At 58.4% G+C, this 90,097-nt stretch carries 78 protein-coding genes, 4 tRNA genes, 1 pseudogene and 1 riboswitch; of the genes and pseudogenes, 47 read left to right on the top strand and 36 right to left on the bottom strand.

Features of this window, described 5'->3' with window-relative positions; translation table 11 throughout:
- Nucleotides 1-224: 224 nt before the first annotated feature.
- The 5 genes from DCO47_RS04410 to putP all read right to left on the bottom strand — a co-directional run bounded on the left by DCO47_RS04410 (nucleotide 225) and on the right by putP (nucleotide 6,422).
- On the bottom strand, nucleotides 225-1,064 hold the full coding sequence (locus tag DCO47_RS04410; RefSeq protein WP_116657553.1) for a 23S rRNA (adenine(2030)-N(6))-methyltransferase RlmJ: 840 nt from the start codon (nucleotides 1,062-1,064) through the stop codon (nucleotides 225-227).
- 158 nt (nucleotides 1,065-1,222) lie between these two features.
- Complete coding sequence (locus DCO47_RS04405; protein WP_116657552.1) at nucleotides 1,223-1,543, bottom strand: hypothetical protein; 321 nt, start codon at nucleotides 1,541-1,543, stop codon at nucleotides 1,223-1,225.
- 326 nt (nucleotides 1,544-1,869) lie between these two features.
- Nucleotides 1,870-2,583 (bottom strand): DUF4123 domain-containing protein, encoded by a 714-nt coding sequence (locus DCO47_RS04400; RefSeq protein WP_116657551.1) that lies wholly within the window; start codon nucleotides 2,581-2,583, stop codon nucleotides 1,870-1,872.
- Entirely contained in the window at nucleotides 2,573-4,585 is a 2,013-nt protein-coding gene (gene tssI / locus DCO47_RS04395) for a type VI secretion system tip protein TssI/VgrG (protein WP_116657550.1), read from the bottom strand. Before tssI ends, DCO47_RS04400 begins: the two co-directional genes overlap by 11 nt.
- 352 nt (nucleotides 4,586-4,937) lie before the next feature.
- Nucleotides 4,938-6,422 carry a sodium/proline symporter PutP gene (gene putP / locus DCO47_RS04390; protein WP_065615468.1) on the bottom strand — a complete coding sequence of 495 codons (1,485 nt, stop codon included), beginning with the start codon at nucleotides 6,420-6,422 and terminating at the stop codon, nucleotides 4,938-4,940.
- A gap of 458 nt (nucleotides 6,423-6,880) precedes the next feature.
- On the opposite strand from putP, the gene putA reads away from it, so the two are divergent.
- Together putA and DCO47_RS04380 are read left to right on the top strand one after the other, a co-directional pair.
- Nucleotides 6,881-10,834, top strand: a complete 3,954-nt coding sequence (putA, locus tag DCO47_RS04385; protein ID WP_116657549.1) for a trifunctional transcriptional regulator/proline dehydrogenase/L-glutamate gamma-semialdehyde dehydrogenase — start codon at nucleotides 6,881-6,883, stop codon at nucleotides 10,832-10,834.
- Between the two features lie 186 nt (nucleotides 10,835-11,020).
- Nucleotides 11,021-12,823: an acyl-CoA dehydrogenase gene (locus DCO47_RS04380; RefSeq protein ID WP_116657548.1), complete on the top strand. Its 1,803-nt coding sequence runs from the start codon at nucleotides 11,021-11,023 to the stop codon at nucleotides 12,821-12,823.
- 182 nt (nucleotides 12,824-13,005) lie between these two features.
- Here DCO47_RS04380 and DCO47_RS04375 read toward each other — a convergent pair whose 3' ends face one another.
- Nucleotides 13,006-13,308, bottom strand: a complete 303-nt coding sequence (locus DCO47_RS04375; protein WP_116657547.1) for a cell division protein ZapA — start codon at nucleotides 13,306-13,308, stop codon at nucleotides 13,006-13,008.
- Nucleotides 13,305-13,535, bottom strand: a complete 231-nt coding sequence (locus DCO47_RS04370) for a hypothetical protein (protein ID WP_016772015.1) — start codon at nucleotides 13,533-13,535, stop codon at nucleotides 13,305-13,307. The genes DCO47_RS04375 and DCO47_RS04370 overlap by 4 nt, the downstream gene beginning before the upstream one ends.
- A 277-nt stretch (nucleotides 13,536-13,812) precedes the next feature.
- Between DCO47_RS04370 and DCO47_RS27495 the strand changes: the two are divergent.
- From DCO47_RS27495 to selO, 5 genes and pseudogenes are all read left to right on the top strand, one after another.
- Nucleotides 13,813-14,535, top strand: a pseudogene (locus DCO47_RS27495) (MCP four helix bundle domain-containing protein); the annotation flags it as partial.
- 30 nt (nucleotides 14,536-14,565) lie between these two features.
- Entirely contained in the window at nucleotides 14,566-15,438 is an 873-nt protein-coding gene (locus DCO47_RS27490) for a methyl-accepting chemotaxis protein (RefSeq protein WP_371919857.1), read from the top strand.
- A 322-nt stretch (nucleotides 15,439-15,760) separates the two neighbouring features.
- Nucleotides 15,761-17,503: a potassium/proton antiporter gene (locus tag DCO47_RS04360; RefSeq protein ID WP_042608725.1), complete on the top strand. Its 1,743-nt coding sequence runs from the start codon at nucleotides 15,761-15,763 to the stop codon at nucleotides 17,501-17,503.
- Between the two features lie 34 nt (nucleotides 17,504-17,537).
- On the top strand, nucleotides 17,538-20,891 hold the full coding sequence (gene mscK, locus DCO47_RS04355) for a mechanosensitive channel MscK (RefSeq protein WP_064363220.1): 3,354 nt from the start codon (nucleotides 17,538-17,540) through the stop codon (nucleotides 20,889-20,891).
- 48 nt (nucleotides 20,892-20,939) lie between these two features.
- On the top strand, nucleotides 20,940-22,403 hold the full coding sequence (selO, locus tag DCO47_RS04350; RefSeq protein WP_116657546.1) for a protein adenylyltransferase SelO: 1,464 nt from the start codon (nucleotides 20,940-20,942) through the stop codon (nucleotides 22,401-22,403).
- A 6-nt stretch (nucleotides 22,404-22,409) separates the two neighbouring features.
- Here selO and DCO47_RS04345 read toward each other — a convergent pair whose 3' ends face one another.
- Nucleotides 22,410-22,799: a type II toxin-antitoxin system HigA family antitoxin gene (locus DCO47_RS04345; protein WP_116657545.1), complete on the bottom strand. Its 390-nt coding sequence runs from the start codon at nucleotides 22,797-22,799 to the stop codon at nucleotides 22,410-22,412.
- A gap of 200 nt (nucleotides 22,800-22,999) precedes the next feature.
- Between DCO47_RS04345 and trxC the strand changes: the two genes are divergently transcribed.
- Nucleotides 23,000-23,434, top strand: a complete 435-nt coding sequence (gene trxC, locus DCO47_RS04340; protein ID WP_071174171.1) for a thioredoxin TrxC — start codon at nucleotides 23,000-23,002, stop codon at nucleotides 23,432-23,434.
- A gap of 104 nt (nucleotides 23,435-23,538) precedes the next feature.
- Here the strand turns inward: trxC and DCO47_RS04335 are convergent, their stop codons facing one another.
- Nucleotides 23,539-24,858 (bottom strand): PAS domain-containing methyl-accepting chemotaxis protein, encoded by a 1,320-nt coding sequence (locus DCO47_RS04335; RefSeq protein ID WP_116657544.1) that lies wholly within the window; start codon nucleotides 24,856-24,858, stop codon nucleotides 23,539-23,541.
- Nucleotides 24,859-25,102: 244 nt separating this feature from the next.
- Entirely contained in the window at nucleotides 25,103-25,711 is a 609-nt protein-coding gene (locus DCO47_RS04330) for a TetR/AcrR family transcriptional regulator (protein WP_064364902.1), read from the bottom strand.
- Between the two features lie 211 nt (nucleotides 25,712-25,922).
- Here DCO47_RS04330 and DCO47_RS04325 point away from each other — a divergent pair, with 211 nt between their 5' ends.
- A complete protein-coding gene (locus DCO47_RS04325) occupies nucleotides 25,923-26,978 on the top strand; it encodes an MBL fold metallo-hydrolase (protein WP_116657543.1) in 1,056 nt (351 codons plus the stop codon).
- A gap of 36 nt (nucleotides 26,979-27,014) precedes the next feature.
- On the opposite strand, the gene DCO47_RS04320 is transcribed toward DCO47_RS04325, so the two are convergent.
- Nucleotides 27,015-27,332: an XRE family transcriptional regulator gene (locus DCO47_RS04320; RefSeq protein WP_116657542.1), complete on the bottom strand. Its 318-nt coding sequence runs from the start codon at nucleotides 27,330-27,332 to the stop codon at nucleotides 27,015-27,017.
- A gap of 93 nt (nucleotides 27,333-27,425) precedes the next feature.
- On the bottom strand, nucleotides 27,426-28,193 hold the full coding sequence (locus DCO47_RS04315; protein ID WP_116657541.1) for a helix-turn-helix transcriptional regulator: 768 nt from the start codon (nucleotides 28,191-28,193) through the stop codon (nucleotides 27,426-27,428).
- A 112-nt stretch (nucleotides 28,194-28,305) separates the two neighbouring features.
- Here DCO47_RS04315 and DCO47_RS04310 point away from each other — a divergent pair, with 112 nt between their 5' ends.
- From DCO47_RS04310 to DCO47_RS04300, 3 genes are all read left to right on the top strand, one after another.
- Nucleotides 28,306-29,121 (top strand): sulfite exporter TauE/SafE family protein, encoded by an 816-nt coding sequence (locus DCO47_RS04310; protein ID WP_116657540.1) that lies wholly within the window; start codon nucleotides 28,306-28,308, stop codon nucleotides 29,119-29,121.
- 77 nt (nucleotides 29,122-29,198) lie between these two features.
- Nucleotides 29,199-29,918 (top strand): hypothetical protein, encoded by a 720-nt coding sequence (locus DCO47_RS04305; RefSeq protein WP_116657539.1) that lies wholly within the window; start codon nucleotides 29,199-29,201, stop codon nucleotides 29,916-29,918.
- A 66-nt stretch (nucleotides 29,919-29,984) separates the two neighbouring features.
- Nucleotides 29,985-31,121: a hypothetical protein gene (locus DCO47_RS04300; RefSeq protein WP_116657538.1), complete on the top strand. Its 1,137-nt coding sequence runs from the start codon at nucleotides 29,985-29,987 to the stop codon at nucleotides 31,119-31,121.
- A 3-nt stretch (nucleotides 31,122-31,124) separates the two neighbouring features.
- Here DCO47_RS04300 and DCO47_RS04295 read toward each other — a convergent pair whose 3' ends face one another.
- The 5 genes from DCO47_RS04295 to DCO47_RS04275 all read right to left on the bottom strand — a co-directional run bounded on the left by DCO47_RS04295 (nucleotide 31,125) and on the right by DCO47_RS04275 (nucleotide 36,195).
- Nucleotides 31,125-32,111 carry a hypothetical protein gene (locus DCO47_RS04295; RefSeq protein WP_116657537.1) on the bottom strand — a complete coding sequence of 329 codons (987 nt, stop codon included), beginning with the start codon at nucleotides 32,109-32,111 and terminating at the stop codon, nucleotides 31,125-31,127.
- A gap of 317 nt (nucleotides 32,112-32,428) precedes the next feature.
- Nucleotides 32,429-33,142: an HNH endonuclease gene (locus tag DCO47_RS04290; protein WP_116657536.1), complete on the bottom strand. Its 714-nt coding sequence runs from the start codon at nucleotides 33,140-33,142 to the stop codon at nucleotides 32,429-32,431.
- A 113-nt stretch (nucleotides 33,143-33,255) separates the two neighbouring features.
- Nucleotides 33,256-33,789 carry a Bro-N domain-containing protein gene (locus DCO47_RS04285; RefSeq protein WP_116657535.1) on the bottom strand — a complete coding sequence of 178 codons (534 nt, stop codon included), beginning with the start codon at nucleotides 33,787-33,789 and terminating at the stop codon, nucleotides 33,256-33,258.
- 347 nt (nucleotides 33,790-34,136) lie between these two features.
- A complete protein-coding gene (locus DCO47_RS04280) occupies nucleotides 34,137-35,387 on the bottom strand; it encodes a ribonucleotide-diphosphate reductase subunit beta (RefSeq protein WP_042607211.1) in 1,251 nt (416 codons plus the stop codon).
- Between the two features lie 547 nt (nucleotides 35,388-35,934).
- Nucleotides 35,935-36,195 carry a DUF2790 domain-containing protein gene (locus DCO47_RS04275; RefSeq protein WP_042607210.1) on the bottom strand — a complete coding sequence of 87 codons (261 nt, stop codon included), beginning with the start codon at nucleotides 36,193-36,195 and terminating at the stop codon, nucleotides 35,935-35,937.
- A gap of 409 nt (nucleotides 36,196-36,604) precedes the next feature.
- Between DCO47_RS04275 and acs the strand changes: the two genes are divergently transcribed.
- The 7 genes from acs to argR all read left to right on the top strand — a co-directional run bounded on the left by acs (nucleotide 36,605) and on the right by argR (nucleotide 44,650).
- Nucleotides 36,605-38,560 (top strand): acetate--CoA ligase, encoded by a 1,956-nt coding sequence (gene acs / locus DCO47_RS04270; protein WP_042607209.1) that lies wholly within the window; start codon nucleotides 36,605-36,607, stop codon nucleotides 38,558-38,560.
- 708 nt (nucleotides 38,561-39,268) lie between these two features.
- Entirely contained in the window at nucleotides 39,269-40,042 is a 774-nt protein-coding gene (locus DCO47_RS04265; RefSeq protein WP_039757969.1) for an ABC transporter substrate-binding protein, read from the top strand.
- Between the two features lie 91 nt (nucleotides 40,043-40,133).
- A complete protein-coding gene (locus DCO47_RS04260) occupies nucleotides 40,134-40,823 on the top strand; it encodes an ABC transporter permease (RefSeq protein WP_016773583.1) in 690 nt (229 codons plus the stop codon).
- On the top strand, nucleotides 40,820-41,518 hold the full coding sequence (locus DCO47_RS04255; RefSeq protein WP_042607208.1) for an ABC transporter permease: 699 nt from the start codon (nucleotides 40,820-40,822) through the stop codon (nucleotides 41,516-41,518). The genes DCO47_RS04260 and DCO47_RS04255 overlap by 4 nt, the downstream gene beginning before the upstream one ends.
- 1 nt (nucleotide 41,519) lies before the next feature.
- Nucleotides 41,520-42,632: a succinylglutamate desuccinylase/aspartoacylase family protein gene (locus tag DCO47_RS04250; protein ID WP_116657534.1), complete on the top strand. Its 1,113-nt coding sequence runs from the start codon at nucleotides 41,520-41,522 to the stop codon at nucleotides 42,630-42,632.
- A 27-nt stretch (nucleotides 42,633-42,659) separates the two neighbouring features.
- Nucleotides 42,660-43,424 carry an ABC transporter ATP-binding protein gene (locus DCO47_RS04245; protein WP_042607206.1) on the top strand — a complete coding sequence of 255 codons (765 nt, stop codon included), beginning with the start codon at nucleotides 42,660-42,662 and terminating at the stop codon, nucleotides 43,422-43,424.
- 245 nt (nucleotides 43,425-43,669) lie between these two features.
- Nucleotides 43,670-44,650, top strand: a complete 981-nt coding sequence (gene argR, locus DCO47_RS04240; RefSeq protein ID WP_042607205.1) for a transcriptional regulator ArgR — start codon at nucleotides 43,670-43,672, stop codon at nucleotides 44,648-44,650.
- A gap of 7 nt (nucleotides 44,651-44,657) precedes the next feature.
- Here the strand turns inward: argR and DCO47_RS04235 are convergent, their stop codons facing one another.
- Nucleotides 44,658-52,439 (bottom strand): dermonecrotic toxin domain-containing protein, encoded by a 7,782-nt coding sequence (locus DCO47_RS04235; RefSeq protein WP_177434304.1) that lies wholly within the window; start codon nucleotides 52,437-52,439, stop codon nucleotides 44,658-44,660.
- A 303-nt stretch (nucleotides 52,440-52,742) separates the two neighbouring features.
- Between DCO47_RS04235 and DCO47_RS04230 the strand changes: the two genes are divergently transcribed.
- The 7 genes from DCO47_RS04230 (at nucleotide 52,743) to astE (ending at nucleotide 60,606) form a co-directional block, all read left to right on the top strand.
- Nucleotides 52,743-53,963 (top strand): aspartate aminotransferase family protein, encoded by a 1,221-nt coding sequence (locus DCO47_RS04230; protein WP_116657533.1) that lies wholly within the window; start codon nucleotides 52,743-52,745, stop codon nucleotides 53,961-53,963.
- 202 nt (nucleotides 53,964-54,165) lie between these two features.
- The gene (aruF, locus tag DCO47_RS04225; protein ID WP_024014015.1) at nucleotides 54,166-55,185 is read left to right on the top strand and encodes an arginine/ornithine succinyltransferase subunit alpha; all 1,020 of its coding nucleotides are present in this window, start codon (nucleotides 54,166-54,168) and stop codon (nucleotides 55,183-55,185) included.
- A gap of 51 nt (nucleotides 55,186-55,236) precedes the next feature.
- Nucleotides 55,237-56,262, top strand: coding sequence for an arginine N-succinyltransferase (gene astA, locus DCO47_RS04220; protein WP_024014014.1), 1,026 nt, complete (start codon nucleotides 55,237-55,239; stop codon nucleotides 56,260-56,262).
- The gene (astD, locus tag DCO47_RS04215) at nucleotides 56,259-57,728 is read left to right on the top strand and encodes a succinylglutamate-semialdehyde dehydrogenase (protein ID WP_165839183.1); all 1,470 of its coding nucleotides are present in this window, start codon (nucleotides 56,259-56,261) and stop codon (nucleotides 57,726-57,728) included. The genes astA and astD overlap by 4 nt, the downstream gene beginning before the upstream one ends.
- Nucleotides 57,729-57,891: 163 nt before the next feature.
- A complete protein-coding gene (astB, locus tag DCO47_RS04210; protein ID WP_064364875.1) occupies nucleotides 57,892-59,238 on the top strand; it encodes an N-succinylarginine dihydrolase in 1,347 nt (448 codons plus the stop codon).
- Nucleotides 59,239-59,295: 57 nt separating this feature from the next.
- Nucleotides 59,296-59,586, top strand: coding sequence for a hypothetical protein (locus DCO47_RS04205; RefSeq protein ID WP_016773591.1), 291 nt, complete (start codon nucleotides 59,296-59,298; stop codon nucleotides 59,584-59,586).
- 12 nt (nucleotides 59,587-59,598) lie between these two features.
- The gene (gene astE, locus DCO47_RS04200) at nucleotides 59,599-60,606 is read left to right on the top strand and encodes a succinylglutamate desuccinylase (RefSeq protein WP_116657532.1); all 1,008 of its coding nucleotides are present in this window, start codon (nucleotides 59,599-59,601) and stop codon (nucleotides 60,604-60,606) included.
- A gap of 116 nt (nucleotides 60,607-60,722) precedes the next feature.
- Here astE and DCO47_RS04195 read toward each other — a convergent pair whose 3' ends face one another.
- The gene (locus DCO47_RS04195) at nucleotides 60,723-61,232 is read right to left on the bottom strand and encodes a 6,7-dimethyl-8-ribityllumazine synthase (protein ID WP_016773593.1); all 510 of its coding nucleotides are present in this window, start codon (nucleotides 61,230-61,232) and stop codon (nucleotides 60,723-60,725) included.
- A 103-nt stretch (nucleotides 61,233-61,335) separates the two neighbouring features.
- Nucleotides 61,336-61,506, bottom strand: a riboswitch (FMN riboswitch).
- A gap of 190 nt (nucleotides 61,507-61,696) precedes the next feature.
- On the opposite strand from DCO47_RS04195, the gene ltaE reads away from it, so the two are divergent.
- From ltaE to DCO47_RS04160, 7 genes are all read left to right on the top strand, one after another.
- Complete coding sequence (gene ltaE, locus DCO47_RS04190; protein WP_116657531.1) at nucleotides 61,697-62,701, top strand: low-specificity L-threonine aldolase; 1,005 nt, start codon at nucleotides 61,697-61,699, stop codon at nucleotides 62,699-62,701.
- A gap of 146 nt (nucleotides 62,702-62,847) precedes the next feature.
- Nucleotides 62,848-65,463, top strand: coding sequence for an alanine--tRNA ligase (alaS, locus tag DCO47_RS04185; RefSeq protein ID WP_083352174.1), 2,616 nt, complete (start codon nucleotides 62,848-62,850; stop codon nucleotides 65,461-65,463).
- 90 nt (nucleotides 65,464-65,553) lie between these two features.
- Nucleotides 65,554-66,795 (top strand): aspartate kinase, encoded by a 1,242-nt coding sequence (locus DCO47_RS04180; protein ID WP_016773595.1) that lies wholly within the window; start codon nucleotides 65,554-65,556, stop codon nucleotides 66,793-66,795.
- Nucleotides 66,796-66,982: 187 nt separating this feature from the next.
- The gene (gene csrA, locus DCO47_RS04175) at nucleotides 66,983-67,171 is read left to right on the top strand and encodes a carbon storage regulator CsrA (protein WP_002554426.1); all 189 of its coding nucleotides are present in this window, start codon (nucleotides 66,983-66,985) and stop codon (nucleotides 67,169-67,171) included.
- A gap of 62 nt (nucleotides 67,172-67,233) precedes the next feature.
- A tRNA-Ser gene (locus tag DCO47_RS04170) sits at nucleotides 67,234-67,324 on the top strand.
- 107 nt (nucleotides 67,325-67,431) lie between these two features.
- Nucleotides 67,432-67,508, top strand: a tRNA-Arg gene (locus DCO47_RS04165).
- Nucleotides 67,509-67,580: 72 nt separating this feature from the next.
- Nucleotides 67,581-67,657 (top strand) — tRNA-Arg (locus DCO47_RS04160).
- A gap of 19 nt (nucleotides 67,658-67,676) precedes the next feature.
- Here DCO47_RS04160 and DCO47_RS04155 read toward each other — a convergent pair.
- Nucleotides 67,677-68,189 carry a cell envelope protein SmpA gene (locus DCO47_RS04155; protein ID WP_083352175.1) on the bottom strand — a complete coding sequence of 171 codons (513 nt, stop codon included), beginning with the start codon at nucleotides 68,187-68,189 and terminating at the stop codon, nucleotides 67,677-67,679.
- 321 nt (nucleotides 68,190-68,510) lie between these two features.
- On the opposite strand from DCO47_RS04155, the gene mgtE reads away from it, so the two are divergent.
- Entirely contained in the window at nucleotides 68,511-69,953 is a 1,443-nt protein-coding gene (mgtE, locus tag DCO47_RS04150; RefSeq protein ID WP_016773597.1) for a magnesium transporter, read from the top strand.
- Between the two features lie 119 nt (nucleotides 69,954-70,072).
- Here the strand turns inward: mgtE and DCO47_RS04145 are convergent, their stop codons facing one another.
- Nucleotides 70,073-70,399 (bottom strand): Arc family DNA-binding protein, encoded by a 327-nt coding sequence (locus tag DCO47_RS04145; protein WP_003178899.1) that lies wholly within the window; start codon nucleotides 70,397-70,399, stop codon nucleotides 70,073-70,075.
- Between the two features lie 391 nt (nucleotides 70,400-70,790).
- Between DCO47_RS04145 and phnN the strand changes: the two genes are divergently transcribed.
- On the top strand, nucleotides 70,791-71,360 hold the full coding sequence (phnN, locus tag DCO47_RS04135) for a phosphonate metabolism protein/1,5-bisphosphokinase (PRPP-forming) PhnN (RefSeq protein WP_116657529.1): 570 nt from the start codon (nucleotides 70,791-70,793) through the stop codon (nucleotides 71,358-71,360).
- Here phnN and DCO47_RS04130 read toward each other — a convergent pair.
- Both DCO47_RS04130 and DCO47_RS04125 read right to left on the bottom strand, forming a co-directional pair.
- Nucleotides 71,335-71,514 carry a PA3371 family protein gene (locus tag DCO47_RS04130; protein ID WP_016773599.1) on the bottom strand — a complete coding sequence of 60 codons (180 nt, stop codon included), beginning with the start codon at nucleotides 71,512-71,514 and terminating at the stop codon, nucleotides 71,335-71,337. The two genes, phnN and DCO47_RS04130, sit on opposite strands and share 26 nt — an antisense overlap.
- A gap of 20 nt (nucleotides 71,515-71,534) precedes the next feature.
- Nucleotides 71,535-71,768 (bottom strand): hypothetical protein, encoded by a 234-nt coding sequence (locus tag DCO47_RS04125; protein WP_116657528.1) that lies wholly within the window; start codon nucleotides 71,766-71,768, stop codon nucleotides 71,535-71,537.
- Nucleotides 71,769-72,066: 298 nt separating this feature from the next.
- Here DCO47_RS04125 and DCO47_RS04120 point away from each other — a divergent pair.
- A tRNA-Arg gene (locus tag DCO47_RS04120) sits at nucleotides 72,067-72,143 on the top strand.
- A gap of 158 nt (nucleotides 72,144-72,301) precedes the next feature.
- Nucleotides 72,302-73,123, top strand: coding sequence for a hypothetical protein (locus tag DCO47_RS04115; RefSeq protein ID WP_116657527.1), 822 nt, complete (start codon nucleotides 72,302-72,304; stop codon nucleotides 73,121-73,123).
- Here DCO47_RS04115 and DCO47_RS04110 read toward each other — a convergent pair.
- Nucleotides 73,101-73,718, bottom strand: coding sequence for a recombinase family protein (locus DCO47_RS04110; RefSeq protein ID WP_116657526.1), 618 nt, complete (start codon nucleotides 73,716-73,718; stop codon nucleotides 73,101-73,103). The genes DCO47_RS04115 and DCO47_RS04110 overlap by 23 nt on opposite strands.
- Nucleotides 73,719-73,880: 162 nt before the next feature.
- Here DCO47_RS04110 and DCO47_RS04105 point away from each other — a divergent pair, with 162 nt between their 5' ends.
- Nucleotides 73,881-74,813 carry a hypothetical protein gene (locus DCO47_RS04105; protein WP_116657525.1) on the top strand — a complete coding sequence of 311 codons (933 nt, stop codon included), beginning with the start codon at nucleotides 73,881-73,883 and terminating at the stop codon, nucleotides 74,811-74,813.
- 3 nt (nucleotides 74,814-74,816) lie between these two features.
- On the opposite strand, the gene DCO47_RS04100 is transcribed toward DCO47_RS04105, so the two are convergent.
- The 8 genes from DCO47_RS04100 to DCO47_RS04060 form a co-directional block, all read right to left on the bottom strand.
- Nucleotides 74,817-75,401 carry a tail assembly protein gene (locus DCO47_RS04100; protein ID WP_116657524.1) on the bottom strand — a complete coding sequence of 195 codons (585 nt, stop codon included), beginning with the start codon at nucleotides 75,399-75,401 and terminating at the stop codon, nucleotides 74,817-74,819.
- 3 nt (nucleotides 75,402-75,404) lie between these two features.
- Nucleotides 75,405-75,767 (bottom strand): hypothetical protein, encoded by a 363-nt coding sequence (locus tag DCO47_RS04095; protein WP_116657523.1) that lies wholly within the window; start codon nucleotides 75,765-75,767, stop codon nucleotides 75,405-75,407.
- 51 nt (nucleotides 75,768-75,818) lie between these two features.
- Nucleotides 75,819-76,649, bottom strand: coding sequence for a hypothetical protein (locus DCO47_RS04090; protein WP_116657522.1), 831 nt, complete (start codon nucleotides 76,647-76,649; stop codon nucleotides 75,819-75,821).
- Nucleotides 76,646-76,864: a hypothetical protein gene (locus DCO47_RS04085; RefSeq protein ID WP_116657521.1), complete on the bottom strand. Its 219-nt coding sequence runs from the start codon at nucleotides 76,862-76,864 to the stop codon at nucleotides 76,646-76,648. Before DCO47_RS04085 ends, DCO47_RS04090 begins: the two co-directional genes overlap by 4 nt.
- Complete coding sequence (locus DCO47_RS04080; RefSeq protein ID WP_116657520.1) at nucleotides 76,851-77,282, bottom strand: hypothetical protein; 432 nt, start codon at nucleotides 77,280-77,282, stop codon at nucleotides 76,851-76,853. Before DCO47_RS04080 ends, DCO47_RS04085 begins: the two co-directional genes overlap by 14 nt.
- Nucleotides 77,279-77,695, bottom strand: coding sequence for a DUF5681 domain-containing protein (locus tag DCO47_RS04075; protein WP_085730375.1), 417 nt, complete (start codon nucleotides 77,693-77,695; stop codon nucleotides 77,279-77,281). The genes DCO47_RS04080 and DCO47_RS04075 overlap by 4 nt, the downstream gene beginning before the upstream one ends.
- Before the next feature lie 957 nt (nucleotides 77,696-78,652).
- The gene (locus DCO47_RS04065; protein WP_133247391.1) at nucleotides 78,653-80,137 is read right to left on the bottom strand and encodes a PIN domain-containing protein; all 1,485 of its coding nucleotides are present in this window, start codon (nucleotides 80,135-80,137) and stop codon (nucleotides 78,653-78,655) included.
- 14 nt (nucleotides 80,138-80,151) lie between these two features.
- Nucleotides 80,152-80,358 carry a hypothetical protein gene (locus DCO47_RS04060; protein WP_116657517.1) on the bottom strand — a complete coding sequence of 69 codons (207 nt, stop codon included), beginning with the start codon at nucleotides 80,356-80,358 and terminating at the stop codon, nucleotides 80,152-80,154.
- A gap of 363 nt (nucleotides 80,359-80,721) precedes the next feature.
- Between DCO47_RS04060 and DCO47_RS04055 the strand changes: the two genes are divergently transcribed.
- The 6 genes from DCO47_RS04055 to DCO47_RS04030 all read left to right on the top strand — a co-directional run bounded on the left by DCO47_RS04055 (nucleotide 80,722) and on the right by DCO47_RS04030 (nucleotide 84,012).
- Nucleotides 80,722-81,738 carry a hypothetical protein gene (locus DCO47_RS04055; protein WP_165839182.1) on the top strand — a complete coding sequence of 339 codons (1,017 nt, stop codon included), beginning with the start codon at nucleotides 80,722-80,724 and terminating at the stop codon, nucleotides 81,736-81,738.
- A 93-nt stretch (nucleotides 81,739-81,831) separates the two neighbouring features.
- Nucleotides 81,832-82,770 (top strand): hypothetical protein, encoded by a 939-nt coding sequence (locus DCO47_RS04050; RefSeq protein ID WP_133247389.1) that lies wholly within the window; start codon nucleotides 81,832-81,834, stop codon nucleotides 82,768-82,770.
- A gap of 146 nt (nucleotides 82,771-82,916) precedes the next feature.
- Complete coding sequence (locus DCO47_RS04045) at nucleotides 82,917-83,147, top strand: hypothetical protein (protein WP_116657514.1); 231 nt, start codon at nucleotides 82,917-82,919, stop codon at nucleotides 83,145-83,147.
- Between the two features lie 114 nt (nucleotides 83,148-83,261).
- A complete protein-coding gene (locus tag DCO47_RS04040; RefSeq protein ID WP_116657513.1) occupies nucleotides 83,262-83,447 on the top strand; it encodes a hypothetical protein in 186 nt (61 codons plus the stop codon).
- Nucleotides 83,444-83,689, top strand: coding sequence for a hypothetical protein (locus tag DCO47_RS04035; protein WP_116657512.1), 246 nt, complete (start codon nucleotides 83,444-83,446; stop codon nucleotides 83,687-83,689). Before DCO47_RS04040 ends, DCO47_RS04035 begins: the two co-directional genes overlap by 4 nt.
- The gene (locus DCO47_RS04030) at nucleotides 83,686-84,012 is read left to right on the top strand and encodes a hypothetical protein (RefSeq protein ID WP_116657511.1); all 327 of its coding nucleotides are present in this window, start codon (nucleotides 83,686-83,688) and stop codon (nucleotides 84,010-84,012) included. Before DCO47_RS04035 ends, DCO47_RS04030 begins: the two co-directional genes overlap by 4 nt.
- Nucleotides 84,013-84,291: 279 nt before the next feature.
- Here DCO47_RS04030 and DCO47_RS04025 read toward each other — a convergent pair whose 3' ends face one another.
- The 3 genes from DCO47_RS04025 to DCO47_RS04015 all read right to left on the bottom strand — a co-directional run bounded on the left by DCO47_RS04025 (nucleotide 84,292) and on the right by DCO47_RS04015 (nucleotide 85,328).
- On the bottom strand, nucleotides 84,292-84,753 hold the full coding sequence (locus tag DCO47_RS04025) for a hypothetical protein (RefSeq protein ID WP_256590082.1): 462 nt from the start codon (nucleotides 84,751-84,753) through the stop codon (nucleotides 84,292-84,294).
- A 16-nt stretch (nucleotides 84,754-84,769) separates the two neighbouring features.
- A complete protein-coding gene (locus DCO47_RS04020; protein WP_116657510.1) occupies nucleotides 84,770-85,006 on the bottom strand; it encodes a helix-turn-helix domain-containing protein in 237 nt (78 codons plus the stop codon).
- 118 nt (nucleotides 85,007-85,124) lie between these two features.
- Nucleotides 85,125-85,328, bottom strand: a complete 204-nt coding sequence (locus tag DCO47_RS04015) for a helix-turn-helix domain-containing protein (RefSeq protein WP_116657509.1) — start codon at nucleotides 85,326-85,328, stop codon at nucleotides 85,125-85,127.
- 163 nt (nucleotides 85,329-85,491) lie between these two features.
- On the opposite strand from DCO47_RS04015, the gene DCO47_RS04010 reads away from it, so the two are divergent.
- A complete protein-coding gene (locus DCO47_RS04010; RefSeq protein WP_116657508.1) occupies nucleotides 85,492-85,989 on the top strand; it encodes a hypothetical protein in 498 nt (165 codons plus the stop codon).
- Here DCO47_RS04010 and DCO47_RS04005 read toward each other — a convergent pair.
- Nucleotides 85,986-87,197 (bottom strand): site-specific integrase, encoded by a 1,212-nt coding sequence (locus DCO47_RS04005; protein WP_116657507.1) that lies wholly within the window; start codon nucleotides 87,195-87,197, stop codon nucleotides 85,986-85,988. The genes DCO47_RS04010 and DCO47_RS04005 overlap by 4 nt on opposite strands.
- A gap of 537 nt (nucleotides 87,198-87,734) precedes the next feature.
- On the opposite strand from DCO47_RS04005, the gene DCO47_RS04000 reads away from it, so the two are divergent.
- Entirely contained in the window at nucleotides 87,735-89,339 is a 1,605-nt protein-coding gene (locus DCO47_RS04000; RefSeq protein ID WP_042607193.1) for a tetratricopeptide repeat-containing response regulator, read from the top strand.
- On the top strand, nucleotides 89,336-90,028 hold the full coding sequence (locus tag DCO47_RS03995; protein WP_039757863.1) for a sensor histidine kinase KdpD: 693 nt from the start codon (nucleotides 89,336-89,338) through the stop codon (nucleotides 90,026-90,028). The genes DCO47_RS04000 and DCO47_RS03995 overlap by 4 nt, the downstream gene beginning before the upstream one ends.
- Nucleotides 90,029-90,097: the final 69 nt, after the last annotated feature.

Below are 90,097 nucleotides of genomic sequence, written 5' to 3'. Positions count from 1 at the left end.
GGACACCGACCGTGTCGTGCGCCTGGGCCGATCTCCATCTGTCTCTGGCGAAGAAGCCGGAAGTGTACTGCGGCATGGGCGGCCCCGGTGTTCGCTTGCCGGCGAGCCTGGCAGCCAACTAACCCCTGAAATCAAGAGATCGCAGCCGTCGGCATCTCCTACAGGGAAACGCATTTCAACTGTAGGAGCTGCCGAAGGCTGCGATCTTTTGATCTTGCTGTTGATCAGCTCTCGGCAATCAGCCAATCCATCTGCCAGCCGCCCTGGGTCTGCCCCAGCGTCTTCGACAGCCACGGCAGCAACTCACGCAACTCTTCCTCCAGCCCCCACGGCGGATTGGCGATCGCCAGCCCGGAACCGTTCAGGCTGTTCGGCGTGTCCAGCGGATGCACGAGCAACTCGACACGCAGCAGCTTCGGCGCACCCGTGCCGGCCAGATCCTGATAGAAGCGCCGCAGTGCACGCTGATCCTTCACCGGATACCAGATCGCAGCTACGGTCTGGCGCATACGGCCGATGGCTTCTTTCATCGACGCCGCACAGCGCTGCATCTCGTCGAGCTGCTCGAACGGCGGATCGATCAGCATCACCGCGCGCTTCTCCTGCACCGGCAACATCGCCCGCGCCACATGCCAGCCCTCGCCCAGATGCACTTTCACCCGACGATCACCGGCCATGTTGTCCTTGAGCAACACACCGTCTTCGGGGTGCTTCTCGTTGAGCATCACCCGATCCTGCGGCCGGGTCAGACGCCGCGCCAGCTCGGGCGAACCCGGGTAGTAGCGCAACTGGCCATCCGGGTTCATCTCGTGCAGCACCTTCATGTAGTCGGCGGTCAGCGCCGGCAGGTCCGGCTGATCCCACAACCGCGCGATGCCTTCCAGGTACTCGCCGGTGCGATTGGCCTGATCGCCCTGCAAGTCATACAGACCAATGCCGGCGTGCGTGTCGAGATAGGCAAACGGCTGCTCCTTGCGCGACATCAGGGCGATGAGGCGGGTCAAGGTCAGGTGTTTGAACACATCGGCGTGATTGCCGGCATGGAAGGCGTGACGATAATTCATGGCTGCTCCTGCGAGGGCCGCAAAGTTTACCTTTTACCGGGCGGCAAGTCAGGGGTTCGCAGCCGAGCGGGCCTCAACATCAAAAGATCGCAGCCTTCGGCAGCTCCTAAATGGGATAGGCGCTCACTCTGCAGAAAGCTGCGATCTTTTGATCTTTTTCAGGCGGGTAAGCTGCGCAGGCGCTTGCCGATGACGTCCAGCACATCACAGCCATCGCGCAATGGGATGGCGCACAGCAGGGCGAAGTCGCTGAGGATCACGGAGTCGCATTCGATCGAGCCGCGCATGCACATGTTTTCCAGGACCTGGGCCACGGCGCGAATGCGGTAGTTGGCGGCGTCCATGAGGATGTCGAGGGGCACGTGGGTGTCGATGAACAGGCTGGGCATGTCGCTGCAATTGCCGGTCAGGGCCATGAAGCGGTTGTCGGGGTGAGGTTCGATTTTCTTGTAGGGCGGATCATGTTTTGTCGTTGTCATTCTTGGCATCCCTGAAGTTCTGAGTGGAGCCGCCATTGACCTTCCTACGGGTTTGGGTGGCAGCCATGTGCGGGAGTAGGAACTGAGAACTCCAAATCAGCCACGTCGAAACGTGTCCCGCACACAGCCGCCGTCAACTTCTCATGAATACGTTTTGACCCTCGTATTCAGCCTGCGGCGCTTGTGCACTTCAGAGTTCGGGATCCTACCCCCTGCCACCACTCTCGCAGTGACAACGAAAAGACTATCCCTGCAACCCACCGCGCACCAGTTCATGAAAACCGCCGCAATTCGAAGGAAACGTCCGAAGCGTTTGCCCCGAAATTTCACTCTGCCTCTGCCAGCAAAAACTCCAGAAGCGCTGATCGTGACGAATCTTCCGACATCGATGATTTGAAAAACTGCCCGACCTTGCAGCGCAGCACCGCCTCGGGAAACGCCTCGAACACGGCCGGTTGCTCCTCGCCTAGCCATTGCAGAACATTCGCGACGCGAACGCTTTCATCGGTCTGCGTCAACACCCGGTCCGGCACCCTCCACCACGGAAAGACTCGCCCCGAAACCAGCGCCCGGCCGCCGATTTCAACGGCTTTGCCATTGATCAAGCCTCGCGAAATCACCGGCAGCAACTGCGCCGGATTGACCTCATCGACCTGCAATAGAGGCAGCAGATACCGCCCATCCCAGAAGCGAAAAAACACTGGTTTACCGTCCGGCATCAGCACTTGAGTCAAGCTGCGGAAATGCTCGACCAGCGCTTCCAGATCCGCCGAAGACACCGCCAGCCACCCCCAATCCCGCGAGTCGGTTTGTGCCACCCAACGTAAAAACTCACTGTCCGCAGCGACAATTCCCACGTAAGGCATCACCGCGTCCCACTCGGCATAAATCGTCTCGGCCCAGATCGGATCAGCCGTGCCCCGCCAGGCCGCAAAAACATCGGCATCACTGGCGCGGCTGAAAATTGCGAACAGTTGCTCCGACGCGTGCAGCGGCTGACGCGCCAGCCACTGTTCGGGCGTCAATTCTTCAGACTGCACAAACACCGTCCTTACAACGTTCACACTCTTCGCAGAACGGCGCATCGCCCTTGAAACTCATGATTTGTGCGGCGGTGAGGATGGCTGCCGGCGCGGCGAGTTTTTCCACCAGTCCCGGCACCACTGGCGCAGCGCTGGTCGCCAGCATCGGCGCGCCGCCCACGACAATCGGTACGCTGCTGAAAATCCCGCCGGGGCCGATATTGATCCACTGCCCGCCCGCCTGAATCGTCGCACTCGCGCCGCCATCGATGACCACTTGCTGGCCCGCGCTTATATGGATCTGCGCAGAAGCGCTGGTCGCCTGGCTGTTCACCCGAACCTGCTGGTCGCCGAGTACGGACAAATGGTCATCCTGCCTGACCTCGGTCTGCCGCCGACCATGGGTGATGCGTTGCTCGTCGGCCTTGAGTTCATGGCGGACAGTGCCGGCGACGACCACACTGCGCTGATTATCGACCTGCAGTTGCTGGTCGTTGAGTACGTGCTGGGTCCAGTTGCGCTGGGCACGCAGGTAGATTTCCTCGGCGCCCTTCTTGTCCTCGATGCGCAGTTCGTTATACCCGCCACCGCCGGGGCTGCTCTGGCTGCGGAAAATGCTGCGGGTCTTGTCCGCCGGCAGGTCCAGCGGCACCGGGGTCGCCGCATTTGGCAGGCAACCCATGACCAGCGGCTTGTCGGCATCGCCATCGATGAAGCCGACCAGCACTTCCATTCCGACTCGCGGAATCAACACGCTGCCGTAGTGATCGTGGGCCCAACCGGCCGCGACACGTAGCCAGCAACTGGAGTGCTCGTTCAGCTCGCCATCGCGATCCCAGGCCAGTTGGACTTTGACCCGCCCGTATTCATCGCAATGGATTTCCAGGTCTTTCGGACCAGTGACAACGGCGGGTTGGTAACCGGACATGCGCGGTTTCTCCGGCCCGAGCGCCGGACGATAGAACACGTCCCACGGTGTGGCCACGAAGGTATTGCGGTAACCCTGGAACGATTCGCCATCGCTGGTCACCGATTCCTCGAGCACCTGCGGCTGACGGCCCCGGTGTTCAACGGCAGTGAGCAACCACAGATCATTCCAGTCGCTGCGCGGATGTTCGGTGAGCTGCAGGAAATGTCCGCAGACCAATGCGGATTCGTCGCTGCGGCCTTCGGCCTGACGGTAGTCAGCGACGTGCCGTTCCAGCGCTCGCCGCGCCAGGTGCTTGCCGGTTTCGCGATCATTGAATTGCCCGGGGAAGTGGTAGTCCTCCAGCACCGGACGTTGTTCGCCGTCGCTGCGGCCTTGCAGAGACAGGCGTGGTCTTTCGAAATTGTAGTCACGCCGGGTGACGACACTGGTGCGGGTTTCCACGCGCACGTTGAAACGTTGAATCGCCGGCGCGCCAGCCGACATGCCGCTGCCCGGCAGATACAGCGTCGGCTCGGGCAGTTTCGGGAACACGGTCTGGTCGTCGCCGAAGACCAGAAAATGGCCTTCGGGGCTGTGTTGGAAGTGGTAATGAATGCCGACCTCGGCACATAGACGCTGGATAAAGGCCAGATCGCTTTCAGCGTATTGCACGCAGTATTCGCGCTCCGGGTATTCGCTGCCGAGGCGAAATTCAAAGGCATCGCGCAGGATCGAATGGTCCTTGAGAATCCGAGTGACGATTTGCGGCACGCTCTGGTGCTGGAAAATCCGTTGGTTGATGCGATGCCCAAGATACGTCAGACGCGGGACGAGGCTGAGGTGATAGCGTGTCAGACGCTTCGCGGAATCGCCCTGCCCGACCTGATAAATCTGACCATGAATGCCGGAACCCTGAGCATCGAAACTCAGAAACGCCTGACTATGCAGCAGGCTTTCCAACTCCAGATCCGGCCGCTCGCTGACCAGTTCCAGCTCGAAGCGAAAAGGCTGGCTGATGGCCTCCCTGCCGGTGAATTCAAGGACCTTGAGGTCATGCTGGGTGCCTTCGAGGGTCAACGTGAAACGCGGTTGATTGGCAGGGGCGAACATCCGATGTCTCTCTGCAGAATGAAGGGCGGGCGATTCTGCATGAGGGGCAAGGGGGGATGAGCAGGTGACGGGAAATTCAGAATTGCCCTACGTGGTTTGCTGAAAGCCCTTCGGAACGTCACGCCTTTAACTACAGACATATCCCTTAAACTCACCATCGTCCCACTGTAGGAGTGAGCCTGCTCGCGATAGCGGTGTCTCTGCGACATCGATGGTGAATGTCAGACCGCTATCGCGAGCAGGCTCACTCCTACAGAAGATCGCAGTGAACCGGAGAAATCACAGGCACAAAAAAAACGGCCCGCCTCCTGTAGGAAACGGGCCGTTTTCGTGTGAGCCGGAGCTCAGCGCATTACTTGTTCAGGTGGAAATCCTTCTCCGCCGCTTCGAAGCGCTGCACCATTCCGGCTGTCGGCGCGCCGAGCTTGCTGACGATGTAGATGGCCAGGCTGGCGAAGATGAAGCCAGGGATGATTTCGTACAAACCCATCACTTCCCAGTGTTTCCAGGCTACAACGGTGATCGCGCCGACCAGGATACCGGCCAGTGCGCCGTCTCGGGTCATGCCTTTCCAGACCACCGAGATCAGCACAACAGGGCCGAACGCAGCGCCGAAACCAGCCCAGGCGTAGGACACCAGGCCCAGTACGCGGTTATCCGGGTCAGCGGCCAGTGCGATAGCGATAAGTGCTACCAGCAGCACCATGGCGCGACCGACCCAGACCAGCTCGACCTGGGACGCGGTTTTACGCAGGAAGGTCTTGTAGAAGTCTTCGGTCAGGGCGCTCGAGCACACCAGCAATTGGCAGCTCAGGGTGCTCATCACAGCGGCGAGAATCGCCGACAGCAACACACCGGCAACCCATGGGTTAAAGAGGATTTTCGCCAGTTCGATGAACACACGCTCGTGGTTCTCGGTCACCGGGCCAGCCACCTCCGGGTGCGCCGAGAAGTAGGCGATACCGAAGAAGCCCACGGCCACGGTGCCGCCCAGGCACAGGATCATCCAGGTCATGGAGATGCGACGGGCATTGGCGATCGATTTCACCGAATCCGCCGCCATGAAACGCGCGAGGATGTGCGGCTGACCGAAGTAACCCAGGCCCCAGCCCAACAGCGAAATCACACCGATGAAGGTGGTGCCCTTGAGCATGTCGAAGTTGCTTGGATCGTTGGCTTCGATGGCCAGGAACGTGGTGTCGACGCCGCCGGTCGCCAGCAGCACGATGATCGGCGTGAGGATCAGTGCGAAGATCATCAGCGTGGCTTGTACCGTGTCAGTCCAGCTGACTGCGAGGAAACCGCCGACGAAGGTGTAGGCAATCGTCGCCGCCGCACCGGCCCACAGCGCTGTCTCGTAGGACATGCCGAAGGTGCTTTCGAACAGACGCGCACCCGCGACGATGCCGGAAGCGCAGTAGATGGTGAAGAACACCAGGATCACCACCGCCGAGATAATCCGCAGCAGGCCGCTTTTATCTTCGAAACGGCTGGAGAAATAGTCCGGCAGAGTCAGGGCATCGCCGTTGTGCTCGGTCTGCACCCGCAGACGGCCGGCGACGAACAGCCAGTTCAGATAAGCACCGACGATCAGGCCGATGGCGATCCAGCTTTCGGACAGACCGGACATGTAGATGGCGCCCGGCAGGCCCATCAGCAACCAGCCGCTCATGTCCGAGGCACCGGCGGACAGCGCAGTTACCACGCTACCGAGGCTGCGACCGCCGAGAATATAGTCGGAAAGGTTGTTGGTGGAGCGATAGGCCATGAAGCCGATCAGCACCATTGCTGCGATGTAGATCACGAATGTGATCAAGGTTGGATTGCTAACGCTCATTAAGTTACGCCCTGGCTTTGTTTTTATGTAGCGGCGGTGGTGAACCGCTCGCAAACGACGACGTTTGGCAGACGATCCGGGATCCCGCGCATTTAAGACTGATGTTTCCCCAGGAAAGCCATCAGCCGGTACACCGGGTTATTCCCGGTTGCACCTTGGCGGCGAATGCTATGCAACAAAGCAAATAAGGTGCAACCAGTTTCGCCAGAATCAGTTGCACCTAGTCGGAATATTCGAAGAGCAGCGTGTTTTTGCTCCCTTTTGTGGCAGTCAACGCTGGTTGGTAGAAGCAAAAGCACCAAGCAGGAGCGGCACTTTCGTGCCAGAAATTATTTCCTGACGAGCTGCGAATTATTCCGACAAAAAAAGGGTTGCACCCGGTTGCACCTCATTCGGCGCACGGCTAATCTTGCGGCCAGCTGATGCCACGCAACTGTGGCAACCATGAGGATAAAAATATGGCTACCACCACCCTTGGGGTCAAACTTGATGACCCGACCCGCGAGCGCCTCAAGGCTGCCGCAACCTCGATTGATCGCACGCCGCACTGGCTGATCAAACAGGCAATTTTCAATTACCTGGAAAAGCTCGAGGGTGGTGCAACCCTGACCGAGTTGAACGGTTTGACCGCCAAAGATGCCGATGACGCAGGCGAAGTGCAGACCGATCACGCTCACCAATGTTTCCTCGAATTCGCCGAAAGCATCCTGCCGCAATCGGTTCTGCGTGCCTCGATCACCGCGGCCTACCGCCGTCCTGAGCCGGAAGTGGTGCCGATGCTGATCGAGCAGGCGCGCCTGCCGGCTCCAATGGCCGAAGCCACCAACAAACTCGCCGCGACCATCGCGGAAAAACTGCGTAACCAGAAGAGTGCCGGCGGTCGTGCCGGTATTGTTCAGGGCCTGCTGCAGGAATTTTCCCTGTCGTCCCAGGAAGGCGTGGCGCTGATGTGTCTTGCCGAAGCGCTGCTGCGTATCCCCGACAAGGGCACTCGCGATGCGCTGATCCGCGACAAGATCAGCACCGGCAACTGGCATCCGCACCTGGGCAACAGCCCTTCGCTGTTCGTCAACGCGGCGACCTGGGGCCTGCTGCTGACCGGCAAACTGGTTTCCACCCACAATGAAGCCGGCCTGACTTCTTCGCTGAGCCGCATCATTGGCAAGAGCGGCGAGCCGATGATCCGCAAGGGCGTCGACATGGCCATGCGCCTGATGGGCGAGCAGTTCGTCACCGGCGAAACCATCGCCGAAGCACTGGCCAATGCGAGCAAGTTCGAAGCCAAGGGCTTCCGTTATTCCTACGACATGCTCGGTGAAGCGGCACTCACCGAAGTCGACGCGCAGAAATACCTGGCGTCTTACGAACAGGCGATCCATTCGATCGGCAAAGCGTCCCACGGTCGTGGGATTTATGAAGGTCCGGGCATTTCCATCAAGCTCTCGGCGCTGCACCCGCGCTACAGCCGTGCGCAATACGAGCGCGTCATGGACGAGCTGTACCCGCGTCTGCTGTCGCTGACCCTGCTGGCCAAGCAATACGACATCGGCCTGAACATCGACGCCGAAGAAGCCGACCGCCTCGAGCTGTCGCTGGATCTGCTCGAGCGTCTGTGCTTCGAGCCGCAACTGACCGGCTGGAACGGCATCGGTTTCGTTATCCAGGCTTATCAGAAGCGTTGCCCGTACGTGATCGACTACGTGATCGATCTGGCCCGTCGCAGCCGTCATCGCCTGATGATCCGTCTGGTAAAAGGTGCGTACTGGGACAGCGAAATCAAGCGCGCCCAGGTCGAAGGCCTGGAAGGCTATCCGGTCTATACCCGCAAGGTGTACACCGACGTTTCCTACATCGCTTGCGCACGCAAACTGCTGTCGGTGCCGGAAGTCATTTATCCGCAGTTCGCCACGCACAACGCCCACACCTTGTCGGCGATCTATCACATTGCCGGTCAGAATTATTACCCGGGCCAGTACGAATTCCAGTGCCTGCACGGCATGGGCGAACCGCTGTACGAACAGGTTGTAGGCAAAGTATCCGAGGGCAAGCTGAACCGTCCGTGCCGCGTGTACGCTCCGGTCGGCACCCACGAAACCCTGCTGGCGTACCTCGTGCGTCGTCTGCTGGAAAACGGCGCCAACACCTCGTTCGTCAACCGCATCGCCGACCAGTCGATTTCGATTCAGGAACTGGTGGCCGATCCGGTGGCGCAGATCGAGCAGATGGCGACCGTGGAAGGTGGTTTCGGTCTGCCGCACCCACGCATTCCGCTGCCGCGTGACCTGTACGGTGCCGAGCGTGCCAACTCCAGCGGCATCGACATGGCCAACGAACATCGTCTGGCTTCGCTGTCCTGCGCTCTGCTCGCCACCGCGCATAACGACTGGAAAGCCGCGCCGATGCTCGGTTGCGCGTCCAGCAACGAAACGCCGGTTGCCGTGCTGAATCCGGCCGATCACCGCGATGTGGTTGGTCACGTGCAGGAAGCCACCGTCGAAGACGTCGACAACGCCATTCAGTGCGCGCTGAACGCCGCGCCGATCTGGCAGGCCACGCCGCCGGCCGAACGTGCAGCGATTCTGGAACGTGCCGCTGACTTGATGGAAGGTGAAATCCAGCCGCTGATGGGCCTGCTGGCTCGCGAAGCCGGCAAGACCTTCGCCAACGCCATCGCCGAAGTCCGCGAAGCCGTCGACTTCCTGCGCTATTACGCAGTGCAGGCGCGCAACGATTTCAGCAACGACGCCCACCGCCCACTGGGTCCGGTGGTGTGCATCAGCCCGTGGAACTTCCCGCTGGCGATCTTCAGCGGCCAAGTCGCTGCGGCATTGGCTGCCGGCAACCCGGTACTGGCCAAACCTGCGGAGCAAACCCCGCTGGTCGCCGCGCAAGCCGTGCGCTTGCTGCTCGAAGCCGGGATTCCGGAAGGCGTGCTGCAACTGCTGCCGGGGCGTGGTGAAACGGTCGGCGCTGGTCTGGTAGGTGATGAGCGCGTCAAAGGCGTGATGTTCACCGGCTCGACCGAAGTCGCGCGCCTGCTGCAACGCAACATCGCTGGGCGCCTAGACAGCCAGGGCCGGCCGATTCCACTGATCGCCGAAACCGGTGGCCAGAATGCGATGATCGTCGACTCCTCGGCACTCACCGAACAAGTCGTGATCGACGTGGTGTCGTCGGCTTTCGACAGTGCCGGCCAGCGTTGCTCGGCCCTGCGGGTACTGTGCTTGCAGGAAGACTCCGCCGATCGCGTCATCGAAATGCTCAAGGGTGCCATGGCTGAAAGCCGCCTCGGTAACCCGGAGCGCCTGTCCGTGGACATCGGCCCGGTGATCGACGCCGAAGCCAAGGCTGGCATCGACAAGCACATCCAGGGCATGCGCGATAAAGGCCGCAATGTTTACCAGGTAGCGATTGCCGACAGCGAAGAGGTCAAGCGCGGCACCTTCGTCATGCCGACCCTGATCGAGCTGGAAAGCTTCGACGAACTGCAACGCGAAATCTTCGGCCCGGTACTGCACGTGGTGCGCTACAAGCGCAAAGAGCTGGATCAACTGATCGGTCAGATCAACGCCTCCGGTTACGGCCTGACGCTGGGCGTGCACACGCGCATCGACGAAACCATCGCCAAGGTGATCGACAACGTCAACGCCGGTAACGTCTACGTCAACCGCAACATCGTCGGTGCCGTGGTCGGCGTGCAGCCATTCGGCGGCGAAGGCCTGTCGGGTACTGGCCCGAAAGCCGGCGGCCCGCTGTATCTGTACCGCCTGCTGTCGACGCGTCCTGCTGACGCCATCGAACAATCCTTCGCTCGCGGTGACGCCATCGTCGCCCCGGACGTGCGCTTGCGCGATGCCATGAGCCAATCGTTGAACGCCCTGAAAGCCTGGGCCGACAACAACAAGTTCGCCGACCTGAGCACCCTGTGCGTGCAATACGCGGCGCAATCTCAGAGCGGCATCACCCGCGTGCTGGCCGGTCCGACCGGCGAGAAAAACAGCTACGCGATCCTGCCGCGCGAGCACGTACTGTGCCTCGCGGAGGTTGAAGGTGATCTGTTGACGCAACTGGCCGCGGTGCTGGCGGTGGGCGGTTCGGCGGTATGGCCGGAATCCGAGCAGACCAAGGCCTTGTTCGCCCGTCTGCCGAAGGAAGTCCAGGCGCGGATCAAGCGCGTTGCCGACTGGAACAAGGACGAGGTGGTGTTCGACGCAGTGCTGCATCACGGCCATTCCGACCAGTTGCGCGGCGTCTGCCAGCAGATCGCCCAGCGCGGCGGCGCGATCGTTGGGGTTCAGGGCCTGTCCCAGGGCGAGACCAACATTGCCCTGGAGCGTCTGGTGATCGAGCGGGCATTGAGCGTCAACACCGCTGCGGCGGGGGGTAATGCCAGCTTGATGACCATCGGATAAAAGCAGCTACAAGCTTCGAGCGAAAAGCTGCAAGCTGCAAGCTGCAAGCTGCAAGTAAAAGCAAACTGCCCTTACTTGCAGCTTGAAGCTTGTGGCTTGTGCCGCCCCATCACCCTTATCTATCTTCCTTCCCCATTTTTATGGGCCTACCTAGACTGCGGCATACTTTCTTTAAGGTAAGCCGCCATGTCCGAGACGCTGCTCAGTTCCCGCAATCTTGCTTTCGAGCTGTACGAAGTCCTTGATGCCGAGGGCCTGACTCGACGTGAGCGCTTTGCCGAGCACAATCGCGAGACTTTCGACGCCGCCATCGGCACCGCGCGCAGCATCGCCGAAAAGTATTTCGCCCCGCACAACCGCAAGGGCGATGAAAACGAGCCGCGCTATGAAGATGGCCAGGCCATTCTGATCCCCGAAGTGAAACCGGCGGTGGATGCCTTCCTCGAGGCGGGATTTCTCAATGCCGCACGCAGTTTCGAAGCCGGCGGCATGCAACTGCCCACCCTGCTGTCGCAAGCCTGCTTCGCGCACTTCCAGTCGGCAAACGCCGCATCGACTTCGTACCCGTTCCTGACCATGGGCGCAGCGAACCTGATCGAAAGCTTCGGCAGCGAAGAACAGAAGCAGCGCTTCCTGCAACCCATGATCGACGGCCGCTTCTTCGGCACCATGGCCCTGACAGAACCCCATGCCGGTTCGTCACTGTCGGATATTCGTACCCGCGCCGAACCCGTATCCGACGGCACCTATCGTCTCAAGGGCAACAAGATCTTCATTTCCGGCGGTGATCATCCGCTCTCGGAAAACATCGTGCACATGGTCTTGGCCAAACTGCCCGACGCGCCGCCGGGAGTGAAAGGTATTTCGCTGTTCATCGTGCCGAAGTTTCTGGTCAACGACGACGGCAGCCTCGGCCAGCGCAACGACGTGCTGCTCGCCGGGCTGTTCCACAAGATGGGCTGGCGTGGCACCACATCTACCGCGCTGAACTTCGGTGATAACGGTGAGTGCGTCGGCTATCTGGTAGGCAAGCCGCACCACGGCTTGAGCTACATGTTCCAAATGATGAACGAAGCGCGGATCGGCGTCGGCATGGGCGCGGTCATGCTCGGTTACGCCGGTTACCTGTATTCACTGGAGTACGCGCGCGAGCGGCCGCAGGGTCGGGTGCCGGACAGCAAGGATCCGACCACGGCGCCGGTGGCGATCATTCAGCACGCGGATGTCAGACGCATGCTGCTGACGCAGAAATCCTACGTCGAAGGTGCCTTCGATCTTGGCCTGTATGCCGCGCGGCTGTTCGATGACACCACGACGCTGGAGACTGAAGCCGAACGCAAGCAGGCGCATGAACTGTTGGACCTGCTGACGCCGATCGTTAAATCCTGGCCCTCGGAGTTCTGCCTGAAGGCCAACGAACTGGCGATCCAGATTCTTGGCGGTCACGGCTACACCCGTGAATACCCGGTGGAGCAGTACTACCGCGACAACCGCCTGAACCCGATCCACGAAGGTACCCACGGTATCCAGTCGCTGGATTTGCTCGGACGCAAGCTGGCGCAGAACGGTGGCGCCGGGTTGAAGCAATTGATTCGCTTGATCGCCAACACCGCGCAACGCGCGACCGCGTACGACTCGCTGAGCGCACTGCGCGAACCGCTGGAAAAACTCGTTGCCCGCCTGCAAACCGTGACCATCGGCCTGCTCACCGATCTGGCCCAGGGCAAGGTCAACAGCAGCCTGGCGAACTCGGCGCTGTACCTGAAAGTGTTCGGCCACGCGGTGATCGGCTGGCGCTGGCTGGAACAGGCAATTCGCGCCGAGGAAGGCCTGGCCAAAGGGCATGCGGCGGATGTCGACTTCTATAAGGGCAAGTTGCAGGCGGCGCGGTACTTCCTGACGTGGGAAGTGCCGGGCTGCCAGCATGAGCTGGACTTGCTGGAGGCGCGGGATGATACGTGTCTGACGATGCGCGAGGAGTGGTTCTGATCCGACGGCTGTTCAGCGCTTCAAACCTTCGCGAGCAGGCTTGCTCCCACAGGGTTCGGTGGCGTTCACACACCCAGTGAATCACCACGATAACTGTGAGAGCGGGCTTGCCCGCGAAAGGGCCGGAGCTGACGACACATCAGCCCAGCGTGAATCCACTCATCTGCACGCCAGCAACCCGATCAACCCTGATTGATCGTCTTGGCAATGGTCTCGACCGTGGCGCTGACTTGCTCTTGATAACGCTCGAGTTCTTCTTTGTGCTGCTTCTTCATTTCAATCTGCTGCGAGCACAGATTCATCGCGGCCAACACCAGCAAACGGTCGCCGATCAGCGTCGGGTATTTGCGCTTGGTGTCTTCCAGCGCGGCCTTGAGCATCATCGCCGCATCCAGCAGGGTCTGTTCTTCCCCGGCCGGTGCCTTGATCGAATAGTCCTCGCCAAGAATGGAGATGACTTTTACCCCTGCTGTGCCGTGGTTCATGCGCTGACGGGACCTGCGTTGACGCGATCGACCAGTGCCTGGATGCGCGCGGCGGTGGCGCCGTGTTTTTCTTCCTGCTCCATCAGGTTCAGTTGCAGGTTTTCGTTTTCATCCTTGGCCTGGGCCAGTTCCGTGGACAGGGTCTGGTTGGTCTGCAGCAAGGTCTGGTTCTGTTGCACCAGGTCGCTGACGAGCTGTTCCAATTGGCTGAGGGATGCTTCCAACATTTTGATCTTCCAAGCGTTTTTCAAAGGGCGCGTACGATAAAGAAAAGTCACCACGGATGCCAGGGTTAAACCGGCGCAAGGCCTTGATTTGCCTGGGTGGCGAAGCTTCTCGCGAGTTTAAAAGACTGTGATTGGTCGATCTGGTTCCTGCACTTCGTCGCTCAGGCGGGTGTGCGACAAATACGCACACCACCTCAAGACTTTAGTCGTATGACCGATAAGTCACCCATACAGCAGTCTCAGCCCGCATGGATGCGGCCCTTTTCGGTATCCGCCCATGTCCCTCCGCAATATGAATATCGCCCCACGGGCGTTCACCGGCTTCGCCCTGATTGGCGGCCTGATGTTGATTCTCGGCGTGTTTGCCCTGAACCAGATGAGCAAGATCCGCGCGGCCGGCGAAGACATCGCCACCGCCAGCGTGCCATCGATCAAGGCCCTCGACGAATTCACCCAGCTGACCCTGCGCCTTCGCGTGCTGTCCTACCGCTTGCTGATCAACCGCGAACCCGATGTGCAGCAGAAAACCATCGAACTGTTCGACCTGCGCAACCGCCAGATCAGCGATGCGCAGCGCGCATACGAGCCGCTGATCGAAGGTCCGCAGGAACGCGCGGCATACGATCAGTACGTGCAGTTGCTGGCGCAGTACCGTCAGCTTGAAGAGCGCATGAAAACCCTGTCGCGCAACAATCAGGTCGACGAGTTGCGGCAGATGCTCAACAGCGATTTGCTGAGCAATTCGGAAGCGGTGAATACCGCGCTGGCGCGTTTGCTGGAGATCAATACCCAGCAAATCGCCGAAACCGATCAGGGCGCCAAGGATCAGTACTCGATGTCGTTCGATCTGGTCGTCACTCTGCTGGTGATCGCCAGCGGCTTGACCTTGCTGTTCGCCTGGCTGCTGACCGTGAGCATTACCAAACCGATTTCCAAGGCACTCGAAGCGGCGGAAACCATCGCCGAAGGCAACCTGACCCAGCCGATCCATGTCGATGGCGAAGATGAAGCCGGGCGCCTGCTGGCGGCGATGGCCAAGATGCAATCGAAGCTGCGCGACACCTTGCAGCGCATTTCCGGGTCGGCCACGCAGCTGGCCTCCGCCGCTGAAGAATTGAACAGCGTCACCGACGAAAGTGCTCGCGGCCTGACCCAGCAGAACAACGAAATCGAGCAGGCGGCCACTGCCGTCAACGAGATGACCAGTGCCGTCGAAGAAGTCGCGCGCAACGCGGTCAGCACTTCGGAAGCCTCGAAAAACGCCACCACTTCGGCGGGCGACGGTCGTGATCTGGTGCAGGAAACCGTCAGCGCCATCGAACGCATGAGCGCCGATGTGCAGAGCACGGCTTCGCTGATCGGCGACCTGGCCAATGAATCCCGCGACATCGGCAAGGTGCTCGACGTGATTCGTGGCCTGGCCGACCAGACCAACCTGCTGGCATTGAACGCAGCGATCGAAGCGGCCCGCGCCGGTGAGGCCGGTCGTGGTTTCGCCGTTGTGGCGGACGAAGTGCGCGCGCTGGCCCATCGCACCCAGCAGTCGACCAGCGAAATCGAACGCATGATCGGCAGCATCCAGAGCGGCACCGAACACGCCGTGGATTCGATGCGCAACAGCACCGAGCGCGCCGAATCGACGCTAAACATCGCCCGTGGCGCAGGGATGTCCCTGGACACGATCAACAGCGCCATCGTCGAAATCAACGAGCGCAACCTGGTCATCGCCAGCGCCGCCGAAGAGCAGGCGCAGGTGGCGCGGGAAGTCGACCGCAATCTGGTCAACATCCGTGATCTGTCGGTGCAATCAGCGACCGGCGCGAGTCAGACCAGTGCGGCGAGCAACGAGCTGTCGCGGTTGGCGCTGGATCTGAACAACATGGTTGGGCGGTTCAGCCTGTAAATTTTGAGATCAAGGTCAAAAGCCCCTCACCCCAGCCCTCTCCCAGAGGGAGAGGGGGAAAGGGAGCAGATCTCTGTGCTGTTCAAACCTGAGTTCGACTCAGGAACTTCAGGTCGATGTATCTCGCATGATCAACGCGGTCGGTCCCCTCTCCCTCTGGGAGAGGGCTAGGGTGAGGGCCGCAATCGTCCGCCTGCCGCAAATCCTGATGCCACCCTGAAAAGCTTTTTGACAGCATCACATTTCAACAGGTTAGAATCGCTGGCACGCAGACTGCATGGTCAGTTTGTGCCCCCGTCTTTACGCTTCTGGAGTACTGCCTTTGAATGCGACGACCATCAACAGCCTGTTCTTGATCGGCGCGTTGCTGGTAGGCGCAAGCATTCTTGTCAGCTCGCTTTCTTCACGTCTCGGCATTCCGATTCTGGTCATCATCCTCGCGGTCGGCATGAGTGCCGGGGTCGATGGTGGCGGGATCATCTTCGATAACTACCCGACGGCCTATCTGGTCGGCAACCTCGCTCTGGCGGTGATCCTGCTCGACGGCGGTTTGCGCACGCGGGTGTCGAGTTTCCGCGTGGCGTTATGGCCGGCGCTGTCGCTGGCCACGGTCGGTGTATTGATCACCACCGGGCTGACCGGCATGGCCGCGGCGTGGCTGTTCGACCTCAATCTGATTCAGGGCCTGCTGATCGGCGCCATCGTCGGTTCGACCGACGCCGCTGCGGTGTTCTCGTTGCTCGGCGGTAAAGGGCTGAACGAGCGGGTCACCGCCAGTCTGGAAATCGAATCCGGCAGCAACGACCCGATGGCGGTGTTTCTCACCGTTACCCTCATCGACATGCTCGCCAGCGGCCAGACCGGCCTGCACTGGAGCCTGCTGACCCACCTGATCCGCGAATTCGGCATTGGTGGCGTGATCGGTCTGGGCGGCGGCTGGGTAATGTTGCAACTGGTCAACCGCATCAACCTCGCGGCCGGCCTGTACCCGATTCTGATCATCGCCGGCGGCCTGGTGGTGTTCGCGCTGACCAACGCCCTGCATGGCAGCGGCTTTCTCGCCGTGTACCTGTGCGGTCTGGTGATCGGCAACCGCCCGGTGCGCAGCCGCCACGGCATTCTGCACATGCTCGACGGCATGGCCTGGCTGGCGCAGATCGGCATGTTCCTGGTGCTGGGGCTGCTGGTCACGCCCCATGATCTGCTGCCGATCGCCCTGCCCGCCCTCGGTCTGGCGCTGTGGATGATCCTGTTCGCGCGGCCGCTGTCGGTGATGGTCGGTCTGCTGCCGTTCAAGGCCTTCCACGGTCGCGAAAAAGCCTTTATTTCCTGGGTCGGTCTGCGCGGCGCGGTGCCGATCATTCTCGCGGTATTCCCGCTGATGGCCGGGCTGCCGCAAGCGCAGCTCTACTTCAATCTCGCGTTCTTCATCGTGCTGGTGTCGCTGCTGGTGCAGGGCACGAGCCTGCCGTGGGTGGCCAAGCTGCTCAAGGTGACGGTACCGCCAGAACCAGCGCCGATCTCCCGGGCGGCGCTGGAAGTGCACGTGACCAGCGAGTGGGAACTGTTCGTTTACAAGCTCGGCGCCGAGAAATGGTGCATCGGTTCGCCCCTGCGTGAACTGAAAATGCCCGAAGGCACCCGCATCGCGGCACTGTTTCGTGGCCAGCAACTGCTCCATCCGTCGGGTAGTACGGTGCTGGAAGTCGATGATTTGCTGTGTGTTATTGGCCATGAACACAACTTGTCGGCCCTCGGCAAACTGTTCAGCCAGGCGCCGCAACGCGGTCTCGATCTGCGTTTCTTCGGCGACTTCGTGCTCGAAGGAGACGCCCAGCTTAAAGCGGTTGCAGCGCTGTATGGCTTGCCGGCCGAAGGCATCGATCCGGACATGACGCTGGGGGCATTCATCGCCCAGAAAGTCGGGGGCGCACCCATCGTCGGTGACCAGGTGGAGTGGAACAATACCCACTGGACGGTCGCGGTCATGGACGGGAACAAGATCGGCAAAGTGGGCGTCAGATTCCCCGAAGGAAGTCGCCCGGGCCCCGGACTCTTCCTCTAAACTGCCTCCACTCTCACTTGCTTGACCGGTCTCTATGCCTACCCTGCGCTCCTTTTTCGCCGCGGCCCTGCTGGGCCTCAGTCTTGTCGTCGGCCCGCTGCATGCTGCCGAACCACCGTCCAGCGACGCCGTGCAGGCCAGCCTCGACAAGCTGGCCGACAGCAAACTGCCGGACGCCGACAAGAAGACTTTGCAGACCGTCCTGCAGAACACCCTCAATCAGCTCAATAACGAGCGTGATTACGAGCAGAAGCTGATCGATCTCAAGCGTCAGCTGGCCAATGCGCCGAAGCTGACGATTGAAAACACCCGCGAACTGAGCCGCCTCAAAGCCACTGCACCGGTGCCGGTAGCGCAACGTTTTCCGAAAGAGTCGATCCAGCAACTGGAGCAGATCCTCACCGATCGCTCGACGCAGCAAAGCGATCTGCAAAAAGCCCTGGCCGAAGCCAACAGCCTGATCATCACCGCGCAGACTCGTCCCGAACGTGCTCAGGCAGAGATTTCCGCCAGCCAGACGCGCATCCAGCAGATCAACACCATCCTCAAATCCGGCAAGGACACCGGCAAAACGGTCACCGCCGAACAGCGCGACCAGTTGAATGCCGAACTGGCCGCACTCAATGCGTTGATTCCGCTGCGCCGTCAGGAACTGGCCGGCAACACTCAATTGCAGGATCTGGGCAACGCCCAGCATGACTTGCTCTCGGAGAAATCCGATCGCCTCGACCGCGAAATCCAGGAACTGCAGACCCTGATCAACCAGAAGCGTCTGGCGCAGTCGCAGGAAACCGTTACTCAGCAATCGATCGAAGCGCAGAAGGCCGGGGGCAGCAGCCTGCTGGCGAGCGAGAGTGCAACCAACCTCAAGCTTTCCGACTATTTGCTCAAGAGCACCGACCGTCTCAACGAAGTCACGCAGCAGAACCTGCAGACCAAACAGCAACTCGACACCCTGACCCAGAGCGATTCAGCGCTGGACGAGCAGATCAACGTGTTGAAGGGCAGCCTGCTCCTGTCCAAGATTCTCTACAAACAAAAACAGGCACTTCCCCATTTGAAGGTCGACCGCGACCTCGCCGACCAGATTGCCGATATTCGCCTCTATCAATTCGACGTCAGCCAGCAACGCGAACTGCTCAGCAACCCGGCGACCTATGTCGACAATCTGCTGGCCACGCAGCCGCCGGAGCAGGTCACTCCGCAGTTGCGCAAGAGCCTGCTCGATCTGGCCAACACTCGCGCCGATCTGCTCGAGCGGCTGAACCGCGAATTGAGCGCGATGCTCAATGAGTCGATCACCCTGCAGCTCAATCAGAAACAATTGCTCAGCACTGCGCAGAGCCTGCGCGCGACCCTCGACGAACAGATGTTCTGGATCCCCAGCAACAAGCCACTGGACGTGGAATGGATGCGCGGTGTGCCGGAGCGGCTGGAGCGGCAGGTGAACACCCTGCCCTGGGCATCGAGCCTGAGCGAACTGACCGACGGCCTGACCCAGCGCCCCTTGTTGTTCCTGCCGCTGGCGTTGCTGATCGGCGCCCTGTTGTGGCGACGCAAGGCGCTGTACGGAAGACTCAACAAGGTTCACCAGGACATCGGCCACTTCAAGCGCGACAGCCAATGGCACACGCCGCAGGCAATCTTGATCAATATTTTGCTGGCGATGCCGGTGGCGCTGGGTCTGGCGCTGTGCGGTCTGGCCTTGCAGATCGACGCGCGCGGGCAGAACGCCAACATGGGCGCGGCGCTGTTGCAGATGGGCCAGGCCTGGCTGGTGTTCTACACCGCGTACCGGATCCTCGCGCCGGGTGGCGTGGCGGAATTGCACTTCCGCTGGGAGAAACCGCAGGTCGAGTTCCTTCAGGGCTGGGTACGTCGACTCGGCTTGGTAGTGATGGCGTTGGTCGCGGTGGTGGCGGTTGCCGAGTTGCAACCGGCGGCGCTGGCCGATGACGTGCTTGGCATGCCGGTGGTGCTGACCTGCTACGCCTTGATGGCGTGGCTGCTCAGTCGCCTGCTGATCAGCAGCCCGACGCACCAGAATGCTTCGCTGTTCCGCAAAGCCGTCGGGGTGATGTTCACTCTGCTGCCGATCGCCCTGTTTGTTGCGGTGTGCTTCGGCTACTACTACACCGCGCTGAAACTCAGCGACCGCTTGATCAATACCTTGTACCTGCTGATGTTCTGGCTGGTCATCGAAGCCACCTTCGTGCGTGGTCTGAGCGTTGCCGCGCGGCGTCTGGCTTACCAGCGCGCGCTGGCGAAACGGCAGGCGGCGAAGGAGGCGGGCGACGGCGAAGCGGTGATCGAAGAGCCGACGCTGGACATCGAGAAGGTCAACGAACAGTCCCTGCGCCTGATTCGTCTGGCCCTGCTCGGCGGTTTCATCGCGGCGCTGTACTGGGTCTGGTCGGACCTGATTTCGGTGTTCTCGTATCTGGACAACATCACCCTCTACGAATACACCAGCGGCACCGGCGCCAACATGAGCATGGTGCCGATCAGCATCGGCGACATGCTCGGCGCGCTGATCATCATCGGCATTACCTTCGCCCTCGCGCGCAACTTGCCCGGCCTGCTCGAAGTGTTCGTGCTGTCCAAGCTCAACCTGGCCCAGGGCAGCGCTTATGCGACAACGACGCTGCTGTCCTACGTGATTGCCGGCGTTGGTTTTGTCACCACCCTGTCGACCCTCGGCGTCAGCTGGGACAAGCTGCAATGGCTGGTGGCGGCGCTGTCGGTGGGTCTGGGTTTCGGTATGCAGGAGATCTTCGCCAACTTCATCTCCGGCATCATGATCCTCTTCGAACGCCCGGTGCGGATCGGCGACACCATCACCATCGGCAACCTGTCGGGCACGGTGAGCAAGATCCGCATCCGCGCTACAACCATCACCGACTTCGACCGCAAGGACATCATTGTCCCGAACAAAACGTTCATCACCGGGCAACTGATCAACTGGTCGCTGACCGATACCATCACTCGGGTAACGTTGAAACTCGGCGTCGATTACGGCTCGGATCTGGACCTGGTCAAGGAACTGCTGCTCAAGGCGGCCCGGGAGAATCCGCGCGTGCTGAAGGAACCGGAGCCGCACGTGTACTTCCTCAACTTCGGCGAAAGCACCCTCGACCACGAACTGCGCATGCATGTACGCGATCTGGGTGACCGTAACCCGGTGCTCGACGAGGTCAACCGCTTCATCAACCGCGAGTTCAAGAAGCAGCACATCAACATCTCGTTCCGGCAGATGGAGGTTTACCTGAAGAATCTGCACGGCCAGGAATACAAGATGGTGCCGGTGGAACCGGAGAACAAAACCATCGTGCCGATCGTCGACGGGCAGAAACCGTTGTCGGAACCGCCGCCGGGCAAACTCGACTAACCGTCATGATCCCAGCAGAATGCTCGGACATTCTGCTGGAGCCGGCCCGTGAAAGCCCTCGACGAACTGACTTTCGACAACCGCTTCGCCCGTCTCGGCGACGCGTTCTCTGCGCACGTACTGCCGGAGCCGATCGACAACCCGCGTCTGGTGGTCGCCAGCCCGGCCGCCCTGGCTCTGCTGGATCTCGATGCGGCCAGCGCCGAAACCGAAGAATTCGCGCAACTGTTCGGCGGCCACAAACTCTGGGCCGACGCCGAACCCCGAGCGATGGTGTATTCCGGGCATCAGTTCGGCGGCTATACCCCGCAACTGGGTGACGGCCGCGGTTTGCTGCTGGGCGAGGTCTACAACAACGCCGGCGAGCATTGGGACTTGCACCTCAAGGGCGCCGGACAAACACCGTTTTCGCGCATGGGCGATGGCCGCGCGGTGCTGCGTTCCTCGATTCGCGAATTTCTCGCTTCCGAAGCGCTATACGCGTTGAACATTCCGTCTTCCCGGGCCGCCTGCGTGATCGGCTCCGACACGCCCGTCTGGCGTGAAAAGCAGGAACGCGCGGCGATGGTGCTGCGCCTGGCGCCGAGCCATATCCGCTTCGGCCACTTCGAATATTTCTACTACACCAAACGCCCCGAGCAGCAGAAACAGCTCGCTGAGCATGTGCTGGCGATGCACTTCCCCGAATGCCTTGAGCAACCGGAACCGTATCTGGCGATGTTCCGCGAGATCGTCGAGCGCAACGCCGAACTGATCGCCAAGTGGCAGGCTTATGGCTTCTGCCACGGCGTGATGAACACCGACAACATGTCGATCCTCGGCATCACCTTCGACTTCGGCCCGTTCGCTTTCCTCAATGACTTCGACGCGCATTTCATCTGCAACCACTCCGATGATCAGGGCCGCTACTCGTTCAGCAATCAGGTGCCGGTCGGCCAGTGGAACCTCAGCGCCCTCGCCCAGGCACTGACGCCGTTCATCAGCGTCGAGGCCCTGCGTGAAACCCTCGGCCTGTACCTGCCGCTGTTCCAGGCGCACTATCTCGACCTGATGCGCCGCCGCTTCGGCTTCACCACCGCCGAGGACGATGACCAGCAACTGCTGGAAAACCTGCTGCAACTGATGCAGAACAGCGGCGTCGACTTCACACTGTTCTTCCGCCGCCTCGGTGAAGATTCAGCCGAACAGGCCATTGCCCGCCTGCGCGATGACTTCGTCGATATCAAGGGTTTCGATGCCTGGGGCGAACGCTACGTCGCCCGGGTGGCCCGCGAAGGCGATGCCGATCAGGCACAACGCCGCGCGCGGATGCACGCGGTCAATCCGCTGTACATCCTGCGCAATTACCTGGCGCAAAAGGCCATTGATGCGGCTGAGCAAGGCGATTATTCCGAGGTGCGCCGGCTGCATGCGGTGCTGAGCAAACCGTTTGAGGAACAGCCGGGAATGGAAAGTTACGCCGAGCGACCGCCGGAGTGGGGCAAGCATTTGGAGATCAGTTGTTCGTCGTGAGCAAGGTCAGGTGAACACGTCGATAGGCACATTGAAACGTTCGGCCAACCAGCGAATCTGGCGCAAGTTGAGCTTGCGCTTACCGCTCAAAATCTCCGAGACAACCGATTGAGTACCAACACCCGGTAAATCGCTCTGGGTCAGGCCGTGCTCGCGCATCATGTAACCGAGAACCTCTTCGCCACTTGCCTTAGCCATGGGGTGATGGGTGCGATCCCATTCCTCGATCCAGTCACCGATGATGTCCACCAAGCTCATCAACGGGTGCGACTCATCATCGCCGGTAATTTCCAGCAGTTCGTCAATTGCCGATACCAGAGCGTCGTAGTCGTCTTCGTCGTCCGGTCTACGCAAAAGCTCGGAGAGGGAAAAGCGTTTCGCAGTCTTGGTGGTCATTGCATGGAAGTCCAAGAGAAATATCGTTGAGGGCTGCACAAGATTACCGACTCGATGAAATCCAGATAGTCAGCCTCCACACCGATATGCGTAGGCGCTTTCCTCAAATAAAGAAGGTCATGACTTACAGAACAATTACTTGATAATCGCGACTTCGACTCCAGATCAGTCTTCAAAGACTTCCTGCCCGAGAGCCCATCATGACCACCCCACTCCTCATCCCCTGCCCCACCTGCAACGGCCTCAACCGCATCCCCGCCGAGCGCCTGGCTGACCAGCCCAAATGCGGGCGCTGCAAGTCTGCGGTGCTGTTGAGCAAACCCTTCGAACTCAAGCAAGGTGATTACGCCAGTCAGATCAAGGGTGATCTGCCGTTGCTGGTAGATGTGTGGGCCGAGTGGTGCGGGCCGTGCAAGTCGTTTGCGCCGGTGTTTGAACAGGCCGCGGCGCAGTTGGCGGGCAAGTGTCGACTGGCCAAGCTCGACAGCGAGGCGAACCAGCAGTTGTCGGCACAGTTGGGGATTCGCTCGATTCCGAGTCTGATTCTGTTTAAAAACGGCAGGGAAGTGGCGCGCCAGAGTGGGGCGCTTCCGTTGCCGCAGTTGATGGCTTGGCTGCGTAGCCAAGGCATCTGACACAACCAGATCACCCTGTGGGAGCGAGCCTGCTCGCGAAGGCGGCACCTCGGTTCATCGCCAGCCGCAATTCCCATAAGACCACGAACCGATGTCAGTTCCCATCACCCTGGCACCCGCTCATTGGCAAACATGCTCACCGCATCCACGGCCTCACTGGCGCCGTCGCGAATCTGCAGAATCACCGTCCCGGCCTGATTGGCAAGTTCCACGCCTTCGGCCGCGCGGTCGCGGGTGCCTTGCATGCTTTTGATCGCCTGCCGTGTTTCGCTCTGGATCAGACTGATCATGTTGGAAATTTCGGCAGTGGAGCCGCTGGTGCGCGCCGCCAGTTGCCGCACTTCATCGGCGACCACGGCAAAACCGCGCCCCTGTTCACCGGCGCGTGCCGCTTCGATGGCTGCGTTGAGGGCGAGCAGGTTGGTCTGATCGGCAATCGCGCGGATGGTGTTGACGATGGCGGTGATCTGCTCGGAGCGGTCGCCCAGTTGCGCGATCAATGTTGAAGACTGGCTGATGTCTTCGGCGATTTCGCGCATTTCGCTGGCAGCCTGTTGAATTACTTGCGTACCTTGCTCCGCGACTTTTCGCGTCGCCACCGAGATGTGATAAGCGGTACTGGCACTACGCGCGTCCTGCTCGTGTTGTTCGACACGGGCGGTGACGTCCGAAGCGAACTTGACCACTTTGTACAAGCGCCCCGAAGCGTCGTAGACCGGGTTGTAGTTGGCCTCCAGCCACACGGTCTGGCCGCGTTTGTCCACGCGTTCGAACTGACCGTGGAAGAACTCTCCCTGATTCAGGCGCCGCCAGAAATCCTGATAGGCGCTGCTGTTGACCAGCGCCGGGGTGCAGAACAAACGGTGATGCTGGCCCTTGAGCTCCGCGAGGTTGTAACCCATACGCGTGAGAAAATTCTGGTTGGCGGTAAGAATGTTGCCCTCTAGATCGAACTCGATCACTGCCATCGCGCGATCGATTGCCTGCAACTTGGCGTTGGCCTCGTTTTCCTGCTGCACTTTGCTGGTGACATCCATCGCGTACTTGACCACTTTGATCACCCGTCCCGATGCATCCTTGATCGGGTTGTAACTGGCCTCGAGCCAGATCGGCTGGCCTTGGCTGTTGACCCGCTCAAAGGTGCCGGACTGGAACTGGCCGTTTTTCAGGCGCGACCACAACTCAGTGTATTGGGCGCTACGACCGAATTCCGCCGTGCAGAAATGCCGGTGTGGCTGGCCGATTGCCTGGGCAGCCGTGTAACCCATGGTCTTGAGGAAATTGTCATTGGCACGCAACACCACGCCATCAAGATCGAACTCGATCACCGCCATTGAACGGTTGATCGCTTCGAGCATTGCAGCTTGGTCAAAAACGGTGTGTTGCAGTTCTTCGAGGGCGGCTTTGTGGCGATTGAAAAACATGCTTGCGATACTCGGGAGTGGGGAAAATCAAAAGGATTCAGTCCCTATTCCTGCGCCGGCAGACCGAAATGCACAGGCGGCATTTCGGCGGTGACTGCTCAATGCCAGCGTTCCGTTACTGGCAGATGGCTACTTATACAAAACTTCATAAAGTTGTACAAGAAAGGAATTTTTGCCGAGTTTGTATAACTTTTTGCTAAATTAGTTGTACGCGTTTCGCGACCTGCCTCGGCTACAAAGTAAGTCAGCGTTGATATCGCGCCAGGAACATCTCCAGCGCCGACTCGGCAACCGAGTCCTGCGCGTCTGGATCAAGGGCTGCGCGTCCGAGCGAGATCTGCGGCCAGAATGCAAACGCCTTGAGCAAACCTTGCACCTGATGCGCAGCGAACTCGGGATCCACCGGTTTGAGCCGGCCGTCGGCTTGCGCCTCGCGTATCCAGACAGTCAGGCCTTCCTCGCGCTCGCCCATGCGCTCGATCATGTTCTGCGCGCGCTCGGGGGAATGAATGGTTGCGGCGATTGCGACCCGCGCGAGGGTGAGGAAATTCTCGTCGGCCATCATTTGCACTTTCTCGCGCAACATTTGCCGCAATTGCTCGCTCAGTGGTTGCTCGCGGTTATAGCGCACCGATGGCTCGGCAATGATCCGCGCCCACAGCTGATTGAGGATTTCGGCGAACAGCTCTTCCTTGCTCGGGAAGTGGTTGTACACCGTACGCTTCGACACGCCGGCCGTGGCGGCGATCTTGTCCATGCTGGTAATTTCGAACCCATGGGCACGGAATTCGGCTATCGCCGCCTGGATGATGGCTTCGCGTTTGCGGTCGGTGAGGCGTTGTGGAGCGGTCATGAGCGGGCTTCGGCAGAGAAGGGAGGAAATTACACTCGGCAGTTTACTTGGCGACGGCTTTGATGCAACCTAGAAACTACACCGCTCAGTGTAATGTTGCGTTAATCCTCGCACCTTACAAACCAGAGCGTTTGGCCTTTGCGTGCAGCTTGGCCATTTTCATTCCCCGTGGAATACCGTGCAGCACACGGTTTTTCGGAGTCGTTCAGTCATGGCCAATCCAGTCTCCCTCCCGGATAACACTCCCACGCCTGAAGCCTCTCGACAGGATCAAGGGCTGTTTCGCAATCACGCGCCGGTGCAACGCGAAGGCCTGCGCAAAATGCTGCGGATCATGTGGAACATGATTTTCCACAAACCGCGCAACACCCGTCCGACCGCCGCCATTCCCGTGCAGCCGCTGACGCGCGAAGATCTGCTCGCAGCGCCCAACCACAGCGTCTATCGCCTCGGGCATTCAACCCTGTTGCTGAAGATGCGCGACAAGTTCTGGATCACCGACCCGGTCTTCGCCGAGCGCGCCTCGCCCGTGCAGTGGGCGGGTCCGAAACGCTTTCATCAGCCACCGATCAGCATTGACCAGTTGCCGCCGATCGAGGCGGTGATCCTCTCGCACAATCATTACGACCATCTCGACTACGAAGCGGTACGCAAACTCGCCGCCAAAACCACGTACTTCCTGACCCCGCTGGGCGTGGGCGACACCCTGATCAAATGGGGCATCGACGCCAGCAAGGTGCGCCAGTACGACTGGTGGCAGGGCACCGAACTCGCCGGCATCCGCTTCATCGCCACACCGTCGCAGCACTTCTCCGGCCGGGGTTTGTTCGACGGCAACAGCACGCTGTGGGCGTCATGGGTGATGATCGACGGCGACACACGCATCTTTTTCAGCGGCGACAGCGGTTACTTCGACGGCTTCAAACGCATCGGCGAACAGTACGGCCCGTTCGACCTGACCCTGATGGAAACCGGTGCCTACAACGTCGAATGGCCCCACGTTCACATGCAACCGGAAGAAACCCTGCAAGCCCACATCGACCTCAAAGGCCGCTGGCTCTTCCCGATCCACAACGGCACCTTCGACCTGGCCATGCACGCCTGGCACGAACCCTTCGACCGCATCCTCGCCCTCGCATGGGAACGCAGCATCGCGATTACCACACCGCGGATGGGTGAAGCGTTCAACATTGCGCATCCAGAACGGGGGAGCGCTTGGTGGATGGCGGTGGAAGAGGAGGGGGAAGCGGTGTTAGAGAACGCATGAATTGCTCAGTTGGTGAGGGGCATCCCCCTCGCCAGCTTATTCAGCCATCGCAAAATCCCCACGCCCCACCGATTCCCCCGCCATACCCTGCGCCCTGACACTGCGCCCCGGTGCGAACCCCGGAAAGAACACCAATCCCTGCGCTTCAAACCGATAAGCCAGTGCCAGCTTCGCGGCATCCGCCACGTCCTGCTGCGCTTCGAATCGCTGAATATCTGCCACTGCCACCTCGGCCTCGCGCGACAGTTGTTCAACGCTCCAGCCCAGCATGGCGCGGGCCTGGACGCAGTGGGTCGGGGTGAACTGGAAGAGGGCAATGCGTTCGAGGACGTGGTTCATCGCAAGAGAGGCCATGGTGTGCTCCGGGCTCAAAAGTGCTGATTGAAAATGTACTGTGTTTTTGTACAGTTGTTTTCGGCCGGGATCAAACGCAATTTATGAATTTGCCTAGTTCGCCGCCTCCAACCAGACGGACGGTGCCTCACCGAGCACTCGCCGAAACATTGTTGAAAAGGCCGCCGGACTTTCATAGCCGAAGTCCAGGGCAATCCGCGTCACCGCTTCCCCCGCTGCCAACCGTGCCAGTGCCTGCACCACGCAGGCTTGCTGTCGCCATTGGCGGAAGCTGAGCCCGGTCTGCTGCCGAAACAATCTGTTAAAGGTACGCAAGCTTATGTGTAACTGGTCTGCCCAATGCTGCGGGGATTGATGGGTATTGGGCATGTTCAGAAAGGTCTGACACAGACTGAGGAGCTTTCCTTCGGCAGGCATAGGAATGTGTAGGGGAAGGGGTGCACTGCGTGTCAGTTCATGCAACAGCAAATTGATTAGCACACCGTCACGTCCGGACTCGTCGTACGTCAGCGGCACGTCTACTGCTTCCATCAATAAGTGCCGCAGTAGCGGCGTGACATTCAGCACTTGGCAGTCCGACCCCAGATCCACCTTGCCCGGTTCGATATACACACTGCGCGTGCTCACCCCGAGCATCAATACCTCATGGGCCACGCCCGGCGGAATCCACACCGCGCGTTGCGGCGGCACCACCCAGTTGCCATTCTGAGTGCTGACCTGCATCACACCGGTGGCGCCGTAAAGCAATTGCGCACGTCTATGCGTATGAAACGGAAGTAGGTGGCCGTGGGAATAATCGGTCCCGATAGCCACAACCGTGCGAGGCGTGTCATCGAGCTGATTGATCGAAATATTGCGCATCAGGCGTGGTTCCGGCGATTGGCGTAAACGCGAACATTATTGGCTGAACTACTGAAGCCGGCCAGTGCGTGTCACTCTAATGTCGTGGGCTTCCCAACCCTGGACGCTCGCCATGTTCTACCTCCTGCTTACACTGTTCGGCTGCCTCACCGGTATCAGCGCCGTGCTCTTCGGTTTCGGCGGTGGCTTCGTCATCGTGCCGCTGCTCTACCGCATGCTCACCGCCACACACGCAGCCGCCGACCCTATCGCGCAATCGGCCATGCACATCGCCGTGGCCACCTCGACCTGCGTAATGATCGTCAACGCCCTGATCGCCACACGCAAACACCAGCGCGCGGGCAATCTCATTCGGGATTACCTTTGGCCATTGGGCGGGTTTATCGGCCTGGGCGCGGTCGTCGGCGCCATCGCCGCCATGTGGGTCAGCGGCGAAGTGATCCGCTACGCCTTCATCGCCTACCTGGGCGTGACGATCGTCGATTGCCTGCTGCGCCGCGGATTTCTCACACAGCCCCACGCCACGATCCCACGGCAACTGACCTCAACGGAAACATCCGCCGGCGGTGTAGGCATTGGCGCCATCGCGACGTTCCTCGGCGTAGGAGGAAGCGTCATGACCGTGCCGCTGCTGCGCCGTTGCGGGCTGAGCATGTCGCAAGCGACGTCCATGGCCAATCCGCTCAGCGTGCCAGTGGCGCTGGCTGGCACCCTGACGTACATGGCGCTGGCCGGTTTCACTGAGTCTGATCTGGGGGTTTGGTATATCGGGTATGTCCATGTGCTGGCGTTCGCAGTGCTGACGGTTGGCTCGTTGCTGGGGATCAGATTGGCTGCGCGATGGATTGGGCGGATACCGGATGGGGTGCATGCCTGGGTCTATATTGGATTGCTCGTCATCGTGCTGCTGAGCATTTCCCTCAAATGAATCGTTGATTGGTGCGGGCGAAAGAAATCAGAATCGGCGACTGAGCGTTGCCCGCCAGTCACCAGCAGAGAACCAGGATGTTGATCTTCAATTGCACCGAAGCCGCCAGCAAGTTTTTCAGCCGTGTTCATAAAGGCAAAACGATCACGCCGGTGGACACCAAACCGCCGTCATCGGTTATTGAGGATGATGAGCTGAACGGCGCGGACGAACAGTGGCTGGTCCATGCGATCACTGTGCAGCGCAAACATGTATTGTTGGTCCTGCACATCAAAACCCGCTATTGCGTGATCCTGGCTAACGCGAAAAAAGCCGACGATCACGGGTTCGTTGTGCGCTTCACCGAGCGTTGGGTGAATGGACTGATGATCAATGCCCAGAACCATGGTCTCGGACAATGGCTGGACACCCAGCTGATGTTGGCGCGGATGCTACAGACTTGTGAGCACCAGCGATTCTATCGGCGCGGCCATCGCAGCGCGCAAAAACACATTGATGAAATTGCCTGGTGCTTCCGAAGCAAGGTGGCTGGAACGGGTTGCTTGCCGCCCGATGAAGTCACGGCGATGGTATTCGATGAACAAATGAACGACACGCCGAGAAACAGCAAGGGAGTCAAGTCCTACTACTTCCCGGACGAGGAGATGACGCTTCACTGGCTGCGCCATTATTGCTTTCTCGATGATGTCCAGCTGCATGCTGCGAAAGAGCGTCGGCATCAAGTCGCACGGGAAATAGCGGAGATGGAGCGCAGGGCTTTTATGCAAGAGTATGAGAGGCAGAGTTCGAGGAATTGAGTCTGGCCCGTCACCACCTGCGACGCTTTTTTACGGGCAACGGCCCGCTCATTCAAGGATGAAACGATGCATCTTGGACTGTTGCGCATCAACTTGGTTTTAGCACTTGTAGCTTTATGTCTCTCACCGCGCGTCTGGGCCGAAGACAGTAGGCAAGTCTTCACCGGCACCTTGGGTAAAGCCGCGATTGTTGTTGAACTCGACGCGCGCTACAACGAAGGACGTTATTTTTACCGAAAATACCGAACCGACCTTGCGCTGGAAACTAGTAAAGAGGGCAATGCGTTGGTGATGCTGGAAGGCGCCGCAATGGACGACTCGCGCCCGACCTTGCGCTTGCTGCCCACACTCAGCGGTTGGAGCGGCGAGTGGAAAGCCCCTTCCGGAAAAACGCTAAAAGTGGATTTACAACCCGCCAGGCTTCCTGATCTTCCTGCAGATGCCGCGCCTTATCTGGCGCAACTGCACGACACACAGTCCTACGAATACCTGCGGCTTCAGGGTTTGCTGTTGAAAAAAGGCAAGACCGAAACCTTCATGGGCTACACCCTGCAATGGTGGAGCGAGCCGAAGTCGGGGGCTTCGCTGTTTGAAGTGGTATCGGGTTACGCCCCGGCAGCGCAGGAACGCATCAATCAATATTTGAGGGCGCGGTTATGGAGCGAAGTGTCGCAGCATTTCGGTTGTTCGGGGAGTTACAGGCAATCCGCGCAGCCGCTGTGGATGTCGTCTTCAGTCATGAGCGTGCGAGTTTCCACCGAGTATTATTGCGGCGGTGCGTATCCTGATCAAAATAATGAATCGCTGAACTTCGATGCGCGGACAGGGCAACTGTTGAGCCTTGAAGATGTGCTGTGGGTGGGGCAGGGCGAGCCGCTGCATCGTGAAGAATCACCTGACACATCATCGGAGGAAAACTCCAATTACCGCGCCAAAGAACTCGCCCCTTGGCTCGTCGCACAATTGTCGAAGCGCTACCCTACCGAAATGACCGTGGTCGCTGAGGGCGAAGATGATTGCGGCTATGACGAGCCAGAACACTGGCAATTTCCTACGTGGCAGTTCGGAGAAAACGGCGTCACCTTTTTACCGTCCTATCCGCATGTCATGGCAGTTTGCGGATACGTCGAGTGGGGCGTTCTACCCTATGGTCTGCTCAAGCAGCATCCGGGTGCCGTGAAACTGCAACTGCCCGAAAGCTAACTCTCATTCCAGACCCGGCGCTTCACGAATAATGAAGTGATCCAGGTTCTCGATATTGGCATTGAAGACCTCGAAAGGCTTTTCGGGGTTCTTCTTGCCGGGCACCTGCTTCAACTCCGGCGTCACCCCATAGAAGAAACAGAACAACGCCTTGTCGCTATCCACCGCGTACTTGATCTCCTCCAGAAACGCCTTGCGCTTGCGGTAGTTGTCGATCAGCTTTTTGTTCAGATAAACACTGACCGGATACGGCTTCTTCTTACTGTCCTCGGGCTTCTTGAACCAGACCTTGTCCTCGAAATCGATACGAAAACTGGCACTGTGGAAATCCTCGATCTTCTTGATCCGCCCCCAGTAAATCAGCCCCTTGTTGTCCGTCAGATACTCGATCTTCTTGAAGAACGAACTGTAAGGCGCCGAATGCCCACCGACCTTCAACGGCATCCGCTTGAGCAACTCCTTGTCCGCGAAGTTCGAAACAAAGCACTCCACCGGATGCGCAAACACACTGGTCTTGTCCGGCGCCGTCTCACGACTGGCTGACTCTTTACCACTGTCCGCCGCCACCCGCACCGGATCATCGCGCAACACATCCGCCGCCCCCGCTGGCGCGACAGGCTTGCGCACATACTCACGCCGGGTCAGCAACAGCTCCGATGGGAAGTGTTCCTCACGACCGTCATCCACCTCGCCATCCACCGTCTCAACACCCGACGCCGACGCCTTCAAACTCACATACGGACAACCCGCCACATGCTGCGTAGTGGGCAGATTCTTGAAGTGCGGCGTGCGCACGTAGTTCACGTTCTTGGCGTTGAACGTACCCAACTCGTTGGAAGCCTCGAACGCCGAACGACAGGCATCGTTGGGGCACTGGAAGTGTTCCTTCGCCGAGTCAAACGCCACCGTCTCATCGAAATTGAGATCGCGAACATCATAGATCGACAACTTGTCGTCGAGGCTGAGGCAGTAGGCGAGATCGAATTTCATGGTGGGGCGAGGATCCTTGAGTGGGGGAGGGGTATTAATAGCGGGAGGCGGGGCGGGTTGCACTGATTGTTTTCAGGATGATGCAAAACCTGTGGGAGCTAGCCTGCTGGCGATTCTCGGCACCAACCAGATTTCGATAATCACACCGCAATTGCAGGCCACATATCCCCCTGTGGCGAGGGAGCTTGCTCCCGCTGGGCTGCGAAGCAGTCCCAAAACTGGCAAATGCGATGGGTTAGACAGATTGAACTATGAGCCTGGCGACTGCTGCGCAGTCGAGCGGGAGCAAGCTCCCTCGTCACGGAATTTTGGCTCAGTTACTCACGCTTCAACCGTTTAACCCTGTCATAAAGCGACTCGGTGAACTCTTTGCTGTCATTCGAGTGATGGCAGCGCCGATGACAGTTCGGACAAAGTGCTACAGCGTTGCTGATTCGATCAGATCCCTTATTCGCCAAATGCTTCACGTGATGAACTTCAAGGTAAGGCGAGTCATTTTTAGTGAATGGCGCCGGTTCACCGCACCCTTCACATATCCCTTTGGCTTTCTGACGAACCCAGGCTCTAACCTTCGGGTCACGTATAAATGCAGTGCTCTGGGCGGGAGCGCGCATCGGCTTCACAATCCCAGCAGGTTCATCTTCAAGAGGCAGTTTCTCTAGCGCCAGAGCTCTCTGCTCTAGTGCTTCTTCATCCGCAGTCGCAACCGTTGGATCCCCAAGCGTGACCCCTTTGGCAATCAACACTGCTCGGATGGCTGGCTCAACGTTGGCCCCAACGTTTCTGGCTGGCTTGTACCCTTTGATGTATTCCCTATGCATTCTCAATAAAACGGCAGAGATGTTCTGCATGCGGAATTCGACTGAGCCTTCAGTACGGTTGCGCAACGCAGATGCACGCATCACGCGATTCTCATGTGCTTTGTTAAATTTTTGGCCGATTCGCTCAAGCTCAAACATTTTCAGGTAGGCATCAACCGCTGCCTCAATCTCAGCCACAGTCCAGTCAGTATCTTTTTTCTTGTCGCTCATAAAATCGCCGAGGGTTGAAAACCCTCGGACGATACTGAGTGGCCATTACTGCTGTCTACGAAAATTCCTACATAAAAAAGCGACGAATCTCGCGCATTCCTACAAACTAATCCCTAGCCCATCGAGTGCTTCGAAGACTGAAACATGTGCCTAACCCTTCGCCACCAGGGTTTCTCTAGAGAGGCTCGTGGTGGCTTCTGACCGTGCAACAGGTAAGGCATATCCCGAAGCCGAATCCAGCCCTCATCTTGCCAATGCAGCAAACTCAAAGACATCTCCGGCCAATCCAACAAACTCAGCATCGGCCGATTTGAATCTCCTGAATCCTGCCCATCGCGCAAGGTTGGCACTACCTCGTTGGTCAGCCACTCCCGCAACAACCGATTCCCCGGTACGTAGTGATACACCAACAGCGCATACACCCCAGATTCACTGAGCATCAGTTGCTGTTCAGGTTCTCGAAAGTACTCAATCCACATGACGCGGCGCTGGTCGCTATCTAGCTTGTTGACCACCCGATCATTCAGATGGAAACCCATCAAGCGGCCGACATCGCGGGCGGAGAACCATGGCTGGTTCTCGATTAGAAGGGCGTGCAGAGAAAGATTGTGGCGAGAGAAGACGGTTACCGAACATGGATCAGACATATTTATGACCTCTACGTTTTAGATTTTGGGAGGGCCTGACCCCAACGTAGAGCGGACTTAAGAAATCCCAACGAGCAGAGCAGTTGTCACCGACGAATTACGCGTCTGTGTCACTGACCAAGCTTTCTACGTTGGGCGTTTCTTAGGCACCTGCCACAGAGCTTAGTAGTGCTCGCAGCACGCTTCAATGGGACGCGACTGTAAGTGATGTAGGAGATTGAACGTTGTGACGTAGGCGTAAAAAGATTACCCATCGCCCATAAAAAAGCCCCGATCAGATCGGGGCTTTTTGCTTTCTCGATTCGCCGACTCAAACCGCAATCGTCAAATCGCACCAAGCTAGACTATTAGTCCCAGCTAAGCGCACCACCAGTTTGGTATTCGATCACGCGAGTCTCAAAGAAATTCTTCTCTTTCTTCAAGTCCATAATCTCGCTCATCCAAGGGAACGGATTCGTAGTCCCCGGGTACTCTTCCTTCAAACCAATCTGGCTCAAACGACGGTTTGCGATGAACTTCAGGTAGTCCTCCATCATCGCCGCATTCATACCCAACACCCCACGAGGCATGGTATCCCGTGCGTATTCGATCTCCAGCTGCGTACCCTGCAGGATCATCTGGGTCGCTTCTTCTTTCATCTCGGCATCCCACAAATGTGGGTTTTCGATTTTGATCTGGTTGATCACGTCGATGCCGAAGTTCAGGTGCATGGATTCGTCGCGCAGGATGTACTGGAACTGCTCGGCGACGCCGGTCATTTTGTTGCGACGGCCCATCGAGAGGATCTGGGTGAAGCCGCAGTAGAAGAAGATGCCTTCCAGAACGCAGTAGTAGGCGATCAGGTTGCGCAGCAACTCTTTGTCGGTTTCCGGGGTGCCGGTTTCGAACTTCGGATCGGAGATCGAACGGGTGTACTTCAGGCCCCAGGCTGCTTTCTTCGCGACTGATGGGATCTCGTGGTACATGTTGAAGATTTCGCCTTCATCCATGGCCAGCGATTCGATGCAGTACTGGTAGGCGTGGGTGTGGATCGCTTCTTCGAAAGCCTGGCGCAGGATGTACTGGCGGCATTCCGGGTTGGTGATCAGGCGGTACACGGCCAGGACCAGGTTGTTGGCAACCAGGGAGTCGGCGGTGGAGAAGAAGCCGAGGTTGCGCATGACGATGCGGCGCTCGTCGTCGGTCAGGCCTTCCGGGTTTTTCCAGAGGGCGATGTCGGCGGTCATGTTGACTTCTTGCGGCATCCAGTGGTTTGCGCAACCGTCCAGGTACTTCTGCCAGGCCCAGTCGTACTTGAATGGCACGAGTTGGTTGAGGTCGGCGCGGCAGTTGATCATGCGCTTTTCGTCAACGGCGACACGGGCGGAGGCGCCTTCGAGTTCGGCGAGCCCTTCGGCGACGTCGAGGGAGTTCAGTGCAGCCTTGGCGCGGGCCACGGCGGCCGAGTCGTCGGCGGTCACGGCGCGGGCTTCGAGCGCCGCGGCGCCGCCGGCGTTGTCGAGGCGGTCCATGTTGGCTTCGCTTGCGTGGCCGGCGTTGGCGCCTTTCACGGTTGCGACTTCACCGTCTTCTTTATCGAATTCGTCCCAGCTCAGCATGACGTGTCGTCTCCTGCGTGAGGGCTTGTGCCCGTGTGAAACCTGAAGGGTTGGTTTTTCACACGGCCAAAGCCGCGTTGGATGTCGTTTTTTGCAGCGCTGCACGCAGGCAAATAAACAGAAATTTTGACGGGTTCCGAGAGCCTCTGATGGGCGCAATCAGCGTCTGGCACTGTTGCGGGGCTTCAGAATGGCTTTTGCTCCCTGTAAGGGAATATTGCTGACCCGTATGGGGCGGCATTATAGGGAAATTTTTACCGGCGTGGTGCGGCGAATCGGCTCATGGCGAGGCCGAGGAGGGGGTGGATTTCGATCCGACCGAGGGATTACAGGGCTTTGCGCGGATTCAGCGCCTGCAGATTTTTTTTCGTTAAATTTTTGGCAGATGGTTTTCTGTTTAAAAAATAGCCAGAAAAATACGGTTTTCACTATATCTTGTGTTTTGCAACCCTTCTGGGCGTCTCCAGACACAACTGAGCCCGACCGAAGCCGGGCTGGAATCGACCCTCAATGTAGCGCTGAGCGATCCGATTCGGTGCAGTCTGATTCAGTTCGTGCAGCCGTTGCCCATGATGCTGTAGCGCAGGATGTGGCGTTGGCCTTTGGAGTCGTCGTATTCCATTTTTGCCGGTACTACTTCGCAGACATTTGGAATTTCGCTCATCGATACAACTTTGGCGATGTCCAGGTGTGTGGAGTAGGTGTATTCCTCGATAACCGGTTGTTGCTGTGCGACATCAGTCGGACCCTCGTTTGCCATGGCGGTTGCGCACAGACTGCTGAGGGCCAGAACCAATAAAGCTTTCATTTCTAATTCACCTTTTTGAGGTCGAGTGGGGTCACGCAACCTTTTTAGGGTTGCGTGTGGAGCTTGGGTATTTGATGCGTTACTTGGAGAGCTGGATTAACGGCCTTCGTGGGGGCTGTAACGTTGTTAATCGCGGTTGCCTTGTTGGCGAGGTCAATTTTAGGGAGTCGGGCGCGGGGTAAACAGACCGGGTTTTGATAAACACTTTTGGCATATTTGGTAACAATCCCCCGCACGGCCGTTGTAGGAGCTGTCGAGTGCAACGAGGCTGCGATCTATTGATCTTGCTTTGGAGATCAAAAGATCGCAGCCTGCGGCAGCTCCTACAACCATCGTCGAATGGTTCTATGGGGCCCACCCGGCTACAACGGGGTCATACAAAAACAACTATTACACCGAGGTAGGAAAGATGAGTGCGGCTTCTCTGTATCCCGTTCGTCCCGAGGTTCTGGCAAACACGCTGACTGACGAGGCGACCTACAAAGCCATGTACCAGCAGTCGGTCGTCAACCCTGACGGCTTCTGGCGCGAGCAAGCCCAGCGTCTGGACTGGATCAAGCCCTTCACCACGGTGAAACAGACCTCGTTCGACGATCACCATGTCGACATCAAGTGGTTTGCCGACGGCACCCTGAACGTTTCCTACAACTGCCTCGACCGTCATCTGGCCGAGCGCGGCGATCAAATTGCGATCATCTGGGAAGGTGACGATCCTTCCGAAAGCCGCAACATCACCTACCGCGAACTGCACGAGCAAGTGTGCAAACTGGCCAACGCCCTGCGTGGTCAGGATGTGCACCGTGGCGACGTGGTGACCATTTACATGCCGATGATCCCCGAAGCCGTGGTCGCCATGCTGGCCTGCACCCGGATCGGCGCGATTCACTCGGTGGTGTTCGGTGGTTTCTCGCCGGAAGCCCTGGCCGGTCGCATCATCGACTGCAAATCGAAGGTGGTGATCACCGCTGACGAGGGTATCCGCGCCGGCAAGAAGATTTCCCTCAAGGCCAACGTCGACGACGCCCTGACCAACCCGGAAACCAGCAGCATCCAGAAAGTCATCGTCTGCAAGCGCACCGGTGGCGACATCAAGTGGAACCAGCATCGCGACATCTGGTACGAAGATCTGATGAAAGTCGCGGGCACCGTTTGCGCGCCGAAAGAGATGGGCGCCGAAGAAGCGCTGTTCATCCTTTATACCTCCGGCTCCACCGGCAAGCCGAAGGGCGTGCAGCACACCACCGGCGGTTATCTGCTCTATGCGGCGATGACCCACGAGCGCGTGTTCGACTACCGCCCGGGCGAAATCTACTGGTGCACCGCCGACGTCGGCTGGGTCACCGGCCACAGTTACATCGTCTACGGCCCGCTGGCCAATGGCGCGACCACCGTGCTGTTCGAGGGTGTGCCGAATTACCCGGACATCACCCGGGTGGCGAAGATCATCGACAAGCACAAGGTCAACATTCTCTACACCGCGCCGACCGCGATCCGCGCGATGATGGCTTCGGGTCAGGCCGCGGTAGAAGGCGCCGATGGCAGCAGCCTGCGTCTGCTCGGCTCGGTGGGCGAGCCGATCAACCCGGAAGCCTGGGACTGGTACTACAAGAATGTCGGCAAGTCCCGTTGCCCGATCGTCGATACTTGGTGGCAGACCGAGACCGGCGGCAACATGATGAGCCCGCTGCCGGGGGCTCATGCGCTGAAACCGGGTTCGGCGGCGCGTCCGTTCTTCGGCGTGGTGCCGGCGCTGGTCGACAACCTCGGCAACATCATCGAGGGCGAGGCCGAAGGCAATCTGGTGATTCTCGATTCGTGGCCAGGCCAGGCGCGCACGCTGTACGGCGATCACGACCGCTTTGTCGATACCTACTTCAAGACTTTCCGCGGCATGTACTTCACCGGTGACGGCGCGCGTCGTGACGCCGATGGTTACTACTGGATCACCGGGCGCGTGGACGACGTGCTCAACGTGTCCGGCCACCGCATGGGCACGGCCGAGATCGAGAGCGCGATGGTTGCGCATCCGAAAGTCGCTGAAGCGGCGGTGGTGGGTGTGCCGCATGACATCAAGGGGCAGGGCATTTATGTCTATGTAACCTTGAAGAATGGCGAGGAGCCGACCGAGCAGTTGCGTCTGGAGCTGAAGAACTGGGTGCGCAAGGAGATCGGCCCGATTGCTTCGCCGGACGTGATCCAGTGGGCGCCGGGGCTGCCGAAAACCCGTTCGGGCAAGATCATGCGCCGGATTCTGCGCAAGATCGCCACGGCGGAATACGACGGGTTGGGGGATATCTCGACCCTGGCGGATCCGGGTGTGGTGCAGCATTTGATTGATACGCACAAGACCATGAATGTGGCGTAGGCCGTAGCTGTACAAAGAGCCCTGTCCGGTGATGCTGGATGGGGCTTTTTTATGTCTGTGAGGTTTGTGGTGTATGAGCTGGCCTCATCGCGAGCAGGCTCACTCCTACAGGGGATTGGGTTTCTTCAGTTGGAATGCAGTCACTGTAGGAGTGAGCCTGCTCGCGAAGGCGATCTGTCAGACACCGCAGTAGTCAGCTGTAGGAAACCGCAACACCCCAACCAATAATTATCGATCTGCGCCGCAGGACCCTTGCTTCTGTTACCCGTCACAACCCAATGTGTAACCCCCTGCGCCAAACCGGGGCGAAGGGAAACGTCATGCCCCGTTTCAGAGCCTCGCAGCCACCAGTGAAAAATAAGACACAACGCTGCGCTTGCCGGATTAGAAGGGTTTGCGAATAATGGGCCCGCAACTTGCAATATGTATCGGTTCACTGTCTTTCGCTCTTGCATGAAATTGCAGGGCTGTCAATGAGCTCAAACGGCTTTCTCGGTGCATCTGTAATTAGTTGTCGCATTGAAGAAATATCGGCTTCGGGCCTGTCGTTAGAATGCCGATCACTCGCTCATCGTGGCTGATGTTGAAATCACCTGCGGTTTCAACGGGAAATTTCCGCCGATGCGCAACCGATTTCCGATTCACCCATTCGCATATTGGGCTGTCGCTCACTCTGCCGTTTTTGCCCTTTACCGATGGAGTCCCAAGATGAAGAAACTTGTGCTGCTTGGCGCCCTGGCACTGTCCGTGCTGTCGTTGAATGCCGTCGCTGACGAAAAACCTGTGAAGATCGGCATCGAAGCGGCTTACCCTCCATTCGCCTCGAAAGCTCCGGACGGCAGCATCGTCGGTTTCGACTACGACATCGGCAATGCGCTGTGCGAAGAAATGAAGGTCAAGTGCGTGTGGGTCGAGCAAGAGTTCGACGGTCTGATCCCGGCGCTGAAAGTGCGCAAGATCGACGCGATCCTGTCGTCGATGTCGATCACCGAAGACCGCAAGAAGTCGGTCGACTTCACCAACAAGTACTACAACACCCCGGCGCGTCTGGTCATGAAGGCCGGCACTCAGGTCAGCGAAAACCTGGCTGAGCTGAAGGGCAAGAACATCGGCGTACAGCGTGGTTCGATCCACGAGCGTTTCGCCCGCGAGGTTCTCGCTCCACTGGGCGCCGAGATCAAGCCGTACGGCTCGCAGAACGAAATCTACCTCGACGTGGCCGCCGGTCGTCTCGACGGTACCGTGGCTGACGCAACCCTCCTCGACGACGGTTTCCTGAAAACCGACGCTGGCAAGGGCTTCGCGTTCGTCGGCCCGGCCTTCACCGACGTCAAATACTTCGGCGACGGCGTAGGTATCGCGGTGCGCAAGGGCGACGCCCTGAAAGACAAGATCAACACTGCCATCGCGGCCATCCGCGAAAACGGCAAATACAAAGCAATCCAGGACAAGTACTTCGCCTTCGATATCTACGGCAAGTAAGACGTCTCTGCGACAAGTCCGAAATGGCGCAAGCAACAGAATCTCTGCGGTTTGCGCCATTTTTTCATCCCAACTTTCGAGGACCTGAATCATGTTGAAAGGCTACGGGGCTGTCATCCTCGATGGCGCATGGCTGACGCTTCAGCTCGCCTTGTCGTCCATGGCTCTGGCCATCGTTCTCGGGCTGATCGGTGTTGCGTTGCGCCTGTCGCCGGTGCGCTGGCTGGCGTGGCTGGGCGACCTGTATTCGACGGTGATCCGCGGGATTCCCGACCTGGTGCTGATCCTGCTGATCTTTTACGGCGGTCAGGACCTGCTCAACCGCGTGGCGCCAATGCTCGGCTATGACGACTACATCGACCTGAACCCGCTGGCCGCCGGTATCGGCACCCTCGGTTTCATCTTCGGTGCGTACCTGTCGGAAACCTTCCGTGGCGCGTTCATGGCGATCCCCAAAGGCCAGGCCGAAGCGGGCATGGCCTACGGCATGAGCAGTTTTCAGGTGTTCTTCCGGGTGATGGTGCCGCAGATGATTCGTCTGGCCATCCCGGGCTTTACCAACAACTGGCTGGTACTGACCAAGGCCACCGCGCTGATTTCCGTGGTCGGTCTGCAAGACATGATGTTCAAGGCCAAGCAGGCGGCGGATGCCACGCGTGAGCCTTTCACCTTCTTCCTCGCAGTGGCGGCGATGTACCTGGTGATCACCAGTGTTTCGTTGCTGGCATTGCGTCACCTTGAGAAGCGCTACTCGGTAGGCGTAAGGGCGGCTGATCTATGATCTTCGACTACAACGTCATTTGGGAGGCGCTGCCGCTGTACTTCGGCGGCCTGCTGACCACCCTCAAACTGCTTGCGCTGTCGCTGTTCTTCGGCTTGCTCGCGGCGTTGCCGCTGGGGCTGATGCGCGTCTCGAAAAACCCGCTGATCAATGGCGCGGCGTGGCTGTACACCTACGTGATTCGTGGCACGCCGATGCTGGTGCAGCTGTTCCTGATCTACTACGGTCTGGCCCAGTTTGAAGCGGTGCGCGAAAGCTTCTTGTGGCCATGGCTGTCGAGCGCGACGTTCTGCGCCTGCCTGGCCTTTGCGATCAACACCAGCGCCTACACCGCAGAGATCATCGCCGGCAGCCTCAAGGCCACGCCGAATGGTGAGATCGAAGCGGCCAAGGCCATGGGCATGTCGCGCTTCAAACTGTACAAGCGCATTCTGCTGCCGTCGGCCCTGCGCCGGGCGCTGCCGCAGTACAGCAACGAAGTGATCATGATGCTGCAGACCACCAGTCTGGCGTCGATCGTGACCCTGATCGACATCACCGGCGCGGCGCGTACCGTCAACGCGCAGTTCTACCTGCCGTTCGAGGCGTACATCACCGCCGGCGTGTTCTACCTGTGCCTGACCTTCATCCTGGTCAAGCTGTTCAAACTGGCCGAGCGTCGCTGGTTGAGCTACCTCGCGCCACGGAAGCACTGATATGCAACGCATCGATCACGTATTGCCATGGAGCCATCTGGGCAGCGAGCGCAAGGTGTCGGTTTTCCGGTTTGGTAGCGGCGAGCGCAAGGCCTACATTCAGGCCAGCCTGCATGCTGATGAATTACCGGGCATGCGCACTGCCTGGGAGCTGAAAAAACGCCTGGGCGAACTCGAAACCCAGGGCTTGCTCAACGGTGTGATCGAGCTGGTGCCGGTGGCCAATCCACTCGGGCTGGGGCAATTACTGCAAGGTAATTTCCAGGGCCGTTTCGAGGCGGGCAGCGGCAAGAATTTCAACCGCGATTTCGTCGAGCTGAGCGCGCCGGTCGCGGCCGCGCTGGGCGACAGGCTCGGTGATGATCCGCATGCCAACGTGCGGCTGATCCGTCAGGCCATGGCCGATCACCTGGCCGCGCTGCCTGAGGCGAGCAGCCAGTTGCAAGGCATGCAGCGGGTGTTGCTCAGCCACGCCTGCACCGCCGACGTGGTGCTGGATTTACACTGCGACGCCGAAGCCGCGCTGCACATGTACGCGCTGCCGCAGCACTGGCCGCAGTGGCGTTCACTGTCGGCGCATCTGAACGTCAAGGTCGGTTTGCTCGCGGAAGATTCCGGTGGCAGCTCCTTCGACGAGGCGTGCTCGCTACCGTGGCTGCGCCTGTCGCGGCAGTTCCCCGATGCGCAGATTCCGCTGGCCTGTCTGGCGACGACCATCGAGCTGGGCGGGCAGGCCGACACCGGTCGTGTCGAAGCCGAGGCTTACGCCGAAGGCATTCTGGCGTTTCTGGCCGAGCAAGGCCTGATCACTGGCGAGTGGCCGACCCCGGCGTTTGAACCCTGCGAAGGCATGCCCTTCGAAGGCACCGAATTGTTGTTTGCGCCGCACCCCGGTGTGGTGAGTTTTTCCCGCAGGCCCGGCGAATGGGTCGAGGCGGGCGACGAGATTTTTCAAGTGATCGACCCTGTGTCCGATCGGGTCAGCACGGTAAGTGCTGGTACGTCCGGGGTGCTGTTTGCCATTGAACGGCTGCGCTATGCCCAACCCGGTTTCTGGCTGGCCAAGGTGGCGGGGCGCGAAGCGCTGCGTCACGGGCGCTTGCTCAACGACTGACTGACTGTTTTTGTGAGAACCGACCGCATGTACAAACTTGAAGTCCAAGACCTGCATAAACGCTATGGCAGTCACGAAGTGCTCAAGGGCGTGTCCCTGAAAGCCGCCGCCGGCGATGTGATCAGCATCATCGGCTCCAGTGGCTCCGGCAAAAGTACTTTCCTGCGCTGCATCAACCTGCTCGAGCAGCCGCACGCCGGCAGGATCCTGCTCAACAACGAAGAGCTGAAACTGGTGGCGAACAAGGACGGCGCGCTGAAAGCCGCTGACCCGAAGCAGCTGCAGCGCATGCGTTCGCGCCTGTCGATGGTGTTCCAGCACTTCAACCTGTGGTCGCACATGACTGCGCTGGAAAACATCATGGAAGCGCCGGTGCATGTGCTCGGTGTGTCCAAAGCCGAAGCCCGCGAGAAAGCCGAGCACTACCTGAACAAGGTCGGCGTGGCCCATCGCAAAGACGCGTTCCCGGGGCACATGTCCGGCGGCGAGCAGCAGCGCGTGGCGATCGCCCGGGCGCTGGCGATGGAGCCGGAAGTGATGCTGTTCGACGAACCGACCTCGGCCCTCGACCCGGAACTGGTCGGCGACGTGCTGAAAGTCATGCAGGCGCTGGCGCAGGAAGGCCGCACCATGGTCGTCGTGACCCACGAAATGGGCTTCGCCCGTGAAGTGTCGAACCAGTTGGTATTCCTGCACAAAGGCGTCGTCGAAGAAAGCGGCAACCCGCGCGAAGTGCTGGTCAACCCGCAGTCGGAGCGTTTGCAGCAGTTCCTGTCGGGTAGCCTGAAATAAATCAGCGCTGCCGTTGTGCACCCGATTAGGTCATGCTTCGCGATCTTCTGGCTGGCTCAGGTCCCCTGTAGGAGCTGACGAGTGCAACGAGGCTGCGATCTTTTGATCCTGTTTTCGAAAATCAAAAGATCGCAGCCTTCGGCAGCTCCTACAGGGATCTGCGTCGGACTCAGGATTTGTGTTCATTTCCGGGCTAGCATTGGCCCATGCCTTCATCACCGTTGTTCGTTTCGGATTGCCCGCCCATGACTGCCCATCGAATAGGTTTCCTGATTTGGCCCAGCACTAAAGCCTTGACGCTGGCGCTGGCGGAGGAGGCCTTGCGTGTTGCGCAGCGGGTGCACCCGGATGTGGTTTACGAACTGTCGTTCCTGCAGGCCGAGCCGCCTGCCGAAGGTGCCTGGCAATTGCCCGGTGAACCCTGGGCCGGCAAGCTTGAAAACTTCCAGAAACTCTTTCTGCTCGCTGACGAGCCGCCGACTACCCTGGCGCCGGCGCTGAGCAGCGCGCTCAAGCAAGTGGTGCGCGCCGGTTGCGTGATCGGTGGTCTGTCGGCCGGTGTCTATCCGCTGGCCCAGCTCGGGTTGCTCGACGGGTATCGCGCCGCCGTGCACTGGCGCTGGCAGGACGATTTCGCTGAGCGCTTCCCCAAGGTCATCGCCACCAGCCACTTGTTCGACTGGGATCGCGATCGCCTGACCGCGTGCGGCGGCATGTCCGTGCTCGATCTGTTGCTGGCGGTGCTCGCTCGTGATCACGGCGCCGAACTCGCCGGCGCAGTCTCGGAAGAACTGGTAGTCGAGCGCATCCGCGAGGGCGGTGAGCGTCAGCGCATTCCATTGCAGAATCGCCTCGGCTCCAGCCATCCGAAACTGACCCAAGCGGTGTTGCTGATGGAAGCCAACATCGAAGAGCCGCTGACCACCGACGAAATCGCCCAGCACGTGTGCGTATCCCGTCGGCAACTGGAGCGGATCTTCAAGCAATACCTCAACCGCGTGCCGAGCCAGTACTACCTCGAGCTGCGTTTGAACAAGGCCCGGCAGATGTTGATGCAGACCAGCAAGTCGATCATCCAGATTGGCCTCTCGTGCGGCTTCTCCTCGGGGCCGCATTTCTCCAGCGCCTACCGCAACTTCTTCGGTGCCACGCCGCGGGAAGATCGCAACCAGCGGCGCAGCAGCAGCCCGTTCGAATTGTCGTCAATGCCACCGGAGCGTGGCTGATCGCGGTTCAGTTGTTGCGGTTGAACTCCACACCGATGGAGATCTCCGACTCGTCGCTGCCATCGAGCGGTGTATTCAGGTCGATCTGGCTTGCCTGTTCTTCAAACAGACGCATTTGCCGAGCGGCGTTGTAGGTCTCAAGACGCAGTTGACTCTGTGGGTTCAAGGGATTGCCGCTGAAGTTGTAATGCGTCGCCACCTCGCCGGGACTGGAAGGAAACTGACTCGGCAGCTCGCTGATGACGTTATCGGCCAGGTTCACCGACTCAAGCCCGGGCAAATCGAACAGCCCTTTGGGCGTTTCGCTCAGCCCGATATTGTTCAGACGCAATACCCGCAGATTGACCAGTCTGCTCAGGTCGGGCACGTTGCCCAGCGGGTTGTCGCCCAGGTCCAGGGAAAGAAGGTTGTTCATCCCGGCGATGGCGTCTGCGGTTTGCCGTGGCAGCGTGATGCGGCAGTCTGGCAAGCTCAGGTTCGCCAGTGAATCGAGCCCGAGAATCGCAGGCGGGATTTCCCTCAGCGGATAATTGCGAATGTCGACCCCGCGCAGCTTCGGAAACAGCTCCACCAACCGATTGACGCCCGGCGGCGAAGCGGCCGTGCTGGTCAGCCCCAGATGTTCGATGTAGTCGAAGCGTCCGGCCAATGGCGGCAGCTCTCCAGTGAACGACAAATCACAGACGAACGCGTTGTCCCCTGGCGATTTCGGATAGCGCCGCAGACGTGCTTCCAGATTTTCCTTGAAGCGTTTACGGCGGGCCGATTCCCGGCGCGCGGCTTCTCCTTTCAGGGGCGTGCGGAGCACCGGGTCGTGCGCAGTCTCGTTGCTCCAGGTATCAAGGCGCGTCAGCAATCGGGTTATTTCGGTCTGTCGGCGCATCAGCTCGACGCGACCGTCGGCCAGCGTGCCGGGCAGACGATACAGCAGGTCGTTGGCTTCGAAAGCGGTTAACGAGGGGTACAGCGACTGAATCAGGCTCAAGTCAGCTGATTCGCCCCACACGCCCAGATTGTCCCCCGTGATCTGAAAGGTCGCTTTGATGCGTTCTCTCGACGCCGCCGACAGCGGATTGGCGCCGATATCCACGCCATTACCGGTGTAGGGAACCAGGTCACTCGGCAACTCGGTAATGTTGTTGTCGTTCAATAATGCGGCGCCCAGCTGCGGCAGTTGCTCAAGCCCTGCAGGCACTGCGTCGATGCCGGTTCTTATCAGGTCGAGGAACCTGAGGTCCGTCAGCGCCGATACATCGGGGGTGGTCTGTAAAGGATTGCCGAACAGGTCCAGTGCCTTCAAGCGGACAAGCGTGGACAACGTCGCTTGCCCGGCCGCATCAAGCGTGATCTCGCAGCGGCTCAACATCAGCGTTTCAAGCGACCGCATGCTCTCCAGCGCCTGCGGCATCCGGCCCAGGTTGCAGCCTTTGAGTTCCAGTCCATTCAAGCCGCTGAAGCTTGTGAGGAAACCGTCCGGAACGCCTGAGCCGCCATCGCCCGCGATCTGCAGATGAGTGATGTGGCTGAAATCTGCGCTCAACTGCGGTAATTCGCCGGCAAATTTCGCCTCCGTTTCGAACCTGTCCAGGCGTAACGCCAGGTCCCGCGTGCGTCGGCCGCGCCAAAGCTCTTCGAGGCGCTCACCGAACTGTTGCCTGGCGACAAGTTGCGCCGCCCGCGCTTCGGCCGTCCACGGTTGTCCTGTAGCAGGGTTGCTGACGGGCACTTGCTCGCGCCAGGTGTTGAGGTCACTGATCATGCGGGCGATTTCCGCTTCCCAGCGGATCAGTTGCGCCGTACCGGCCTGCAACGTACCGGGGAGTCGGTAAATCATGTCGCTGGCTGCAGCGTCGTCCAGCAACGGAAACAGCCGGCGCGCCAGGGTTATATCCGCCGTCGCGGGCCTGACCCGGAAGTTGCGACCGTGCACTGCGTGGTAGGCCTTGATCCGCTCGCGCGCATTGAGGGACAGCGGATTGCCGGTCAGATGTATGCCATCGGCACGCTGTGGGCTGGCCGTGAACAAAGCCACCGGCAGTTCAGTCATGTGGTTGTCGTTGAGGTATGCGCTCTGCAGTGTCGGGTGGTCGATGATCCCTTCAGGCAGGGCAGTCAGGCCGGTATTCATCAGGAAGATATCCCCCAGCGCCTGCATGCCGCGCAGATCGGGTGCCATGGCCAACGGGTTATCGCTCAGATCCACAAGCTTGAGGGTAGGCAAGGAATCGAGTACATCCTGTCCGGCGCTCGTGAGCGTGACGGCGCAGTAACGCAGGCGCAGTTCCTTGAGCGTCCGCAGGCCTGCCACGAAAGCCGGGATTTCCTTCAGGGCGATGGCTTTCAGTTCCAGAGCCTGGAGGTTGGGGAATTGTTCGACGAACGTCCCGATGTTGCTGATTGCAGCGTTTCCGCTCAGCTTCAGGCTTTCAACGTGGCTGAAATCCGCGGTCAGCCGGGGCATGTCGCCAAAGAATTTCAGGTCGGCCGAAAAGAAACCGCTTCGCGCTGCAGTCTCGCTCGACCGCTGTCGCCATAACGCCTCGAGGGCCTGTTTGAACGCGGTTCGCGCAGTTGTCTGCGCCTGTAATTCAGCGGCGGACAGCAACTGCCCGGTAACCGGATGGGTGGCTGTGATCTGCTCTGTCCACTGCGCGAGATCGAGCTGCATCTGTTCCAGCTCTGCATGCCATTGATCAAGCTGGATACGGCTGTCCGCCAGGGTGCCGGGCAGGTCGTAAATCATATCGCTGGCCTGTTGCTGGTCGAGGTCGGGAAACAGTTGGCGGGCGAGGGCAATGTCCTGGCCGTCGGCGGGCACTTCAAAGTCGTTTTGATAAAGGCGGTAATAGGCTTTGATCTTGTCCCGCGCTGCGGCCGAGAGCGGATTGTCGGAAAGATAAATGCCGTCGCTGCGAGTTGCCGGAATGTCGAACAGGGCATCGGGAAGGTCGGTGATGCGGTTGCCGGTCAGCACTGCAATGGGCTGATTCGGGTGGCTGGCCAACCCGTCGGGCACCACGGTAAGACCGCTGTTGGACAGGTCGATATACCTCAGTTCCGGCAGCAGGTTCAGGTCGGGAAATGTCCCCAGCGGGTTGTCGCTCAGGTCCAGCCTGCGCAGGTTGTTCAGCGACACCAGCGCAGCCTGGTTTTCCGCGGTCAGGATCACGCCGCAGTTCTTCAGCTCCAGCTCGCTCAGGCCGGGCAGGCTGACTCCCGCCAGTGTGGTTGTGTCCAGGTCGAAGCCGTCCAGGCGCAGGGTAGTCAGGTTGGGGAAACGTTCCAGGAATGGCGCGATGGCGGAGAGGTTCCTGTTGCCGATCAGGTTCAATCGCGAAACGTGGTCGAAATTGGCGCTGAGTACCGGCATGGTGCCGCTGAACTCGGCATTTGCCCTCAGCTCATCAGCGCGGCCGAACGCGGTCCGGCTGCGCCAGAACAACTTGAGTTGCCGGGCAAAGGAACGCCTGGCATTGATTTCGCGGGGGTCTTCTTCAAACGTCGTCGACGTGCCGGATTCAGGTGGAGCGATGGAAGCCTGAGCGATCCATTGATCCAGTTCGACGTTCATCTGGCTCAGCTCCGTCTCCCAACGTGACAACTGGGCGCGGGCGTCGGCCCAAGTGCCGGGTAGCCGGTACAACACCTGAGTGGCCTGCTCGGCATCCAGGTTGGGGAACAGGTTGATGGTGCGTCGCAGGTCTTGCGACTTGGGGCGGACGGCGAAGTGTTTGCCGGTGTGGCTGTAAAAGCTTTTTACCCGTTCGCGAGATGCAGTGGACAACGGGTTGTCAGCAAAGGTGTAGCCATCGCTCAGAGAACTGGCCAGGTTGAAGAAACCGTCGGGGATGCGCGTGATCCGGTTGCCGTCGAACTGCGCAGAGATCAATCGCGGATGATCGAGTACGTCATCCGGCACGGCGTAGAGGCCGGTGTTCGACAAGTTGACGTAACGCAGCGAAGGCAGTGCGTGCAGATCGGGAGGCAGGCCCAACGAATTGCCGTGCAGATCGAGCAGGGTGAGTTGCGGTAATGAGGCCAGCACCGATTGGGTCGTGGTGGTCAGGCTGACTCGGCAATTGCGCAATCTCAATTCGCGCAGCGCCGGCATCGAGCCGAGCGCCTGGGGCAGGCTGGGCAGATTGAGATTGCGCGCATCCAGGCTTTGCAGTTGCGTGAAAGAGTGGAGAAAGCTGTCGAGAGAACCGGTCGTGGCATTGCCGTCGATCGCGAGCAGAGTGATGTGGCTGAAGTCGGCCGACAGCACAGGCAAGTCGCCCAGGATGCCGTGGGTCAACAACAAGGCGTGGCCCGAGGCGGCGGCACCCTGCGGATCGATCCCGATGACGTTCTCACGTCGCCAGCCCTGGAGCAGTTGTTCCCTGAGCAATCGCCGGTTGCGGATGTCCGCGCGTCGCTCGATTGCCGTGAGCACGCTACCCGTCTCTGGATGTCGGGCGGGCGGGTCGTTGGCCCAGACCTGCAGCTCGTGCTGCAGTTGCAGATAATCATCTTGCAAACGAACCAGTTCCGCGCGAGCGCCGGACGGACTGGCGCGCATGCTCCGCGCCAGGTGCTGGATCCGGCGATCCGACATTCTCGGGTAGAGGACCCGTATGTCTGCTTCAAGGGTGCGTTGTGGGGCGTCCTCCAGCGCGATCGCACGGGAAAGCCGTGGGTAACCCTCGGCGCCCACCAGGCGTAACGTATCGATTTTCGGCGGGGTGACCGGATGTTCCGCCAGCACCTCCCGCAGCTCGCTGCGTTCCAGCGTGCGCTCGCGGATTGCGGCCTTCAGCGCCTGTCCCTCATCGATCCGCAGATCGAGACTCTGGCGCTCGCTGTCGGGCAGGGCATGGAGCAGGCCGGAATAGAAATCGCTGAGCGAATGCAGTGCCTGGCCGCGCTCATCGTAGGGTTGATAGCGCCCGTCGTCGGTGCGCACGAGGACTTTTTGCTCGGGGGCGTCTTCGCGGCCGATGCTGTCAAGTACCGGGCCGTCGTAACGGCCGTCGCGGATTTCGATGCGCACATCGCCGCTCCAGCCGGGCAACAGTTTGAGGCTATGCAGGGCGAGGGCATCGGAATCGGGATTGCTCACCGAACCCAGTTGCAGCCCTTCGTAGGCGCGGGCGACGCGCACTTCCTGGCGGGCCAGTTGCAGCAGCTCCTGCTGGCGCGGCGGGACCTGGCCCTGGTCGAGCTGTAACAGTTCGCCGCCGGTGGCGGTATCGAGCAGTTCGCGGGTGATGCTGACCGGCAGGTCGGGGGCTTGCGCCTGGAGCGGCTGTGCCAGTGGGTCGTCGATGGGTTGCAGCGCCTGATAGCGTGATTCGAACAATGTGTTTCTGTGGGTTTTCGCGAGGCCGACCAGTTGCTTGCGCAGGGTCTGGCTGCGAACGTCCAGTGATGGCGTCAGCGCAAAGGGTTCAGCCAGCAACGCCTTGATCTGCGCTTCATCGAGAACCGCGAGCAAGGATTTGAGCAGGTCGCCACCGGCCAGGCGATCCTGCTGCAGCTCTGTCAGGGGCAGGCTTTCGTCTGCGGAGGATTGCCAGAGCAGTTCGCCTTGTCGATCGATCAGACGCAGTCGGCTGTTGCTCGGCCAACGGCCGTGGTCGGCAAGCAATTGCAACTGGGTGACCGGATCGGCACGCAAGAAATCTTCAGACGCTTCGCTGGCAAGCTGATCGATGAACCTCTGCAGCTGCTGGTCGATCCTGAAGCGCTGAATGCTGTCGGCCAGCAGCGGCGGGACCTTTTCCCGATTGACATGCATCTTGCGCAAAACGTCTTCGCTGGCGCCACTGACCTGCAGAATGGTTTCCCGCTCGGCCGGCGAAAAGCTCTCGACCGACGGGCCGATGCGGCGCAGTGCGGTTTCGCCGTCCCACTCGAGCGGTTGCTCGAGCTCCGTGTGCCAGGCGCCTTCACCGTTATGGCGGACCACCGGTTGGTAGGCGTCGGGTCGGGTGGGATGTTCGATGCGGTACTGCCCGGACATCTCGTCGGGTTTCACTGAAAAATGCGCATCGTCGAGGGGCAGCAGTTGCTTGTCCTGATGGGCATGCAGGCCCAGTCCGTCGGGTTGCGAATTGGCTGGCGGACGCAGCGGGTGCCTGTAACGCTCAAGATCGGGCTGCCAGTAGCGGGTTTCGCCTTTGGCCAGTTTCACCGGTTTGAAGCGGTCGATGAACGCCACGACCTCTGTGGGCAGTACCTTGCGGAATTCGGCCGCGCCAATCGCCCCGCCCACTGCGAAAAGGCCCAACTGAATCATCGAATCGACGGTGTCCATCAGGTGCCCGATGGCTTCGGTGTTGCGGCCCTGTGCCCACTCGACGATGCCCTCGAAAGTTTCGTCGAGCATCTGATAAGCCATGTACGCCATCATCGCCTCGCCCAGCACCGGCACGAACGGCGCGACGATCAAGGCAGCGGTCTGGACGATGCTGGAAAGGATATTGACCACCGAATCCCAGAACGCCCAGCGCGCGCGTTGGTCGACCGAGGCCGTCGGGACGGCGATGACTCGGGCATCGTTGAAGACCTTGTTCAGCTTGGCCTGGTGCAAGTGCTGCCACAGGTCGTCGTAGAACGGCACGAGCGCGCTCTGCAGATCGGGCCGTTCCACAGGAACTTCTCGCCAGGCGGGCAGGGCGCTGCCGGGCTCGTGCGGGTGCCATTTGATTTCGGTAAGCCGGCTGTTGAGTGTGCTGAAGAAGTAGCCCCGTTGTTCGTGATTGACGAAGCGGCTGAAGAACTGCTGGTACTCCGTTGACCGCAACTGGCGCGTCAGCTCGACGAGCATTTCAGCCGGCGACGCGTACTCCTTGAACGGATGCTCGGGGTCGTTCGGTACATAGGCCACGACGCGTGCAGCGTCGCGTGTCACGTACAGATCCGCAGCGAACACGACGATGCCGGTAAGCGGCGCACAAAGCATGGTCATGTCATGGCGCAGCACCGGTGCACCGTTGATGTAAATGCCGGTCATGCCGTCGAGCATGGCGTCGACCAGACGAAAGTGATTCTCCGATACGTCACGGTTCATCCGCGCCCATTGCAGCGCGGCTTTCATCGCAGCTTTCTCGCTGGCGTCCAGTTTGCCGCGTAACACCGTCGCGACCATCGGATCGGAGTAACCGAGATTGTTTTCCAGACTGGCTTTGTACTGCGCACCGATGTCCAGGCGGCGACACAGTTGGGTGAAGGCCGCAATACTGAGTCTGGCCTTGATCTGCGGCAGTGGCTCGAACTGCCCGCCTGGGGAGGGCGCAGTGGTGTAGGTCGATGCCGCTTCGAAAGCGTTTTCGTGCGTTTCCCGGTCCTCGAAGTTATGCAGCGCGGCATCCAGCAACGATACCGTCCAGACGCGGGCGCCCGTGCTGATGGCAAACCATGGCGTCGTCACGGGGATGTACAGGCGCACGAAGGTGCCTCTGACGTCCAGATCGAGATCGAAGCATTTTTTCAGTTCCGCCTTGAGCAAGGGCTCGGCGAACGCGGCGGCGTCCTGCAAATGTTCCAGGCTTTTGTCCACCTGGCTGTGCGCGGTGATACTTGTTGCAGTGAGGTCTTTCAGCACAGCGTGCTGTTCGGTGGCAGCGAGCCTGAGTGTCTCTGGCATTTGCGCAGTGCTGTTTTTCAGTGCCTGGCGCCGGGAGGCGGAGGTGTTGCCGAGCCACTGGGGAATCGCGTTTTTCAGTGGTTGATAATGCTCGTCCGGATGTTGGGGATCGGGCGTCTTGCTCGAGGTTGTCGGTGAGTGTCGATCAGACAAGTGCATGACCATTCCTTGGCGGTGATAAGAACCCTCAGCAAATCAGCAGCAAGCGCCTGCCGTGCGGTACATATTCATATCTCTTTCGCGAGGCTGACTTGGTATTCTGCGCGGCCTCCCGCAAATCGGCCGTGCCCGGTAAACTGCGCCTTTGCGACGCTATATGTCGCATTGCCGTAAACCCGGGAAAATCCGGGGTTTGCGCTATAAGAAGTTGTCGCTTGGCGACAAGGCCGGGCACCAAACTGTCCTTACAATCCCCCCATCGCTCGCCAGTTCCAGGCGGGTGTTCCTCTTCAGGAGACTCCGATGTCCGTTGAGCACGCTGCGGTACAACGCGCCGATTTCGACCAGGTAATGGTTCCCAACTACGCGCCTGCCGCTTTCATTCCGGTGCGTGGCGCCGGTTCCCGGGTCTGGGATCAGGCCGGCCGCGAGCTGATCGACTTCGCCGGCGGGATTGCCGTCAACGTATTGGGCCACGCGCACCCGGCGCTGGTCGGCGCGTTGACCGAACAGGCGAACAAGCTGTGGCACGTCTCCAACGTGTTCACCAACGAGCCGGCCCTGCGCCTGGCCCACAAGCTGATCGACGCCACGTTCGCCGAGCGCGTGTTCTTCTGCAACTCCGGCGCTGAAGCCAACGAGGCCGCGTTCAAGCTGGCCCGTCGCGTTGCATTCGACCGTTTCGGCACGGAGAAATACGAAATCATCGCCGCGCTGAACAGCTTCCACGGCCGTACCCTGTTCACCGTCAACGTCGGTGGTCAGTCGAAATACTCCGACGGTTTCGGCCCGAAAATCACCGGCATCACCCACGTTCCCTACAACGACCTGGCCGCGCTGAAAGCCGCGGTGTCCGAGAAGACCTGCGCGGTCGTGCTCGAGCCGATCCAAGGCGAGGGCGGCGTGCTGCCGGCCGAGCTTGAATACCTGCAAGGTGCCCGCGAACTGTGCGATGCGAACAACGCGCTGCTGGTGTTCGACGAAGTGCAGACCGGCATGGGCCGCAGCGGCAAGCTGTTCGCCTACCAGCATTACGGCGTGACCCCGGACATCCTCACCAGCGCCAAGAGCCTGGGCGGTGGTTTCCCGATCGCGGCGATGCTGACCACCGAAGCGCTGGCCAAACATCTGGTGGTCGGCACTCACGGCACCACGTACGGCGGCAACCCGTTGGCCTGCGCTGTCGCTGAGGCAGTGATCGACGTGATCAACACTCCTGAAGTGTTGAACGGCGTGAACGCCAAGCACGACAAGTTCAAGAACCGCCTGCAACAGATCGGCGAGAAGTACGGCCTGTTCACCCAGGTGCGTGGTCTCGGTCTGCTGATCGGTTGCGTGCTGAGCGACGCCTGGAAAGGCAAGGCCAAGGACATCTTCAACGCCGCCGAACAGGAAGGCCTGATGATTCTCCAGGCTGGCCCGGACGTGATCCGTTTCGCCCCGAGTCTGGTGGTGGAAGACGCCGATATCGATGCCGGTCTGGACCGCTTCGAACGCGCTGCGGCGAAGTTGACGCAAGCATGATGGACCTTTCGGCGCCTGGAATTTTTCAGGTGCCGAAGCCAATTTTTGATACCGGGCACGTTCATTGTAGGAGTGAGCCTGCTCGCGATAGCGGTTTGTCAGTCGACTCATCGGGTTCTGACAGACTGCTATCGCGAGCAGGCTCACTCCTACAAGGTCCGGTGTTTTTTTCTGTGAATATTGAAGAGAAAGGAGTGACACCATGCTGGTGATGCGCCCCGCGCAAATGGCTGATCTGGGCGAGGTACAGCGTCTGGCTGCGGACAGCCCGATTGGTGTCACTTCCTTGCCGGATGACGTTGAACGTCTGAGCGACAAGATCGCCGCGAGCGAAGCATCGTTCGCCGCCGAAGTGAGCTTCAACGGTGAAGAGAGTTACTTCTTCGTCCTCGAAGACTCGAGCACCGGCAAACTGGTCGGCTGCTCGGCCATCGTCGCGTCGGCAGGTTACTCCGAGCCGTTCTACAGCTTCCGCAACGAGACGTTCGTGCATGCCTCCCGCGAGCTGAAGATTCACAACAAGATCCACGTGCTCTCGCAGTGCCACGACCTGACCGGCAACAGCTTGCTGACCAGTTTCTACGTGCAGCGAGAGCTGGTCGGGTCGCCGTGGGCCGAGCTCAATTCCCGTGGCCGTCTGCTGTTCGTCGCCAGTCACCCGGAGCGTTTTGCCGATTCGGTGGTGACCGAGATCGTCGGTTACAGCGACGAGAATGGCGACTCGCCGTTCTGGGATGCGATCGGGCGCAACTTCTTCGACCTCAACTACGCCGAAGCCGAGCGTCTGTGCGGGCTGAAAAGCCGCACCTTCCTCGCCGAGCTGATGCCGCATTACCCGATCTACGTGCCGCTGCTGCCGGACTCCGCGCAAGAGGCGATGGGTCAGGTGCACCCGCGGGCGCAGATCACCTTCGACATCCTGATGCGCGAAGGCTTCGAGACCGATCACTACATCGACATCTTCGACGGCGGCCCGACCCTGCATGCGCGGGTTTCCGGGATCCGTTCGATCGCGCAGAGCCGCGTGGTGCCGGTGAAGATCGGCGAGCCGGTCAAAGGCGCCGGGCGTCAGTACCTGGTGGCCAATGCGCAGTTGCAGGATTACCGCGCGGTGTTGCTCGAGTTGGATTACGCGCCGGGCAAACCGGTGACGCTGGATATGGAAGCGGCCGAAGCCCTGGGCGTCGGTGAAGGTGCCAGCGTGCGCCTGGTGGCGGTTTAACGCCTTAGCGAGTTTCACGGGTGGCGCGAGCGGCCCGTTTGAGGAGATAGCATGATTGTTCGTCCCGTACGCAGCAGCGATTTATCCGCGCTGATCGACCTGGCCCGCAGCACCGGCACTGGCCTGACCACTTTGCCGGCCAACGAAGAGCGCCTGACCCACCGGGTCGGCTGGGCCGAGAAGACCTTTCGCGGCGAAGCCGGGCGTGGCGATGCGGACTACCTGTTCGTGCTCGAAGACGACGACGGCCGCGTGGTGGGCATTTCCGCCATCGCCGGAGCGGTCGGCCTGCGTGAGCCCTGGTACAACTTCCGCGTCGGTCTGACCGTCAGCGCGTCGCAAGAGCTGAACATCTATCGCGAAATTCCGACGCTGTTTCTGGCCAACGACCTGACCGGCAATTCCGAGCTGTGCTCGCTGTTCCTGCACGCCGATTACCGCAACGGACTGAACGGCCGCATGCTGTCCAAGGCACGCATGCTGTTCATCGCCGAGTTCCCGGAGCTGTTCGGCAACAAGATCATCGCCGAAATGCGCGGCGTGTCCGACGACGCCGGGCGTTCGCCGTTCTGGGAGAGCCTTGGCCGGCATTTCTTCAAGATGGAATTCAGCCAGGCGGATTACCTGACCGGCGTCGGCAACAAGGCGTTCATCGCCGAACTGATGCCGAAATTCCCGCTCTACACCTGCTTCCTCTCGCCGGACGCGCGCAATGTCATCGGCCAGGTGCACCCGGACACCGAGCCGGCGCTGGCCATGCTCAAGAGCGAAGGCTTCAGCTACCAGGGTTACGTCGACATCTTCGACGCCGGCCCGGCCATCGAATGCGAAACCAGCAAGATCCGCGCAGTGCGTGACAGCGAAGCGCTGGTGTTGGCCGTGGGCACGCCGGGTGATGACGCCACACCCTTCATCATCCACAACCGCAAGCGCGAGGATTGCCGCATCACTGCCGCGCCAGCGCGTCTGGCAGCGGGCACCCTGGTGGTCGATCCGCAGACCGCAAAACGTCTTCAACTCAGCGCCGGCGATCAGGTTCGCGCCGTGGCGCTGTCCGCTGCACGGGAGTCGAAATAATGAATTCGCTATACATCGCAGGTGAGTGGCTGGCCGGTCAGGGCGAAGCCTTTCAGTCGCTGAACCCGGTGACCCAGCAAGTGCTGTGGGCGGGCGAGGGCGCGACGGCCGCGCAGGTCGAGTCGGCAGTGCAGGCTGCCCGTCAGGCCTTTCCTCAATGGGCACGTCGCACGCTCGAAGAGCGCATCAGCGTGCTCGAGGCTTTCGCCGCGTCGCTGAAAAACCACGCTGACGAACTGGCTCGCACCATCGGTGAAGAAACCGGCAAGCCGCTGTGGGAGTCCGCGACTGAAGTGACGAGCATGGTCAACAAGATCGCCATCTCGGTGCAGAGCTACCGCGAACGTACCGGCGAGAAGAGCGGCCCCCTGGGTGACGCTACCGCCGTATTGCGCCACAAGCCCCACGGCGTGGTCGCGGTGTTCGGTCCTTACAACTTCCCCGGCCACTTGCCCAACGGTCATATCGTGCCAGCGCTGCTGGCCGGTAACAGCGTGCTGTTCAAGCCTAGCGAACTGACACCGAAAGTCGCCGAGCTGACGGTCAAGTGCTGGATCGAAGCCGGCCTGCCGGCAGGCGTGCTGAACCTGCTGCAAGGCGCGCGGGAAACCGGTATCGCTCTGGCGGCGAACCCGGGCATCGACGGTCTCTTCTTCACCGGTTCCAGCCGCACCGGCAATCATCTGCATCAGCAATTTGCCGGTCGCCCGGACAAGATTCTTGCGTTGGAAATGGGCGGCAACAACCCGCTGGTGGTCGATCAGGTCGCCGATCTGGATGCGGCGGTGTACACCATCATTCAGTCGGCATTCATTTCCGCCGGCCAGCGCTGCACCTGCGCCCGGCGTCTGCTGGTGCCAGAAGGCGCGTGGGGCGACAGCCTGCTCAAGCGTCTGGTGGAAGTCAGCGCGACCATCGAAGTCGGTGCGTTCGATCAGCAACCGGCGCCGTTCATGGGTTCGGTGATTTCCCTCGGCGCGGCGAAAGCGCTGATGGATGCGCAGGAACAACTGCTGGCCAACGGCGCGGTGGCGCTGCTGGAAATGACTCAGCCGCAGGCGCAGTCGGCCTTGCTGACCCCGGGCATCGTCGATGTAACGGCAGTCGCTGAGCGTCCGGACGAAGAACTGTTCGGGCCGTTGCTGCAAGTGATCCGCTACGCCGATTTCGCTGCGGCGATCACTGAAGCCAACAACACCGCTTATGGGCTGGCCGCCGGTTTGCTCTCGGATTCCGAAGCGCGTTACCAGCAGTTCTGGCTGGAAAGCCGCGCCGGCATCGTCAACTGGAACAAACAGCTGACCGGCGCCGCCAGCAGCGCGCCATTCGGCGGCGTCGGTGCCTCGGGCAACCACCGCGCCAGCGCCTATTACGCAGCGGATTACTGCGCGTACCCGGTGGCATCGCTGGAAACCCCGAGCCTGGTGTTGCCATCGGCCCTGACGCCTGGCGTGAAAATGGCGTAGCGGCCATCGCGAGCAGGCTCACTCCTACAGGATTTGTGTTGTACACAGCATATGTGTCCACCGCTAAACCTGTAGGAGTGAGCCTGCTCGCGATAGCCGCGACGCGGTCTGACTGAATTGTTACCTGAAGCCTATAACAACAGATTCTCGTGGAGCCTCGCTGATGAAATCCTATGAAGTCAATTTTGACGGTCTAGTGGGGCCGACCCATAACTACGGTGGTCTGTCCTACGGCAACGTCGCCTCGCAGAGCAACAGTCAGCAATCCTCGAATCCGAAGGAAGCGGCGCTGCAAGGTCTGGCGAAGATGAAAGCGCTGATGGACATGGGCTTCCAGCAAGGCGTGCTGGCTCCGCAGGAACGTCCCGACGTGGCCGCGCTGCGCCGTCTGGGCTTCAGCGGCACCGATGCGCAGGTGATCGAGCGCGCCGCCAAAGAAGCGATGCCGCTGCTGGTCGCCAGCTGCTCGGCGTCGAGCATGTGGGTGGCCAACGCCGCCACGGTCAGCCCGAGCGCCGACACCGGCGACGGCCGCGTGCATTTCACCGCCGCCAACCTCAATTGCAAATACCACCGCAGCATCGAACACCCGACCACCAGTCGCGTGCTCGGCGCGATGTTCGCCAATCAGCAGCACTTCGCCCATCACGCTGCGCTGCCAGCGGTGGCACAGTTTGGCGATGAAGGTGCGGCCAACCACACGCGCTTCTGCCGTGAGTACGGTGAAGCCGGCGTCGAGTTTTTCGTGTTCGGCCGCAGCGCGTTCGACAACCGTTTCCCGGCGCCGCAGAAATACCCCGCGCGCCAGACCCTCGAAGCCTCGCAAGCCGTTGCCCGCCTGCACGGTCTGCGTGACGAAGGCGTGGTCTACGCGCAACAGAACCCCAACGTCATCGATCAGGGCGTGTTCCACAACGACGTGATCGCTGTGGGCAACGGCGAGGTTCTGTTCTATCACGAGGACGCGTTCCTCGAGACCGACAAGATGCTCGCCGAACTGCAAGGCAAACTGGCCAAGGTCGGCGGCAACTTCCAGTCCGTTTGCGTGCCGCGTTCGGCGGTCAGCGTCGATGACGCGGTGCGTTCCTACCTGTTCAACAGCCAGTTGCTGTCGCGTCCCGACGGTTCGATGCTGCTGATCGTGCCGCAGGAATGCCAGGCCAACGAACGCGTCTGGGCTTATCTGCAGAGCCTGACCAGCTCGGGTGGAATGATCCGCGAAGTGAAAGTCTTCGATCTCAAGCAAAGCATGCAGAACGGCGGTGGCCCGGCATGCCTGCGTCTGCGCGTGGCGCTGAATGAAACCGAACTGGCGGCGGTCAACCCAGGGGTTATCATGACGGCCCCGTTGTACGGTTCGTTGACCGCATGGGTTGAAAAGCACTACCGCGACCGCCTGAGCGAAACCGACCTGGCGGACCCGCAGTTGCTGCTTGAATGCCGGACGGCACTGGATGAACTGACGCAAATCCTTAAACTGGGCGCGGTTTATCCTTTCCAGATCAATTGATCGCCAGCGCGCGGCCTGAACCCGGCGCGCGGCGTGTCACCCCAAGAGAGTAAAAACATGAGCGATTCCCTGCAGCTGATCCTTGAAGACACCGACGGCACGCAACTGCAAACCTCGTGCACCCGCGTCGCGGTCATGTGGCAAGGCAAAGAGCTGTGGATCCAGCAGGACGGCCGCGGCCAGTTGCTGATCGGCGTGGACGTGGAGGAAGGTGACGAAGAGTACGCCAACCTGCTGCTGCGCCCATTGGCGACTAATCTGGTAAGTCTGCAACTGGAAATGGAACCGGCTGACCTCGGCGCTGACGAGGATCACGTACACGGCCCGGATTGCAACCACGACCACTAAGGAAACCGCTCTATGCTCGCCCTCGGCAAACTGCTTGAACTGACCCTCGCCGGCCGCGAACCGGCGGAGAAGACTCAACTGACTGTCGAAGGCGTGCGCATGCGCTGGTTGAGCGAAGGGGCGCTGGAAGTCCGGCCCCCGGAAGCGCGCGACAATGGCCTGGACCTGCTGCTGTCGGCAGGTATCCACGGCAATGAAACCGCACCGATCGAGTTGCTCGATCGGTTGCTGCACGACATCGCACGCGGCGACCTGAAGCCGCGTGCACGCATTCTGTTCCTGTTCGGCAACCCGGAAGCGATTCGCAAGGGTGAGCGTTTCGTCGAGCAGGACGTCAATCGGCTGTTCAACGGTCGTCATGAGCAAAGCAGCGGCTCGGAAGCGTTGCGCGCCTGTGAGCTGGAGCGGCTGGCGGCGAGTTTCTTCAGCAAGCCCGAGCGCCAGCGTCTGCACTACGACCTGCACACGGCGATTCGTGGTTCGAAGATCGAGCAGTTCGCCTTGTACCCATGGAAGGAAGGGCGTCAGCATTCCCGTCGTGAGCTGGCGCGGCTGCGCGCCGCCGGCATGGAAGCGGTGCTGTTGCAGAACAAGCCGTCGATCGTCTTCAGTTCGTATACCTACGACAAGCTCGACGCCGAGGCTTTCACCCTGGAACTGGGCAAGGCGCGGCCGTTCGGGCAGAACGACGGCGTCAACGTCTCACTGCTGGAAACCCGCCTGAAGCAGATCATCGAAGGCAATGAGCCGGAGACAGAAGCAGGGCTGGATGGCTTGCAACTGTTCAGCGTCGCGCGGGAAATCATCAAGCACAGCGATGCGTTCCGCCTGAACCTGCCGGCGGACATCGAGAATTTTTCCGAGCTGGAACCGGGTTATGTGCTGGCCGAAGACCTGGCCAATACCCGTTGGGTGATCGAAGAGCAGGGCGCGCGGATCATCTTCCCCAACCCCAAGGTCAAGAACGGCCTGCGCGCCGGCATCCTGATCGTCCCGACCACCGACGAAAACCTCGCCTGAGTTCACCACATCCCATGTAGGAGCTGCCGAAGGCTGCGATCTTTTGATCTTGCTCTTGAAGATCAAAAGATCGCAGCCTCGTTTCACTCGTCAGCTCCTACAGGTTTTGCCGCGTCCTAGACCGCTACCGCCCGCGGCTCCGTACGGCGCAGTGCGCGAATCTTCTGCAGCGTATCGGCGCAAGTCCGCGCCGCTTCCTGGCCCTTGTGCACAAAGTGTTCGAAAAAGAATTTCTGGTGCTCTTCGCCCGAATGAAAGTGATGCGGAGTCAGCGACACCGAGAACACCGGCACTTCGGTTTCCAGCTGCACCTGCATCAGGCCGCTGACCACCGATTGCGCAACGAACTCGTGGCGGTAGATGCCGCCGTCCACCACCAGGGCGGCGGCGACGATGCCGGCGTAACGCCCGGACTTGGCCAGCAGCTTGGCGTGCAGCGGCATTTCGAAAGCGCCGCCGACTTCGAAGAAATCGATGTCCGATTCCTGATAACCCTGCACCAGCATTTCGGCGACGAAGCCTTTGCGGCTCTGGTCGACGATTTCCTTGTGCCAGCAGGCCTGGATGAACGCGACGCGCTCGCCCTGTGGGTGTTTGCTTTTGCTGTCGATAGCGGTGGGTTGCATGTTCTGACTCCTGTTTGTGTGAAAAACAGGGCGTTATGAATCGAAAGGGATGCAAGGGTGCGAGCGCAGGCACGAATGCTCGCGGACGGCCCTTTGGCGTCAATCCCGTTCTCTCTTCATCCGGACTATGACCGTCGGCCCCGGAATCACACCGGGTCTGCTGACCTTGCCGACGCACCCGATCAAGTCGTGTGCAGCGCCAAGCGCTCGCGGGCTATGCGCATTGCGCGCAATTACCGCCGGTGGGGAATTGCACCCCGCCCTGAGAACGTTTTCGCCGCCCATAGGCGGGCGGCGGCAAGTTTGTAACACATATTTTCCGGTCCTGCACAGACCCCCACATGGATTGTGCTTCTTTCTGAGGATGATGATTTTTCCTTGTTCAAGGCTTGATTAATCCGCGCGTTGACCGCAGTAATCCCACTTCACAAAGGGATTCTCCCTGCTGACCAGAGGCCAGGTTCATGAGCGTTATCGATCTTCGCAGCGACACCGTTACCCAACCGACTCCCGCCATGCTCGAAGCGATGACCGCAGCGGACACCGGAGACGATGTGTACGGCGAAGATCCGACGGTCAATCGCCTCGAAGCCGAACTGGCCAAACGCCTGGGCTTTGCCGCTGCGTTGTTCGTGCCCACCGGCACCATGAGTAATCTGCTCGGCTTGATGGCCCATTGCGAGCGCGGCGACGAGTACATCGTCGGTCAACAGGCACACACCTATAAGTACGAGGGGGGCGGGGCGGCGGTGCTCGGCTCGATCCAGCCGCAGCCGCTGGAAGTGCAGGCCGACGGGTCGCTGGATCTGGATCAGGTTGCGGCGGCGATCAAACCTGACGACTTCCATTTCGCCCGTACACGCCTGCTGGCGCTGGAAAACACCATGCAGGGCAAGGTGCTGCCGCTGGAGTATCTGGCGCGCGCCCGACGCCTTACGCAGGATCACGGCCTGCAATTGCACCTCGACGGTGCGCGGCTGTACAACGCAGCGGTCAGACTCGGCGTCGATGCCCGCGAGATCACCCAGTATTTCGATTCGGTGTCGGTGTGTCTGTCCAAGGGCCTCGGCGCGCCGGTCGGCTCGGTGCTGTGCGGCTCCGAACCGTTGATCGGCAAGGCGCGGCGTTTGCGCAAAATGGTCGGCGGCGGGATGCGTCAGGCCGGTTTGCTGGCGGCGGCTGGGTTGTATGCGCTGGATCACCATGTTGAACGGCTGGCCGACGATCACGCCAACGGGCAAGTGCTCGCCGATGGTCTGCGTGAGGCCGGTTTCGTCGTCGAACCCGTGCAAACCAACATGGTTTATGTGCAAATGGGCGACAAGGCTCAAGCGCTCAAGGCCTTTGCCGGCGAGCGCGGGATCAAGCTCAGCGCCGCCGCACGGTTGCGCATGGTCACGCACATGGACGTCAGCCGCGCGCAAATCGAGCAAGTGATCGCGACATTCGTCGAGTTTTCGCGCAAGTGACAGCGTTAGCCGTCCAATTGACCGTTTCTATCGTATAAACACGCTGTACCCCGCGCGCAGGGCCGATATAATGCGGCCCTTTGCCGTCGCTTCGTCTCACGACGTTTCGAACAGGCCTTTGGCCGCAGCCTCCGTGGAAGAACCTAATGAAAAGCGCAGAAATCCGTGAAGCCTTCCTTCGCTTCTTCGAAGAGCAAGGCCACACCCGTGTAGCCTCCAGCTCTTTGATTCCGGGCAACGACCCAACCCTGCTGTTCACCAACGCGGGGATGAACCAGTTCAAGGACTGCTTCCTGGGCCAGGAAAAACGTGCGTACACCCGTGCCACCAGCAGCCAGAAATGCGTGCGCGCCGGCGGCAAGAACAGTGACCTGGAAAACGTCGGTTATACCGCGCGTCACCACACGTTCTTCGAAATGCTCGGCAACTTCAGCTTCGGCGACTACTTCAAGCACGACGCGATTACCTTTGCCTGGACCTTCCTCACCGGCGTGCTCAAGCTGCCGAAGGAAAAGCTCTGGGTTACCGTCTACGCCACCGACGACGAAGCGTATGACATCTGGACACAGAAAATCGGTGTACCGGCCGAGCGCATGATCCGCATCGGCGACAACAAGGGCGCGCCTTACGCCTCCGACAACTTCTGGACCATGGGCGATACCGGCCCGTGCGGCCCGTGCACCGAGATCTTCTACGATCACGGCGAGCACATCTGGGGCGGCCCGCCGGGCTCGCCGGAAGAAGATGGCGACCGCTACATCGAGATCTGGAACAACGTGTTCATGCAGTTCAACCGCACCGCCGATGGCGTGTTGCATCCGTTGCCAGCGCCGTCGGTGGACACCGGCATGGGCCTGGAGCGGATCAGTGCGGTGATGCAGCACGTCAATTCCAACTATGACATCGACCTGTTCAAAAACCTGCTGAAGGCTTCGGCGCAAGCGATCGGCTGCGAAAACGGCGATCAGTCGTCGCTCAAGGTCGTATCCGACCACATCCGTTCCTGCGGCTTCCTGATCGCCGACGGCGTGCTGCCGTCCAACGAAGGTCGCGGTTACGTGCTGCGCCGGATCATCCGTCGCGCCTGCCGTCACGGCAACAAGCTCGGCGCCAGCGGCAGCTTCTTCTACAAGATCGTTGCGGCGCTGGTCGCCGAGATGGGCGAAGCCTTCCCGGAACTGAAGAAGCAGCAAAGCAACATCGAGCGCGTGCTCAAGGCTGAAGAAGAGCAGTTCTCCAAGACCCTGGAGCACGGCCTGAAAATCCTCGAGCAGGATCTGGCCGAGCTCAAAGGCACCGTGGTGCCGGGCGACGTGGTGTTCAAACTCTACGACACCTACGGCTTCCCGATGGACCTGACCGCCGACATCGCTCGCGAACGCGGCCTGACCGTCGACGAAGTCGGCTTCGAGCGCGAGATGGAAGCCCAGCGCGTTCGTGCACGTTCGGCCAGCTCGTTCGGTCTGGACTACAACACCCTGGTCAAGGTTGATGTAGCCACCGAATTCACCGGTTACGCCGCCACCAGTGGTTCGGCAAAAATCGTCGCCATCTATAAGGATGGTCAGTCGGTCGACGTGCTGAGCGAAGGTCAGGAGGGGGTGATCGTGCTCAACCAGACGCCGTTCTACGCCGAGTCCGGTGGCCAGATCGGCGACTGCGGTTTCATTCAGGCCGGCGACAGCCGTTTTGACGTTCGTGATACCACCAAGACCGGCGGCGCGTTCCTCCACCACGGGGTGCTGGCCTCGGGCAGCCTGACCATTGGCGCGCCGGTGCAAACCCACGTCGATGCCGAAGTGCGTCATGCCACCGCGCTGAACCACTCGGCCACCCACTTGCTGCACGCCGCCCTGCGTCAGGTGCTGGGCGAGCACGTGCAGCAGAAAGGCTCGTTGGTCGACAGTCAGCGCCTGCGTTTCGACTTCAGTCACTTTGAAGCGATCAAGCCAGAGCAGATCAAGCAGCTGGAAGACATCGTCAACGCCGAGATTCGCAAGAACTCCGCGGTTGAAACCGAAGAAACCGATATCGAAACCGCGAAGAACAAAGGCGCCATGGCGCTGTTCGGCGAGAAGTACGGCGACAGCGTGCGCGTGCTGAGCATGGGCGACTTCTCCGTCGAACTGTGCGGCGGTATCCACGCCAACCGTACCGGCGACATCGGCCTGCTGAAAATCATCAGCGAAGGCGGTGTGGCATCGGGCGTGCGTCGTATCGAGGCAGTTACCGGTGCTGCAGCACTGGCCTACTTGAACGCGGCGGAAGAACAACTCAAGGAAGCGGCCAGCCTCGTCAAGGGCAGCCGCGACAACCTGATCGACAAGCTCTCGGCGGTACTTGAGCGCAACCGTCTGCTGGAGAAACAACTCGAGCAGTTGCAGGCCAAGGCTGCCAGCGCTGCGGGCGACGATCTGTCGGCCTCGGCGGTGGACGTCAAGGATGTGAAGGTGCTGGCCGCCCGTCTGGACGGTCAGGATGGCAAGGCGCTGCTGGCGCTGGTCGATCAGCTGAAAAACAAACTCGGCCGCGCAGTGATCCTGCTCGGCGGTGTCCATGAGGAAAAGGTCGTACTGGTTGCAGGCGTAACCAAGGACCTGACTGGCCAACTCAAAGCCGGTGATTTGATGAAACAGGCCGCTGCGGCAGTGGGCGGGAAGGGCGGTGGTCGTCCGGACATGGCGCAGGGCGGTGGCGTCGATGCCGCAGCGCTGGATGGCGCACTGGCGCTGACCGTTCCATTCGTCGAGCAGGCTTTATAAGACGGCTCGCCGGGCCCGCAGTCCAGTGGCGGCCCCGGCGACTGTTGGAAAGATTATTGGGCGCCCTTCATGGGCAGAGGCGGCTTTGAAATGGCTTTGATCGTACAGAAATTTGGAGGCACCTCGGTCGGCACTGTCGAGAGAATCGAGCAGGTCGCCGACAAGGTTAAGAAATTCCGCGATGCCGGCGATGACCTGGTGGTTGTGCTGTCTGCAATGAGCGGCGAAACCAACCGTCTGATCGATCTGGCCAAGCAAATCAGTGGCGAGGCGCAACCGGTTCCGCGCGAGCTGGACGTGATCGTTTCCACCGGTGAGCAGGTGACGATTGCCCTGTTGGCCATGGCGCTGATCAAGCGCGGTGTGCCGGCGGTGTCGTACACCGGTAATCAGGTGCGGATCCTGACCGACAGTGCGCACAATAAAGCGCGTATCTTGCAGATTGATGACCAGAAGATTCGCGGTGATCTGAAGGCCGGTCGCGTGGTGGTTGTCGCCGGTTTCCAGGGCGTCGACGAGCACGGCAACATCACCACCCTCGGGCGTGGCGGTTCCGATACCACTGGCGTGGCGCTGGCGGCAGCCTTGAAGGCGGATGAATGCCAGATCTACACCGACGTCGACGGTGTCTACACCACCGACCCGCGTGTGGTGCCTGTCGCTCAGCGTCTGGACAAGATCACCTTTGAAGAGATGCTGGAAATGGCCAGCCTCGGTTCCAAGGTGCTGCAGATCCGTGCGGTGGAATTCGCCGGCAAGTACAACGTACCGCTGCGCGTACTGCACAGCTTCAAGGAGGGTCCGGGCACCCTCATTACTATTGATGAAGAGGAAACCATGGAACAGCCGATCATTTCCGGCATCGCTTTCAACCGCGATGAAGCCAAGCTGACCATCCGTGGCGTGCCAGACACCCCGGGCGTGGCGTTCAAGATTCTCGGCCCGATCAGTGCCGCGAACATCGAAGTCGACATGATCGTGCAGAACGTCGCGCACGATAACACCACCGACTTCACCTTCACCGTGCACCGCAACGACTATCAGGCCGCACAGACCGTGCTGGAAAACACCGCTCGCGAGATCGGTGCCCGTGAAGTGGTTGGCGACACCAAAATCGCCAAGGTTTCGATCGTCGGCGTCGGCATGCGTTCTCACGCAGGCGTGGCCAGTCGCATGTTCGAATCCCTGGCGAAAGAAAGCATCAACATCCAGATGATCTCGACGTCGGAAATCAAGGTTTCCGTAGTGATCGAAGAGAAGTACCTGGAACTGGCCGTGCGCGCGCTGCACACGGCTTTCGAACTGGATGCTCCGGCCCGTCAGGGCGAGTAATCCGATTCTGTGAAGGGCGCGGTCTGACCGCGCCCTTTATTTTTTGAATGGCGCGGGCCCTGAACTGTTCTTTTGCTCGCGCTGGTCAATACTCAGGCATGTAGGGCTACGATCGCTGCGGTTGTAGGTCGGGTGCCTTTTTTTTGCAGACTGTTGTCCCTGAAATGAATGGCGTAAGGAGAAAGGTATGCTGATTCTGACTCGTCGGTGCGCGGAAAGCCTGATTATCGGTGACGGCGAAATCACCGTGACCGTGCTCGGCGTCAAAGGAAACCAGGTGCGTATCGGCGTCAACGCTCCGAAAGAGGTTGCGGTGCACCGTGAGGAAATTTACCTGCGTATAAAGAAAGAGAAGGACGAAGAACCAAGCCATTAATTTTTATCGATTTTTATGTTTGCAAACGGGGAAGAAGCTGGTTAATATACGCCCCGTGTTGCGGAGAGCTGGCCGAGTGGCCGAAGGCGCTCCCCTGCTAAGGGAGTACACCTCAAAAGGGTGTCGGGGGTTCGAATCCCCCGTTCTCCGCCATTATTTGCTTAGTACGTCGTAATCTGGCTTCTTCTGTAAGTTGTTGAAATTACTAGAAAAAGTGTTTGACATAGAGATTAGACGGCCTATAATGCGCGGCAACAAATGCACTCGTAGCTCAGCTGGATAGAGTACTCGGCTACGAACCGAGCGGTCACAGGTTCGAATCCTGTCGAGTGCACCATTTAAGAGTTATTTGCTGTAAGGTGAGTAACTCGGTTTCAGCCAGTTGTGGTCTGGTTTAAAAACACAAAATGCACTCGTAGCTCAGCTGGATAGAGTACTCGGCTACGAACCGAGCGGTCACAGGTTCGAATCCTGTCGAGTGCACCATATACCAAAAAGCCCGCGTTTAACGCGGGCTTTTTGCTGTCCGGGATTTGGCTTTTCCCTTCACGCAGCCTCTTTCATCAAAATCAATTTGAGCACTGCGCCCTCGCTTGAGGTCGTAACGATAGCTTGTGGTCGACGTACGCGTATTGATCTTGTCCGGCTTGCCCAGCGCGCTTTCGACATCCCGCTGGCTCATGCCGACAATGACTCGCCGGTTAATGATCGCTTCGCGCCGCTGCCTGTTATCGGTCAGGTTTCCACATTTATGCTCGGCACCGCCGATGATGCCCGGTTCGCGTCCGCTGTCTTTAATGCCGTTCACGGCTTCGTGATTGAACTCCGGCATGATTGCGACCCAGCCGGGAGAATAGGGATGAACCTCCTGAAGCGACAGCTGTTCGCCGACTGCGCAGCTCATCGATGTAAAGGTGACGCTGCCGTCGGAGGCCTGGCAACGATGAAGTGTGGTGGCCTTGGAAGGCGTGAGGTGGAGCAGAGCGGTCAGTAGAATAAGCGCGGGTTTTGCTGGCATTCGATGTCCTCCATGACGATCTACGCTCAAGGGTAGTCGCTGCTTTTTCCATTGCCGGTGTGTTTTCTTTTCAAGATGAGTCGTCGCATTTGCACGGGTCAGGAAGGCGCTCAGGTTTGTTTCGCAAGCGCTTGTTTCAGCCGTGATTTTTTCAACGTTTTAAACCGTCAGGCGTGTATCATTGCGCCCGTCAGCCCCGCCGGGGCTTATGGAAATCCTCCATGGACTTACCCAGTAGTTGTTCAGTAAACCGTTTCACCAATCATGAATTGACTGATTGATCCTTCCGGCGTGCCCCGCTGCTGGGAGTGGAGTTCGCCTATGTCCGAAATCGAAGTAAAGAAAACTCAGGAAAGCCTGCAGGACCGCCTGGCTCAGGTCGTCGAGTTGCTGCAGCGCCAGCGTGTCGTTGAAGACCTGACTCATCGTCAGGAAGGTCCGCATCACGACCGCGTGGAGAACCTGGTTCACCGGCAAAACCTTGTCGAGCTGCAACGCAAGCTCGATGATCTGCACTCCGCCGACGTCGCCTACATTCTCGAAGCCTTGCCGCTGGACGATCGTCTGACGCTCTGGCAATTGGTCAAGGCCGATCGCGACGGCGACATTCTTCTCGAAGTATCCGATTCCGTCCGTGAAACGCTGATCGCCGACATGGACGATCACGAGCTCCTGGCCGCGGCCAAGGACATGGACGCCGACGAGCTCGCTGACCTGGCTTCCGAGCTGCCGCGAGACGTTGTCCATGAGCTGATGGAAAGTCTGGATAACCAGCAGCGCGAACGCGTGCGCTCGGCCCTGTCCTATGACGAGGATCAGGTCGGTGCGCTGATGGACTTCGAGATGGTGACGATCCGTGAGGACGTCAGCCTCGAAGTGGTTCTGCGTTACCTGCGTCGCCTCAAAGAGCTTCCTGGTCACACCGACAAATTGTTCGTAGTCGATTACGACGGCGTGCTCAAAGGCGTGCTGCCGATCAAGCGTCTGCTGGTCAACGATCCCGAGAAGCAGGTCGCCGAAGTGATGGCCAGCGATCCGGTGAGTTTCCACCCGGACGAAGATGCCTACGACGCCGCTCAGGCATTCGAGCGTTACGACTTGATCTCGGCCCCGGTGGTTGACAAGAACGGCAAGCTGATCGGCCGTCTGACCATCGATGAAATGGTCGACCTGATCCGTGAGGAAAGCGAAAGCGAAGTCCTCAACATGGCCGGTCTGCGTGAAGAGGAAGACATTTTCGCGTCGGTGTGGAAATCCCTGCGCAACCGTTGGGCCTGGCTGGCGGTGAACCTGATCACTGCGTTCGTGGCATCGCGGGTGATCGGCCTGTTCGAAGGCTCGATCGAAAAACTGGTAGCGCTGGCGGCGCTGATGCCGATCGTCGCCGGTATCGGCGGCAACTCCGGCAACCAGACCATCACCATGATCGTGCGCGCCATGGCGCTGGATCAGGTCAGCACCGGCAACACCTCGCGCTTGATGCGCAAAGAGCTGGCGGTCGGTTTGATCAACGGTCTGGTCTGGGGTGGGGTGATCGGTGTGGTCGCGTACATGCTCTACGGCAGTTGGTCGCTCGGCGTGGTGATGACGGCGGCAATGACGCTCAACCTGTTGCTGGCCGCGTTGATGGGGGTTCTGATACCGATGACGCTGGCGAAGATGGGCCGGGATCCGGCGATGGGCGCCAGTGTGATGATCACCGCAATGACGGACAGTGGCGGCTTCTTCATCTTCCTGGGCCTGGCGACGATTTTCCTGCTCTGATCATCTGAAAACAAATACAAAGCCCGTCAAATTGACGGGCTTTTTCATGGCTGCGAAAACTCAAAACCGAGGCAAAAAAAAGCCAGCAATCATGCTGGCTTTAATGTGTTCGGTATGACTCAGGACGCGTCTGCGGCCATTTCAGCGTCGTGGGCGATCAGCGACACCAAGGCGTTTTGCTGACGATGCGACAACTGACGGAAGCGTTGCAACAGCTCGCGCTCGTGCAGCGACAGCTCCGGGCTGTCCAGGCGCATGCTCAGCTCTTCGCCCAGTGCGCCTTCCTGAATAAGACTCTGCTCAAGGCGCGCAATGATCTCGGAGTTCATGCTGCGATGATGATTGCGAGCCACCTCGGCAATGCGTTCACGCATTCCGTCTGGCAGACGTACGACAAACTTGTCAGCCGTACGGCTGGAATAAATTGCCTGTTTCAATGGGCGCATATATTTAACCGGTTAGTTCAGGGGAGCGGTTCTCGGGATTGGCCGCAGGATGTGTGGTAGGACAAGCATCCGGACCAATTGGTTCAACCTGAATTGTTAAGAGGCCGGCATCATGCCTCAAAATTGCCAGATCATTGGCGCCAATTCTGTGACAAATATTGAGCCGGGTAAAGGCGTAATGCCAGCACCAGTTGTCAGAAATGCGGACTGGTTGGAAAACTTTCCATCCATCCATCCGTATCGCTGCATGCTTCGACATGCGCATCTGTTGATGTCCGAAGACCTCGGAACGTGCATGCTATGCGGCTCGCTATTCTTATCCCTATGTGTACAGGATAGTGGCAATTTGCCGATTTACTAGAGGCAGGTCCCGTCGGAGGGCGTTTACAGGATGGATGGCAAGCTTTTTTACCTGATGGGACCGTCCGGTTCGGGCAAGGACAGCCTGATCGACGCATCGCGTGAGCCATTGCGTGAGTTGAACTGCGAAATCATGCGTCGGGTGATCACCCGATCAGCGGAGTCCGTCGGCGAGGATGCGATTGGCGTGACGCCGCAAGAGTTCGATCGGCAAAAGCAAGCCGGGACGTTTTCTCTGGCCTGGCAAGCAAATGGCCTGTCTTACGGCATTCCCATGGAAATGGATCAATGGTTGCGAGGTGGGCGCCATGTCCTGGTCAATGGTTCAAGAGCAAACCTGCGCCAAGCGATGGAGTTGTACCCGACCCTCGTACCGATCCTGCTGACGGTCAACGACGAGGTTCTGCGCCAGCGCCTGCTCAGGCGGGGTCGGGAGACCCCTGAGCAGATCGATGCGAGACTGGCTCGCAATGCGCTGTTCAAAGACCGCAGATCCAGCGACAGCCCCGTCCATCACATTGACAATTCTGGCGACCTTGCTGACGCTGTTTCTGCGCTGCTGGAATTGATTCGGCTCAACGCAGAACCGGATCGAATTTGATCTTGCGCCCGGCGATCAGAGCCAGCACGAAAAGCACCGCAAACACGCCACAGCCAACCAGAGGCAAGGTGACTTCCGTCTCCTCGAACAGCGCCAGATGGGTAACGCCACTCAGTAAAGCGAGGATCAGAAATCCTGTCGCCGATTTGGACATGTTGTACTCCTGAAGATATTTCAAAAAACCAGACGTTCGGTGGTTGGCGCCGAGGCTTGCTCAGCTTCGCTGACCATGTGCGTAGAAGCGTCGCTGCGATCACTCAACACTGCCCACTGCGGTGCTTTCTGCACCTGCAGGTAATGCGGCATGCGTTGCGCCACTGGCTGCTCAACCTCAGCCTTGGGGAAAAAATGCGATCCGAGCAAGAAAGCCAAAGCCGCTGCGTTTGCAAGCAAGAGGGTGCTGTTCATGGCACGACGCTCCAAATTGTTCTTTTTGATAGAACAGGCATAGCAGTCGCCGTGCCAACAGTGTAACGGCTGATAAGTCCTTTAAAAACAAGGGTTTGGTAAGGTTTTTAGGAATGCGCTGATTGCAATCTGCAATGAGCGCATTTTCGCGTAGTGCAAATTGCCCGGTAAAAGTTCCCGCAATCTTGCAAGGCGCTTGCCTACACTTAAAAAGCCCTACGGACGACATGACAAAACAGGGGCTGGCCGTTAACATGCACGCCGTCTGTCGCGCCGCGTACAGCGCGCTTCACTCAGTGTCTCAGTAGCTCAATTGGATAGAGCATCCCCCTCCTAAGGGGAAGGTTGCAGGTTCGAACCCCGCCTGGGACACCATATAAATAAAGGCCTTCAGCGATTTTAGCTCTAACCGTAAAAGCTCCATGGGTGCAGAGCGGGTGCACTAGAATTGTTTCAGGCATTCAAAAGCCCCGTTCAGGTAAGTGCCTGTCGGGGCTTTTTCGTAACCGTGGCCCTCAACATCAAGGAAAGGGATGGATACGTTGATCGATTTCGTGTTGACCACAATCGCATCCGCTAGCGTGAGTGCTCTGCTCTTGCTGGCGCTGGGATGGTTACTGAGGACATGGATAGGAGAACGGTTCAAAGCTAGCGTCAAGCATGAGTACGATGACCGGCTCGAAAACCTGAAGGCCGAGCTGAGGCAAGAAGGTGACGCAAACCTAGCCGAGCTAACGTCGGAAATAGATCGCCAAGCGGATAAGCTTCGCATAGCTTCAGCGTCGTTCTCTGAAGTGCAAAAAGTGATCATCGTTCGAAAAATTGAGGCTGTAGAGGCTTTATGGTTGGCTGTGCTTGAAGGAAGGAGACTGATGCCGTCATCAATCGTTGCCTCCGACGTACTGACCAAATCAGAACTTAAGAATGCTTACAGCAGTGTGTTAGGCCCAGAGCTTCGATCGATTGAGTTCGGGATTATTACCAAATTTTTCGCCAATGTTGAAGATCATCGCCCTTTTCTGGGAGAGGTGATTTGGGCTCAATTCGCAGGCTTTCATGGGATGCTGGGGCGTATCATTTATCTTTTTCGGGAGGGTAAAAGAAAGCCCGAAAAGCTCATCTGGTATGAAGATGAAAACATCCATCGGATGATTGGTGCGCTACTTGGCGAATCACTGTTAGGCGAGTTCAAGACCCTTTCCCATTCTCGTATTCAATGGCTAAACGGGCAGTTTGATAGACAGCTATTCAAAACCTTGGATCAATTGCTCAGCGGGCGGGAGTTTGGCGAGGCAGCGTTACGGCACGCAGAATCCACTTTAGCTACCGTGTCTAGGGCTGCGCCAAGTCTCTAATCCTGAGTACGGTGGTCGTCGAGCAGTTCGCGTGCCGGGCGGTTGCGCGAATACCCAAGCCAGCGCTAAGTAGCTCGGTAACGCGTTTGTGCAGATCGGCGTCCACCGGCCGCCCCTGGTACTTGCCGGCGGCTTTCGCTTTCTCGATGCCCTGGGCCTGCCGCTCGCGGCGCTGCTCGTAATCCTTGCGCGCGATCGCCGCCATCATCTCCACCAGCATTGAGTTGATCGCGCCCAGCATTCGGCCGGTGAACTCGTCGCCTTTGGTGTCGTGCATTCCTTGGTGACTGGTAGGCAGATCGAGCGCAACGATGCGTAAGCCTTTGGAGTCGATCGCAGCCTTGAGCTTATGCCAATCCTCCACAGGAAGGCGTGAGAGGCGGTCTATCGACTCCACCAGCAGGACGTCACCCTTGCGCGCATCTTTGAGCAGGCGCAGCAGCTCAGGCCGATCTGCCGACGCGCCGCTGGCGTTCTCCAGGTACACGCTGGCGATCACCTTGTTGTGGTCGGTAGCGAATTGCTCGAGCGATGCCCGGGCGCGGCCGGCGTCCTGCTCTTCGGTTGATGCTCGGAGGTATGCGCGGATGAACATGATGTGCTGTCCGTATCAGTTAAGGTGTTCTACTAATACTGTTGCACTATGAGTGTCACTTATCAAGCACATTGCGCAAATTAAGACGAATTTGCGCGTATCAGCTCAGGCATACTTCAAGTAACATCGCTCGTATCAGAAAGCTTCAACTCAAGGATTTGTATGGCTATTCGTGATTTTGATGTTGAAGAAGAGGATCGGCGCAAGAAGGAGCAATTGCTCGCTGAGAAGATGCGAGAGCTGGACGTTATGCGTGATGAGCTAGCCAAGCGCGAGGCAACAATCGAGCGGCGCTTATTCCACGAAAAACGCCAACTTGAGCGCCGTGAAAAGGAGCTATTCGACTCAGTAGAGAAGCGTGTTCAAAGCCTTTCGGAGCAGGAGCAATCGATCGCTGCACGCCAGGAAGAGCTGGAGCGCAAGCTCGCTGAGGAGCGCGATGAGACAATAGCTAGGCGCAAAGAATACGTACAACAGATGCAACGTTTGGAAGATTTTCGGCGAACCTTAGAGATAGAGAAACTAAGGCTTACCGAAGATGCACAGCAGACATTGCAAGATAACTCCAAGAAATTTGTGAAATCTGCGCTTTCTTTATTAGGAAAAAAAGAAGACAGGTTTCACGTGATTTCAGTTGTCTGGGCTATAGCTGGCGCTCTGTCGCTTTTATCTGGTGTCATCATTGCCGTTGTCACGATGATCAGCAGTTCAGATAGCTATCATCAAGCGCCCGGTGCTAGCCTTGCATACTATTTTTTCCATCTTTTCAGAGGCTTAGTAGTTGTTGGGCTTTGCGGCGTGCTTTCCCGATACGCTTTTGTTTTCAGTAACTCATATATGCATGAATCTTTGAAAATCGGAGAGCGTTCGCACGCAATTCGTTTTGGCGAACTGTATTTGGACACCTATGGTGCTAACGCCCAGTGGGAGCAAGTTAAAGAAGCATTCGCTCATTGGAATATAAGCGGTCAAAGTGCGTTCGCGAAAGCAGAACAGGGTTCTGTTGATCCCGCGCTTACTGAGGCGGCTAGTAAGTTATTAGACAAGGCGATGGATGCTGCTGCAAACCTTGCGAAAAAGCCGGAGCCTTCCTGAGAGTTAACTCCGATCCTCGGCATGAATCGATGCCGAGATTATTATTCCTCCCCAGCGACGCTCGCCTATACAGATCGGTACCGGATTGCCGCTGGCGGTGGTGTTCTTGGCGCTGCCGAATGCGTAGGAGGGGGCATTTTCGGGGGACGCGCTCTGCTTCAGGCCCGTGGCTTGCGGGCTGAGCATCTGAATGGCGCCGCCCGCGGCGAGTGCAATACCTGGTGCCAGGGTCGCGCCGTTCGTTACTGAGCTCATGGCGATTAGGACCACGCCAAGTACAGTTTGAAACAGACCTGCACGCTTGCTGCCAGAGATTACTGGGACGATCCGGATCTCCTGAGCGCCGCCCATTTTCAAATCCTTCTCGCCGATGTTCTTCCGGTTTCGGAATACCGCAAATTCCAATCCCTTCAGCTTTGCGTCGGCGAGGTACTTTGCGAAACCGGGATGGTTGACGTCGATCGCTTTCACGGCCTCCCGCGTGTCTCCCGTGGAGAGTTCGTAAATGTGTTCGCGCCCGAACAGCTTACCGGCCGAGCCGCTCAGCAAGATGCGGGTCTTGGTGCCGTAGTTGGTGGCCATAGCCATGGTTTACTCCTTGGCGCCCTGGGCGCTGTAGTTGGGTACCGCAACGCCCAGCCGGATGGCGAGCAGCGAGCGCGACATACGTGCCTGGTCGACCGTCACCTGTTCGTGACACGGGTCGTAGTTCCAGATCCGATCATGAATGCCCTGGTATGCCCGGGCTCCCCGGAAAGTGCCGCGAAGCAGATCGGCAGATAATCGGGCTTCGTCCTCCGTGAAGAACGGCCCGTCAATCGTCACCTTCTGGCCGTCGCGGACGTGCTGGACATCCCACACGACGTAGCCAGAGTCAGGGCCTTGTTTCAGCGTGTAGGGTGCAAAGCGGGCCGTCTTGCACGCCTCGGCGAAGCGTTCCTGGTAAGTGGTCAACGTATTGCTCCCAGTTGGCGGCCGCACCGTGACGGCCGCAAGTCGAACCGCTTACGCGGCTTCGGATTCTTCCTCTGCTTTTGGTTTTCCTCGGGCCGGGATCTTGTCCAGCCAGGCGCGCAGAGCTTCGGAGCCCTCGCAGCCGGATCGCCATTTTTCGAATCGACCTGCGTAGCCTGTCGAGTTTGCAATCATCCCGCTGAGCGACACACCGACCTGCGAGGTGGTGGCGAGCACATCGTCGTAGACGGCCAGCATTTGACGGAGAGCGTCAATGTCATTTGCGCGAGAGGCGGCGATGCCCGCCCGCGATAGGCTCGCTGCTGCTTCAGAGTTGAGACCAGAGAGCATCGGATTTGCTCTTAGCACTGCTTCGACGATATCGGGGTGGCCACCCTGGCGCGCTTCAGACATGAGGTTGCGGCGTTCTTCCGGACTGAGGCCTCGCACAAGGGCTCTCAGTTCTTGGTCTGCGAGAAAGCCTGCGATATCGCTACTCGCGCGCGGAGTGACAGGAGAGAAGCCTTTGGTGACGGTTTCGGCCAGGGTGAGCATATCCTTCGCGACCGACTGCATTGCAGGAAGTAGGGCGTCTGTCACGCCTGCGATTTTCTCTTTGCTCAAGCGCTCGATCGCGGACGAGTTGAAATCTTTGTTTTCCCGGATCGAGACGATCTCTTCGCCGAAGTCTTTGAAGGTCTCCAGCGCCAGTGTTTGAAGCTGGCGAGCGGACTTCATCAAACCGCCGGCTTGCCATACTCCTTTGGTCCCGTCCGGACGCTGGATAGAGAAGGTGTGAGACTCAATGCGGGAGTGCTCGTATTCGGAGTAGTGGAGGTTGGCCAAGCCGACCTTGAGAACTGAGCGTTTGCCGATTTTCATTGCGTTACCTTTGGATTGTTTGGGATTGGAGTCGGGCGGTCGGAGCACGTAGAGGCGTTGAGAATTTCGAGGAGAGACGTTTCCCCAACAGCGGCGCCGCCGACGGCTTCGGCGCTCAACTCGTCCATCAGCTGACTGATCTGCCGAACGTCGCTACTAAACTGGGAGTCGCCGCCGGTCTGCTTCAGGCGGGCGATTTGGTTACGGATGTTCATTGCGTGCCTCCACGATCCGCTGGTATTGCTCTGCAGCGTGTTGCTCAACCGTGACCCCTTCAGGCGGCCACGTAACGATCCAAGCCCCTTCCTCGGGGGCGACGCGCATATCGAGAATGCCGACTTGAGCTGTCCGGCCGGCGCGCTCAATTTGTCGAGTGTGAAGAATGATGGCTTTCGCCATTTGCTCACCCTGGTCGCTATCCATCTCTGCGAAGGGGAAGAACAGCGATAAGTTCCGCCCCTGAATTCGATAGTCGACTTGGTGCCCAGCGGTTTTCGGAAAGTCTTCTTCCGCTTGGATCTCTCTGGTATTCGCTCGGATCACTGCGAGCACAATCAGCAGCACTGTTTCATCTGCGGCGCCGATCTTCTGGGCGATCCTTTGTAGTTCTGCCTTCAATGACTTGATGCTCATTGCTGCATTCCCTCCATTTGCGTGCGGAGTTCTTCGACGGCCTTTTGAAGCTCGGCGACCTCGATCACTCGGGCGACGGCGCCCAAGCCTTCAATGAGTGACTTGCCTTGGTCGGGCGCGAGTTGTCCGCCGGCAACTGCACGCATGATTGATTTGGCTGCGCTCGGTAGGTCCGTATCGTCGAGTTCAAATTGCACCGGCTCGGAGGTCGGTTTGATTGGCGGGACAAGGCGTTCAAGGATCAGTCGGCAGGCTTGCATATCGCCCTTCTTGGCAGCCGCGAGCACCTTCTTTGTAACTGCGTCCGCACCCTCGGCAAGTCGAGCGCGAAGCTCCTGTGTTTGCCCGGAGCGCCCACCTGGGTTGCCTGACTGCCCGGGCTTCCATTTCCCGCTCTTGTCGCGCTCAGTCATGCGGGGGGCGATTCCATGGCAATGACCGGTTTGTTTTCCGCAAGCGCGATGAGGAGGGCGGATGCCTGGATGCTTCCTTCGCTGGCAGCGTCACGCAGGCGACCCCACGCCGCGGCTACCTCTGAGCGAGTCGGTTTGTGTTGTCGACCTCGAGCGGTCTTGGCTGTGTTCATGGGATGGCCTCGAGTGGATTTGAATAGCTTCAAACCCACATTAGGCATCATCTGACCTTATATCCAGTGTTTTTTGGGTGCACCTAAGGTGCTACACGTAACAGGACGGAATGGGACTGAAATAGTTGGTTTTGCTGGTCGAGAAGGGAGAATTTTTGTTGCAGTAAATTGGCGACAGCCAAAGTGATACACGGCTGAATTTTCAGCCCAGTCATTCATCCTGCAATGAAGGTTGGGAAATTGCCGTGGAGTGGCGGGACTTCCTCAACTTGAGGAACACCTCCCAATAGGGGAAGTTGAGCGATCCAACCCCCGTTGGGGGCTGGACCTGACCTCCCATTTCGGTATGGCAGGTGTCGCGACACGTTTTGCGAATTATGAAAACGTGTCGCGTACTCGATGCGCTCAGTTTTGAGCACATCTTCCCCCAGCGGGGTAATACCCCGGATATGAGGGGGTTCGAACTACCGAAAAATCCTCGGCAGTTCGCGGACAGGGCAAAGTGAGAAAATCCCAGATCGGTATGGAAGGTTAAAATTTCAACCGTCGGGCCTGTTCTAACCTGCTGTCAGGTGAATTGCTCGCTTACGGAGGCGAAGTCGATGTCTCCGCGCTTCGAGTTAAACTGAGGGCAGATGTCATGTTCTACAATGTGTCAAATATGCTCGATGCTCTTACTGAATAAAGGGATCACCTTTACGGTGATCCCTGGCATTCGATGTGTGATATGTCACCTATGTTTCGCAGGCTTCATTATCTAAAGCGGAAATACGATCAGTCTTCACTAGGAGCTAGTGCCAGCTATATCACAGTAACGAACAGTATGGAGCGGTTCGAACAGTACTCCCTCAGTGGTATCGATTATTTGTCCGAAAATGATATTTAAATTGTCTGGTGCTTCAATGAAGTTGTAGTTTTTAAGTTTGCGGAGTGCCTCATCAAAGTCGTAATAGTTGCTGACTACTAATACAATATTTATCGCTGTGAGGTTGTATTTTTCTGAGATGCTCGATAGTCGTTCAATTGTTTCGACAATTTTTATGGTGCTTGGCGATTTAAAGGATTTTACCTCGTATCCTGTAATTCCAGTTTCGTCAGTTGCTAAGATATCTGGATAGCTGTCGTTAAGTGTGGCCTTCTGATGTATTGAACGCACCCAGTGCAGTACTGCAGTCTCGGCTCTGAACGCTTCGCGCTTCAGATGATTATAGCGAAAGGCTCTATCCTTATTATTTTGTGAAACTTCATGTACTTCTTTTAGTGTTTCGTTCGAGACTTTTGCAGCTAGGAATTCATTGGCAAACTTGAGGAAGCCTTCGGGCTTATACATTAAGAAAGTATCAAGCTGCCCTACATGGGTAGCCTCATCTATGAGTTCCGCTCTTGGGCCTAGAGTTTTAGGGCCATCGAAGTCAACTTGTTTCCACCAGTCTTCTTTGGCGTCGTCAGTTACGAACACTATTTTCTTTGTTTTGCTGCTGGCGGCGTAATTTAGTATCTGATTCCAGACGAAATAATCGCCATATTTTCTTTTGTATACTATGCCTTGATGATAAAAGTCGTCAGGACCATCTTTATCTTTTTCGTCATCTTTATAGCCTGGCGGGATTTTTGCTTTGTAGCGAGTCTCTGCGATTTTATTTTTTTTATCTACATCTTCTTGGGAGATGAAGGCAGGACCTACTTTTCCGTCGAAAATTTGTTCAATTCTAATTTTTATTGGATCAGGAGCATTAAGTGTTTGTTGGCTTTCCTGCAGTTTATCAAGCTCAGATAAAAATTCCGCGGTTAATTTGTCAAATCCAGTCGTTAGGGGTTCTGGGTTTATCAGGGTGTGCCGTTTTGTTAATTGAAGGCCATTGATTCCATTCGTGAGGTCAAGTTTAACCTTATCAATAACCTTGCGAATTTCAGAAAATCTTCTTCCTTGCGCTGCTATTACAGTTAGACGATTGCGTTGGAATTCTAACGCCACATGATGGGGGATCCATATACGATCAGTCAGCTTATCAAGCGTTTCCAAAAGTTCTTCCCGGGTGCGCTCTTGATATCTGTATAGATTGAGCAGCACATTTGTATCAAAAACAAAAACCGCTGTTTTCCAAGTTTCGGCGTAATCGGTATGGATTGAGTAATCGTACTGTGGAAAGAGTCCCTTCATATGCCCTCCAGGCAGGTAACACTCAGGCAAGTGGGTAGCCATTGATATGGCATCATCTTGCCGCCTTTTTGGACGATTGTCGAAAGGCCCCTGCAGTAACGATTCCATCACCATCCGCGGAATCAGCCCGAAACGGTCAGCTCTGCAATTCCCTGCCTGATGAAGTCTAGGTTCTCGTCCAGTGTTGATAGCGCCCCGCGCACATTCTCAGCAAGGTCGGCCGAGCCGCGTTGTTCCACCCAATTGGAAAGCTCCTCTACGGCAGCGCCCAGGGCGATCTGGTTTTGATTCAGGGCGTTGAGCAGGCCGGCGATCAGTGTGTTGTTCATTTCGTCCCTCCGTGTGAGCTGGGAGAGTAGCAGGCGAGGTTATGGCTCGCGGGTAATGCCTCAATTTGCTTTGGCCGGCCGTTGGCGCTCGATCAGTGAGACCAAATCGTCTCACTGACACCAAAACGACAAAAAGCGCGATATTTCACTGTAAAATCCAGTTGGGGGCAGGGCTTTTACCTAGCGAAGAGAAGCGCGCTCGAATTTGAGTCCTTATTTAAATACTCGCGCCTGTTGTCATTGCGACGGCCCTTCAAACAAAGCATACGCTGCAGGCACCTGTTCCTGTCTGCTCCTAGGTAGATGCACTGTAATATAGAGGGGTACGGCCGATTCACAAAGTCACGGTTCAAGGAGTAGAAGGTGTCTATCCCGTCCCTATATAACGCAATTCGAGATCACGATTTCTCAGAAACAACCTGCTTTCTGTGTGGTTCTAACGTAGAAAATAGTCAAAGTAGTCGAGAGCATGTTTTCCCAAAGTGGTTACTGCGGCATTTTGGGCTCTGGGATAAACCGATGACGTTGCTCAACGGGACTAAGTTGGCATATCGGCAGTTAGTGATTCCGTGCTGTCAGTCTTGTAATAACGAATGTCTATCCAGTATCGAGCGAGAGGTTCAAGAGCGCTTTGTCAAAGGAGCGGCGGCGTTGGCCTCTATGAATCGTGAACGTCTTATGGTCTGGGTGTTGAAGATTTTCTATGGGCTGCTTTATCGGGAGTTATTTCTTACGCTTGATCGTCGGGAGCCGGGCGCCGGAAATATTGTAAGCGTAGAAGATATGGAGCAATACCAACTTCTTCATTTGATTCTTCAGTCTTGCCGCGTCCCAATGCAGTTCTCGATGATGGAGAGTGATATACCAGCTTCAATTTTTGTTTTTAATGTTCAAGAGCCAGAAAACGTTGATGTACGGTTTGACTACAAGGATGACATCGTTAATCGCACTATGTATCTAAGGTTGGGTCAGGTAGGAATACTTGCCGCATTTGATATGGGGGCTCAGACTTTCGTTGGGACAGATTTTTTTTCACGATACCAAGGGCACCCCTTACATCCAGTACAATTTGGAGAGCTCGGAGCCAATCTATTTATGAAGGCGAGAGTTTTTAATCGCACTCCTAAAGTTATGGTCGGAGAGTATTCTCAAGTTGTCAATTTTACTGTTTTTCCTATGGCGGGGCTGTCATCAGCACCCGTTTTTGGGGTTTGGACAGCTGAAGATATGGCTGAAGCGTTAATGTTTTTTTTGGGTTATTCATTGGAGGAGGTGATGCCTGTGGAGGGACGCAATGCCACTTGGTTAGAGAATAGGGACGGCAGTCTTCGATTTATTCCTATGGATGCAGCACCTTGGATTTTACCTCCGGGGATTTGATCCTTTGGAGTGTGATTTGTATTTTACTTAAATCCGTAAAATGCATTTAGTGATTATATAAAGACTAATAGATAGTGATTGGTGTGAGGAAATATGTATAAGGAAAGGATTGTCGCTTGGCTTCGTCGCGTTCTACCTTGGTCTTTGCCGATTAAGTTGGTTTTGTCCGCATTTCTCGGAGTGCTCGGAGGGGCGGGGTTATTAGCTTATTTGTCGGAGTATGCTACTTATAATTATGCTATTCAGTACGGTATTAGGCCTCCATTGGAAGGCATACCTTATTTAAGACCTGCAGTAGCTTTTGGCAGTATTTTTTTATTGCTTACTGGAGCGCTAGTATTCGTGATCGTGGCTGGCTTTTTTAAAATGCTCGCTTGGAATATCGATCTAGTACCCCAGTTTCCAGTTGTGCTTGCCAGGCTTTTTAAGCAACCGATTACCAGATCCCATCTGCAGTTTGGTCGGGTTCTCGCTCTGCTGCATGCTCAGTCAAATCTTGCGGTTGTGATCTGGTCATCTTTGCTTGCTGGATTTGCATTGGTAGCGACATGGGTCGTTATTAATTATTTTGATGTGACGAATGTTGATGGAGAAAAGGTCGAGTTTAATTTTTCTATAGCGATCTTTGTGTTTCTTTACGTGTTTTTGGCAATGTTTTCTATGTTGAGGCCTAAGGCGGTTTATTGGATTTCAATTGTTTTTACAGTCGTATACTTTGTTTTTTGTATTTATTTGATTTTTTCACCCGTGAAGTATTCCGAGCTTCTTCGGGTGCTTGGGTATGGAGGAGGATACACAGTAAATGTTCAGCTTCGTGAGGAGGGGAGCGAGAAAAAACCACTAGAAAAATATCAATTAATGCTCCGCACGAATGAGGCTTTTATTTTCTATGATTCACTTAAGAATGAAATTATTGAAATTCCTCGTGATCAGGTTCGAAGTATAGTTCACGGCGTAGGGGGGATGAGTAAACTCCAATCTGTATTGCCGGAGCGAACTGAATTTTGGAAAGGCCCCATCTTGAGCAAGTGAGAAACCTAGAGGCTCAGGTTACGTCTGCTATGGCGGTGATTTCAGGTCGAAGGTCCTTTAATCCTAAGTAATTGCAAAATCTCTATTGCGTTACCACTCACGATGGTGCATGATTGATTTCTCCGTTAGTGGTAACGAGGTGAGGCATGAGCTACGAGGAAAAAACAAAGCAGCCATTATCTGCAGCGGATCGTCAAAGACTCTTCAAGGAGCGTCAACGCGAAGCAGGTTTCAGGCACACCACGGTATGGATTCACACAGAGACAGAGCAGGAGGGTAGGCAGGCAGCGAGGGATGGCAAGCCACTCAAACCGATGGGCACGAAAGACCCCTTGAGCTGGGCGGCAGGCTGGATCAGTGAGAAAGGTAAGCAGTAAATACCCCTGACTGCGGGTATTTAAATGTGGGGAAACCCCACTTTTGAAAGGTGCCAAGCCGCTGCGTCAACAGCGGCCTGGCGATCACACGACGTAACTTATTAGGGACACGTCATGCAATTTAAACAGAATACCATCCAAATTTTGGATGCGCACGGGCAGGTCATCACCACCATGGAGCTGCCGGCCAACATCAAGCTGACGCAGTTGGCACCACTGAAGATCCTCGGCGACATCAGCGTGAAGGTTCTGCCCGGCGGCGCTCCATTTCGCGGGATCTGCGTAGGGGGTGTGCAATGAGCCAGCCTACCGTTCGCATCGCCGACGAAGCCCTTGAGCTTCTGCGCGCCACGCACGAACGCATCAGCAATATGCGCGTGCTGTTCAACGCCATCACGAAGGACTTGAGGCACGGCAAGTCGCATGACATCGAAGAGTTGGCCAGCCTCGGCAGTTTCCTTGGCTACGACTGGGCGAACTACGTCGACAGCGAAGTTGAGCAGATGCAGAAGTCGCTCGACGCGGTGGAGGTGGCCCAATGAGCGCCGCTATTCGATCACGGGACGACCTGAGCTTCACAAAGCGCGATGATGTCGGCCGGCTCATCAATTGGCCGCGGTATAACTATGGCGTGCCTGGGGACTGGGAAAAGGGCATCGCCTGCTTCGATGCAGAGATTGCCGAACTGGCAGCCCACGACGAAACAGAGGCGTTCCATGCGATCCAATTCGCGATCGTGGGTATGGGAGGGCGCTGCACAAGTCTGGAAACGGGCTTCATAGACCGAGTAGCCCGGGCGGCTGTGATTGGTCTGCGTTCGCTGCGGGCTGGTGCTGAGCAGTTCGCTCCTGCAGACATCGACTGACAAACTACGAAAGCCTCATGGTATCCAAGGCACTACCCCGTTACAGGGTGGTGCCTTTTGCTGTTGGGCCGAGAAGACAAGATCGAAGGTGTGGGTTTCAACGACTGGTATGGTAGATATCTATAAGGGTGTATTGATTCGATACAGGAAGAATTGATTTAGTGGTATTGAATCAATACACGAAGGGCAGGATTTTGAACGCAACCGGACAGAACGGTACTCTGCCTTTTTCTACGTGTATTGATCCGATACCGCTCTGTGTATTGATTCAATACCGAATCAATTCGAATTCGTCAGGTCCCGGACTGTTTTTGGTGGGGCGATGGTTGGGGAGACCTCAAGTTCCTTTCCCGGACATTCATCGATCGCGTACCAAGAGAGCGCGTAGAGCGCACACCGTGAACCGTGACGGGAAAATACACTGGTGCGCGTCTGGATAATCCATCCGCCATTTAAGAGGTCTGCCAGCGCCTTCTGCAGAATGTTAGGAGAGCTTACACCCCATTCTTTGGCCATCGTGCGTGTAGCGGAAAGGTCGCCGTTGTTACTGCCGTTGTATTGCATATGCAACTCCATCAGCACTCCCCGGGCAGTGAAGCTCAGCGCACGATAGGGGGCAGACTGCCCGATTTGCCATAGCATCATGGCAAATGGTTTTGTCTTGGGCTTAAACCCCTTTCTTTTTGTCGCCATACGGCCGCTCACAGGCAGGCGCAGAAATGCCCTCAAAGCTGAGGGCATCTCCACTGTCTTTGGATTACGACGCTTCGCGCATCAAGATGTATTTGGCCACGCGATGCGGTGGACGGCCTGGCTCAGTCGATTGATGCGTCCAGTAAGTGCGGATCTCATGCCCCTTTTTCCTGAGGCGGCGGATCGTGTTTGGCGGCTGGACAATGTCCAAGTTCTTGGCGGCTTCGATGGTTGATACGGGACCGTTTCGCAATGCCTCGCTCATCTTGCGGTCTTGCTCGGTTGAAGAGTGGCGTGTCATAGTTTGCCCTTCACGTTGGTGCTATCCAGTGTGTTCTCGCTAAGGCGGTGTTCGAGCACCGCCTTGGCAACCTCCCGCGGCCTCTTGCGCTCTCCCCCTTCTTTATTTTCTTCGGCTCTCATCGCGAGCCTGCTTTTGCTGCTCGCTCAATAAAGGCCTTGAGTTCGGAGGCTAGCGCCAAGCGACGGCGACCGATTTTGAAGGTTTTAATTTCTCCTTGAGCGATCAGCTCATAGGTAGCCGAGCGCGAGATACCCAGAATGCGTGCGGATTCTTCGACGCTTACTGACAGCGGCGCCATCTGTTGTTGAGCTTGTTCCATTGTTTATCTCCGTAATGCCAGGTCAGACACCTGGCTTGATGCGAATCCTATTGCTGTAGTTCGTGTACGTCAACTGCAATCATGTGCTGTGGATGAACGCATGGACTTCACCGGACGCAGAAGGTAGGATTCGAATTAAGCATAAATTGACAGGTGCGACGAAATGGCGAAGAACAAGCCCAGCCAGGGCGCACGCAAGACTGAGACGCTGACGTTGCGTCTCGACCCGAAGGTAAAGCTCATGATCGAGCTGATTGCTAGGGTGCGTAGGCAGTCAATTACAGGCGTTGTGGAAGCGGCGATAGAAGAAATAGCTTTCAGCACCGATGTACCGTTTGTAGCTAATGAACTGCCCGGGGCTCAGTCCGTTACGACGGCAGTCAGTGAGATATGGTCTACAGATGAGAGCGAGCGGTTCATAAACCTGTGCTTTCATTTACCTTCTCTGATCACTTATGAAGAACAGCGTATTTGGGAGACCGTCAAATCGTCTAAGTGTTTTTTTGAAACCCGCTCGACCCAGAGCGCGACTTACTGGGATATTGACGGTATGGGGCGAATTGATCGCCAGATTCTGCGCCTTTGGTGGGTTGACTTGCTTGATCATGTCGAAGCGAATAAGGATAGCCGTACGGTCGTTCCTTTTGAGCCGGCCTTTTAAATTAGCTCCACTGCGGCCGCCTTTGTACCTGGTGCTAAATGAGCATACCGAAGCGTCATCTTTATATCTGCGTGCCCCAGTAGATCTCGTACGGTGTTGAGCGGCACGCCGACCATCACCAGCCGCGACGCGAAATCGTGACGCATATCGTGCCAGCGGAACCGTTCGATATTGGCTCGCTCTAGCAGTTTGAGCCAGGCGCTTTTAACGTCCTCCAAGCGGCCGCCTTCCAGACTCGGGAAGACGTATCGAGATTTACCGGCCAGCTTCTTCCAGTCCTCCAACACGCGCACCGTTTCCTTGTTCATTGGAATGTGCCGTGTGTCGCTTGTTTTTGTGGTGGCGCCGGCGGCGGTGATCGTCTTCGTTTGGAAGTTCACCGCGGACCAATTCAGGTCGAACAGCTCGCCGCGTCTCATGCCGGTATTCAGCGATACCAAGACCATAGGCTTTAGGTGGTCGGTGAACGGGACCTGCAGCAAGCTCGGCATCAGTTCCTTACCGCGATCCGCTCGCCACTTGTTCGCACTCTCACGTTCTGCACGAGCTTCGTCTTGACGCGCGTCGAGTGCTTCCCGAAGTCGTTTGGTCTCTTCAGCATCTAAGTAGCGGACCAGTCCCATCGAGTCGACCTTTAAGGCTTTGAGCCTGTCCATCGGGTGGGCATCGATGTACTCCCATTCAACGGCTCTGCTGAATACGCCGCTGATAGAGCCCATTTTCCTGTTGACCGTCGACGGCTTATTGCCTGACTGCATCCATCCCGTGCGGATCTGGTCCAGGTCGCGACCAGTGATCGCATCGAGACGCTGGGGCATGATTGCTTCGAAGTTGTGGTCGAGCGTGTGCAGGGTTTTCTCATGCCCTTTGTGGTGCGCCTTGAACCAAGGCATATATATGTCCTCGATGAACTCGCGTAAGGAGGGGAGGGTAGCGCCTCTTCGTCCTTGGGTAACGGCTAGCGGTTCCCCCAGGGTTCTTGCCTCTGCAAGATATTGAGTAGCCTGCGCTCGCGCTTGCTCCAACGTCAGTATGCCAATGCGACCCAATGTCTTCTTGCGGCCCCTGGCCCAGGTGACTACATAGGACTTGGCGCCGGCGGCAGTGACGCGCACGAACAGACCGCCGACGGTGGTATCGTGGACCTCATATTCGTGGCCGGTTATCTGCAGGGACGCCAGCAGCTTGGCGGTGAGCTTCTCTTTCAATTTGTTCTCATGGGTGCATGGTGGGTGCAAAAAGAACTATACGGCGTCGTTTTTACGGACACAACCGGACGAAAAGCCCAATAAATGCGGGGTTTGGCGAATGTTTGTTGGGGGTTGGATAGCCCTCCTAAGGGGAAGGTTGCAGGTTCGAACCCCGCCTGGGACACCACCTTACAAACATCGAAAAGCCCCATCGCATTTACCCGTGCGACGGGGCTTTTTGGTTTGGGCGTCAGGCGCCGCGCAGTCGAGATGATTTGCCGGATGTGTATTTTCTTCTTATCGGTATTCAGACCGGTAAGTTCGAGGTGTCATTCCTGGGAGGGCAGACAGGATTCAATTGAGCCAGCAGCGCTTTCGTAATACTCCAATGAAGAATCTTGAAGCACCACCCTCAGGCCCCGGCACTTTTGGCCGATAACCCGAACGGTGAGTTCACACTCGCGCGAAATCGCTTGATGGTGCATGGCCTCCCGCTATCATCTGCGCGTCTGAAATCGCCTCGGTTCGTTTTCTTCAATTGCCTGGAAATCCTCGATGTCGTCGTATCACCAAAAAAGCTTTCTGATCGTCGATGATTTTTCCGATTTCCGCAGTTCCGTGCGTTCGATGTTGCGTGAGCTCGGCGTCAAGGATGTCGATACCGCCGACACCGGCGAGCAGGCGCTGAAGATGTGTTCGCAGAAGTCCTACGATTTCATTCTTCAGGACTTCCACCTCGGCGACGGCAAGAAGAACGGCCAGCAGGTGCTCGAAGACCTGATGTCGGAAAAGCTCATCAGCCACGAAGCCGTTTTCGTCATGGTCACCGCCGAGACCAGTCAGGCGATGGTGCTCAGCGCGTTGGAGCATGAGCCGGATGCCTACCTGACCAAGCCGTTCAACCGTTCCGGACTGGCCCAGCGCCTTGAACGTCTGGAACAGCGCAAGACCTTGCTCAAACCGATTCTGCAGGCCCTCGATCGCGGTAAGCCGGTCGAGGTGCTCAATGCCTGTATTGCCCTGTGCAAACAGGACATCCGCTATTCGCCGCTGTGCCTGCGCTACCGCGCCGATGCGCTGCGTGACATGAACCAGAACGAAGCGCTGGAGCGGCTCTACGACGGCATCATTGCCGACCGCCCGTTGCCTTGGGCCTTCGCCGGATTGGGCAAGTTGCTGTTCAAGCGCGGGCAGGTAACGCAGGCCAAAGAAGTTTATGAAAAAGCCCTGAAAGTCTTCCCGATGATGCCAGCGCTGTATGACGGCATGGCCGATGTGCTGGTGGCCGAAGGCGACAGCAAAGGCGCGCAGCGCGTGCTGGAAGAGGCGATTCGTTTGTCGCCGCTGGCGGTGCGTCGTCAGGCTCTGCTGGGCAAACTGGCGATGGCCAACGAGGATTTTGAAACCGCCTCGCGCGCTTATCGTCAGGCCGTGGCGCAGGGCGCGCAGTCGCGTTTCAAGGACCCGGAAAGCAACCTCGGTCTGGCACACGCGCTGATCAGCAAGGGCAGTGATCGCGGCCTCGACACGCGCACGCGGCTGGAAATCAACACGACGCTCAGCGCTGTGGCTAAAGAGAACCCGAGCGATCCCGGCCTGCAAATTCGTGCGCGGCTGATGAAGGCCACCAGCCTGTTGCTCAACGACGCTGAAACCGCAGACAAACTTACCGAACAAGCATTGATGCGCCTCGATGGCATGGAGCAATTCATGAGTCCTGAGGCGGCGTTGCTGGTGGCCAAGCAGTTGCAGATGCTCGGTCAGGCCGAGGCGGGCACCTCGATGCTCAAGAGCTGCGCGGAAATCTACGGCGATGACCCGGCGGTGATGAAAGACATTGCCAAGCTCACCGACGATCCGACCATCCTCAGCTCGAGTAACGCTGCGGCCGATCTCAACCGTCAGGGCGTGCGCGTGTACAAGACCGGCAATCTGGTCGAGGCCCGCGAGGTGTTCCGCAAGGCGCTCAAGTTGCAACCGAAAAACATCAGTATTGCGCTGAATCTGGCCCAGTCGCTGCTGCACGGCACCGACACCAGTGTGCCGTCGGCGGAGCTGGAAGAATGTCGGGCCTGCCTGAAACTGGTTGGCCTGATGCCCGACACCGACGCGCGGTTTGCGCGTTATCAGAAGCTGAAAAGCAAGGCGTTTGGCGAATGAACCCAATTGATCCGGCGCTGGATTTTTCCACGGTGATTGCCTCCACCGTTCACGACATGAAGAACTCTCTGGCGATGTTGATGCAGGCGCACAGCCAGTGGCTCGCACGTTTGCCGAAAGAGCTGCGCGACGGCTCGGAGCAGGGCGTGATCGATTTCGAGTTCGCCCACCTCAACGGCATGCTCGTGCAGTTGCTCGGGCTGTACAAACTCGGCGTCAACCAGTTGCCATTGCAGCCGGCCTATCACGAACTCGACGATTTCATCGAGGCGCAACTGGCCGCGCACCAAGAGGTGTTCGCCAGTCGCGGCATCATCGCCACCTACGAAGTCGATCCGCTGAGCCCGCTGGGTTTCTTCGATCGCGAGCTGATCGCCTCGGTGCTCGGCAACTGCATCAACAATGCCATCCGTTACGCCCGCGAGTCGCTGCTGATTACCGTCAGCGACGAGGCCGGGCAATTGGTGCTGAGTATCAACGACGATGGCGACGGCTATCCGGCGCAGATGCTCGAGCGCCAGGCCGATTATGTGCAGGGCATCAATCACAGCAGCGGCAGCACCGGCCTGGGTCTGTATTTCGCCAATCGCATCGCGGCGCTGCATCAGCGCAATGGTGTCGAAGGGCGCACCGAAATCAGCAATGGCGGGCCGTTGGGTGGCGGGGTGTTCAGCCTTTACTTGCCCTGACATGACCTGTAGGAGCTGACGAGTGCAACGAGGCTGCGATCTTTTGACTTTTTTTTTTGAGATCAAAAG

It is taken from the genome of Pseudomonas sp. NDM, from assembly GCF_003105095.1.
GTDB classification, from domain to species: Bacteria; Pseudomonadota; Gammaproteobacteria; order Pseudomonadales; family Pseudomonadaceae; genus Aquipseudomonas; species Aquipseudomonas moraviensis_A.
The sequence above is the reverse complement of the archived record's forward strand: the minus strand, read 5'-3'. Positions and strand labels throughout refer to the sequence as shown.

Coding starts and splice junctions, on each gene's coding strand:
- DCO47_RS04410 (WP_116657553.1), bottom strand. CDS start 1,064: ATGAATTATCGTCACGCCTTCCATGCCGGCAATCACGCCGATGTGTTC.
- DCO47_RS04405 (WP_116657552.1), bottom strand. CDS start 1,543: ATGACAACGACAAAACATGATCCGCCCTACAAGAAAATCGAACCTCAC.
- tssI (WP_116657550.1), bottom strand. CDS start 4,585: ATGTTCGCCCCTGCCAATCAACCGCGTTTCACGTTGACCCTCGAAGGC.
- putP (WP_065615468.1), bottom strand. CDS start 6,422: ATGAGCGTTAGCAATCCAACCTTGATCACATTCGTGATCTACATCGCA.
- putA (WP_116657549.1), top strand. CDS start 6,881: ATGGCTACCACCACCCTTGGGGTCAAACTTGATGACCCGACCCGCGAG.
- DCO47_RS04380 (WP_116657548.1), top strand. CDS start 11,021: ATGTCCGAGACGCTGCTCAGTTCCCGCAATCTTGCTTTCGAGCTGTAC.
- DCO47_RS04375 (WP_116657547.1), bottom strand. CDS start 13,308: ATGAACCACGGCACAGCAGGGGTAAAAGTCATCTCCATTCTTGGCGAG.
- DCO47_RS04370 (WP_016772015.1), bottom strand. CDS start 13,535: ATGTTGGAAGCATCCCTCAGCCAATTGGAACAGCTCGTCAGCGACCTG.
- DCO47_RS27490 (WP_371919857.1), top strand. CDS start 14,566: ATGGCCAAGATGCAATCGAAGCTGCGCGACACCTTGCAGCGCATTTCC.
- mscK (WP_064363220.1), top strand. CDS start 17,538: ATGCCTACCCTGCGCTCCTTTTTCGCCGCGGCCCTGCTGGGCCTCAGT.
- DCO47_RS04345 (WP_116657545.1), bottom strand. CDS start 22,799: ATGACCACCAAGACTGCGAAACGCTTTTCCCTCTCCGAGCTTTTGCGT.
- trxC (WP_071174171.1), top strand. CDS start 23,000: ATGACCACCCCACTCCTCATCCCCTGCCCCACCTGCAACGGCCTCAAC.
- DCO47_RS04335 (WP_116657544.1), bottom strand. CDS start 24,858: ATGTTTTTCAATCGCCACAAAGCCGCCCTCGAAGAACTGCAACACACC.
- DCO47_RS04330 (WP_064364902.1), bottom strand. CDS start 25,711: ATGACCGCTCCACAACGCCTCACCGACCGCAAACGCGAAGCCATCATC.
- DCO47_RS04325 (WP_116657543.1), top strand. CDS start 25,923: ATGGCCAATCCAGTCTCCCTCCCGGATAACACTCCCACGCCTGAAGCC.
- DCO47_RS04320 (WP_116657542.1), bottom strand. CDS start 27,332: ATGGCCTCTCTTGCGATGAACCACGTCCTCGAACGCATTGCCCTCTTC.
- DCO47_RS04315 (WP_116657541.1), bottom strand. CDS start 28,193: ATGCGCAATATTTCGATCAATCAGCTCGATGACACGCCTCGCACGGTT.
- DCO47_RS04310 (WP_116657540.1), top strand. CDS start 28,306: ATGTTCTACCTCCTGCTTACACTGTTCGGCTGCCTCACCGGTATCAGC.
- DCO47_RS04305 (WP_116657539.1), top strand. CDS start 29,199: ATGTTGATCTTCAATTGCACCGAAGCCGCCAGCAAGTTTTTCAGCCGT.
- DCO47_RS04300 (WP_116657538.1), top strand. CDS start 29,985: ATGCATCTTGGACTGTTGCGCATCAACTTGGTTTTAGCACTTGTAGCT.
- DCO47_RS04295 (WP_116657537.1), bottom strand. CDS start 32,111: ATGAAATTCGATCTCGCCTACTGCCTCAGCCTCGACGACAAGTTGTCG.
- DCO47_RS04290 (WP_116657536.1), bottom strand. CDS start 33,142: ATGAGCGACAAGAAAAAAGATACTGACTGGACTGTGGCTGAGATTGAG.
- DCO47_RS04285 (WP_116657535.1), bottom strand. CDS start 33,789: ATGTCTGATCCATGTTCGGTAACCGTCTTCTCTCGCCACAATCTTTCT.
- DCO47_RS04280 (WP_042607211.1), bottom strand. CDS start 35,387: ATGCTGAGCTGGGACGAATTCGATAAAGAAGACGGTGAAGTCGCAACC.
- DCO47_RS04275 (WP_042607210.1), bottom strand. CDS start 36,195: ATGAAAGCTTTATTGGTTCTGGCCCTCAGCAGTCTGTGCGCAACCGCC.
- acs (WP_042607209.1), top strand. CDS start 36,605: ATGAGTGCGGCTTCTCTGTATCCCGTTCGTCCCGAGGTTCTGGCAAAC.
- DCO47_RS04265 (WP_039757969.1), top strand. CDS start 39,269: ATGAAGAAACTTGTGCTGCTTGGCGCCCTGGCACTGTCCGTGCTGTCG.
- DCO47_RS04260 (WP_016773583.1), top strand. CDS start 40,134: ATGTTGAAAGGCTACGGGGCTGTCATCCTCGATGGCGCATGGCTGACG.
- DCO47_RS04255 (WP_042607208.1), top strand. CDS start 40,820: ATGATCTTCGACTACAACGTCATTTGGGAGGCGCTGCCGCTGTACTTC.
- DCO47_RS04250 (WP_116657534.1), top strand. CDS start 41,520: ATGCAACGCATCGATCACGTATTGCCATGGAGCCATCTGGGCAGCGAG.
- DCO47_RS04245 (WP_042607206.1), top strand. CDS start 42,660: ATGTACAAACTTGAAGTCCAAGACCTGCATAAACGCTATGGCAGTCAC.
- argR (WP_042607205.1), top strand. CDS start 43,670: ATGACTGCCCATCGAATAGGTTTCCTGATTTGGCCCAGCACTAAAGCC.
- DCO47_RS04235 (WP_177434304.1), bottom strand. CDS start 52,439: ATGCACTTGTCTGATCGACACTCACCGACAACCTCGAGCAAGACGCCC.
- DCO47_RS04230 (WP_116657533.1), top strand. CDS start 52,743: ATGTCCGTTGAGCACGCTGCGGTACAACGCGCCGATTTCGACCAGGTA.
- aruF (WP_024014015.1), top strand. CDS start 54,166: ATGCTGGTGATGCGCCCCGCGCAAATGGCTGATCTGGGCGAGGTACAG.
- astA (WP_024014014.1), top strand. CDS start 55,237: ATGATTGTTCGTCCCGTACGCAGCAGCGATTTATCCGCGCTGATCGAC.
- astB (WP_064364875.1), top strand. CDS start 57,892: ATGAAATCCTATGAAGTCAATTTTGACGGTCTAGTGGGGCCGACCCAT.
- DCO47_RS04205 (WP_016773591.1), top strand. CDS start 59,296: ATGAGCGATTCCCTGCAGCTGATCCTTGAAGACACCGACGGCACGCAA.
- astE (WP_116657532.1), top strand. CDS start 59,599: ATGCTCGCCCTCGGCAAACTGCTTGAACTGACCCTCGCCGGCCGCGAA.
- DCO47_RS04195 (WP_016773593.1), bottom strand. CDS start 61,232: ATGCAACCCACCGCTATCGACAGCAAAAGCAAACACCCACAGGGCGAG.
- ltaE (WP_116657531.1), top strand. CDS start 61,697: ATGAGCGTTATCGATCTTCGCAGCGACACCGTTACCCAACCGACTCCC.
- alaS (WP_083352174.1), top strand. CDS start 62,848: ATGAAAAGCGCAGAAATCCGTGAAGCCTTCCTTCGCTTCTTCGAAGAG.
- DCO47_RS04180 (WP_016773595.1), top strand. CDS start 65,554: ATGGCTTTGATCGTACAGAAATTTGGAGGCACCTCGGTCGGCACTGTC.
- csrA (WP_002554426.1), top strand. CDS start 66,983: ATGCTGATTCTGACTCGTCGGTGCGCGGAAAGCCTGATTATCGGTGAC.
- DCO47_RS04155 (WP_083352175.1), bottom strand. CDS start 68,189: ATGCCAGCAAAACCCGCGCTTATTCTACTGACCGCTCTGCTCCACCTC.
- mgtE (WP_016773597.1), top strand. CDS start 68,511: ATGTCCGAAATCGAAGTAAAGAAAACTCAGGAAAGCCTGCAGGACCGC.
- DCO47_RS04145 (WP_003178899.1), bottom strand. CDS start 70,399: ATGCGCCCATTGAAACAGGCAATTTATTCCAGCCGTACGGCTGACAAG.
- phnN (WP_116657529.1), top strand. CDS start 70,791: ATGGATGGCAAGCTTTTTTACCTGATGGGACCGTCCGGTTCGGGCAAG.
- DCO47_RS04130 (WP_016773599.1), bottom strand. CDS start 71,514: ATGTCCAAATCGGCGACAGGATTTCTGATCCTCGCTTTACTGAGTGGC.
- DCO47_RS04125 (WP_116657528.1), bottom strand. CDS start 71,768: ATGAACAGCACCCTCTTGCTTGCAAACGCAGCGGCTTTGGCTTTCTTG.
- DCO47_RS04115 (WP_116657527.1), top strand. CDS start 72,302: ATGGATACGTTGATCGATTTCGTGTTGACCACAATCGCATCCGCTAGC.
- DCO47_RS04110 (WP_116657526.1), bottom strand. CDS start 73,718: ATGTTCATCCGCGCATACCTCCGAGCATCAACCGAAGAGCAGGACGCC.
- DCO47_RS04105 (WP_116657525.1), top strand. CDS start 73,881: ATGGCTATTCGTGATTTTGATGTTGAAGAAGAGGATCGGCGCAAGAAG.
- DCO47_RS04100 (WP_116657524.1), bottom strand. CDS start 75,401: ATGGCTATGGCCACCAACTACGGCACCAAGACCCGCATCTTGCTGAGC.
- DCO47_RS04090 (WP_116657522.1), bottom strand. CDS start 76,649: ATGAAAATCGGCAAACGCTCAGTTCTCAAGGTCGGCTTGGCCAACCTC.
- DCO47_RS04085 (WP_116657521.1), bottom strand. CDS start 76,864: ATGAACATCCGTAACCAAATCGCCCGCCTGAAGCAGACCGGCGGCGAC.
- DCO47_RS04080 (WP_116657520.1), bottom strand. CDS start 77,282: ATGAGCATCAAGTCATTGAAGGCAGAACTACAAAGGATCGCCCAGAAG.
- DCO47_RS04075 (WP_085730375.1), bottom strand. CDS start 77,695: ATGACTGAGCGCGACAAGAGCGGGAAATGGAAGCCCGGGCAGTCAGGC.
- DCO47_RS04065 (WP_133247391.1), bottom strand. CDS start 80,137: ATGGAATCGTTACTGCAGGGGCCTTTCGACAATCGTCCAAAAAGGCGG.
- DCO47_RS04060 (WP_116657517.1), bottom strand. CDS start 80,358: ATGAACAACACACTGATCGCCGGCCTGCTCAACGCCCTGAATCAAAAC.
- DCO47_RS04050 (WP_133247389.1), top strand. CDS start 81,832: ATGTATAAGGAAAGGATTGTCGCTTGGCTTCGTCGCGTTCTACCTTGG.
- DCO47_RS04045 (WP_116657514.1), top strand. CDS start 82,917: ATGAGCTACGAGGAAAAAACAAAGCAGCCATTATCTGCAGCGGATCGT.
- DCO47_RS04040 (WP_116657513.1), top strand. CDS start 83,262: ATGCAATTTAAACAGAATACCATCCAAATTTTGGATGCGCACGGGCAG.
- DCO47_RS04035 (WP_116657512.1), top strand. CDS start 83,444: ATGAGCCAGCCTACCGTTCGCATCGCCGACGAAGCCCTTGAGCTTCTG.
- DCO47_RS04030 (WP_116657511.1), top strand. CDS start 83,686: ATGAGCGCCGCTATTCGATCACGGGACGACCTGAGCTTCACAAAGCGC.
- DCO47_RS04025 (WP_256590082.1), bottom strand. CDS start 84,753: ATGCCCTCAGCTTTGAGGGCATTTCTGCGCCTGCCTGTGAGCGGCCGT.
- DCO47_RS04020 (WP_116657510.1), bottom strand. CDS start 85,006: ATGACACGCCACTCTTCAACCGAGCAAGACCGCAAGATGAGCGAGGCA.
- DCO47_RS04015 (WP_116657509.1), bottom strand. CDS start 85,328: ATGGAACAAGCTCAACAACAGATGGCGCCGCTGTCAGTAAGCGTCGAA.
- DCO47_RS04010 (WP_116657508.1), top strand. CDS start 85,492: ATGGCGAAGAACAAGCCCAGCCAGGGCGCACGCAAGACTGAGACGCTG.
- DCO47_RS04000 (WP_042607193.1), top strand. CDS start 87,735: ATGTCGTCGTATCACCAAAAAAGCTTTCTGATCGTCGATGATTTTTCC.
- DCO47_RS03995 (WP_039757863.1), top strand. CDS start 89,336: ATGAACCCAATTGATCCGGCGCTGGATTTTTCCACGGTGATTGCCTCC.